Source organism: Streptomyces sp. NPDC041784 (genome assembly GCF_055591025.1).
Genome location: NZ_JBVJAB010000001.1, coordinates 129495 through 243495, shown reverse-complemented (window position 1 = coordinate 243495; position 114001 = coordinate 129495). Strand labels below are relative to the sequence as shown.

Here is a 114001-nt window from a genome sequence, read left to right as displayed (position 1 = left end):
GATGCCGGTGTGGGTGCAGGCGCGGTGCGGCCTCGAACGCCGGAGCGTGCTGGCGCTGACGGTGGTGCTGGTCGTCGGCGCGGGCTTCGCCGTGCAGCACTTCTGGGCCGGGCGGGCCGAGCCCGTGCGGGCACCGGAGGTGGTGCGGGCGGCGGCGCCCTACGAGGTGGAGGAGCGGAAGGGGGCGGCGGTCTCCGCGGCTCCAGCCGCCTCCGGAGCTTCGGCCGCCGCGTCGGGCGGTGCCGCCGGCGCGCCCGGGGCCGAGATCGTGGTGGACGTCGGCGGGAAGGTCCGCAAGCCCGGGATCCATCGGTTGCCGGCCGGTTCGCGGGTGGTCGACGCGTTGACCGCGGCCGGTGGGGTGCGGCCGGGAACGAACACCGACGGCCTCAATCGGGCGCGGTTCCTCGTGGACGGCGAACAGGTGGTGGTCGGGGGACCGGCGCCGCCCGCACCGGGAGCCGGGGGTGGGCCGGCGAGCCCTGTCGGTGCGGGTGCGGGTGCGGGTGTCGGGGCGGGTGTCGGGGCCGGCCCCGCGGCTGTGGTCTCGCTCAACACGGCCACCGTGGAACAGCTCGACACGCTTCCGGGTGTGGGGCCCGTCCTGGCGCAGCACATCGTCGACTACCGCACGCAGCACGGCGGCTTCCGCTCGGTGGACGAACTGCGCGAGGTCAACGGTATCGGCGAGCGGCGCTACGCCGACCTGCGGAACCTCGTACGGCCATGAGGGGCGAGGAGGAGACCGCCGTCAGGGACGTCCGGGCGGGTCCGGGCCGCCGGGCTCGGCAGGCCGTGCACGCGGCCTCCGGGAATCGGCTGGGCGACGCGCATCCGCGCCAGGAGGGGCCGGCGGATCTGCGCCTGGTCCCGCCCGCACTCGCGGCCTGGGCCACGGCGGCGCTCGCGCTGGACGCGTCGCCGGAGGTGGCGATCGGCGTCGCGCTGGTGTGTGTGGTCGTTGCGGGTGCCTTGTTGGGGGCGCGCGGGAGGGGAGGCCGGTTCCTGCCACGCGGGTCTCTGCCACGCGCGTCTCTGCCGCGCGGGTCTCTGCCACGTGGGTCCCTGCCACGTCCGTCCTGGCCACGCCGGTCTGCGCGTACGTCCCCGCCGTCGACCCGGGGCCTCTGGGCGCGTGCCACCGTCGCCGCCTCCCTGCTCTGTGTCGGCGCGGCAGCCGTCTCCGCGGGGCTGCACGGGGCCGATGTGCGGCGGGGGCCGGTGCCGGGGCTCGTGCGGGAGTACGCGACCGTCACGGCCGAGGTCGAGATCACGTCCGATCCGAGGCTCAGCCGGCCCCGGGTCAGAGGGGATCGCGTGACGCCCGACGCGGTGCTGGTGGACGCGGAGGTGCGCCGCGTCGACGGCGCGGACGGCACGGCCGTGGTGACGCGGGCGCCGGTGCTGATGATCGTGGACGTGATCGTGGACGTGGAGGAGGGAGCGGAGGAGGGACCGGGTGAGGGAGCGGGTGAGAGTGCGCATCGGGGAGCGCATGAGGGAGCGGGCGCGGCGGAAAGGTCGCCGTGGCTCGGGCTGCTGCCGTCCACCCGGGTGCGGGTGACCGGACGGCTGGCACCCGCGTCGGCCGGAGGGGACCGCATCGCCGGTGTGCTGCGGGTACGGGACAGCGCGCGGCCGTCGGTCGTGGGGCAGCCGTCCGAGGCCCAGCGGCTGGCCGGGCGGCTCCGGGCCGGTCTGCGGGAGGCCACCGACGGGCTGCCCGCGGACGCCCGGGCGCTGCTGCCGGGACTGGTCGTCGGGGACACCGGACGGATCACACCGGAGCTGGACGAGGCGTTCGACGAGACGGACCTCGCCCACACGCTGGCCGTCTCGGGAAGCAACCTCACGATCATCCTCGCGCTGCTCCTCGGGCCGCCCGGACTGGCGCAACGCGTGGAGCGGCGTGGCCTGGCGCCGCGCCTCGGCGTCTCCCTGCGGGCGACCGCACTGCTCGGCGGAGGGCTCACCCTCGGGTTCGTCGTCGTGTGCCGGCCCGACCCGAGCGTGCTGCGCGCGGCGGCCTGCGGAGCCGTCGTCCTGCTCGCCCTCGCGACCGGCCGCCGAAGGTCGCTCCTGCCGGCGCTGGCGACGGCGGTGCTGGTGCTGGTGCTGTACGACCCGTGGCTGGCCCGGAGTTACGGATTCCTGCTGTCGGTGCTCGCCACGGGAGCCCTGCTGACGGTGGCGCCGCGCTGGAGTGCCGCGTTGCGCCGGCGCCGGGTGCCGCCGCGGCTCGCGGAGGCGTTGGCGGCGGCGGGGGCGGCGCAGGCCCTGTGCGCGCCGGTCGTGGCGGTGTTGTCGGCGCGGGTGAGCCTGGTGGCGGTGCCGTGCAACCTCCTGGTGGAGTTCGCGGTGGCGCCGGCCACGGTGCTGGGCTTCGCCGCGCTGGTGACGGCGCCCGTGGCGATGCCGGTGGCCAAGGCCTTGGCCTGGTGCGCGAGTTGGCCGGCCGGATGGATCGCGGGCATCGCCCGGGCCGGGGCGGCGCTGCCGGGCGGGGGAGTGGACTGGCCGGGCGGCTGGGGCGGCGCGCTGCTGCTCGCCCTCGTCACGGCCGTGGTGGTGCTGCTCGGGCGGCGCCTGCTGGGGCGGCCGTGGCTGTGCGCGGTCTGCGGGGTGCTGCTCGTGCTGGCGGTGGTGCAGCCGCCGCCGCTGACCCGGGTGCTCACGGGCTGGCCACCGCCGGGCTGGCGGCTGGCGATGTGCGACGTGGGGCAGGGCGACGCGACGGTGCTCGCGGCGGGCCCGGGCACCGGTGTGGTGGTGGACGCCGGACCGGATCCGGCGCTGGTCGACCACTGTCTGCGCACGCTCGGCATCACCAGGGTGCCGCTGGTCGTCCTGACCCATTTCCACGCCGACCATGTCGCCGGGCTGCCCGGGGTGCTGCGCGGGCGGGAGGTGGGGGCCATCGAGACCACCGGGTTCGAGGAGCCGTTGGCGCAGGCGGAGTTCGTGCGGAGGGAGGCGGCGGCGCGGAAGGTGCCGGTCGTGCGGGCCGTGGCGGGAGAGCGGCGCAGGGCCGGTTCCCTCGACTGGGAGGTGCTGTGGCCGCCGCCGCGGCAGGTACCGGAGCCCGAGGGGCCGAACGACGCGAGCGTGACGCTGCTGGTGCGGTCGGCCGGGCTGCGGATGCTGCTGCTCGGGGATCTCGAACCCCCGGCCCAGCGGGCGCTGGCGCGCTCACCGGTGGCGGGCCTGCTGAGAGAGGTGGACGTGCTGAAGGTGGCGCACCACGGGTCGGCGTACCAGGACCCGGACCTGATACGCGCGGTGGCGCCACGGCTCGCGCTGATCTCGTGCGGTGCGGACAACCCGTACGGGCATCCCGCCCCGAGCACGGTCGCGGCGCTGCGCGCGGGCGGTGCGACGGTGCTGCGGACGGACCAGGACGGGGCGTTGGCGGTCGTGGGTACCGGCGCGGCGCTGCGGGTGGCGCGACACTGAGGGCATGGATTCCGCACCGGTCGATTCCCTCCGGCTCGACGCCCGTCTGGTCGATGCCTATCTGCGCCGCCTCGGGGCCGAGCAGCCCGCGTGGCCCACGTTCGACGTCCTGCGTGAGCTGCATCTGCGGCATCTGCGGGCCGTGCCCTTCGAGAACCTGTCGGTCCATCTCGACGAGGAGATCGACCTGGACGCGGGGCGGCTGGTCGAGAAGATCGTCGACAGGCACCGGGGAGGGTTCTGTTACGAGCTGAACGGGGCGTTCGGGGCGCTGCTGGCGGAGCTGGGGTTCGATGTGACGCTGCTCGCCGCGCGGGTGTACGGGGAGGAGGGGCGGCTCGGGATCCCGTACGACCATCTCGCGCTGCGGGTGCGGACGGTGGACGCCGGGGACTGGCTGGCGGACGTGGGGTTCGGGGCGCACAGCCACTATCCGCTCCGCTGGGACGACCGCGCCGAGCAGGAGGATCCCGGGGGTCTGTTCCGGATCGTCGAGGCGGGTCCGGACACGGCCGGGGTGAAGGGCGGCATGGGGCGGGCGGCGCGGTGGTCCGAGGCGGCCGACCTGGACGTCGAGCGCAACGGCGCGCGCGAGTACCGCCTGGAGATGCGGCCCCGGGCGCTGCGCGACTTCGCGGCCGGTGCCTGGTGGCACCGCACGGCGCCGGAGTCGCACTTCACGAAGTCGCTGGTCTGCTCGCGGATCACGGAGGACGGCGGGAGGGTCACGCTCAGCGGACGCCGGTTGAAGGTGACGGCCTTCGACGGGGCGAGCGAGGAACGGGAGTTGGGGACGGACGAGGAGGTGCTGGCGGTGTACCGGGAGCGGTTCGGGATCGAGTTGGGGGAGGTGCCGACGGTGAGAGGCGGGGGCGGCGCGGTGTGAGGCACTGACGCCGGTCCCATGGGGGCGAGTCGCGTGAGGGCCTCGCGCCCGTCACCGGCCGGGCTGGACGTACAGATCGTGCGGGAAGGTCCGACCCGTCGCGGTCGCTCCGCCGGCGTACCGGAAAATGGGTGCGTGAGCGATGTGAGACATGTGCTGGTGCTGCCGGATCGCGATGCCGCGCAGGAGGCGGCGGAGGCGCTCGGGGAGCGGTTCGGGGTGGCGGAGGAGCCGCGGATCGTCCGCGACGCGTTGGCCGGGGAGGACGACGCGGAGGACGCGCAGTGGCTGGTCGTGCTGCGGGACGAGGAGGGGCGGCTGGACGCGGAGGCGTTGGACGAGTTCGCGGGGGAGTGGGACGGATGGCGTGAGGAGCCCTAGCGCGCTCCGCCGGGAGCGCCCGACTGCTGAGGGCGGCGCCGCGCCACTGAGGGCGGTGCGGCAGGGCTGCTGACGGCGGTGCGGTGCGCTGCGCTGCGCTGCTGAGGGCCGTGCGGAGGGCTGCTGACGGCGGTCGTCGGTTTCAGGCGACCGCCGGGTTGTCAGTGGCTCGTGGGATGCTTTCAGGGATGGCCAGGAAGAGTGCGACCGACGACCCCCTCGCCCCGGTGACGCTTGCCGTCGGCCAGGAGGAGCTGCTGCTTGATCGTGCCGTGCAGGAGGTGGTGGCCGCCGCTCGGGCCGCCGACGCGGACACGGACGTGCGTGATCTGACCCCGGACCAGTTGCAGCCCGGCACGCTCGCCGAGCTGACCAGCCCGTCGCTCTTCGCCGAGCGCAAGGTCGTGGTCGTACGGAACGCGCAGGACCTCTCGGCCGACACGGTCAAGGACGTGAAGGCGTACCTCGGGGCGCCCGCCGAGGAGATCACGCTGGTGCTGCTGCACGCCGGCGGGGTCAAGGGGAAGGGGCTGCTGGACGCCGCGCGCAAGGTGGGGGCGCGGGAGGTGGCCTGTCCGAAGATGACCAAGCCGGCGGACCGGCTGGCGTTCGTGCGGCAGGAGTTCCGGGTGACCGGGCGGTCGGCCACGCCCGAGGCCTGCCAGGCCCTCGTGGACGCGATCGGCAGCGATCTGCGGGAGCTGGCCTCGGCGGTGACGCAGCTGGTCGCCGACGTCGAGGGGACCATCGACGAGGCCGTCGTCGGGCGGTACTACACCGGGCGGGCGGAGGCGTCGAGCTTCACCGTGGCCGACCGGGCCGTCGAGGGGCGGGCCGCGGAGGCGCTGGAGGCACTGCGCTGGTCGCTGGCCACCGGCGTCGCGCCCGTGCTGATCACCAGCGCGCTGGCCCAGGGCGTCCGGGCGATCGGCAAGCTGTCCTCCGCGCGCGGCGGGCGCCCCGCCGATCTCGCGCGGGAGCTGGGCATGCCGCCGTGGAAGATCGACAGGGTCCGGCAGCAGATGCGGGGCTGGACGCCCGACGGGGTGGCCTACGCCCTGCGGGCCGTGGCCGAGGCGGACGCGGGCGTGAAGGGCGGCGGGGACGACCCGGAGTACGCCCTGGAGAAGGCGGTCGTGGCCATCGCGCGGGCCGCTCGCTCCCGAGGTCGGTAGGCGGCCGTTCCCGGGGTCGACAGGCGGCCGCTCCCGAGGCCGCTGGGCAGCCGTTCCGGAGGCCGACAGGCGCTCCGGAGAGGAGAATCGTGCGTACCAGCCGTCCATCGCCGGACCGGGAAAGGTGGCGCTCGCCATGGCTGAACACCCGCACGCGGCTCTCGTCCGCAAGGGCTACGAAGCGTTCCAGCGTGGGGACATGGACACCCTGCGCGCGATGATGACCGGGGACTGCACCCACCACGTACCCGGCTCCCACCCGCTGTCGGGGGACTACAAGGGGATCGACTCGGTCCTCAACGACTACTACGGCCGGCTCTACTCGGAGACGGGCGGATCGTTCCGGGTGGAGCTGCTCAACATCTTCGTCGACGGCCGCGGGCACGCCATGACCGTGCACCGTTTCACCGCCGACCGGGGCGACAAGCACATCGACGAGAACGGCGGCATCGTCTTCCGGATCGTCGGAGACAAGATCAGCGACCTGGACGAGTGCGTCGAGGACATGGACAAGGGCAACGCGTTCTGGTCGTGAGCATGTCGAATGTCGTCCTGAGCATGCCGAAAGCCCCGGCTCCCGCCCTGGGGAAGGGCGAGCGGCCGGGGCCTTCGCTTCAAGCTGCTGGATCCGCGCCCGCGTGGCGAACGCAGGCCGCGCGCGGTTCCGGGGTGCCGGTCGGGAGCGGATGAGAGAGGGCCCGCTCTGGGTCCTTCCGGCGGTCAGATCAGGAAGAGGTTCAGCCCTTGAGGGAAGCGACCTTGGAAGCAAGCGCCGACTTCTTGTTGGCGGCCTGGTTCTTGTGGATGACGCCCTTCGAGACAGCCTTGTCGAGCTGGCGCGCGGCAGCGCGCTCGTACTCGGTGGCCTTCTCGACGTCACCCGCGGCAGCGGCCTCGCGGGCCTTGCGGATCGCGGTCTTCAGGGAGGACTTGACGGCCTTGTTGCGCAGCCGAGCCTTCTCGTTGGTCTTGATCCGCTTGATCTGGGACTTGATGTTCGCCACGAATGAGCCTTTGCAGGTTCAGGCACGGAACCGCTCGGGAGCCGCGCCAGGTGATTTCTGAGTCGTGCCTCGCGCTGAGAGGGCATGAGGCACAGCCCTCCACGTTACCAGTGGGCCGGAGAACGGCCCAAACCGGTCCCCGGTCGCCGCCCGTGGGACCATGGAACCTACGTATCGATCCGACCCGAGGCATAAGGCGCCTCAAGAGACAGGACCCTGCGTGCCCGCGACCCCTAAGAATGTGCCCGAGCCGAGCCGTACCGACCCGGCTCAGATCCGCAATTTCTGCATCATCGCGCACATCGACCACGGCAAGTCCACGCTCGCCGACCGGATGCTCCAGCTGACCGGCGTGGTCGACCAGCGGCAGATGCGTGCTCAGTATCTCGACCGGATGGACATCGAGCGCGAGCGCGGTATCACGATCAAGTCCCAGGCCGTGCGTCTGCCCTGGGCCCCGACTCAGGATCCGGGCAACACGCACATCCTCAACATGATCGACACCCCGGGGCACGTCGACTTCACGTACGAGGTCTCGCGGTCGCTCGCGGCCTGTGAGGGGACCGTCCTCCTCGTCGACGCCGCCCAGGGCATCGAGGCCCAGACCCTCGCCAACCTCTACCTGGCGATGGAGAACGACCTCACGATCATCCCCGTACTGAACAAGATCGACCTGCCGGCCGCCCAGCCGGAGAAGTTCGCCGAGGAGCTCGCGAACCTCGTCGGCTGCGACCCCGACGACGTGCTGCGGGTCTCCGCCAAGACCGGCCTCGGCGTCGACGCGCTGCTCGACAAGGTGGTCAAGGAGATCCCGGCGCCGGTCGGCGTCAAGGACGCGCCCGCCCGAGCGATGATCTTCGACTCCGTGTACGACTCGTACCGGGGCGTGGTGACGTACGTCCGTGTCATCGACGGTCAGCTCAACAAGCGCGAGCAGATCAAGATGATGTCCACCGGCGCGACCCACGAGCTGCTGGAGATCGGCACGAACTCGCCCGAGATGCTGTCGGCGGACGGCCTCGGCGTCGGCGAGGTGGGCTATCTGATCACCGGTGTGAAGGACGTCCGCCAGTCGAAGGTCGGCGACACCGTCACCAGCCGGCAGAGGGGCGCCACGGAGGCCCTCGGCGGGTACAAGGACCCCAAGCCGATGGTCTTCTCCGGCCTGTATCCGCTGGACGGCTCCGACTACCCCGAGCTGCGCGAGGCCCTCGACAAGCTCCAGCTCAACGATGCCGCGCTGGTCTACGAGCCGGAGACGTCCGCGGCCCTCGGCTTCGGCTTCCGTGTCGGCTTCCTCGGCCTGCTCCACCTCGACGTGATCCGTGAGCGGCTGGAGCGCGAGTTCGGCCTCGACCTGATCGCCACCGCGCCGAACGTGGTCTACCGCGTGGTCATGGAGGACGGCACCGAGCACGTCGTCACCAACCCGAGTGAATTCCCCGAGGGGAAGATCAACGAGGTGTACGAGCCGGTCGTGCGCGCCACCATCCTGGCGCCGACCGAGTTCATCGGCTCGATCATGGAGCTGTGCCAGACCCGGCGCGGCACCCTGCTCGGCATGGACTACCTCTCCGAGGACCGGGTCGAGATCCGCTACACCCTGCCGCTCGCGGAGATCGTCTTCGACTTCTTCGACCAGCTGAAGTCGAAGACGCGCGGTTACGCGTCTCTGGACTACGAGCCCACCGGTGAGCAGACCTCCAGTCTGGTCAAGGTCGACATCCTGCTGCACGGCGACAAGGTGGACGCCTTCTCGGCGATCACCCACAAGGACGCCGCGTACGCGTACGGTGTGCGGCTCGTCGCCAAGCTGCGCGAGCTGATCCCGAGGCAGGCCTTCGAGGTGCCCATCCAGGCCGCCATCGGCTCCCGGGTCATCGCCCGCGAGACCATCCGCGCCATCCGCAAGGACGTCCTCGCCAAGTGTTACGGCGGTGACATCTCCCGTAAGCGGAAGCTGCTGGAGAAGCAGAAGGAAGGCAAGAAGCGGATGAAGATGGTCGGTTCCGTGGAGGTTCCGCAGGAGGCCTTCATCGCCGTACTGAGCAGCGACGACAGCGCGGGCTCGGGCAAGGGCAAGAAGTAGCCACCGTGGAAGCCGGTGTTCAGGGCCCGTCGCGCACCGTCGCGGCGGGCCCTGCCGCTGTGCCCAGGAGAAAGTGACCCTCCGTGGCCCCTTACGCGCCGGCCGGTCGCCCTCTACTCTGATCCCTGCTCGGTAGTTACTCGTGAGTTAAACAACCGGTCGCGAGTCAAGCCGTCGTGAGTGAAAATCAGCCGCAATGAGCCAGCCGCACCGTCGCGGGTCCCGGAGGATGTCGTGAGCGACACACAGACACTGATCGAGAACCGTCCGCCGTCCGTCGCGGGCCTCTTCCTGGAGCGCGTGACGGCGACGCCCGACGCGGAGGCCTACCGGTATCCGGTGCCGGCGGCGTCGGGCCAGGGCCCCGACGACTGGAAGTCGCTGAGCTGGGCCCAGGCCGCCGAACGGGTCTACGCGATCGCGGCCGGACTCATCGAGCTGGGCGTGCAGCCCGAGCAGCGGGTGGCGCTGGCCGCCTCCACCCGGCTCGAGTGGATCCTCGCCGACCTCGGCATCATGTGCGCCGGCGCGGCCACCACCACGGTCTACCCGCAGACCAACGCCGACGAGTCGGCGTTCATCCTCTCCGACTCCGAGAGCCGGGTGCTGATCGCGGAGGACGCCGCCCAGCTCGCCAAGGCCGTGGAGAAGCGCGCCGAGCTGCCCAACCTCACCCATGTGGTGGTGATCGACCCGGCCGGGGTGGAGAGCACCGACTGGATCCTCACCCTCGACGAGCTGGAGAAGCGCGGCGCCGCCCGGCTGGAGCAGGACCCGCAGCTGATCAAGGAGCGGGTCGGCGCGATCACCAAGGAGCAGCTCGCCACCCTCATCTACACCTCGGGCACGACCGGCCGCCCCAAGGGCGTACGGCTCCCGCACGACAACTGGTCGTACATGGCGAAGGCGATCGCCGCGACCGGGCTGGTCGGCCCGGACGACGTGCAGTACCTGTGGCTGCCGCTCGCGCACGTCTTCGGCAAGGTGCTCACCTCCGGCCAGATCGAGGTCGGACACGTCACCGCCGTGGACGGCCGCGTCGACAAGATCATCGAGAACCTGCCGGTCGTGCAGCCCACGTACATGGCGGCCGTGCCGCGCATCTTCGAGAAGGTCTACAACGGGGTCGCGGCCAAGGCCCGGGCCGGCGGCGGCGCCAAGTACAAGATCTTCCAGTGGGCCGCCGGGGTCTCCCGCGAGTACGCCAAGGCCGCCCAGGACAACTTCCGGCGCACCGGCACCGCGTCCGTCCCCTTCGGCCTCGGCGCCAAGCACAAGGTCGCCGACGCGCTCGTCTACGCGAAGATCCGCGAGGCCTTCGGCGGCAACCTGCGCGCCTGCGTCTCCGGCTCCGCCGCCCTGGCGCCCGAGATCGGCTACTTCTTCTCCGGCGCGGGCATCCACATCCTCGAGGGCTACGGCCTCACCGAGTCCTCCGCGGCCTCCTTCGTGAACCCCGGCGAGGCCTACCGCACCGGCACGGTCGGCAAGCCGCTGCCCGGCACCGAGGTCCGGATCGCCGACGACGGCGAGATCCTGCTGCGCGGCCCCGGCATCATGGAGGGCTACCACGGGCTGCCCGAGAAGACCGCGGAGGTCCTGGAGGCCGACGGCTGGTTCCACACCGGCGACATCGGCGAGCTGTCCCCGGACGGCTACCTCCGCATCACCGACCGCAAGAAGGACCTCATCAAGACCTCCGGCGGCAAGTACATCGCGCCGGCCGAGGTCGAGGGCCAGTTCAAGGCGGTGTGCCCGTACGTCTCCAACATTCTGGTGCACGGCGCCGACCGGAACTTCTGCACCGCGCTCATCGCGCTCGACGAGGTGTCCCTCCTGGAGTGGGCCAAGGAGAACGGGCTGGGCGGCAAGCCGTACGCCGAGATCGTCGCGGCACCGGCGACGGTCGCCCTCGTCGAGGGGTACGTCCAGCAGCTCAACCAGGGCCTCCAGAAGTGGCAGACCATCAAGAAGTTCCGGCTGCTGCCCCGTGACCTCGACGTGGAGCACGGCGAGATCACCCCGAGCCTGAAGCTGAAGCGTCCGGTCGTGGAGCGGGAGTACAAGCACCTGATCGACGAGATGTACGCGGGCAGCCGCGAGGCGTGAGACACGGGAACCGACGGCTCCGGAAGGCGATCGCGCCTTCCGGAGCCGCCGTGTGTCCGGGGTCCCCGGCGGGCAGGGAGGCACGTTCAGGACCGGGATGGGCAGATGGCATAGTCCGGACGCTCGGAAAGTGGCCTGAAAGCGCTCCTGTTCGAACACGCCCGTAGCACGGTCCTCACTCATGACGGCCCATTCGGTAACCCCTTGCTTATGGACGGGGCCGGTCTGTCACTCTGGCGGCACTGATCGAGGCGTCATCCTCCGAACGTGCCGGGGAGCTGTGCATGGGGGCCATTCCGACCCAGCGGGAGTTCTTCTCCCGTGCCGGTGACGCGTCGGCCCATGCCTTCCGGGTGGCCCCCTCGCCGCACACCGAGGTCACCCTGGCCGGCGGCTCGCTCGCGCCCGGCGCCGCCCGGGACCTCGTACGGGCCGCGCTCGTGGAGTGGTCCGGGCTCGGCCTCCCCGGCGCCGAGCAGCTAGCCGAACGCCTCGCCGAGGACGCGATACTCGTCGTCAGCGAACTGGTCACCAACGCCGTGGTGCACGCCGGCACCGACATCGGGCTGCTCTGCCGGCTGGAGGCGGGACCCGAGGGTTGCGCGGTGGTCGTCGAGGTCTCCGACCACCACCCCTCCCGCGCCCCGCGCGACGGCACCCCCGAACCGCCGTACGAGATCCCGGAGTACGGCCGTGGCCTGCGGCTGGTCGCGACGCTGGCCGACGCCTGGGGTGTGACGTACCGCAGGGGGACGAAGACCGTCTGGGCGCGGCTGGTGCCGGCCGTGCCGTACGACGCCGACGGCGTCCCCGGGACCGGCCTGGGCCTTCTGGAGGCCCTCGCCCCCGACCCGCAGCCCGTCGGCCATGACCACAGGGACGGCCCGTGCGGCCAGGACGGCCGGGACTGGCTCAACCGGGGTGCCCTCTCCTTCCTCGCCGAGGCCTCCGACCTGCTCGCCGGGCAGCTCGACGAGGACCTCGTCGCCGCGCTCACCAGCCAGCTGCTGGTGCCACGGCTCGCCGACTGGTGCGCGGTGTGGCTGGAGGACGAGCTGAGCGGCCGGGGCGGCGAGTGGCCCGGCGGGCCGGGACCCCGGCTGGCCCGGGCCTGGCACACCAGCGAGAACCGCGTCGAGGAACTGCGCCGGGCCCTGGAGAAGGAACCCCCCTGCCCGCCCGACGCGCTCAGCTCCGGACCCGCCCCCTTTCCCTGGCCCGGCGCGGTGCTCGGCCCGCACGGCATGGCCCTCGCCTACCGGCTGATCGCCGGCGGCCGCCCGCTGGGCACCCTGGTCATCGGGCGGGCCGGGCCGGAGGGCTTCCCCGACGAGGTCACCGGGCTCGTCGAGGACCTCGGCCGCCGGGTGGCGCTCGCCATCGGCGCGGCCCGCCAGTACGCCCGCCAGGCCACCATCAGCGCCGTCCTCCAGCGCGGCCTGCTGCCCGGCGCGGTCGCCCAGATCCCGGGCGTGCGCAGCGCCCTGGTGTACGAGCCGCGCGAGCAGGGCGGGCCGAGCGGCGACTTCTACGACCTGTTCCCGGCGGGCGACGGCCGCTGGTGCTTCGCCGTCGGCGACGTCCAGGGCAAGGGTCCGGAGGCGGCCGTGGTGATCGGTCTGGCCCGGCCCTGGCTGCGGCTGCTGGCCCGCGAGGGCTACGGCGTCGCCGATGTCCTCGACCGCCTCAACCAGCTCCTCCTCGACGACGCCACCGAGGCCGCCGACGCGGCCGCCCGCGCCTTCGTCGGCCCCGCCGGACCCACCGACGGCCCCCAGACCCGCTTCCTCTCCCTCCTCTACGGCGAGCTGGCCCCCTTCGAGGGCGGGGTGCGCTGCACCCTCGCCTCCGCCGGGCACCCGCTGCCGCTGCTCCTCGGGCCCGACGGCTCCGTCGCCACGGCCGCCCGCCCGCAGACCCTCCTCGGGGTCGTCGAGGACGTCACGTACACCTGCGACAGCCTGGAACTGCGCTCCGGCGACAGCCTGCTGTGCGTCACCGACGGGGTGACCGAGCGGCGCTCGGGATCGCGTCAGTTCGACGACGGCGACGGCCTCGCCACCGCGCTGGCCGGGTGCGTGGGGCTCGACGCGGACCTGATCGCCGAGCGGATCCGCAGCCTCGTGCATGCCTTCGGCGAGCGGCCGCCGGAGGACGATCTGGCGCTGCTGGTGCTTCAGGCGGAGTAGGACGCCGGCGGGTGCTGGACAATGGAGGGCATGCCTTCCGCACTTCCCGACGGCGAGCCGGTCCCCGACGACGGCGCGCTCCCGGCGCACGCCCTCACCGGCGCCGCCGACCGCCCTCTCGGGTTCTACCTGCACGTTCCCTACTGCGCGACCCGCTGCGGGTACTGCGACTTCAACACGTACACCGCCACCGAGCTGCGCGGCACCGGCGGTGTCCTCGCCTCCCGCGAGAACTACGCCGACACCCTGATCGACGAGGTCCGCCTCGCCCGCAAGGTCCTCGGCGGCGACCCCCGCGAGGTCCGTACGGTCTTCGTCGGCGGCGGTACGCCGACCCTGCTGGCCGCCTCCGACCTGGTACGGATGCTCGGCGCGATCCGGGAGGAGTTCGGGCTGGCGCCCGACGCGGAGGTGACGACCGAGGCGAACCCGGAGTCCGTGGACCCGGCGTATCTCGCCACGCTCCGGCAGGGCGGCTTCAACCGGATCTCCTTCGGCATGCAGAGCGCCCGGCAGCACGTGCTCAAGGTCCTCGACCGCACCCACACGCCCGGGCGGCCCGAGCGTTGCGTGGCCGAGGCCCGGGCGGCGGGCTTCGAGCACGTCAACCTCGACCTGATCTACGGCACCCCGGGCGAGTCGGACGACGACTGGCGGGCGTCGCTGGACGCGGCGCTGGGGGCAGGACCGGACCACGTCAGCGCCTACGCCCTGATCGTCGAGGAGGGCACCCAGCTCGCCCGCCGCATCCGGCGCGGCGAGGTCCCGATGACCGACGACGACGTCCACGCCGACCGCTATCTGATCGCGGACGAGGTGATGTCGGCCGCCGGCTACGACTGGTACGAGGTCTCCAACTGGGCCACCTCGGAGGCGGGCCGCTGCCTCCACAACGAGCTGTACTGGCGGGGCGCCGACTGGTGGGGCGCCGGGCCGGGAGCGCATTCGCACGTCGGCGGGGTGCGGTGGTGGAACGTCAAGCATCCGGGGGCGTACGCGGCGGCGCTGGCCGGTGGGCGCTCGCCCGGGGCGGGGCGTGAGGTGCTGTCCGAGGAGGACCGGCGGGTCGAGCGGATCCTGCTGGAGCTGCGGCTGCGGGAGGGCGTGCCGCTGGCCCTGCTGCGGGAGCAGGGGCTCGCGGCGGCCTCGCGGGCGTTGTCGGAGGGGCTGCTGGCCCCGGGGCCGTACGAGGAGGGGCGGGCGGTGCTGACGCTGCGCGGGCGCCTGCTGGCGGACGCGGTGGTGCGGGACCTGGTGGACTGACCGGCTGGTGGACCGACCGGTGTCGGGTGGCTCACGGCGCCGGTCGGCTCACTGCGCCGTGACGAAGTCGATCAGTTCCTCGACCCGCCCCAGCAGCGCCGGCTCCAGGTCCTTGTAGGACCCCACCCGGGCCAGGATCGCCTGCCACACCGCCCCGGTGTTCTCGGACGGCCAGCCCAGCGCCCGGCACACCCCCGTCTTCCAGTCCTGGCCGTGCGGGACACGCGGCCAGTCCTCGATGCCCAGGGCCGACGGCTTCACCGCCTCCCAGATGTCGATGTACGGGTGGCCGACGACCAGCGCGTGCTCGCTCGTGACCGACCGCGCGATGCGCCACTCCTTCGTCCCCGGCACCAGATGGTCCACCAGGACGCCCAGCCGCGCGTCCGGGCCGGGCGCGAAGCCGGCGACGATCGCCGGCAGGTCGTCGACGCCCTCCAGGTACTCCACGACCACGCCCTCGATGCGCAGGTCGTCGCCCCAGACCTTCTCCACCAGCTCGGCGTCGTGCCGGCCCTCGACGTAGATGCGCCCGGCGCGCGCGACCCGCGCTCGGGCGCCGGGGACGGCGACCGAGCCGGAGGCGGTCCGGGTGGGCCGTACGGGAGCGGCGGAGGGCCTCACCAGGGTCACCACGCGGCCCTCCAGCAGGAAGCCGCGTGGTTCCAGCGGGAACACCCGATGCTTGCCGAAACGGTCCTCCAGGGTCACCGTGCCCGCCTCGCAGCGGATCACCGCGCCGCAGAAGCCGGTGCCGGGCTCCTCCACCACCAGGCCGGGCTCCGCCGGGACCTCGGGGACGGGCTTCGGCTTCTTCCAGGGAGGGGTCAGGTCGGCGGAGTACTGGCGCATTCGGATGACGATAGGAGAAGCCCCGGCCGGATCACCCCCCGATCACCGCGACACGCCGAAACGCGCCGCCAGCGCGTCCCGCTGCGCCCGGACGAACGCCGCGTCCACCACCGCCCCGTGACCGGGCACGTACAGCGCGTCCTCGCCGCCGAGGTCGAGCAGGCGGTCCAGGGCGGCCGGCCAGTGGGAGGGGACGGCGTCGGGTCCGGCCTGCGGTTCGCCGGACTCCTCGACCAGGTCGCCGCAGAAGACCACCTCGGGCGAACCGGAGGCCCCGGGGACGAGGACCACCAGGTCGTGGGCGGTGTGCGCCGGGCCGACGTTCGCCAGCAGCACCTGCCGGTCGCCGCCCAGATCGAGGGTCCACTCACCGCAGACCACATGGCGGGGCCGGACCAGGACGTCCGCGGCCTCCGTCGCCGTCGCCTCGTCCAGGCCGTTGCGCACCGCGTCCGCCCGCAGCTCCTCCGCCGGTACCGTCCCCAGTCCCACCGCCCCGAAGATCTCCGCGCCCGCGAACGCCGCCGCGCCGAACACATGGTCGAAGTGGGGATGGGTGAGCGCGACATGGGTCACACGTCCGCCGGTCAGCTCCTCGGCCTCGGCCCGCAGCCGCGCCCCCTCCGCCAGGCTCGAACCGGCGTCCACCAACAGGGCCTGGCCCGCCCCGACGACCAGCCCCGCCGTGCAGTCCCAGCCCGGCAGCCGGCACCGTCCGACCCCCGCCGCGACCCGTTCCCACCCCAGCTCTTCCCAAGTCACCGTCATACCGCGACGCTAACGGTACGACCCCCAGCCGTCGGCCGACCTTGCCCCGGGTGTACCCCACAGCCGTACACTGGCGGGGGAACGCTGGCACTCGTATGGGAAGAGTGCCAGGCGAGGCACTCCGGGGGACCGGGGGACGACGTCTGGAGGTGTGCGCGATGCTGAGCGAGCGACGGCTTCAGGTGCTGCGCGCCATCGTCCAGGACTATGTCGGCACCGAGGAGCCGGTGGGCTCCAAGGCGCTCACCGAGCGGCACAACCTCGGCGTCTCCCCGGCGACGGTCCGCAACGACATGGCCGCCCTGGAGGACGAGGGGTTCATCGCGCAGCCGCACACCAGTGCCGGGCGCATCCCCACCGACAAGGGCTACCGGCTGTTCGTCGACAAGCTGGCCGGCGTCAAGCCGATGACCGCGCCCGAGCGGCGGGCCATCCAGAACTTCCTCGACGGCGCCGTCGACCTCGACGACGTCGTGGCGCGCACGGTACGGCTGCTCGCGCAGCTCACCCGGCAGGTCGCCGTCGTGCAGTACCCCTCGCTGACCCGGTCCACCGTGCGCCACGTCGAGCTGCTGTCGCTCGCGCCCGCCCGGCTGATGCTCGTGCTGATCACGGACACCGGCCGGGTCGAGCAGCGGCTGGTGGACTGCCCGGCGCCCTTCGGGGAGGCCTCTCTGGCGGATCTACGCGCGCGGCTCAACAGCCGGGTCGCGGGCCGCCGGTTCAGCGATGTGCCGCGGCTGGTCGAGGACCTGCCGGACGCCTTCGAGGCCGACGACCGCGGCACGGTCTCGACGGTGCTCTCCACCCTGCTGGAGACGCTTGTCGAGGAGAACGAGGAGCGGCTGATGATCGGCGGTACCGCCAATCTCACCCGCTTCGGACATGACTTTCCCCTCACCATCCGGCCCGTCCTGGAGGCCCTGGAGGAGCATGTCGTGCTCCTCAAGCTCCTGGGCGAGGCCGGGGATTCGGGCATGACCGTACGCATCGGTCACGAGAACGCCTACGAGGGACTCAACTCCACTTCCGTGGTGTCGGTCGGCTACGGTTCGGGCGGCGAGGCAGTCGCCAAGCTCGGCGTGGTCGGACCGACCCGCATGGATTACCCGGGAACGATGGGAGCGGTACGAGCGGTGGCACGGTACGTCGGACAGATCCTGGCGGAGTCCTAAGTGGCCACGGACTACTACGCCGTTCTAGGCGTGCGCCGCGACGCGTCGCAGGATGAGATCAAGAAGGCCTTCCGCCGGCTCGCCCGCGAGCTGCACCCGGACGTCAACCCGGATCCGAAGACCCAGGAGCGGTTCAAGGAGATCAACGCCGCCTACGAGGTGCTGTCGGACCCGCAGAAGAAGCAGGTCTACGACCTCGGCGGCGACCCCCTCTCCCAGGCGGGCGGCGCCGGCGCGGGCGGCTTCGGGGCCGGTGGCTTCGGCAACTTCTCCGACATCATGGACGCGTTCTTCGGTACGGCGTCCCAGCGCGGTCCGCGCTCGCGCACCCGGCGCGGCCAGGACGCGATGATCCGGCTGGAGGTGGAGCTCGAGGAGGCCGCCTTCGGCACGACCAAGGACATCCAGGTCGACACGGCGATCGTCTGCTCCACCTGCAGCGGCGAGGGTGCCGCCCCCGGCACCACCGCCCAGACCTGCGACATGTGCCGCGGCCGCGGCGAGGTGTCCCAGGTGACCCGGTCCTTCCTGGGCCAGGTCATGACCTCCCGCCCCTGCCCCCAGTGCCAGGGCTTCGGCACCGTCGTCCCCACCCCGTGCCCGGAGTGCGCGGGCGACGGACGGGTCCGCTCGCGCCGCACGCTCACGGTGAAGATCCCCGCCGGTGTCGACAACGGCACCCGGATCCAGCTCGCGGGCGAGGGCGAGGTCGGCCCCGGCGGAGGTCCCGCCGGTGACCTGTACGTCGAGATCCACGAGCTGCCGCACGCGATGTTCCAGCGGCGCGGTGACGACCTGCACTGCACGGTGACCCTCCCGATGACCGCGGCCTCCCTCGGCACCAAGGTGCCGCTGGAGACGCTGGACGGCCTGGAGGAGGTCGACATCCGGCCCGGCACCCAGTCCGGCCAGTCGATCCCGCTGCACGGCCGGGGCGTCACGCATCTGCGCGGCGGCGGGCGCGGCGACCTCATCGTCCATGTCGAGGTGCAGACGCCGACCAAGCTCGACCCGGAGCAGGAGCGGCTGCTGCGGGAGCTGGCCAAGCTGCGGGGCGAGGAGCGGCCGCAGGGGCAGTTCCAGCCGGGGCAGCAGGGGCTGTTCTCGCGGCTGAAGGACGCCTTCAACGGGCGGTGACGCCGCCGAACCGGAGCGGGAAGGGCACCTCGGCACCGGCCGAGTTGCCCTGACCGGCACGGGCGAAAGTCGGCATGTGCCGAAGGGAAGGCCCGATTCGGACTTGTTCGGAGGACGTGACAACATGCCGTCATGTCCTCCGCGCTGACCGATCTCTTCCCTCACCCGATCGTGCAGGCCCCCATGGCGGGCGGTGTCTCCCTCCCGCAGCTCGCCGCCGCCGTGTCCGAGGCCGGCGGGCTCGGGTTCCTCGCCGCCGGGTACAAGACGGCCGACGGCATGTACCAGGAGATCAAGCAGATCCGCGGACTCACCGGCCGCCCGTTCGGCGTGAACCTCTTCATGCCGCAGCCGGAGCACCCCGGTGCGGGCACCGGCTCCACCGCGACGGCCGGCGCCGCGCCCTTCGACGCCGGCGCCGTCCAGGTCTACGGCGAGCAGCTCGCCGGCGAGGCCGCCTGGTACGAGACCGAGCTGGGCGACCCGGACAGCGGCCGCGACGACGGCTACGACGCCAAGATCGCCGTACTGCTGGACGACCCGGTGGCGGTGGCGTCCTTCCATTTCGGCGTCCCGAGCGGTGACACGCTGGAGTCGCTGCGCCGGGCCGGAACGTTCACCCTGGTCACCGTGACCTCCGCCGAGGAGGCCGTGGCCGTGGAGCGGGCCGGCGCCGACGCGGTGATCGTGCAGGGTGTGGAGGCCGGCGGCCACCAGGGCACCCACAAGGACATCCCCGAGAACGACGGCTCCGGCATCGGACTGCTCTCCCTGATCGCCCAGGTCCGTGAGTCCGTGAGCCTGCCGATGGTCGCCGCCGGCGGCCTGATGCGCGGCAGCCAGATCGCCGCGGTCCTCGCGGCCGGCGCGAGCGCGGCCCAGCTGGGCACCGCGTTCCTCGCCACCCCCGAGTCGGGCGCGCACGCTGTGCACAAGCAGGCGCTCACCGACCCGCTGTACGTGCGCACCGAGCTGACCCGCGCCTTCTCCGGCCGCCCGGCCCGCGGCCTGGTCAACCGCTTCCTGCGCGAGCACGGCCCGTACGCCCCCGCCGCCTACCCCGAGGTCCACCACCTCACCTCGCCGCTGCGCAAGGCGGCCGCCAAGGCGGGCGACGCGCAGGGCATGGCGCTGTGGGCCGGACAGGGCCACCGGATGGCCCGGGAGCTGCCGGCCGGGGAGCTGGTGGAGGTCCTGCTGGCCGAACTCGCGCAGGCGCGGACAGCGTTGTCCGAGTTCCCGTTGGACGGGGGCGGCGAGCGATGACCGCGCCGGTCTTCGTCGTCGAGGAACTCCCCGCCGGCCGGGCCGAGTTCGTGCTCGACGGCACCGAGGGGCGGCACGCCGTGTCCGTGAAGCGGCTGCGGGCCGGCGAGGAGGTCGTCCTCACCGACGGAGCCGGCCGCTGGGCGCGGGGCGAGGTCGTCGCCGCCGAGGGCAAGGACCGGCTCGTGGTGAGCCTGGACGACGTCGTCGAGGAGCCCGTCGAGTCGCCCCGGATCACCGTCGTCCAGGCCCTCCCCAAGGGCGACCGGGGGGAGCTGGCCGTCGAGACCATGACCGAGACCGGTGTCGACCGCATCGTGCCGTGGGCCGCCGCCCGCTGCATCACCCAGTGGAAGGGCGAGCGCGGGCTGAAGGCGCTCGCCAAGTGGCGGGCCACGGCCCGCGAGGCCGGCAAGCAGTCCCGCCGGGTCCGCTTCCCCGAGGTCACCGACGCGGCGACCGGCAGACAGGTGGCGGAGCTGCTCGCACGGGCCGACTTCGCCGCCGTCCTGCACGAGGACCGCGACTACGGCAGCGAACCCCTCGCCACCGCCCCGCTGCCCGCCGAGGGCGAGATCGTGCTCGTCGTCGGACCCGAAGGCGGCGTCTCCCCCGAGGAGCTGGCGCTCTTCGAGGAGGCGGGCGCGAAGGCGTACCGGCTGGGCCGCAGCGTCCTGCGCACCTCCACCGCCGGCACGGCCGCCACCGCCCTCCTCCTGGGACGCACCGGCCGCTGGTCCTGACCTTCGAGGAGGACACCGTGGAACTCGCCCAAGTACGGCTGCTGGTCACCGACTTCGCCGCCTGCTACCGCTTCTACGCCGACGTCCTCGGCCTCCGGCCGCAGTCCGGGGCGGCGACGGGACCGTACGAGAAGTTCAGCCCCGCCGCGGGCTCGGCCGGGATCGCCATCCAGGACCGGGCGATGATGGCCGAGATCCTCGGCGAGCTGGGCGAGCCGGCGAACGGCCACCGCTCGCTGGTGGCGCTGCGGGTCGACGACCTCGACGCCTACTGCGCGCGGATCATCGCCCGGGGCGCCGAACTGATCCACGGCCCCGCCCCGATGACCGACCGGATGCGGGTCGCCCACCTCAAGGACCCGGAGGGCAATCTCGTGGAGCTTCAGGAGTGGCTGCTGCTGCGCGGCTGAGGGCCGCGCCGGCGAGCAGCTCCCAGCCGTCCACCTCGCCGTCGTACGGCAGCAGTCCGTGCCGACGGGCCTCGTCGACCAGGGCGCGGACGACGCCGGGTTCGTGGAGGTTGAGGTGGTGGTCGCGGTCGCCCACCCCGCCGGAGTGCGTGTACGCGCCGTCGCTGGCGTACCGGCCGGGACCGGAGCGGAAGACGATCCGGGTGCGCACGCCGTCGCGGTGCAGGGTGAGGACCTCCGCGCAGGGCTGATCGCCGCCGTGCAGATGGCGGACCGTCCACAGATAGCTGGTGGTCTCGTCGACGACGAGTGTTCTCGTACGGCGGCTGTCACGCATGGGCCCAGGCTAGGCGGCCGGGCAGCGGTGGGGCGCGGGGTTTTCCGTCGGGGTGAGCTGGACGTCCTCGCGGCGGACGGCGAAGGACTCGGGGAGGCTGCTGCCCTGGCGGGACGGGTCCCAGAGCCAGATCCAGTCGCCGGACGTGCCGAAGGTGACGACCGGGCGGCCGGTGACGGCGGGGCCGTACTCCACGGGGATCGGCTTGCCCGGCTCCAGGAGGCGCAAGCAGACGAAGCGGCCGTGCAGGCCGAAGTAGGCCGGGGGCGCGGTGCCCTCGCGGGCCGCGTTCTCGGCGGCCCGGCCGGCGGCGCTCGCGGCCTGCTCGGTCCCGAGGGCGATCGCGGACAGCGTGTAGACCACGGCCAGCAGGGTGGTGAGGACGATCGCGAAGAAGCGGTTGGTGCCGTCCCGGCCCAGGTGCAAGTGGCGCAGCCAGCCCACCAGGGCCACACAGAGCAGCACGCTGCCCAGCGCGAGCGCCATGGGCCGGGCGGCGGCCGCGTAGCCGCCGAGGGTCTCCGACGGCACCGCGTCCCGGCGGATGTCGAAGCGGTCCAGGTAGGCGCCCTGCATCTGCCCGCCGAGCCAGCCGACCAGCGGCCACAGCACCGGCACCGACAGCGGCACCAGCCAGGCGGCGTGCCGGGTGAAGAACGTCCGGCGCAGCGCCAGCACCACCCCCGTGCCCACGAAGGCGCCCCCGGCCAGGACGAGCAGACCCGCCCCCATGCCGCGGGGGCCGAGGTCCCGGCCGACCAGCGCGCCGAACGCGGCCAGCGCCGAGGTCCCCGCGAGCCCGGCCGCCCACTGGACGCGGCGCGGGCGGTCCCGGGTCTCCTTCGCCATCCGGCCCAGCGGCAGCGCGCCCGCCGTGCTCAGCAGCAGCGGCAGCGCCTTCCAGGGGCCGTCCGCCCACACGGCGGCCAGGCCGCAGACGACCGCGAGCAGGATGCCGGCCGCGCCCGCCACCAGCCAGGGCAGCTCCTCCCGGCGGTTCCACGGGTGCGTGTCGGAGTTCCCCGGGAGCCGTAGTCCGTGCCGGGCCGGGTCGAACTCCCGCCCGCCCAGCGCCCGTGCCGCCAGCTCCGCACGGGCGGCCTCCCGTGAGCCCGGACCGGCCGGGACGGTCACCGCGCGCTGTTCGTCGGCGGCGCCGAGCCAGGTCCGCAGGCGGGCGGCGGCCGTCCGCAGCGGGCCGTGCGCCGGAAGGGCGCGGTGCAGGGCGTACGTCGTCCGGGGCGGGCGCTCGTGCTCGACGAGCGCCGCGTCCCGCACCCACGCGCCCAACGCGGCCTGGGTCACCAGCCGTTCGAGTTCGGCGACGGCCGTGCGGACCGCGCCGAAGCGGGCGCCGTGCAGCCGGACCTCGACGGCCAGCGCGGTGCGCGGCCCGGCCTCGGCCGTGGCCCGCTCGTCGGCCCGCGCCGCGCGTACCGTCCAGCCCCGCTCCTCGAACAGGGCGGTGGCGTAGGCGACTTCGTCGGGCTGGTCGACGACGTCCACCAGGATCCGCACCCGGCGCCGGCGGGGTGGGGCCGGGGGACCGGCGGGCGGCTCGGCGGCGGGTCCGGTGGCCGGTCCTGTGGTCGCCGGAGTCTCGCCGTCGTCACCGGTGGGGCCGGGCCGTCGGGGTGGTGCGGTGGTCAACGGTCCTCCGGGGGGCGGCGGTTACGGATTCCGGGGCGGCACCCGGGTGCGCGGGGGGACACCCGACGGTGACGACACCCGATTGTGACGTGCCCCGTGCCAGGAGTGGCCGTATGAGCCCTACCGCGGCCGACGGGACGGTGGCAGGCTGCCCTCCATGCGGGCATTACGGCGGATTTGGGGTCGGCCGCGCGGGCTGCGCGCGGCCGGCCTGGCGGGGCTCGCGGCCGTGGCCGTGGGCGGGCTGGCGGCGTGCGAACCGGGCGGGCTGAGCGCGATGTCCGTGGCGTACACCACCGACCTGGCGGCGACGGCCGAGATCGAGCGGCGGGACGTGGACGTGCGCTGGCTGACGTGCACGGCGGACTACGACGGCGACCGGGGCGCGGAGACGATCGCCTCCGTGGACTGCACGGGCGAGACCGGCGACGGGCGGGACATCACCGTCACCGGCAAGGTCACCCGGGCCGTCAACGGCGCCTGCGTCCGCGGTGACCTGGCCGCCGACGTCGGCAAGAAGCAGCTGTTCCGGGTCAGCGGGCTCGGGGACTGCAAGTCCGCGAGCCCCTCGCCGGTCGATCCGCCCGGCACCGGAAGCTCCGGCGGCTCCGGTGGCTCCGGCGCGGAGCCCACGGTCACCGTGACCGTCACCGAGACGGTGTGGTGCCGGGAGGGGAAGGCGGGGTGCGGTCCCGTCGAGGGCAAGTGAGCCGACGGCGAGTGAATCGACGGCGGGTGGGGCGACGGCGGGTGAGCCGCGCAAAGGGAGGGAAAGAGAACTGATCGAAACCCCTGACCTGCGGTCCCGCCGTTGCCTACAGTGATCGGGTGACCCAGCCCGCGACGCCTGCCGCTTACCTCAGATTCCCGCATCCGCACGGCGAGTCGGTGGCCTTCGCCGCCGAGGACGACGTGTGGCTGGCGCCCCTCGACGGGGGACGCGCCTGGCGGGTCAGCGCCGACAACGTTCCGGTCTCGCTGCCCCGGATCTCTCCCGACGGCACCACCGTCGCTTGGACCTCCACCCGCGACGGCGCCCCCGAGGTGCACATCGCCCCGGTCGACGGCGGACCCTCGACCCGGCTCACGTACTCGGGCGCCGCGGGCACCCGGGTGCGCGGCTGGACCCCGGACGGCCGGGTTCTCGCCCTCAGTGCCCACGACCAGGCGAGCCCGCGCCGCACCTGGGCCCGCGCGATCCCGCTCGACGGCGGACCGGCCACGACCCTGCCGTACGGCCCGGTCGGCGGCGTCGCCCACGGACCGCACACCGTGCTGCTGTCCGCGCCGATGGGCCGCGAGGCCGCCCACTGGAAGCGCTACCGGGGCGGCACGGCAGGCAAGCTGTGGATCGACCGGGACGGCGACGGCCAGTTCGTCCGGCTGCACGGCGAACTCGACGGGAACATCGAGTACCCGGTGTGGGCGGGGGAGAGGATCGCGTTCCTCTCCGACCACGAGGGCACCGGCGCGCTCTACTCCTCCCTCGCCGACGGCTCCGACCTGCGCCGGCACACCCCGCTCGAGGGCTTCTACGCCCGGCAGGCGGCGGGGGACGGCACGCGGATCGCGTACACCTGCGCCGGCGAGCTGTGGATCCTCGACGACCTGGACGGCGCCGAGCCCCGCCGCCTCGACGTACGGCTCGGCGGCCAGCGCACCGACCGCCGGCCGTACCCGATCACCCCCTCTCGCTGGCTGGGCGGGGCCGCCCCGGACCACACCGCCCGCGGCAGCGCCGTGGAGGTGCGCGGCGCCGTCCACTGGATCACCCACCGCTCCGGGCCCGCCCGCGCGCTCGCCGCCCGGCCCGGAGTGCGCGCGCGGCTGCCGCGCACCTTCCGCACGGAGGGCGAGGAGTGGGTGGTGTGGGTGACGGACGCCGAGGGCGAGGACGCCCTGGAGTTCGCGCCGGCCACCGGACCGGCCCCCGGCGCCACCCCGCGTCGGCTCGCGGCCGGCCGGCTCGGACGGGTCCTGGAGCTGGCCATGGCGCCCGACGGCAGCCGGGCCGCCGTCGCCGCGCACGACGGGCGGCTGCTGCTCGTCGAACGGGAGAGCGGTGAGGTCCGCGAGGTCGACCGCAGCGCCGACGGCGAGGTGTCCGACCTGGTCTTCTCGCCCGACTCGGCCTGGCTCGCCTGGGCGCACCCCGGGCCGCGCCCGCTCGCCCAGCTCAAGCTCGCCAACGTCACCGACCTGTCGGTCACCGAGGCGACCCCGCTGCGCTTCCGTGACTACGCGCCCGCCTTCACCCTCGACGGCAAGCACCTGGCGTTCCTGTCCACCCGCGCCTTCGACCCGGTCTACGACGAGCACGCCTTCGACCTCTCCTTCATCGAGGGCGCCCGCCCGCACCTGATCACCCTGGCCGCCACCACCCCTTCGCCGTTCGGACCGCAGCGGCACGGCCGTCCCTTCGAGACGCCCGACAAGGACGAGACCCCCGACAGCGAGGGCACCCCGGCCACCCGGATCGACCTCGACGGCCTGGCCGACCGGATAGTGCCCTTCCCGGTCGAGGCCGGCCGCTACTCCGGGCTCGCCGCCGCCAAGGACGGCGTGCTGTGGCTGCGCCACCCGGTGCGCGGGGTCCTCGGCGCCTCCCGCGCCACACCCGACGACCCCGATCCGCACACCGAGCTGGAGCGCTACGACCTCGCCCAGCAGCGCCTCGAACACCTCGCCGCCGACGCGGACGGCTTCGAGGTCAGCGGCGACGGCAAACGGCTGCTGCTGTGGACCGACGGCAAGCTGAAGGTCGTCCCCAGCGACCGGCGCGCCTCCGGCGACGAGGACAGCGACAGCAACATCACCGTCGACCTCGCCCGGATCCGGCAGACCGTCGACCCGGCCGCCGAGTGGCGGCAGATGTACGACGAGACCGGCCGCGTCATGCGGGACAACTTCTGGCGCGCCGACCTGGGCGGGGTGGACTGGGACGGCGTCCTCGACCGCTACCGCCCGGTCCTGGACCGGGTCGCCACCCACGACGACCTCGTCGACCTCCTCTGGGAGGTGCACGGCGAGCTGGGCACCTCGCACGCCTACGTCTCCCCGCGCGGCGGCTACGGCCGGGGCCCCCGGCAGGGGCTGCTCGGCGCGGACATCACCCGGCACGCGGACGGCAGTTGGCGCATCGACCGGATCCTGCCCTCGGAGACCTCCGACCCCGACGCCCGCTCCCCGCTCGCCGCGCCCGGCGTCGCGGTGCGTGCCGGGGACGCGATCGCCGCCGTCGCCGGGCATCCGGTGGACCCGGTGACCGGCCCCGGACCGCTGCTCGTCGGTACGGCGGGCAAGCCGGTGGAGCTGACGATCTCGCCGTCCGGCGGGGGTGATCCCCGGCACGCGGTGGTCGTGCCGATCGCCGACGAGGAGGCGCTGCGCTACCACGCGTGGGTCGCGGACCGGCGGGCGTACGTCCACGAGGTGTCCGGCGGCCGGCTCGGGTATCTGCACGTGCCCGACATGCAGGCGCCCGGCTGGGCCCAGATCCACCGGGACCTGCGGATCGAGGTGGCCCGGGAGGGGCTGGTCGTCGATGTGCGGGAGAACCGGGGCGGGCACACCTCGCAGCTGGTCGTGGAGAAGCTGGCACGGCGGATCGTCGGCTGGGACGTGCCGCGCGGGATGCGGGCGTCCAGTTACCCGGAGGACGCGCCCCGGGGGCCCGTCGTCGCCGTCGCCAACGAGTTCTCCGGGTCGGACGGGGACATCGTGAACGCGGCGATCAAGGCGCTCGGGATCGGGCCCGTGGTGGGTACGCGCACCTGGGGCGGCACCATCGGGATCGACAGCCGGTACCGGCTCGTCGACGGGACGCTCGTCACCCAGCCCAAGTACGCGATCTGGCTGGAGGGTTACGGGTGGGGAGTGGAGAACCACGGTGTCGACCCCGACGTCGAGGTGATCTGCCGTCCCCAGGACTACGCGGCGGACCGGGACGTCCAGCTCGACGCGGCGGTGTCCCTGGCGCTGGCCGCCCTGGAATCGACGCCGGCGAAGGTCCCGCCCACGGCACCCTGATCCGGCGCCGCACCCCCCACCCGCCCGGGAGAAAGGTGAACGACCACCAGCCGCTCCGGCGTTTGAGGACGAGGCCCGCCCGCGGTCCCGGTCCCGCTCGCTACGATGCCCCCAGGAGATCACCAGCGAGGGGAGCAGCCGTATGGCAGGCGAGCCGCAGGACGACTGTCTGTTCTGCAAGATCGTGGAGGGGCACATCCCGGCGACGATCGTGCGGGAGACGGAGACGACCGTCGCGTTCCGGGACATCAACCCCCAGGCGCCCACCCACGTCCTGGTGATCCCGAAGGTGCACTACGAGACCGCCGCCGCCCTCGCCGCCGCCGAACCCGTGATCGCCGCGGACCTGCTGCGCGAGGCCCAGTCCGTCGCCGACGAGGACAAGCTGGAGAGCTACCGCATCGTCTTCAACACCGGCAGCGGCGCCGGCCAGACCGTCTGGCACGCCCACGCGCACGTCCTCGGAGGCCGCGGCCTCCAGTGGCCCCCCGGGTGACCCACCATGTCCGTACGTGAACTGGTCGTCCTCGGCACCGCCAGCCAGGTCCCGACCCGGCACCGCAACCACAACGGCTACCTGCTGCGCTGGGACGGCGAGGGCATCCTCTTCGACCCGGGCGAGGGTACCCAGCGCCAGATGCTGCGGGCCGGGGTCGCCGCGCACGATCTGAACCGGATCTGTGTGACGCACTTCCACGGCGACCACTCCCTCGGGCTCCCCGGGGTGATCCAGCGGATCAACCTCGACAAGGTCCCGCACCCGGTCACCGCCCACTACCCGCGTTCGGGGCAGCGCTTCTTCGACCGGCTCCGGTACGCCACCGCCTACCGCGAGACCGTCGGCGTCACCGAGGCGCCGGTGGACGAGGACGGCCCGCTGGCCACCGCGTCCTCGTACACGCTGGAGGCCCGCAGGCTCTCGCACCCGGTGGAGTCCTACGGCTACCGGATCGTCGAGCCCGACGGGCGCCGCATGCTGCCCGAGCGGCTCGCCGCGCACGGCATCAGGGGCGCGGACGTCGGCCGGATCCAGAAGGAGGGGGCCATCGGGGACGTCCGGCTGGAGGACGTCAGCGAGGAGCGGCGCGGGCAGCGGTTCGCGTTCGTCATGGACACCCGGCTGTGCGACGGCGTGGACGAACTGGCGGAGGGCGCCGACATGCTCGTCATCGAGTCGACGTTCCTCGACGAGGACGTGCAACTCGCGGTCGAGCACGGGCATCTGACGGTGGGCCAGGCGGCGGGCGTGGCCCGGGACGCCGGGGTGCGCCATCTCGTGCTCACGCACTTCAGTCAGCGCTACTCCGAGCCTGGGGGCACCTCCCGGACGGAGTCTGGGGGAGAGTTCGAGCGGCAGGCGAGGGCCGCCGGCTTCGAGGGCGAGCTGACCGTCGCGCACGACCTGCTGCGGGTGCCGCTACCGAAACGCCGGTAAAGCACCCGTACGATGCTTTGATGCCCCTCCCGAAAGCTGAACTGCACCTGCACATCGAAGGCACCCTGGAGCCGGAGCTGGCCTTCGAGCTGGCCGCCCGCAACGGGGTCGCGCTGCCCTACGCCGACACCGAGGCGCTCCGTGAGGCGTACCGGTTCGAGGACCTCCAGTCGTTCCTGAACCTGTACTACGAACTGATGGCCGTGCTCCGCACCGAGCGCGACTTCGAGGACCTCGCGCGCGCCTACCTGACCCGCGCCGCCGCGCAGGGCGTACGGCACGCGGAGATCTTCTTCGACCCGCAGGCCCATCTCGCCCGGGGTGTCGGCATGGGCACGGTGGTGGAGGGCCTGTGGCGCGCGCTGGGCAGCAGCGAGGCCGACCACGGCGTCTCGACCCGGCTGATCCTGTGCTTCCTGCGGGACGAGTCCGCCGAGTCGGCCCTGGAGACCCTGGACGCGGCGAAGCCCTACCTCGACCGGATCACCGGGATCGGGCTGGACTCCGCGGAGGTCGGGCATCCGCCGGTGAAGTTCCGCGAGGTGTACGAGGCGGCCGCCGCGCTGGGGCTGCGCCGGGTGGCGCACGCGGGGGAGGAGGGGCCGCCGGAGTACATCACCGAGGCCCTCGACGTCCTCGGCGTCGAGCGCGTCGACCACGGCCTGAGGTGTATGGAGGACCCGGCCCTCGTCGAGCGGCTGGTGCGCGAGCGGATCCCGCTGACGCTGTGTCCGCTGTCCAACGTCCGGTTGCGCACCGTCGACACCCTCGCCGACCACCCGCTGCCGGCCATGCTCGACGCCGGGCTGCTGTGCACGGTCAACTCCGACGACCCCGCCTACTTCGGCGGTTACGCGGGCGACAACTTCGACGCCGTACGCACCACCCTCGGTCTGGGCGAGGAGCGCCTGCGCGAGCTGGCCCGCAACTCCTTCACCGCGTCCTTCCTGGAGGACGACGAGGAACTGCGGGCGCGGTATCTCGCGGAGGTCGACGCCTACGTCTTCTAGGACCTGGGCGTGATCGGCCGGGCAGGTCCTGGCAGGCGTCGTGGTCAGTCCTGGTGGACGCGGTCCACCAGGATGTCGATGACGAGCGGGGTGCGCGGGCCGAAGCTCAGCAGCACGCCGTCCTCCAGGTCGACGACCCTGCGGTTCAGGCCGGCCGGGGTCTGGGCGATGCCGGGGATCTGGAGGAGGCCGTCGAGGCCGCCGACCGACTCCAGGCCCTTGGTCATCATCAGGATGACGTCCGGCTGTGCCTGGGCCAGGGCCTCGGTGGTGATCGGGGTGAAGGGGCGGTCCAGGCCCGCGTCCGTGCCGGCGTCCACCGCGCCCGCCGCGTCCAGCAGTGAGTCGGCGCCCGACCCCTTGCCGCCGATCAGATAGACGGCCGCGCTGCCGCGCATGTAGAGGAACGCGACCTTGGGCCTGCTGCCCTCGGGCACCGCGGCGCGGGCGGCGGTGAGGTCGGCGTTCATCCGCGCGTTGAGCGCCTTGCCGGCCGCCGGGACGCCGAGTGCCTGGGCGATCCGCGTGGTGCGGGTGGTGACGTCGGAGAGTTTCGTCGCCGGATCGAGGACGACGACGGGGACCCCGGCGTCCCGGATCTGGTCGATGGCCTCCTTGGGGCCGGTGTCCGTGTCGGCCAGCACCACGGTCGGCCTCAGCGACAGCACGCTCTCCGCGCTCACGTCGTGCGCCTTGGTGACCTGGGGGAGCTTCTTCGCCTCCTCGAAGGTGGCGGTGATGTCCCGGCCGACGACCCGGTCGCCGAGCCCGAGCGTGAACACGATCTCCGCGACACCGCCGTTGAGCGGCAGGATGCGCGAGGTGTCCGTCACGGTCACCTTCCGCCCGTCGGAGGAGTCGACGGTCACCGGCAACTCCGGTGCGGGCGCCGTGCCTTCGAGGGGGACGAGGGTGTTCTCGGCGAGCCGCTTCTGGGCGGCGGCGGCCCGGGCGCTCGCGGACCGCGGGGTCGCCTCCGTTCCCGTGCCTCCCGTGCCTCCCGCGGCGCCCGTGGAGCTTGTGGCGCAGGCCCCGGTCAGCAGGGCGAGGGCCAGCCCGAGGGCGGCGAGGCCCCTCCTCGTTCCGCGTCTCTCCGGCCGGCGTCCCCGGGGTGCGCGCATGGCTTTTCCTCTCCGTTCGGCTGGCACTCAATTGAGTATTAGTTTAGGTTAGGCTTCCCTTAGTGTCGCGTGGTGGGGGTTTTCCATGGCAGGCCCAAGTGGCGTACGCGGTCGCGGAGTTGGCTGTCTCCTCGCGGTCGTGTCGGCGTCCGCTCTCCTGCTTCCGATGGCCTCGCCGGCGGTGGCCGCGGGTGGCTCGGCGACCGGGCCCGAGGGGCAGAAACTCACCGTGTCCAAGTCGTCCGGCCTTGCCGCGGCGGGCGAGACGGTCACCGTGACCGGCTCCGGCTACCACACCGAGAAGGGCATCTACGTCGCCTTCTGCGTCGACAACGGGGCCGGGAAGACGCCCACGCCCTGTGTCGGCGGCGTCGACATGTCCGGTGAGTCGGGCGCTTCTGTGTGGATCTCCTCCAACCCGCCTTCCTACGGCGAGGGGTTGGCCAAGCCCTACGGCGGCAGCGCGCACAAGGGCACCTTCAGCGTGCGGATCAAGGTGCGCGCCAAGGACGCCAACACCGACTGCACGGCGTCCGGGGTTACCTGTTCCGTCATCACCCGCAACGACCACACCCGGGGCGGGGACCAGAGCCAGACCGTGCGGATCCCGGTGACCTTCGGGACGGCGGGCTCGACGACCGGCGGCTCGGGTTCCTCGGCCACGCCGAGCGCGAGCGCGACCGGTTCGACGGCCGCGACCGGCGGCACCGGCACCACCAAGGCGGCCGACGGGGCCGCCGACGGCTCGATGGCCGGCACCGGGTCCGACCTCGCGCTGCCCGGCGGGCTCACCGCGGCCGGGCTGGTGGCGGCCGGCGCGGGCGCCTGGTTCTGGGCGCGTCGCCGCCGTACCGGATCCCCGAACGCGAGCTGAGGCGACCCGAACGCACGCCGGCGGGACCGAGCTGACACGACCTCATATCCCAGAGGGAGAACCGAATATGGCGAAGAGACCCGGCGCCGTCGCCCTGGTGGCCGGCGCCCTGTTCGCGCTGAACGCACCGACCGCGGCGGCCGACCAGGAGTCGCCCGCGCAGGTCTCCGGGGGGCACGCGGACTGGACCCTGACCGCCGGGGACGTCTCGCTCGACGTGACCGCGCCCGCCGTGCGGACCGCGTCCGGTCGCGCCTCCTTCCCCGCCCTCGGCGGTGACGCCGACCTCGGAACCGGCGCCGCCGAGGTGGAGTTGGGCGGTGTCGCCCGCCTCGCCGGGGCGGCGGAGCGGCCCCTCGTCCTGGCCGGACTGCGGCTGCGGCTGACCGGTGGCGGTGGCGATGGCGGCAGCCGTGGCGAGGGTGAGGGCGAGCTGTACGCCCGTACGGTCGTCGACGGGCGGGCCCGCGAACTGGCGCTGGCCGACGTGGCCGAGGCGGAACCCGCCGTACGGGCCATCGGTGTCACCTGGACCGGACTGCGGGCCTCGCTCACCGAGGAGGGCGCGGCGCTGCTGTCCGCCTGGAGCGGCGGCGCGTTCGCGGCCGGGGACGCGCTCGGCTCGTTCGACGTGACCGTGGGGACCGCGCGGGCCGAGGAGCCCGCCGCGCCCGGGACGACCCCGCAGGCGTCCCCGAGCGCCGAGGGGCGGCCCGGGGGCGCCGCGCAGGAGGCCGGGGCCCAGCAGGGGAATCCCGCCGCCGCGCTCGCTCACCCCACCCTCATGGCGGGGGCCGAACAGACGGTCACCGGCACGGGGTTCGCGCCCGGCGCCGTCGTGCTGGTCGCGATCGACGGCGACACGCGGTACCAGGCGGTGGCCGACGCGGAGGGCCGGATCGCGCGGACCTTCCCGGTGTACGCCAACGCCGCCGAAGGTGAACACGCCGTGGAGCTGACCGCCGTCGGAACCGCCGGCGCGGGAACCGTCAGCGGCGGTGAACAGGGCCTCGCCGAAGCCCGGTTCGGGGTCGAGGCCCCGAACTGACCGCCGTGTCAGGCAGCGTGCAGTCGCTTGGAGGAGCGGGCCGTCCGGTCCGCTCCTCGGCATGCCCGAAATCCCTTGCCGGGCAGGTCAGTTGGGGATTTTTGCACTCCGTTGACAAGCAGTCCGCATCCGTACTTAGGTTTGCCTTACCTAAGTTCGAACTGGCGAAGTTCGGACCCCCGACAGGAAAGGTCTCGCCATGAGAGTCCCCACCCCCCGTACCGCCGCCCGCGCCGCGCTCGCCGTCGGTGCCTCCGCCGCACTGACCCTCGGCCTGGCCACCTCCGCCTCCGCCGCCACCGCGACCCGCACGATCGTCGACGGCAGCACGACCTACAACCTGTCGCTCACCGCCCCCGACACCGCCTCCGCCGCCGGCCAGGTCATCACCGTCACCGGCTCCGGCTACAACACCGGCCAGGGCATCTACGTCGGCCTGTGTGTCGTCGACGGCGTCCAGGGCGCGAACAAGCCGACCCCCTGCCTCGGCGGCCAGGACGAGTCCGGCTCCACCGGCGCCTCGCACTGGGTCAACAACGTCTTCGGCGGCCTGTTCGCCAACAGTTCCAGGTTCGGCACCGGCGGCACCTTCAGCGCGCAGATCTACGTCAAGGCCACCCTCGACGACGGCCGGGTCTGCGGCGAGGACGTGACCTGCGCGATCGTGACCCGCGCCGACCACTTCGACACCAACGACCGCACGTACGACGTCCACGCCCCGATCACCTTCCAGTGACGGCCGGCTGAACGTCGGCCGGGCCGGACCTCGCGCGGCGGGGTCCGGCCCCCGCGGCGTTCGGCGGCGCGTCGCGCGTACGCGACCAGTGAGGAACACTCCCATGCAGCACAGACGCCCGGCGGCGCTGCTCGGCGCCGCCGCTCTCGTGGCCGCCGTCGTGGCCGTCGGCACGGTCGCGGCCGGACCGGCCGCGCAGGCCGCCGACACGCCGAGGACGGCCCTCGGCGCGCAGGGTCAGAAGCTCACCGTCTCCGCCTCCGCCCACCTCGACCCGGCCGGCGACACGATCCGGGTCACCGGCGAGGGCTACGACGTCACCAAGGGCGTCTATGTCGCCCTCTGTAAGGACAACGGCGACAACCGCATCCCCACCCCCTGCCTCGGCGGCGCCGACCAGACCGGTGGCGGCGGCGCCTCGAAGTGGATCGTCCCGGCGGGCTCCACGGAGGCGCCCGCCGGGGTCGCCGAGGAGTGGGGCGCGGGTGGCACCTTCGACGTCGAACTCGCCGTCAAGATGCGGGACAACGGCCTGGACTGCGCCGAGGTCGCCTGCTCGGTCGTCACCCGCGTCGACCACAACGGCACCGGGGACCGCTCCCAGGACGTCCGCATCCCCGTCACCTTCGAGGGCCAGGAACCCGGTGGCGGCGACGACGGGGGCGAGGGCGAGGACGTGCCGCCGGGCACGGTCGGCTATGTGCGCGCGGCCGAGTTCACCGCCGCCGGCATGCCGCTGTCCCTGCTGCTGCACCCCGACTCCAAGAAGCTGTACGTCGGCTCCGGCAACACGGTCGACACCGGGACCGTCAACGAGTCCGGCCTGTACGTCCTGGACCCCGCCGACGGCAAGGTGCTCAGCTACGTGCCGCAGGCGCCCGGCACCACCGGGACCCTGGCGCAGCGCGTCGTCCAGCGGATCGTCAAGGCGCTGCCGGACGACGGTGTCGTCTTCCAGTACCCGGTGCGCGGCCTCGGTGTCGCCAAGGCCGGGGACACCGCCGCGACCGGCGTCTGGCCGGCCGGCGGCACCATCACCGGCACCGGACCCGGCAGCACGGACAAGACGGTTTTGATCGCCCAGGGCGCGGTGATCTCCGAGGTCGAGTACGCCACCGGAAAGATCGTCCGGACGACCACGCTGCCCAGCAGCGGCGGCCATCTCGGCACGGACCCCGCCCGCGGCCTCGCCTGGGTCTCCGACGCCGTCAACGGCAAGCTGTTCCGGGTGAGCACCGCCGGTGCCACCGCCCTGGAACTCACGGGCACGTACGACCTGGCCAAGGGCCAGGCCTTCGTCACCGCCGTGGACCCGGCGACCGGCAACGTCTGGGTGGGGTCCGGCTACTCGGTCCACGTGTTCGACAAGGACGGCAAGAGCCTGGCCGAGCTGAAGGGCACGGACATGCCGACGGTGATCGCCTTCGACGCCGGCTCTCACCAGGCCTTCGTGCTGCGCGAGGACTACGGCAACGAGGCGGACGGCGCGGACCAGAAGGGCCTGCTGGAGGTGTACGACAGCGCCACCTTCCGGCAGGCGTCCACCCCGGCGACCCTGCCGGGCAACCGCGTCAACGCCTACGCGGGCCTCGCGGTCACCCCGGGCGGCGGCACGGTCTACCTGACGGACGGCGCCGAGAGCAAGGTCCTCAAGTACGACCGCCGGGTCTCCCCGAAGGTCACTCAGACCCCCACCGACCGGACCGTCGCCGTCGGCGACACGGTCACCTTCGTCGCGGCGGCCGAGGGTACCCCGACGCCCACCCTGAAGTGGGAGGTCAGCCCCGACGGCGGCCAGACCTGGTCCACTGTCACCGGCGCCACGCAGAACACCTACACCTTCACCGCGCGCGCCGCGCACGACGGCTACCGGTACCGCGTGGTCTTCACCAACGCGGCCGGCACGACCCGCAGCGCGGAGTTCACCCTGACCGTCAAGGCGGCGGGGGACGACGGCGGTGACGACGGCGGCGACGGCGACGCGACCCCGTCCGGCACGAAGACCGTCACCGGTTCGCAGGGGCAGAAGCTCACCGTCACCCCGGTCAACGACCTCGCCACCGAGGACCAGAAGCTGAAGATCACCGGCTCTGGCTACGACGAGGAGAAGGGCATCTACGTCGCCCTGTGCGTCGACAACGGCGAGGGCGAATTGCCCACCCCGTGCATCGGCGGCGTCGACATGACCGGCGGTTCGCGCAGTTCGGCGTGGATCTCCTCCAACCCGCCGGACTACGGCGAGGAGCTGGCGACCCCGTACGACGACGGCGGCAGCTTCGAGGTCGAGCTGACCGTGGACGCCGAGGACGAGTTCACCGACTGCTTCGAGGCGACCTGCGTGCTGGCCACCCGCGCCGACCACACCCTCTCCGGCGACCGCTCCCAGGACGTGAAGGTCCCGGTCAGCTTCGTCGGCCAGGACCCGGTGGACACCGACGACGACAGCGGTGACACCGGCGGCACCAGCGGTGGTTCGACGTCCGGTTCGACGTCGGGATCCACCTCCGGCTCGACCTCCGGCACCTCGGGCACGTCCGGCACCACCACCGGCGGCACCGGTACGACCACCACCGGCTCCTCCGGCAGCCTCGCCTCCACCGGCGCCACGGTCGGCACGGTGGCGGGCCTGGCGCTCCTGCTCACGGCGGCCGGCTGGTACGTCCGCCGCCGGGCGGCCCGCGCCTAGGTGTACTCGGCCAAGAGGTTGGTGACTCGCGTCGGTAGTTGATCAAGAGAAGACGGATCCGTTCCACTCGGGAGGCGAGCAGGAAGCCCGCCGACGCCGAACTCAGCAGCAGCGCGCTGCCGACGGCGCCGGCCTCGGTGGCGGTCAGGGGGAGTCCGGCGTCCAGCCGGCCGACGACCGTCGGCAGCAGGTACGGGGCGAGGTACCCGGCCGTGAACAGGGCGACAAGGGGCCAGGGCAGGGTGCTGCGACGGGCGAACACGGGCCCCTCTACCGCCAGTCCGCGCCCCCGCCGGCCCCCGGTGCCGTCGCCTCGATCTCGGCCCTGACCTCGCGCATCACCGTGACGATCCGCTCCTCGTGCGCCGGCGTCAGCCGGGCCACCGGCACCGAGCAGCTGATCGCGTCCTGCGCGGGACGGTCGTAGCGCAGCGCGAAGCCGAAGCCCACGATGCCGGTCACACCCTCCTCGCGGTCCACCGAGTACCCGCGCGCCCGCACCCCGGCCAGATCGGCGAGCAGCGACGCACGGCTCGTGTGCGTCCTGGGCGTCATCGCCTCGTACGGCCCCTCGGGCAGCTCCCCGTCGGGCCGTTCGGCCAGCAGGGCCTTGCCGAGCGCGCCGACGTGCGCGGGCAGCCGGCGGCCGACCCGGCTGATCGTGCGCAGGTACTCGTGGGACTCCCGGGTGGCCAGATAGGCCACGTCCCGCCCGTCCAGCCGCCCCAGGTGGATCGTCTCGCCCAGTGTCTGGGACGCCTCGTCGAGATACGGCCGGACCAGCCGGACGCGCGGGTCGGAGTCGAGGTAGCTGGTGCCGGTCAGCAGGGCGTGGATGCCGATGCCGTACAGCGAGCCGGTGACGTCCGTGCGGACCCAGCCCCGGCCGATCAGGGTCTGGAGCAGCGCGTACATCGAGCTGCGCGGCACGCCCAGCTCGTCCGCCAGTTCCTGGAGGCGGGCCGGACGGTCCCCGCGTGCCGCGAGCAGCTCCAGCAGGTCCACCGTGCGCGCGGCCGACTTCACCTCACGGACACCGCCTGTCTCTGACATGTGCCGATCGTATGCGGGACGGCCCGGACCATTGACGGTCGCCGTTCGCGTATCTAACCTCCATCTTCATACGTGGATAGCGTCTATATAGGGAGATGACTAGGGTGAGCGGCCCCGACACCGACACGGCCAGGCGACTGAGGGAGGGCATGGCAGGGGGCGTCCTGTCCTTCCCGCTCACGAGCTTCCACGAGGACGGCTCACTCGACCCCGACGGCTTCCGCGCCCACCTCGCCGGCCGGCTCGCCGCCGCGCCCGGCGCCGTCTTCCCCGCCTGCGGCACCGGCGAGTTCTTCTCCCTCGACGAGGACGAGTACCGGCAGGTGGTGCGGATCGCCGTCGAGGAGACGGCCGGCCGCGTCCCCGTCGTCGCCGGCATCGGCTACGGCTGGGCCCAGGCCCTCCGTCTCGCCCGCATCGCCGAGGAGGCGGGCGCCGACGCCCTCCTCGTCCTCCCGCACTACCTCGTCGCCGCCCCGCAGGACGGCCTCGTCGCCCAGCTGGAGCGGATCGCCGCCGGCACCCGCCTCCCGCTCATCGCCTACCAGCGCGGCCAGGTCGCCTTCACCGCCGACTCGGTGCGGCGGATCGCCCGGATCCCCGGCGTCATCGGCCTCAAGGACGGCCACAGCGACCTCGACCGCCTCCAGCGCCTCACCCTCGCCGCCCCCGAGGGCTTCCTCTTCTTCAACGGCGCCGCCACCGCCGAGATCCAGGCCCGCGCCTACGCCACCGTCGGCGTCCCCGCCTACTCCTCCGCCGTCCACGCCTTCGCCCCCGAGATCGCCAACGCCTTCTTCACCGCCCTGGAGGACGCCGACCCGGGCACGGTCGACAAGCTGCTGCGCGACTTCTACGTCCCCCTCGTCGAACTCCGCGACCGCGTACCGGGATACGCCGTGTCCCTGGTGAAGGCCGCCGCCCGGCTGCGCGGCGCCGCCGTCGGCCCGGTCCGCGCCCCGCTCACCGACCCCTCGGCCGCCGACCTCGCCGACCTCGAGACCCTGCTCACCACCGGACTCGACCTCGTAGGAGCCGCCCTGTGAACGCCGCCGTGAACCTCACCGTCGCCGACGTCCGGCTGACCCCGATCCTGGTCGCCGACCCGCCGCTGCTCAACACCCAGGGCGTGCACCAGCCGTACACCCCCCGGCTGATCGTGGAGGTGGTGACCGCCGACGGCACCACGGGCGTCGGCGAGACCTACGGCGACACCAAGTACCTGGAACTCGCCCGGCCGTTCGCCGCGCGGCTGGCGGGCCGTCAGGTCAGCGACCTGAACGGGCTGTTCACCCTCGCCGACGAACTGGCCGTCGACGCCGCCCGGGTCTCGGGGCAGGTCGACGTCGGCGGGCTGCGCGGCGTGCAGACCGCCGACAAACTGCGGCTGTCCGTCGTCTCCGCCTTCGAGGTCGCCTGCCTCGACGCCCTCGGCAAGGCCCTCGGCCTGCCCGTGCACGCCCTGCTCGGCGGCAAGGTGCGCGACGCGGTCGAGTACAGCGCCTACCTCTTCTACAAGTGGGCCGACCACCCCGAGGGCGTGGCCTGCGAGAAGGACGACTGGGGCGCCGCCCTCGACCCGGCCGGGATCGTGGAACAGGCCCGGCGCTTCACCCGGCGGTACGGCTTCACCTCCTTCAAGCTCAAGGGCGGGGTCTTCCCGCCCGAGGAGGAGATCGCCGCCGTACGGGCCCTCGCCGAGGCCTTCCCCGGGCATCCGCTGCGGCTCGACCCCAACGGCGCCTGGAGCGTGGCGACCTCGCTGACCGTGGCCGAGGACCTCGGGGACGTCCTCGAGTACCTGGAGGACCCTGCGCTCGGCACCCCCGCCATGGCCGAGGTGGCCGCCGCGACCGACGTGCCGCTCGCCACCAACATGTGCGTGACCACCTTCGACGAGATCCAGGAGGCGTTCACCCGCGGCGCCGTCCAGGTCGTCCTCTCCGACCACCACTACTGGGGCGGACTGCGCAACACCCAGCAACTCGCCGCGATCTGCCGGACGTTCGGCGTCGGGGTGTCCATGCACTCCAACACCCACCTCGGCATCAGCCTGGCCGCGATGACCCATGTCGCGTCCACCGTCCCCGACCTCCACCACGCCTGCGACTCCCACTACCCCTGGCAGTCGGAGGACGTGCTGACCGAGCGGCTGACGTTCGAGGGCGGCCGGGTGACCGTCTCGGACGCGCCCGGTCTCGGCGTCGCACTCGACCGCGAGAAGCTGCGGTTCCTGCACCGGCGCTGGCTCGACGACGACGGCACCCTGCGCGACCGCGACGACGCGGCGGCGATGCGCGTCGCCGACCCCGAGTGGGTCACGCCGACCGTCCCCCGCTGGTAGCCCCTTCCCCTCGGCACGGGGTGCCCCTGTCGTTCGGTCGGGTCGCTCGGTCGGGTCGTCCGGTCGGGTGGGGCACGTGGGGGCAGGGAGCGGCGCGTGACGCGTTCGGTGCTTCCCGGCGGCGGGTGGTTCGGGTGGGACGGACGGCGGGGTGTCGGTGGCGTGGTGCACACTGGCCAGATCGGCACCACGTCAGGGAGCGCACCGTGACCGCGTCCACCGGAGAGGGACACCACCGCCAGACCCGCCGGACCGCCCGGGTCGACCCCCTGGCCGGCCTGCGCGCCCCCGACGACCCGCCCTGGGACGTCTATCTCACCGGCACGGTCTTCCTCGACATCGTCTTCACCGGGCTCGACTCCGCCCCGGTGCGCGGCACCGAGTCCTGGGCCCGCGGGATGGGGTCGAGCCCCGGCGGCGTGGCCAACATGGCCACCGCCCTGGCCCGCCTCGGCCTGCGCACCTCCCTCGCGGCCGCGTTCGGCGACGACCACTACGGCGAGTACTGCTGGGACGCCCTCGAACAGGGCGAGGGCATCGACCTGACCACCTCCCGCACGGTCCCCGGCTGGCACTCCCCGGTCACCGTCTCCATGGCCTACGAGGGCGAGCGCACGATGGTGTCCCACGGGCACGAGCCGCCCCCGGAGGAGCCCGGCCCCGACTGCCCCCCGCCCGCCCGCGCCGCCGTCGCCTCCCTCACCCCCGGCAAGCGCGACCCGTGGATCGCCCAGATCGCGAGCCGCGGCACCCGCGTCTTCGCCGACGTCGGGTGGGACGACACCGGCGCCTGGGACCTGGCCGGCCTCGCCGACCTGACCCACTGCGAGGCCTTCCTGCCGAACGCGGAGGAGGCCATGCGCTACACCCGCACCGACTGCCCCCGCGCCGCCGCCCGCGCCCTCACCGAGTACGTACCGCTCGCGGTCGTCACGCTCGGTGCGGAGGGCGCGTACGCCGTGGACGGCCGCACGGGCGAGACCGCCGAGGTCCCGGCGATCGCCGTCGAGGCCCTCGACCCCACCGGCGCCGGGGACGTCTTCGTGGCCGGCTTCGTCACCGGCACCCTGGCCGGCTGGCCGCTGGCCGACCGCCTCGCCTTCGCCGGACTCACCGCCGCGCTCTCCGTCCAGGAGTTCGGCGGCTCGCTCTCCGCGCCCGGCTGGTCCGAGATCGCCGCCTGGTGGCGCAGGGTGCAGTCGGTCGAGGGCCAGGACCCCGAGGCGCTGCGCCGGTACGCGTTCCTGGAGGGCCGGGTCCCGCTGGAGGAGACCAGCCCCTGGCCGCTGCGCCGCGCCGTCCCGACGATCGGTTTCGGCCGCTCGGCATAGCGTCGTGGGGCCCGCGAAAAGCCCTACGGCGTTGTCAGCCCCCTGGCGTACCCTTGAACTCGCCAGGCCGCCCTCGTGGCAGGCGAGACGCATCCGGGAGGACGTAGAGGCCCTCGGGCCGGCCTATGACTCAGACACCCACAGCTCACACGCCCGCGCAGGGCAAGGCGAGAGCACAGTTCACCGTTCCCGCCCAGCACCCCATGGTGACCGTGCTGGGATCCGGCGACTCCCTCCTGCGCGTGATCGAGACGGCTTTCCCGGCGGCCGACATCCACGTCCGGGGCAATGAGATAAGCGCCGTCGGCGACGCACGGGAAGTCGCCCTCATCCAGCGCCTGTTCGACGAGATGATGCTGGTGCTCCGCACCGGGCAGCCGATGACGGAGGACGCAGTGGAACGCTCGATCGCCATGCTGCGGGCGAGTGAGAACGGGACGAGTGACGGCCAGGAGACCCCGGCCGAGGTACTGACACAGAACATCCTGTCCTCGCGCGGCCGCACCATCCGACCCAAGACCCTCAACCAGAAGCGGTACGTCGACGCGATCGACAAGCACACGATCGTCTTCGGCATCGGCCCCGCCGGCACCGGCAAGACGTACCTGGCCATGGCCAAGGCGGTCCAGGCGCTCCAGTCCAAGCAGGTCAACCGCATCATCCTGACCCGCCCCGCGGTCGAGGCCGGCGAACGCCTCGGGTTCCTCCCGGGCACCCTCTACGAGAAGATCGACCCCTACCTGCGCCCGCTGTACGACGCCCTGCACGACATGCTCGACCCCGACTCGATCCCGAGGCTGATGGCCGCGGGGACTATTGAGGTGGCGCCGCTGGCGTACATGCGCGGCAGGACGCTGAACGACGCCTTCATCATCCTGGACGAGGCCCAGAACACGAGCCCCGAGCAGATGAAGATGTTCCTCACCCGGCTCGGTTTCGACTCGAAGATCGTGATCACCGGTGACGTGACGCAGGTCGACCTGCCGAACGGCACCAAGTCCGGTCTGCGGCAGGTCCAGGACATCCTGGAGGGCGTCGAGGACGTCCACTTCTCCCGCCTGTCGTCGCAGGACGTCGTACGGCACAAGCTGGTCGGCCGTATCGTCGACGCGTACGAGAAGTACGACACCGAGAACGGTACGGAGAACGGCACCCACAAGGGCGGCCGTAACAAGCGGAAGTAGACAAGCCAGCACCATGTCGATCGACGTCAACAACGAGTCCGGAACCGAGGTCGACGAGCAGGCGATCCTCGACATCGCCCGCTACGCGCTCGCGCGGATGCGCATCCACCCGCTGTCCGAGCTCTCGGTGATCGTCGTGGACGCCGACGCCATGGAGCAGCTGCACATCCAGTGGATGGACCTGCCGGGGCCGACGGACGTCATGTCCTTCCCGATGGACGAGCTGCGTCCGCCGTCGAAGGACGACGACGAGCCCCCGCAGGGGCTGCTCGGCGACATCGTGCTGTGTCCCGAGGTAGCGACCAAGCAGGGGGCGGAGGCGCCCACGCAGCACTCCATGGACGAGGAGCTCCAGCTGCTCACCGTCCACGGCGTGCTGCACCTGCTGGGCTACGACCACGAGGAGCCCGACGAGAAGGCCGAGATGTTCGGCCTCCAGGCGGCCATCGTGGACGGCTGGCGCGCGGAGAAGGGCATGACCGGCCCGTCCCCGGCCCCGACCGTGTCATGAGCCCGACCCTCATCGCCGGCGCGATCGCCCTGGTCGTCGTCGCGTGGCTCGCCGCCTGTGCGGAGGCGGGCCTCGCGGTCGTCTCCAGCTTCCGCGCCGAGGAGGCCGTACGGTCCGGCCGGCGCGGCAGCGCCAAGCTCGCGCAGATCGCCGCCGACCCCACCCGCTACCTCAACGTGGCCCTGCTCGTCCGTGTGGCCTGCGAGATGGCGGCCGCCGCGCTGGTCACCTACGCCTGTCTGAAGGAGATCGACGACACCGCCCCGGCGCTGCTCGCCGCGATCGGCGTGATGGTCCTCGTGTCGTACGTCGCCGTCGGGGTCTCGCCGCGCACCATCGGCCGCCAGCACCCGTTGAACACGGCGACGGCGGCCGCGTACGTCCTGCTGCCGCTGGCCAGGATCATGGGCCCGATCCCCTCCCTGCTGATCCTCATCGGCAACGCGCTCACCCCCGGCAAGGGGTTCCGGCGCGGCCCGTTCGCCTCCGAGGCGGAGCTGCGGGCGCTGGTCGACCTCGCCGAGAAGGAGTCCCTGATCGAGGACGACGAGCGCCGGATGGTGCACTCGGTCTTCGAACTCGGCGACACGCTCGTGCGGGAGGTCATGGTGCCGCGCACCGACCTGGTCGTCATCGAGCGCTACAAGACCATCCGCCAGGCCCTGACCCTCGCGCTGCGCTCCGGCTTCTCGCGGATACCCGTGACCGGGGAGAACGAGGACGACATCGTCGGGATCGTGTACCTGAAGGACCTGGTCCGCAAGACGCACATCAGCCGGGAGGCCGAGTCGGACCTGGTGTCGACGGCGATGCGGCCCGCCGCGTTCGTCCCCGACACCAAGAACGCCGGCGACCTGCTGCGCGAGATGCAGCAGGAGCGCAACCACGTCGCCGTCGTCATCGACGAGTACGGCGGCACGGCCGGCATCGTCACCATCGAGGACATCCTCGAGGAGATCGTCGGCGAGATCACCGACGAGTACGACCGTGAGCTGCCGCCGGTGGAGGAGCTGGGCGACGACCGCTACCGGGTCACCGCCCGCCTCGACATCACCGACCTCGGCGAGCTGTACGGCCTGGAGGAGTACGACGACGAGGATGTGGAGACCGTCGGCGGACTGCTCGCCAAGGCCCTGGGCCGGGTCCCCATCGCGGGGGCGTCCAGCGTGGTCGAGCTGCCCGACGGACGGGTCCTGCGGCTGACGGCGGAGGCCGCGGCCGGCCGCCGGAACAAGATCGTGACGGTGCTGGTGGAGCCGGTGGGCCCGGCGGATCCGCCGGAGGAGGACACACCGGAATGACCCCTCAGGAACTGCGCGCGTACTGCCTGTCCTTCAACGCGGTCGTGGAGGACTTCCCGTTTCGGCCGGAGATCTCCGTCTTCAAGGTCCTGGGCAAGATGTTCGCGCTCAGCTGGACGGACGAGCGGCCCCTGAAGGTCAACCTCAAGTGCGACCCGGAGGACGCGGTCCGGCTGCGCGCCGAGCACCCCGGTCTGATCGCCCCCGGGTACCACATGAACAAGCGGCACTGGAACACGGTGACGGTCGACGGCGACCTCCCGGACCGTCTGGTCCAGGAGCTGATCGAGGACTCGTACGACCTGGTGGTGGCCGGGCTGCCGCGCGCCGAGCGGCTCCGGCTCGACCGGTCCTGAGCGGGTGTCCGTATGCTCGGGGCATGACCGACAGCAGCGCGCTTGACCCCGAGGACCGCAAGATCGTCACCCTGGCCCGTTCCGCGCGGGTCCGCAACGGTGCGCCCGAAGGGGCGGCCGTACGGGACGAGACGGGGCGTACGTATGTCGCCGCGACGGTCGATCTGCCGTCGCTGAAGCTGAGCGCGTTGCGGACGGCCGTGGCGATGGCCGTGGCGTCGGGGGCCCAGTCGTTGGAGGCGGCGGCGGTCGTCACGTCGGCGGAGGGCGCCGACGAGGCCGATCTGGCGGCCGTACGGGATCTTGGCGGGCCGGCGACCCCGGTGCTCGTCGCTTCCGCGGACGGGGCCGTACGCCTCACCGTCTCCGCCGGCTGACCCCAGGGGGCTCCGCCCCCTGGCCCCCCGAGCGTGCCCCCGGACTTCGGCCGGATTTCCACCTTGCCCTCCTCCCGTCCCGCACGCATCAATGGAGCCGTCGAATCCGACGGACCGTCAGATTCACCCCCCACCGGGGCCGGTGTCCGCACCCACCCGTCCCGTTCTGTCCGGCCGTCCGTCTCCCCCCATCCAAGAAGGAGCCGGAACTCCCCATGAGAGGCAAGCGAATCGGATCAGGTGCGGCACTGCTGGCCGGGGCCCTCGCGGTCACCGGGCTGGCGTTCGCGCCCTCCGCCCTCGCCGTCGCACCGACGACGGCGACCTTCACCGCGAGCTGCGGTCTGTTCGGCGGCGGTGCCGCCACCCTGGAAGCCACCCAGACCGGTACCTCCGCCACCCTCAAGCTCTCGTCCACGGCGATCACCGCGCCGATCCCGATCGGCGCGAACAGCATCAACTCCACGCTCACGATGGCGAACTCGACCGGTGACGACCGGGTCTTCACCGGCACCGTGAACCCCGCCATGGCCACCGGCGCCCCGATCACGGTCGGACCGCTCACCGGCACTGTGGCCTCCGGTGACAGCCTGGACATCTACGACGGCTCGCTGAAGATGGTCGTCTTCGGGATCACCGTCACCTGCACGGCGACCGGGCCGCAGTCGCCGGGCCCGTTCGTGTTCGACTGAAAACACTGAGGAAAAGCGAGGACGGGCCGTCGGTTTCCGAGCGGGACCAGGAAGCTGACGGTCCATCAGTTGACATCGTCGTGTCCATTGACTTCTCCGGCGATCCGCACCTCAATGCCCCCTGTCGGCGCAGAAGAGCCGCTGCGCCCGCACCCTGGAGGAGGGGGCACCAATGGGTTCGACACCCCGTAGTTCCCGAAGTTCGCGAAGTCCGCGAAGACGGCGCTGGGCGTCGCTGCTCGGGGCGACCGCGCTCGCGGTCACCGCGGGCGGAGCGCTGGCGGTCCCGGCCGGCGCCGCGGCCGTGAACGTGGACTTCCCCACGCACTGTGTCCCGCCGCCGATCGCGGGCATCCCGCCGATCGACGGCACCACGACCGCGAAGATCACGGTGGATGACGCCACCCCCGAGGTCGGCGACACCGTCACCGTGACGTACACGGTGGTCGCGCCCGCCGCCAGCAACCCCACCGACCTGGCCCTGCCGGCCGACATCATGACGCCGACGGGCAAGGTCACCCTCGGCGGCGCGCAGACCGGCAGCGTCACCGTCGCGGGGCCGAAGAAGAACGACCCGGTGCCCGGCAAGGGCGTCTTCCCGTCGTTCTCCATGACCGGCACCTTCACGGTCACCACCCCCGGTGCGATCACCCTGTCGCCCGGCGACTACAACATCCACACCAGCTACATCCTGGAACTGGACACCCCCTGCACGGTGACCAACCCGCCCGCCCCGGTGTCCGAGACGGTCACCGCCGCGGACAACCCGCCGGCCAACACCCGTGCCATCAGCCTGGGTTCGGCCTCCGGCAGTCCGGGCGCGAGCGTCGCGGTGACCGGTACCGGCTTCACGGCCGGCGCCACGGTCACGTTGGCCGGACGGTCCGGGTCCACCCAGACCGCGGACACGGCGACCGTGACCGCGAACGCGCAGGGCGCCATCTCCGGCTCGCTCGTCGTCGACGACCTCACCACGACCGGTGTGGTGGCGTACGAGGGCTCCGCGTGGAGCGCGGACCTGGGGGCCGGGCCCGTCGCGTACATCGTCATCGACGACCAGCCCGTACCCGAGGGCAGTCAGAAGCTGACGACGACCGTGAAGGCCGGCACCCTGTCGATGTCCCAGGCCGGGGACGCCGTCCAGCTGTCGGCCGTCGACTTCGGCCAGGGCGGGGCCTCCACCGGTGACCTCCAGAAGGTGACCGTCAAGGACTTCCGCGGCGGACCCGCGGGCTGGTCCCTGACCGGCAAGGTCTCCGACTTCAGCGGACCCGGCGCCAAGATCGACGGCGGCAAGCTGAGCTGGACACCGGCGTGCAGCACCAAGGCGGGCAGCCCCAGCACCTGCCAGGCCGGGTCGGCCGGAACCGTCGGCAGCGCGGGGGCGACCCTCGCGTCCACCCCCGACGGCACGCTCACCGGCGGCGAGTTCACCGCCGACGCCCGACTCTCCCTCGACGTACCGGCGTTCACGCCTCCGGGCACGTACGCCGGCGTCCTGACCCTCACGCTCACCTGATCCACGTCCACCGGTGGCCGGGCGCCCGCCCCACAGGTCCGCACCCGCCCGTCCACCCCGCCGTGCCCTGACGTTCGTGGGGGGTCCGCACCCATGCGCAAGCCGTACGTCCTCCTCCTGCCGTTCCTGTCCTCGCTGGCCTTCCTGCTGGGCCCGCTGTGCGCGGCGCCCGCCCGGGCCGCCGACAACGGCAGCTGGTCCGTCTACCCCGTCTCCTCGGCCGTCGCCGCGCGGCCGTACTTCTACGTCACCGCCGATCCCGGGCAGACGATCGAGGACAAGGTCGTCGTCGCCAACAAGACCGACGAGCCGCTCACCTTCCGGCTGTACGCCGCCGACGCCTACAACACCGCGCGCGACGGCGGGTTCGCCGTCAGATCGGCGGGGGAGCGGATGCGGGGCGTGGGGGCGTGGGCGAAGCCCGCGAAGGACCGGATCACCGTGCCGGGGCGCAAGACCGTCACCGTGCCGGTCACCATCCGTGTTCCCGAGGACGCCGAGCCGGGCGACCATCCCGGGGCGATCGTGGCCCTCGACGAGCGGGTCGAGGAGGGCGGCGCCGGGCTCGCGCTCGGTGTGCGGCGGGCCGTCGGCGCCCGCGTCTACCTCCAGGTCGGCGGGCCCACCCTGCCCGCGCTGGCCGTGGAGGACGTCCGGATCGGCCACCACCAGCCGCTCGTGCCCGGCCTCGGCGACAGCACGGCGACGATCTCCTACACCCTGCACAACACCGGCAACGTCACCCTCGACCCGAAGGTGGAACTGACGGCCCGCGGCCTGTTCGGCCGCACCCTGCTGACCCGTGACCTGACGAAGGTCCCCTCCGAACTCCTCCCGGGCCAGCGCGTCCGCCTCACCGAACGCTGGCGGGGCGCACCCCAGCTCGACCGGGCCGACGTGCAGGTGACGGCCAGCGCCAGGGCCACGAGGGAGTCGGCGAGCGCGTCCTTCGTTGCGGTGCCGTGGCTGCTGGCGGCGGTCGTGGCGGTGGGGATCGCGGGAGGGGTGTGGTTCCTGATCAGACGGCGGCGGGGGCCCGCAGGGCCCAGCCGCTCAGGGGCGCGGGGCGTTGACATCATGCGGCTTCGCCGCGGGGCGCGACCAGCCCCGGCGGACCCGCAGCCGAAACTCAGCCGGACCGCCGGAGGCTAAAGCGCGTCCGGCCCGCGCTCGCCCGTCCGCACCCGTACGACGGTCTCGACCGGAACCGCCCACACCTTGCCGTCCCCGATCTTCCCGGTGTGCGCGGCACGCACCACCGCGTCGATCACGGCGTCGGAGTCCGCGTCCTCGACGACGACCTCGATGCGGACCTTGGGCACGAGGTCGACCTGGTACTCGGCGCCCCGGTACACCTCGGTGTGGCCGCGCTGCCGGCCGTAGCCGCTGGCCTCGGTCACGGTCAGCCCGTGCACGCCCAGCTCCTGGAGGGCCGTCTTGACCTCGTCGAGGCGGTAGGGCTTGACGATCGCGGTGATGAGCTTCATGCCTGGGGCTTGACCTTCTGGGCGGAGGGCTGGTGGGAGGAGCTGACCGGGGCGCCGTGGCCCAGGACGCCGTGATCGTATGCGGTCTCGGCGTGCACCGTAAGGTCCAGGCCGGTGTGCTCGTGCTCCTCGTCCGCCCTCAGGCCGATCGTGCGGTCGAGCACCTTGCCGATGCCGTACGTGACCCCGAAGGCGTAGAGCCCCACGACGACCACGGCCACCAGTTGCCTGCCGAGCTGGGTGAGGCCGCCGCCGTAGAGGAGGCCCTCGGGGCCGCCGGTCATCTCCTCGACGGCGAAGACGCCGATGAGCAGGGTGCCGATCACACCGCCGACCAGGTGGACGCCGACGACGTCGAGGGAGTCGTCGTAGTTCAGCTTGAACTTCCAGCCCACGGCGTACGAGCAGACGACACCGGCGGCGAGCCCGACGACCAGGGCGCCCGGGAGGGAGACCGAGCCGCAGGACGGGGTGATGGCGACCAGGCCCGCGACGGCGCCGGACGCGGCGCCGAGTGTGGTGGGGTGGCCGTCGCGCTTCTGCTCGACGAAGAGCCAGCCCAGCAGGCCGGTGCAGCCGGCGGCGAGGGTGTTGAGGAACGCGGCGGCGGCGAGGCCGTTGGCGCCCAGGGCCGAGCCCGCGTTGAAGCCGAACCAGCCGAACCAGAGAAGACCGGCGCCGAGCATCACCATGGGCAGGTTGTGCGGACGCATCGCGTCCTTCTTGAAGCCCAGCCGCGGGCCGAGGACCAGGCACAACGCCAGTCCCGAGGCGCCCGAGACGATCTCGACGGGAAGACCGCCGGCGAAGTCGAGGGCGCCGAGGTCCGTCAGGATCCAGCCGCCGGGGCCCCAGACCCAGTGGGCGACGGGAACGTATACGAGGAGTGCCCAGACGGGTACGAAGACCAGCCAGGCCGCGAACTTCGCCCGGTCCGCGATCGCGCCGCTGATCAGGGCGGCCGTGATGATCGCGAAGGTGAGCTGGAAGGTGGCGAAGAGCAGGGTGGGGACCGTGCCCTGGACGCTGTCGGGGCCGAGGTCCGCCATCCCCACGTGGTCGAGTCCGCCGATCAGCCCGCCCCCGATGTCGTCGCCGAAGGCCAGGGAGTAGCCGGCGGTCAGCCAGACCACGGTGACCAGCGCGATCGACACAAAGCTCATCATGAGCATGTTCAGGACGCTCTTCGTGCGGACCATGCCGCCGTAGAACAGCGCCAGACCCGGGGTCATCAGCAGGACGAGGGCGGTGGCGGCGAGCAGCCAGGCGGTGTCGCCGGTGTCGACGCGTGCGGCGGCGAGAGTCGTCACGGGGTCTCCAACGGGGGTGGGGGCTCGTCAGAGGTTCACCGGTCCCGGTTTCCGGTCGCGTACGGGTGTGTTTCCGTGACGTTTCGTTGCGGTCGGGTTTCCGGAAGCTCACCGTGCGGGGTGGTGCCGCTCGTGTGTGCGGCGGGGCTTCACGGATCAGGGAGAATGGGGGCCATGAGCGTTCGTAACCAGTCATCCGAGCAGTCGGCCGGGACCTACCACCGGGCCGGCTTCGCCTGTTTCGTGGGCCGTCCCAACGCGGGCAAGTCCACCCTCACGAACGCTCTGGTCGGGAAGAAGGTGGCGATCACCTCCAACCGTCCCCAGACCACGCGCCACACGGTACGGGGCATCGTGCACCGTACGGACGCGCAGCTGATCCTGGTGGACACGCCGGGGCTGCACAAGCCGCGCACCCTGCTCGGCGAGCGGCTCAACGACGTGGTCCGCACCACCTGGGCGGAGGTCGACGTGATCGGCTTCTGTCTGCCCGCGGACCAGAAGATCGGGCCCGGCGACCGGTTCATCGCCAAGGAGCTGGCCGGGATCAAGAAGACCCCGAAGGTCGCGGTCGTCACCAAGACCGACCTGGTGGACGGGAAGGCACTCGCCGAGCAGCTCATCGCGATCGACCAGATGGGCAGGGAGCTGGGCATCGAGTGGGCGGAGATCGTGCCGGTCTCGGCGGTCGGCGACCAGCAGGTGGAGCTGCTCGCCGATCTGCTGGTGCCGATGCTGCCGGAGGGGCCCGCCCTGTATCCCGAGGGCGACCTGACGGACGAGCCCGAGCAGGTGATGGTCGCCGAGCTGATCCGCGAGGCGGCGCTGGAGGGCGTCCGCGACGAGCTGCCGCACTCCATCGCGGTGGTCGTCGAGGAGATGCTGGCGCGCGAGGACCGCCCGGCGGACAAGCCGCTGCTCGACATCCACGCCAACATCTACATCGAGCGGACCAGCCAGAAGGGCATCATCATCGGCCCGAAGGGCCGCCGTCTGAAGGACGTCGGCATCAAGTCCCGCAAGCAGATCGAGGCGCTCCTGGGCACGCCCGTCTTCCTGGACCTGCACGTCAAGGTCGCCAAGGACTGGCAGCGGGACCCGAAGCAGCTGCGCAAGCTCGGATTCTGAGGCGTCGGGGCCGGGCGGCCGGCAGTCAGCCCTGTTCGTCGCGTTCCGCGCGGCGCGGGGTCGTCGTGGCCGCCAGGGCCAGGCCCACCGCGCACAGCACGGCCGCCGTCACGGCGGCCGGGACGCTGTGCGGGCCGTGGATGGACCACGCCCAGGGCTCCGGCGTGTTGTCCCAGCGCACCCCGGCCAGCAGCGTGGGCCCGAACATCGCGAGCGGCGGCAGCCAGGCGAGGCCGCTGCCGAACAGCCGGGCGCCGATCATGGCGAGCCCGAGATACCCCGCGACATTGCGCACGGCGGCCACGGTGACCTCCGCGGACGCGCCGGCCGCCATCGGCAGCACGGCCAGCAGCGTCGCGTACAGCAGCACGGCGGTCATCTGCACCAGGCGGTGCCGGTGCATCGGCTGCGCCGCCGTGTGCTCCAGATCGGCCATCGGCGAGAACGTCGTGGTGGCCAGCACCACCGCGTGCACCACGGGCACCACGGCCGCCAACGGCACGCTGTAGTCCGTCAGATGGCGCAGCTGCGGCAGCGGCACCTGCTGCCCGGCGTACACCGTGGCGGCGACGGCGACGACCAGCGCGAGCAGCGCCGCGCGCGGCACGTTGCGGCTGCGGGCGTAGCCCAGCAGCGCGCGCAGCCCCGGGGACGCGGGGGAGTACGAGAACACACGCCTCATTCCGTCGACGCCGTTCACCGCGGCGGTGCGGGGGCGGGGCGGCAGGCCCGGATGTCGTCGGCGGCGGCCGCCAGCCAGCGGTCCTGCTCGGCCACGGGCGTCTTCAGGAAGCGCTCCAGGGCGGCGGTGAAGTCGTCGCTCCAGTAGCCGTTCTGGACCTGTGCGCGGCTGCGGACGACGGCCTCGAAGAGGAAGGTGTCCGGGTAGTCCCCGATCTCCTTCATCAGGTGCGGCGCGCAGCCCTGCGGCGGCTGCGGCAGGGACGCGGCGAGCATGTCCTGGGTCAGCCCCTCCCGGTCGATCCCCGGTGTGTACACGGGCAGTTCGGCGGTCGGCGAGCCCCCCGTCGGCGCGGTGAGCCCGCGCTCGTAGTACGTACGGGTCAGACCGGGGACCGCGCCGACGGTCCGCTCGACCCGGCGCAGCGCGACCCGGACCTCCGGCAGCAGATGCCGGTCGTCGGGCCACAGACAGGCCTTGGTGCCGCCCTCGGTGGCGCACACCGGCCGCTGCGGCTGCGGGGTCCGCACGGCCCAGTACAGCTCGGGCAGCGGGGCCTTGAAGGAGAACAGCGCCCCGGCGGCGACGACCGCCGCCAGCGCCACCGGCAGCAGCATGCCGAGCGCCGGACGCACGGACCGGCCGCGCAGCAGGCCCGGCAGCGCGAGGATCAGCAGGCCGCAGGCCAGGCACCACACGGCGGCGGTCAGCAGCCGGCCGGTGTTCGGCTGGAAGGCCATGTCCCAGTGCACGTCGAGGGCCGGCACCAGCGCCCACGGCAGCGCCGAGCGCTCGTCGGAGAGCAGCGCGATGCCCACCAGGGTGCCGTACCAGCCGAGGCCGACGAAGGGGACGGCGATCCGGGACGGGGAGAGGACGCCCACGACGACCCCGACCGCGGTCTGGAGGCCGACCATGGCGGCGCCGGTCAGCAGCGGCGACCACACGGGCGCGGTGACCGCGCTGACCCCGGCGGTGCGGGAGAAGGCCAGCGCCGCGAACAGCGCGTACACGGGCAGCGCCCAGGCCATGGCGGACAGCCAGACCATGACGGTCTGTTCCCAGCCGCTGCGGGCGGTCGTCTCGGCCCAGGCCAGGGTGCGGTGGCGGCGGACCCGGCCCGCGGTCCAGGCGGCGCCGGTGCTTACCAGCGGGCCCATCACCATGACGGCGAAGATCTGGACCTCGACGGCGGTCTGGGTCCACCAGCCGACCCAGTCGCTTCTCGCCGCGTCGCCGCCGAGGAAGTACCAGGCGCCGATCACGGTCATCAGGGCGGCGATCCACCGGGACTCGCCGCGCCGCATCTCGGTCCACAGCATGCGGATCACAGCACGGCCCCCTCGGGACCGACCAGGTGCAGATAGCCCGACTCGACGGTGCCGTCCTCGCCGGGCAGCGCGCACAGTTCGGCCAGCGTGCCGGTGAAGCGGACCCGGCCCTCCAGGAGCACCGAGATCCGGTCGCAGGTGTGGGCGACGTCCTCGGCGAGGTGGGTGCTCATCACGACGGCGGAGGTCTCGCCGAGCCCCTTGATGAGATCGCGGAAGCCGACGCGCTGGGCCGGGTCGAGGCCGACGGTCGGCTCGTCCAGCAGCACCAGCGCGGGCCGGTTGACCACGGCCTGGGCGATGCCGACGCGGCGCAGCATGCCGCCGGAGAGTTCTCCCATCCGCCGGTCGGCGTGCTTCTCCATGGCGACCTGGCGCAGCGCCTGGCGGGCCCGGTCGCGGCGCTCGCGGGAGGGGACTTTGCGCAGCCAGGCGGCGTACTCGACGAACTCCAGCGCGGTGAAGCGCGGGTAGTGGCCGAAGGACTGGGGGAGGACGCCGATCCGCTCGCGCACCGAGCGCACGGCTCTGCGGCCGCCCGCCCCCACCGTTTCGCCGAGCAGCGTGACGGTGCCCTCGTCCGGGCGGTTCGCGGTGCTGAGCAGGGACAGCAGGGTGCTCTTGCCGGCTCCGTTGGGCCCGAGCAGGCCGGTCACGCCGGTCGGGAAGCCGAGCGAGACGTCGTCGAGGGCGGTCAGCGAGCCGTAGCGGACGGTGACCTGCTCGACCGCCGCGACCGCGGCGGGGGCGTTGCCAAGGGACACAGTGTTCCTGGTTCCGTGGGTGCGGTTTCTTCTGATGCGTCTCTTCTTACCGGTTCACCGGCCGGGGCGCCCCGGCCGGTGAACCGCACCTGGCCGGATCAGTTCTCGGCGGCCGCGAAACCGACGCCGCGGCTGCCCGGGACGGCGGCCCAGCTCACCTGCGTGTAGTACTTGTTGGAGGTGCTGGTGCCCTTGTACGCGCCGCAGCCGTAGCCCTGCGAGTAGCTGCGGGACGCCGTGGCGATCTGACGGTCGGGCGACAGCGAGATGTCCCGCCAGACGGAGGCGGTGAACGTACGCGTGTCGTTGACCGGCACGTCACCGCACGCCTTGACGTGACCGGAGCCCGGACCGGACCAGCGGTTGCTGTCCTCGGCGCTGCCCGCCGTGGCGATTGCGAAGGGCAAACGGCTGCCGTTGATCTCCGCCGCCAGCGCGCTGACGGTCGGAACGGCCACCGCGAAGGCGGCCACCGCGGCCACCACGGCAGACTTGCGCTTGAACGTCATCAGACGATTCTGCACGTGAACTTCCCCCTGTTCAGGGCCAATTTGGTCGCTGAGAACACTATGTGTGCCCGCTGTCACCTGTCTGTGCGGAAGGTCACGGAACCGTTCGCTGCGATTTACCATCGCAGCTTTCGTAAATCTTTCGTCCGCCTTTCACTCCACCCCGCGGATCCGCCCCACCAGCACCGCTCCGGCGAGCCCGATCACCGCCGCCACCAGATACAGCACCCGGTAGCCGCCGAGATACGTCACGATCGGCGCGGCGAGGGCGGGGGCCGCGACCTGGGGCAGGGCGTTGGCCACGTTGATCACGCCGAGGTCCTTGCCCCGGTCCAGCGCCTTCGGCAGCACGTCCGTCATCAGGGCGAAGTCGACCGAGGTGAACACGCCGAAGCCGATGCCCAGGACCGCCGCCGCGACGATCGCGCCGGGCCAGGTCTGCCAGACGGCCAGTAGCGCCGTCGCCACCGCCATCAGCACCCCGGACCAGATCACGAACGGCTTGCGCCGGCCCACCCGGTCCGACCAGACACCCCCGACGACCACCGTGGCGAGCAGGGTGAGCCCGTTCACGGCCGTCAGGATCAGCACGCCCTCCTCCGGGTCGGAATGGTGGAGCCGGTCGCGCAGGTAGTACAGGAGGTAGAGCAGCACCAGCGCGTTGCTCAGGTTCATCAGGAACCGGGTCAGCCAGGCCCACCCCAGGTCGGGATGCCGGCGCGGGCTGAGCCAGAAGCCCGCCAGGAAGCCCCGCCAGGCCCACGGCGGCCGGTCCTCCCGCGCCAGCCGCAGATCCTCGTGGCCCAGGACGTACGGCAGCACGCCGAGCGCGGTGAACACCGCGCACGCCACGTACCCCGCCCCGACGCCCCCGGCGGCCGTGGCCAGGCCCGTCCCGCCGACCACGCCCAGCACTTGGGCGGCCCCCAGCCAGCCGCCCACCGCGCCGCGCTGGAGCCGGGGCACCCGGTCGGGCACGGCCGCCGTGACCGCCGCGAAGGCCGCGTTCAGGGTGAGCTGGACCAGGCACCAGCCCAGCGCCATCGTCCACACCCCGCCCGCGCCCGCGAGCAGCAGCAACGACAGCGCCCCGCCGGCCGCCCCGGCCACGATCCACGGCGTACGGCGGCCGTACCGGGACGCCGTACGGTCCGACAGGGCGCCGAAGAACGGGTTCGCCGCCAGCGACACCGCCGCGCCCGCGCCCGTCACCCAGGCCAGCATCGTCTCCTTGGACATGCCGGATCCGGGCGCGAAGTCCTCGGCCTGGGAGGCGAGCAGGATCTGGAGCGGGCCGTACCAGCCCACCCAGATCGCCCCGTTGGCCAGCGACAGGGCCGAGGTCCAGCCCGGCCCCACCCGCTCGACCGGCTCGGCCAGCGCGGCCGGCGGGAGCCGGTCCGCCGTCGTCATCCCTGGGCCCGCAGAACGTCCCGCAGCCAGGCGTACGAGGCCTTCGGGGTCCGCTGCTGGGTCGCGAAGTCGACGTGGACCAGGCCGAAGCGGCGCTCGTAGCCCTCCGCCCACTCGAAGTTGTCCAGCAGCGACCAGACGAAGTAGCCGCGCACGTCGACGCCCGCCTCCACCGCCCGGTGCAGGGCGCGGACATGGCCGTCCAGGTAGGCGATCCGGTCCTGGTCGTCCAGCCCCGGGTAGGAGCAGCCGTTCTCGGTGATGACCACCGGCGGGAGCCGGTCGCCGTAGCGGTCCTTGAACGTCGTCAGGAGTTCCGTGAGGCCCTCGGGGACCACCGGCCAGCCGAAGTCGGTGACCGGGACATCCTCGATCTGCCGTACGGAGAAGGGGAGTTCGGCCGGCATGGTGATCCCGCCGAACTCGATCTCGGTGCCCTGCGGGGCGCCCACCCGGGTCGGGGCGTAGTAGTTGACGCCGTACCAGTCGAGGGGCTCCGCGATGACCTTGAGGTCGGACGCCACGTCCCCCGGCATCAGCTCGCCCAGGCCCTCCGGGTACTCGCCCAGCAGCAGCGGCTCGGCGAACAGCCGGTTCAGCAGGACGTCGTAGAACGCCGCCGCCTCCAGGTCGGCGCTCTCCTGGGAGGCGGGCCAGGTCGGGCCGTGGGAGTTGGCGACACCGATGTCGCGGGCGCCGGCCGCGCGCAGGGCCCGTACCGCGAGACCGTGGGCCAGCAGCTGGTGGTGGGCGACCGGCAGCGCGTCGAAGAGCAGCTGCCTGCCGGGCGCGTGGGTACCCAGCGCGTGGCCCAGCAGGGTGTGTTCGGCGGGCTCGTTGAGGGTGATCCACTTCGTCACCCGGTCGCCGAGGCGGTCCACGACCACGGACACATGGTCGGCGAACCGGGACGCGGTGTCCCGCTCCAGCCAGTCCAGGCCGGCCGGGAGGTCCCAGTGGAAGAGGGTGGGCACCGGGCGGACGCCCGCCTCGCCCAGCTCGTCCACGAGACGGTCGTAGAAGTCGAGGCCGCCGGGGGAGTTCACCCGCGGCCAGGAGATCGAGAAGCGGTACGCGTCCACGCCCAGGTCCGCCAGCAGCGCGACGTCCTCGCGGTAGCGGTGGTAGTGGTCGCAGGCCACCGCCGCGGTGGAGCCGTCCTTCACCCGTCCCGGCTCGGCGGTGAAGGTGTCCCACACGGACGGCTCGCGTGCGTCCACCGCGCCCTCGATCTGGTGGGCGGAGGTGGACACCCCCCACAGGAAGCCGGCCGGGAACTGGGGTATCGGGTGCGCCGCGTCACGCGGATCAGTCGCCATGGGCGGGATCATCCTTACCGGCTGGTAAGGAAGTCAACGTCCGGGCGTGAACTGACAGTTACGCCCTCTCCGGCAGCACCCTCACGCCCCCTCCTTCAGTACCCGGGACACCAGCCTGCGCTGGTCCTCGGTGAGCCGGGGGTCGGCCGCGTACACCGTCCTGCCGTCCACCGTGATCGTGTAGCTGAAGCCGTCCGGAACCCCGGCGGGGGGCGCGCCCCGGCCGGCGGACAGTGCCCGCTCGGCCAGGGCGTGCCACTCGTGCGCGTCGGGCCGCCCCGAGGTGTCCACCTCGGCACGGCGCTCGATGCCCGCGAACCCGCCCGTGCGCCTCACCTGAATCCGCATGGGTCTCTGTGTAGTACGGAACTACAGGATCCGCACCCCGACCTGCTCCCACGCCTTCGCCACGGCCTGGAGCTCCTCCCCGCCGTCGCCGAAGCGCTCGCGCGCGGCCTTGACGGTGAGTCCGGCGAAGTCGGTGAACATCGCCTTGGAGGAGAGTTCGCCGCCGGCCAGCACGTCGTACCAGATCAGGCCCGCCTTCTCCCAGGCGTGTCCGCCGAGGGCGGTGGCGGCCAGGTAGAACGCGTGGTTGGGGATGCCGGAGTTGATGTGCACGCCGCCGTTGTCACGGCCGGTGCGGACGTAGTCGTCCATGGTCGCGGGTTGCGGGTCCTTGCCGAGGACGTCGTCGTCGTACGCCGTGCCCGGGGCCTTCATGGAGCGCAGGGCGGTGCCGGTGACGTTCGGGGCGAGGAGGCCGGCGCCGATCAGCCAGTCGGCCTCGGCGGCGGTCTGGCCGAGTGAGTACTGCTTGATGAGCGCGCCGAAGACGTCGGACATCGACTCGTTGAGGGCGCCCGGCTGGCCGTAGTACGTCAGGTTGGCCGTGTACTGCGTGACGCCGTGGGTCAGCTCGTGGCCGATGACGTCGATGGAGTGGGTGAAGTCGACGAAGATCTCGCCGTCGCCGTCCCCGAACACCATCTGCTCGCCGTTCCAGAAGGCGTTGTTGTACCCCTCGTCGTAGTGGACCGTGGCGTCCAGCGGCAGCCCGTCGCCGTCGATCGAGTGGCGCTCGTACGCCTTCAGGAAGAGGTCGAAGGTGGCGCCGAGCCCGGAGTAGGCGCGGTTGACGGTGGCGTCCCGGCCGGGGTCCTCACCCTCGGCGCGGACCTTGGTGCCGGGCAGGTCGGTCCCGTGCTCGGCGTCGTAGATCGTGCGCAGCGGCTGGTTCGACGGTGCCTTCACCGCCGGGGCGGCCGCCAGGCTGAACTCGGTGGTCACCCGGCGCCTGGCGCGCAGCTCGCTGTCGCGCACCAGGGTGCGCTGGGCGGGACCGGAGAGTGCGGGGTCGTCGCTGCGCGCCAGCCTGTCCAGGACATGCGGCGGCACGACGGTGCAGAAGACGGGCTCGAAGCCCCCGTTCGTCGTCATGCCCGGCACCCTTGCACTGCGTTACCCCCCTGTCACCACCCGCAACCATGATTGGTGAAAAACGGCGGCATGGAGGCCCGATCCGTCGGAGCGAGTGGTATGGCGCACGTTTCGTCCCTTTTTTCAGGGTTTTCCTGGGGTTGTCTTCGGTGGTCCCGCATACTGATACGGACCCACGCGACAGCGGCGGCTCGGTTAGGCTGCGGAGCACTATGCGTTTCGGGCTGCTTCTCCTTAGCTGCCGCGGCGAGGGCCTGTAGTCGAGGCCGACCCCCTCCCCGCGGAGCTTGGTGTTGCGCGTCGGCCGTCCTTCCGTCCGGACACTCCGGTCATCCCGAGGAGCCACCGCACCATGGCGAACCGCCAGCAGCCCAGCCAGATGCCGATCCACAAGTACGGACAGTACGACCAGGTCGACATCCCCGACCGCACCTGGCCGAACAACCGGATCACCACCGCCCCCCGCTGGCTCTCCACCGACCTGCGCGACGGCAACCAGGCCCTGATCGACCCCATGTCGCCCGAGCGCAAGCGCCGGATGTTCGACCAGCTGGTCAAGATGGGCTACAAGGAGATCGAGGTCGGCTTCCCCGCCTCCGGCCAGACCGACTTCGACTTCGTGCGCTCGATCATCGAGGAAGAGGGCGCGATCCCGGACGACGTCACCATCTCCGTACTGACCCAGGCCCGCGAGGACCTGATCGAGCGGACGGTGGAGTCCCTGAAGGGCGCCAGGCGCGCGACCGTCCACCTGTACAACGCCACCGCCCCCGTCTTCCGCCGCGTGGTCTTCCGCGGCTCCAAGGACGACATCAAGCAGATCGCCGTCGACGGCACGCGTCTGGTCATGGAGTACGCGGAGAAACTGCTGGGCCCGGAGACCGAGTTCGGCTACCAGTACAGCCCCGAGATCTTCACCGACACCGAGCTGGACTTCGCCCTCGAGGTCTGCGAGGCGGTCATGGACGTCTATCAGCCCGGTCCGGGCCGCGAGATCATCCTGAACCTGCCGGCCACCGTCGAGCGCTCCACGCCCTCCACCCACGCCGACCGCTTCGAGTGGATGAGCCGCAACCTCTCCCGCCGCGAGCACGTCTGCGTCTCCGTCCACCCGCACAACGACCGCGGCACCGCGGTCGCCGCCGCCGAGCTGGCGCTGATGGCCGGCGCCGACCGCGTCGAGGGCTGCCTGTTCGGGCAGGGCGAGCGCACCGGCAACGTCGACCTGGTCACCCTGGGCATGAACCTGTTCTCGCAGGGCGTCGACCCGCAGATCGACTTCTCCGACATCGACGAGATCCGTCGTACGTGGGAGTACTGCAACCAGATGGAGGTCCACCCGCGCCACCCGTACGTGGGCGACCTGGTCTACACGTCCTTCTCCGGCTCCCACCAGGACGCCATCAAGAAGGGCTTCGACGCGATGGAGGCCGACGCGGCCGCCAAGGGCGTCACGGTCGACGACATCGAGTGGGCGGTCCCCTACCTGCCGATCGACCCCAAGGACGTCGGCCGCTCCTACGAGGCCGTCATCCGGGTCAACTCGCAGTCCGGCAAGGGCGGTATCGCCTACGTCCTGAAGAACGACCACAAGCTGGACCTGCCGCGCCGGATGCAGATCGAGTTCTCGAAGATCATCCAGGCCAAGACGGACGCCGAGGGCGGCGAGGTCACCGGCTCCGCCATCTGGTCCGTCTTCCAGGACGAGTACCTGCCGAACCCGGAGAACCCCTGGGGCCGCATCCAGGTCCGCACCGGCCAGTCGACCACCGACACGGACGGCGTGGACACCCTCACCGTCGAGGCGACGGTCGACGGCGTCGACACCGTCCTGTCCGGCACCGGCAACGGTCCGATCTCGGCCTTCTTCGACGCCCTCCAGTCCATCGGCATCGACGTACGCCTGCTGGACTACCAGGAGCACACGATGAGCGAGGGCGCCTCCGCGCAGGCCGCCTCCTACATCGAATGCGCGATCGACGACAAGGTCCTGTGGGGCATCGGCATCGACGCGAACACGACGCGTGCCTCGCTGAAGGCGGTCGTCTCCGCCGTCAACCGCGCGACCCGCTGATCACTCTGACCGGCAGTTTGGGGCCCTGATCGCCGTATACGGCGATCAGGGCCCCGTCGTTTATCGGCCACCTCGCCGTGGAGGTCACGGAAAGGTCTCCTCCTGGGTGCTGACTACTCCTCTCGGATGTGGCTAACATCACGCAGACGCGGCGATGTTGCCGCGGCATTACGGAGGTGCGACGTGCTGCCAGGACGGGGACGAGACGGCCGGGTCACCAGGCTTGCCCGCATCCTGGGCACCCGCACCGCATGGACACCCGTCGGGGACGGCGAGTTCTTCTGCCCCGGCTGCGGCGGCGACCGCAACTACCAGCGGCTGACCGGCCGGCGCCGCTTCACCCTCCTGGGCGTACCCGTCCTCCCGCGCGGCGAGACCGGACCCGTCGTGGAGTGCGCCGCCTGCCGGCAGCACTACGGCACCGACGCCCTCGACCACCCCACCACCATCCGCTTCTCCGCGATGCTCCGCGACGCCGTGCACACCGTCGCCCTCGCGGTCCTCTCCGCCGGCGCCACCTGCGCCCGCCCGTCCCTGGAGGCGGCCACGGACGCGGTCCGCGCGGCCGGCTTCACCGACTGCACCCAGGAACAGCTCGCCGCTCTCGTCGCCGCCCTCGCCGCCGACACCGGCCGCGCCTTCGGCGAACCCTGCGACGCCGGGCTCGCCATAGAGCTCCACGAGGCCCTCGACCCGCTCGCCCCGCACCTCGCGTCCATCGGCCGCGAATCGATCCTGCTCCAGGGCGCCCGCATCGCCCTCGCCGACGGGCCGTACACCCCGGCCGAGCGCGAGGTGCTGGCCACGGTCGGCGCCGCCCTCACGATCCGCGCGGACGACGTGACACGACTGCTCGTGGCGGCGGGTACACCGTCCTGAACCCCGCGGGGGCGACCATGGGACCGACCTCGGCCGCCTCCGTCAGGGAGCAGGGATGACCCTTCTGAGCCGTACCCTCCTCGCCACCGCCGTCCTCCTCAGCCCGCTCGGCTCCACCCCGGCCGCCGCCGGCACCCGCTGCACCGTCTCGGTGCCGTACGTCTCCGGCCGGGACGGTTACGCCTCGTACCGGATCCCGGCCGTCGTCACCACCCTCCCCCACTCTCGGCTTCGCTCGAGCGGGGGGACCCCCATGGGCACCCTGCTCGCCTTCGCCGAGGGCCGGCGGGACGGGTCCGGGGACACCGGGGACATCGACATCGTGCTGCGCCGCTCCACCGACGGCGGCTGCACCTGGGGCCCCCTGACCGTGGTCGCCGCCGGACACGGGGACACCCGGGGCAACCCGGCGCCCGTGGTCGACCCGCGCACCGGGGCCGTCGTCCTGGTCAGCTGCTCCAACGAGGGCTCCGCCACCGAGGCCCAGATCATGCGGGGCGAGGCACCCGGGCGCCGCGTGTACGTACAGCACAGTTGGGACGACGGGCGGAGCTTCACCGCGCCCCAGGACATCACGGACGACGTCCGGCTGCCGACCTGGCGCTGGTACGCCACGGGCCCCGGACACGCGCTCGCGCTCACCCGGGGCCCGTACGCGGGGCGCCTGGTCGTCCCCGCCAACCACTCCGCGGCCCCGCCCGCCGGCTCCCCGGACACCGGCCGCGAGTCCCGCTACTACGGCGCCCACGCCCTGGTCAGCGACGACGGCGGCCGCCACTGGCGCCTGGGCTTCGTCGACGGCGGCTACGACGGCGCCGCCAACGCCAACGAGAGCACCGCCGCCCAACTCCCCGACGGCCGCGTCTACTTCAACGCCCGCGACCAGGGCGGCACCGCCCCCGGCAACCGGCTCGACGCCTTCTCGGCGGACGGCGGCGAGAGTCTCCTGACGCCCTACGCCCCGCAGCCCACGCTCGCGGACGTGCCCGTCGTCCAGGGCAGCGTGCTCCAACTCGACCGGCCCGGCGGCCCCTTGCTCTTCTCCGGCCCCTCCGAGCCCACCGCCCGCCGGTCGCTGGCCGTCTGGCAGGGCGCCGAGACCCCGGCCGGGCTGGGCTTCGACCGGGCGGTGACCCTGTCGGCGCTCCCCGCCGCGTACTCCGACCTCGTGGCGGTGGACGCGGACACGACCGGGGTGCTGTACGAGACGGGGGCGACGGGACCGTACGAGACGATCGAGTTCCGACGGCTGGAGGGGTTCTAGGGGCCCCTGCCGCTCCCCTACGGCAGCTGACGGGCGTACGTCGTGTCCTCGTCGGAGTCGTAGACGAGGGTGCCCGCCGTGTCGTAGCCCTTGATGTGCGGGGCCAGGGTGACCTGCCGGTCCAGGGTGCCGGCGGCGACGAACCAGCCGTGGTCGAGGGTGGCGGTCACGGCGGCGGCGTCGCCGTAGGAGACGGTCACCTTCGTGACCGACGGGTCGACCGTGCCGATGGCACCCCAGCGGAACGGGAGTTTCCAGTCGCCCTTGTCGATCACCGACTGCTGGTACAGATCGCCGGCGTTGATGTCGGGCACGACCTTCCCCACGTCCGGCCCGTCGGCGTCGCTCGAGCTGACACTGATGCCGGACGCCTCACCGTCCTCGAGGGTGCAGATCACCCGGGAGCCCGCCGGCCGCTCCCGCACACCGACGACGTAGGAGCCGTCGCCCGGGGAGTTGGAGTCGCCGGTCTTCGCCATCGCGAGGACGATCCGGTACTCCTCGGGCTCGCCGATCAGATCGCGCCGGCCGGCCATTCCCGTGCGCTCGGCCTTCAGACAGCTCTTGAGCCCGTCCGCCGCCTGCTCGAAGGTGATCCCGTCGAGCAGCTGCCCCTCCGTCGCAGGCCGGGCGGGCCCGGACGTCCTTGTGGACGTCGGCGCGGTGGCGGCCGGGGTGCGCGGGACGCCGACGGACGGCTTCGGTGCCGCCGTGTCCGCGCCCCGGTCCCCGTTCGCCCCCGCCACGGCGTACGCCCCGGCGGGCACCGCGGCCAGGGCCACCAGCGCCGCGCCGACCGCGGCCACCCGCCGGCGCCGCTCGGCCAGCCCGCGCCGCCGGATCGCCGGATACGGTGCCGGCGCGGGCCGGATCGTCCCGGCGTCCTCGGCCAGCAGCTCCCGCAAGTGTGTCTCGAAGCCGGGGTCGAAGTCCCGTTCGTCGTCGTGCTGTTCCGCGTTCACCTGCTGCCTCCCCGGCCGGAGACCGTGCGGCTCGGGGCCAGTCCCGGATATGTGCGCAACTTCGCCAGCCCCTTCGACGCCTGGCTCTTGACCGTGCCGGTCGAGCAGCCGAGCACCTCGGCCACCTCCGCCTCGGACAGGTCCTCCCAGTACCGCAGTACCACCACCGCCCGCTGCCGTGCGGGCAGCCGGGCGAGCCCCTCCATCAGGGAGCCGCGCTCCGCCAGCCGGCCCGTGGGGTCGTCGTGCCCCGCCCGCTCCGGCGGCGCCGCGGTCAGCGCCTCGGCGACCCGCCGTTTGCGGAACCGGTCGCTGTTGCAGCTGACCAGCATCCGCCGGACGTACGCCTCCGGGTTGTCGCTGCGCGATATCCGCCGCCACGACCGGTACGCCTTGGCCAGCGCGGTCTGGGTCAGATCCTCCGCGTGATGGACGTCGCCGGTGAGCAGATAGGCGGTCCGCACCAGTCGTGACCACCTCGCTCTGACGAACTCCTGGAACCGGTCCTCCAGTTCGGCCTGCATCAGCACCCTCCTCGCCCTCCAGACCACCGCACGGGCGGAATCGGTTGCCCGCGAGCGGCGGCCGGGTTGGAATGGGCGGATGGCGACCTTCGACGATCAGGAGTTCTGGGACCCCGGCGCGCCCGGTGTGCTGCGGCTGCCGTCCGGGCGGCTGGTACGGGGACGGGGGCTGCGCCGGCCGCCGGACCCGGCGGCGCCCGCACCGACGTTCGGCCTGTATCTGCTCGGGGACCCGCCGCCCGAGGTTCCCTGGGCGGCGCGCTGGGTCCGCTGGCCCGACTTCCGGCTCCCGGCGGACCGGGCCGACGCCCGCGCGGCGCTCGTGGAGGCATGGCAGAGGGCCGCCGGCATGGGGGTCCCCCCGCTCGAGCGAAGCCGAGAGTGGGGGAGGGTGGAGGTCGCCTGTGGCGGCGGTCGTGGCCGGACCGGGACGGCACTGGCGTGTCTGGCGGTGCTGGACGGCGTACCGGCCGGTGAGGCGGTCGCGTTCGTGCGCCGGCACTACGACCGGCACGCCGTCGAGACACCGTGGCAGCGGCGCTATGTACGGCGGTTCGCGGGGCCCGCGGCGCTCACAGGGCCAGCGACATGAGGAGGCGGTGTTCGCCGGGGCCGAAGTAGTCCGGGCGGGGCCCCTGGGGTTCCGGGACGAACCCCAGGGAGCGGTAGAGGGCGACCGCGGAGTCGTTGCCCGGTTCCACGGAGAGCCACACGGAGTGGGTGCCCTTCGCGCGTAGATGTCCCAGGATCCTCGTCATCAGTTCCCGTCCGAGCCCCTGTCGGCGCAGGTCAGGGGTGATGCCGAGGCTGAGGATCCAGCTCTGCGCGTCGTGCGGCGGGGTCGCGAGCACATACCCGCGCAGGTCCTTCTCGCCGTCCTCCACGACGTACAGGAACTCCGGGAACGCGGTGAGCAGTTGGCGCAGCACGAAGAACGGGTACGGATCGGCCGGGAAGGCCTCCGCGTCGAGGCGGACGATATGGGGGAGATCGGCCTCGGTGACCGCTCTGATCCGTACGGGCCTTTCTCCGGACACCTGGCTCACGATCGAACCGGCGCCCGACGGAAAACGATCTCCGGGAAGAGGAGTCATACCGTCCCCTTGTGAGTGTCGACCGAATTGCGGCTTGTGTGATTTCCTGACCTGATCTCCCATCATTGCCCGCTGCATCTTCGCCTTCAAGACCCCCGCATACTGCTACGCTTAACCATGACCTCCGGACCGCCAACCGCCGCCGATCGGACGCTGAATGCAGACGTACGGTGGGACGACTTTGATCCCCATCAGTACGTCGGCCACAACTACCTCGTCATGCAGGCTGTCGACGAGGAGATCGTCACTCTCGTCCGCGATCATTTCAGTGATCATTTCGAGGGAGGTGATCGCGTTCCGAGCGGTATTGACGTAGGTGCCGGCCCGAATCTTTATCCGGCCTTCACGATGCTTCCCTGGTGCGACAGCATCACCCTTCTGGAGCGTTCCGCGCGGAACCGGGCCTACCTCCTCGGACAGCGTGACTGGTACGACGCGCACTGGGACCCGTTCTGGAAGGTCCTCAGCGGGCGCAAGGGCTACGAGGACGTGGCCGACCCCCGTGAGCGGTTCAAGAAGGTCGTCCAGGACCCCACCGCCGGCAGTCTCTTCGAGCTGTGCGACTCGGATGTCCGTCATGGCGTCGGCACGATGTTCTTCGTCGCCGAATCCATCACCACCTCCCTCCAGGAATTCCAGAAGGGCGTGCGGTGCTTCATGCATGCCCTCGAACCCGGCGCGCCTTTCGCCACCGCATTCATGGAGCATTCCCAGGGATATCGCGTCGGCGATATCGAGTTCCCGGCCCGTGACATCGACAAGGAAGACGTCAGGACGGCACTCGGCGATCTCGTCGAGGCCGACGTGGACATTCAGCGTCTGAATACGAGCGATCTCGTACGCGACGGATACACCGGAATGATCCTGGCGCGCGGCCGACGGAAAGAATGACGTCGGACCGACGGAAAGAATGGCGTCGGACCGCTTTTCCATGGTGATGGGCCTGTGCGAGGGGAATGGGCATGCAGATCAAGCCGAGACAGAATCTGCTCGAAGTGTGGCAGGCCGTCGCCCGCCATTCCTTCGACAACGGTAAATGGGACTGGGGCGAATGGGGCGGCCGCAGCAGCGTCGCCGACGCCGAGCGGCTGCTCTGCCTGCTCTATCCCGCCACCGAGATCGAGCCGTTTCGGCTGGACGACCCCGACACCACCCAGCTCGACGTGGAAAGGGCCCTGAGACACGCGGGAGACTCCAGCGAGATTCCCGCGAACCTGGTGGAGATCCTCGCCGACTTCATGGCGAAGCACCGCGGTGAGGAGAGCCCCACGTTCTCCGGCGGCTACTACTTCGCCGCCGAGGACCCGAAGCACGAACTCTCCGAGGAGCAACGGGAAGTGGGGGTCGTCGACTCCTACTCCATGTCGATCACCCTCTGCCTGGCCACCCTCGGCTTCCTCAAGGTCTACCGGGGCAAGACCCAGCGGGCGTCCACCCTCGCCCGGATCGACCAGCTCAGGGACGAGACCAGCGCCCGGCTGACCGCCGCCATGGTGAGCCTGCTGCGCTCCTTCACCGTCAACGTCGTCGACATCACCTCCGACCAGGGACAGGCGCTCGCCCGGCTGCTCGGCCGCGGCCGGCTCTCCGACCGGCAGGTCCTCCAGCGCTTCCAGGACCGCTTCAAGTCGCTGCGCGCCCTCATCACCGAGAGCGTCACCCTCGGTCTCGACACCGACATCACGGACCAGCTCCGCAACGAGAACCGGCTGTTCGAGTGCGGCTGGGCCTGGAGCATGGTGAAGGGCGCCCCCGAGGTCGAACTGGAGCCCGCGACGTCCGCGCAGGTCGGCAAGCAGCCCCAGGGCGTCGCCCGCGCCGTGCCCTACCTGTACTTCACCGTCGTCGCCCTCGACGGCATCCCCGACCTCTCCTCCGAGCGCACCCTCGTCCTCGGTCTGCTCAACGCCGAGCAGCAGAAGCTCGCCGACGCGCTCCGGCTGCGCTGGGAGATCACCCAGCAGTACTGGTCCGCCATCGCCCGCTTCGACGGCGCCACCTGGCCGCTGGAGGAGATCCCCTGGCGCACCACGCTCCAGCAGCTCGAGTCGGAGTACTTCTCCCTCTCCGTGGCCTCCATCCTCGTCCACGACCTGGTACGCCGCCGCGCCACCGACGACGACCTCACCCGCACCGTCGCCGTCATGGAACGCCTCGCCGAACGCGGCCGCATCACCAGCAGCACCACCCGGGAAGACCCGGCGATCGGCCTGCACAACCCCGGGGTCACCCTCCCGCTGCTGGGCAGCGAGGACATCGGCCCAGCCATGAAGTGGACGATGGGAGACTTCTCCGCGCAGCTGCTCAAGCGGACCATCCAACTCTGCGCGCTGTCACGGAACATCGCCTCGCAGGACCGGCTGCTGCGGCTCGCCGAGGACGTCCTCGACCACCTCTGGGCGCGCCGCGTCAGCGACGGCGACGGCGTCGGCCTCTGGGACAACGTGCACGCCGTCTACCCCGAATCACCCGTCCGCCAGGGCCCGTTGTCCTGGAGCATCACCGAGCGCGTCACCGAGTGCATGGTCGCCGCGCACGCCCTCTACGACCAGGACCCGATCCGCAGCGCCGACATCTCCGCACTGGCCCAGGCGGCGCTCAGCGAGGCCGCCCACCTCTTCGGAAAAGAGCAGATGCAGCAACCGGCGCCCGCGCCCAAGAGCCCCCAGGGAGAAGAGATCAAGGGCATCGAGGCGGACCTGCGCCGCGCCCGGCAGCTCGTCGACAAACAGCCCGGCACCGCCCACGCGCTGGCCCTCGGCGTCCTCATCCGGCTCGACACCCTGGCCCGCGCCCGGGGCACCGGCCGGGGGGTGTGATCCGTGCTCGTCTTCGCCGCCTCCGACAAGGGAGGCACCGGCCGCTCGGTCACCAGCGCCAACCTCGCCTACCACCGTGCCATGGACGGGGACGACGTCTGCTACCTGGACTTCGACTTCGGCTCGCCCACCGCAGCCGCCGTCTTCGACCTGCCCGACGTCCTCTCCGAGGCCGAGGGCCGCGGCCTGCACTCGTACCTCAAGGGCAAGACCGGCGAGCCGCTGCGCGTCGACGTGTGGGCCCGCACCGAGCACCCGGTGCTGCGCAGCAGGCCCGGCGGATCGGGCCGGCTGGTGCTGCTCCCCGGCGACCGCACCGGCGGTGAATTCGTCACCGACGAGGAGAACCTCCACCGCTGCGTGGACCTCGTCCTGCGGCTGAAGCGCGAATTCGACCTCATCATCGTCGACCTGAGCGCCGGACGCAGTTATGCGATGGACCTCGCGCTCGCCGCCACCTCACCGCGCGGCGGCCTCGGACGGCTGAAGAACCGCTGGCTCGTCTATCACCGCTGGACCCGCCAGCATGTGATGGCCGCCGCCGAACTCGTGTACGGCAAACAGGGAATCGTGCAGGCCGGTATAGCGATGGGCCATGTGCCCGACGCGCTCAACGGTTCGATCCGGTTCGTGCGGGCGGCGGTACCCGATCTGGAATCGCCCCTCTGGTCGCAGGTGTCGCCCGCGCAGTACGCGTGGATGCGGCAGTGCGACAAAGAACTCGAGGAACTCGCGGCCGGCCGCGGCATCGGCAAGACCCGGGTGCTGTCGTCCATTCCCCTGGAACCCGTCCTCCAGTGGCAGGAACGCCTCATCACCGACGACGACGTGCACGACCGGCGAATCGCCAACAACGAGACCTGGCAGGCCATGGGAGACCTCGCGCAGCGACTGACCGACGACAAGTTCTGGGGGCAGTTGTGAGCGGGGCGGAAACGGTCTTCCGGGAGACCAGTGCGCAGCCGCGCACGGAATCCGTGCCGTTCTCCCATCTCTCCCTGGAATTAGGCCACTTGTACATGGAGGACTTTGTCGAAGGGCCGGCCCGGCTGCGCCGGCACTTCGCCTCGGTACGCCCCTGGGTGGACGCCGCCCGGGCCGGTGTCGGCCCGCTGCCCGCCGGCCGACGGCCCCGGATCAGCACCTGCTTCCTGATCGACGACTACTTCTCCCGGCTCTCCACCCCCGCCGAACTGATACCGCCGCTGCTTCAGGCCGCCGCCGAGGCCGGGCTGACCATCGACTACCTGGCCCGCGAGTCCGGCTGCGCGAGCCCCTCCCTCGCCCCCGGCGACTCCGTCCACCGCGACCGCACCGCACTGGCCGAGGCGGTGCTGCACCGGCTGGTCGAGGTGCCGCCGCCCGGCAGCAACGGGTTCCGCCCGCCCGTCGGCCGCACCGGCTGGCTCACCAACGGCCGGCGCGCCCCCGCCCAGCGCACCTCCGCCGCCCTGGACTCCAGCGGCGTCGTCTGGCAGCCGCCGAGCGAGACCGGCGCGCGCGGCCACTCCGTCTTCATGGACGTCGAACTGTGGAGCGGCCCCGAGGAGGAACGCACCTGGTCCTGCGCCTTCCTCGCCTCCGTGTGGCAGCTGGTCCGGCTCGGTCTGCTGCGCGACAACGGCCGCGCGGTCATGACCCCCACCGACTGGTTCGACAAGGACTTCCCGGCCGAGTGGGACGCGCTGCCACCCGTCCTGAAGCTCAACAGGTCGGCCGCCCCGTTCACCGCGTACGTCACGTGCAGTGTCCTCCCGGCCCGGTTCCTGCCCGTCGAGCACGCCGTACGCGTCATCCTCGACCAGGTCCACGTCGAGGCCGAGGTGCTGGGGAAGGTCGCCGAGCGGTCCGAGGGAGAGGGCTTCACCGTGCCCGCGGGCGTGGTGGACCGCACCTCCTACGTCTTCCCGCCGGGGCTGTGACATGACCGGCCTGGGCACCACGGGCGGACCCGCCCTCGTCTGCGGCGAGGTGCGCACCTGTCTGCTGCCCACCCGGGACGCGGTGGACGAGCTCACGGCCGTCCAGCTGCTGCGGCTGCGCGCCGACGAACGCGTACGAGTCTCCCGGCACCCCAACCGGCACGCCGTCTCCCCGGACGTCCTCACCGGCGTCGACTGCAGGCTGCCCACCGCCACCGGCGCCCGGGTCCGCGCGGTCGGCACGGTCACGGCGCGGGCGGTGCTGGTGGAGGGACGGGTGCTCCAGTCCACGGCCTACTTCTGCGCGCCGGCCGGCGGGCCCGACCGGCGCCAGCCCTGGGGCTACTACCTGGTCCGCCCCGGCACCCTCGTCCCGGTCGGCAGGCTCGCCGAGAAGTCGGTCACCGAAGGCTTCCTGACCGGACACCAGCCCGGCGAGCTGGACATCGGGTCGATCGCCGAGAGCCTCCTGGCGCGGATCTCCCGCCAGCACCGGTTTCTGGACCACGACACCCCGCTCACCACCGCCGACACGGCGCTGCGCTGGACCGCGGCACCCGCCGACGACGGGGAGGAGGCCTCCCTGCGGTTCACCAAGGCCGACGACGGTCTGCGGATCGTCGAGCTGCGGCTGCCGCGCGGCATCGAGCCCGCCGTCGCGGCCGGGCTCTGCGAGGACCTCGCCCTGCACGACTGGCTGCTGACCACCGTCAGCGACAAACTCGACGGCCTGCGGGTCGGCACCGACGACGGCACGGCCGCCCTGAAGGTGCTGCGCCCGCTCGTCGACCACCTGCTCCACCTGTGGATGCCGCAGGCCCGGGTCGACCGCACCCTGCGCACGACCTGGGAGGAACTGGAGAAGGACGCCGGCTACTCCCGGCAGTGGAACACCCTGGCCCAGCGCATCCGCGACCAGCTCGCGCTGCGCAACCTCACCCGGCGCGACGCGTTGGCCGCGCCCTGACGGCACCACCACGCCACACCTGTTCATGCACGATCCCAACGGGGGGAGAAAGTGAGATGAATGCACCGACGAGTTCGTACGAAGGCGCCCGGCATGTGACCCAGAAGCTCCTGGTCACCGTCGTGGTCGGCGGCGCCGTCTATCTGCTCACCAACGTCGTCGGCTCCGACGAGGAGGGACCCTGGCAGCTGCTGCTGTCGGTGCTGTGCGGCGGCATCGTGCTGATCGTCCAGTTCCTGGTCTCCTTCGTGAACCAGATGCACGCGGTGAAGGACTCGGTGGACAAACGATTCGCCGACATAGGGAAGGCCACCAAGCTCTTCAACGAGGTGGAGAAGCTCCGCGACGACGGAGTGCCGCGGCTCGCCGAGTACGCCACCAAGGTGGTCTCCGGGGGGCCCGAGATCCTCCAGCGGTTCGCCCACGAGGAGATCAACCGCCTCGCCGCGCAGATGGAGGACTTCACCAACCTCAGCGCCGAGTGCTCCGGCGAGAACCACGACTGGCTGATGACGCTCACCAAGTGCACCAGGGAGAGCATCGACGCCATCAGCACCACCGTCGTCGACGACGGCTTCTGGTCCACCGAGCCGGCCGGCCGCTATCTGACCGCCCAGCGCGAGGCCATCCTGGACCCCCGGCGACGCATCAAGGTCCGGCGGCTGTTCATCGTCAAGCGGCCCGAGGAGTTCGCCGCCCTCGGCCCGATCTGCAGCGAGCAGCGGGACATGGGCATCGACGTCCGCGTGGTCGCCCTGGAGGAACTCCCGCCGTACTTCCGCCGCGGCAAGATGATCGACTTCATCGTCTTCGACGGGGCGCTGTCGTACGAGATCCACGCCGACCAGCTCAGCGTGAACTCCTCCACGACGATCAGCGCCCGCCTGAACGAGGTGGAGCCCCTCGTCCGCCGCTTCAACCTCCTCTGGGAGGCCGCCGACCCGAGCAACTCACCGAACGGCCTTCCCGGCCCCGTCCGTGCCCGCACCAACGGCACGGCACCGGACGGCGCCTGAACCACCGGCGGGGCGGCCGCGTCAGGGGACCTCGGTCGGCCGGGAGACCGTCGCCTTCGGCGCGGACGCCCCGTCCCGCCGTCCCGCCACGAGCAGCAGCGGTGTCGCCCACAGCAGCGCCCCCGCGAGGCCGATGGCCGTACGGGGGCCGGTGAGGGCCGCCAGGACGCCCCACAGCGCCGTCAGCGTCGCGATGGACGCCCGGCTCCCGACCGACCAGGCCGAGAGCGTACGGGCCACCCGGTCCCTCGGGGTCAGATCCAGGCGGGAGGTGGCCAGGACCGGGTTGAAGACGCCCATGCAGAAGATCAGGACGAACTCGACGGCCATCACCAGGGCCAGTCCGCCCGGGCCCGGACGCACGAAGGCCAGGCCGAGCGGCCAGAGCGCGCGGAGCGTGCCCGTGGTGCGCAGCACCCGGCGCCGCCCGTACCGGTCGACCAGCCGCGGTGCCAGCCGGGAGCCGAGCAGGCCGCCGGCGCAGGGCACGGCGAAGGCGAGCGTGTACTGCCAGGGCGCGAAGCCGAGTGGCCCCAGCATCAGCACGGCCAGCGGGGGAGAGGCCGCCATGATCAGCCCGTTCACCAGGACCGTGTTGAGGAACAGCGGGCGCAGCGCCCGGTGGGTGAGCAGATGGCGCCAGCCCGCCAGCAGATCCGCCGCGCCCAGCCGGTGCGCGGGACCCTCCCGTACGGGCTCCGGCTCGCGCCCGCCGATCGCGCGCAGGCCGACCGCCGAGAGCAGATAGCTCACCGCGTCCGCCGCGACCGTCACCACCGGCCCGAACAGTCCGATCACGGCCCCGCCGAACGGCGGCCCCAGCATGCTGGCCGTCCACATGGTCGACTCGAACCGCCCGTTCGCGACGAGCAGGTCCTCCGGCGCCACCAGCGACTTCAGGAAGGCCCCGCTCGCCGCCGTGAACGCGATGTCCGCCGCCGCGACGACGACCGACACCACCAGCAGCTGTCCGAACCCCAGGCCGCCCAGCGCGTACGCGGCGGGCACGCTCAGCAGTGCCGCGCACCGCACCAGGTCCGCCGTGATCATCACCGGCCGCTTGCGCCGGAACTCCACCCACGGCCCGAGCGGCACCGCCAGCAGCGCCCCCACCGCGGGCCCCACGGCCGCCAGCGCCGCCACCTCGGCCGGCCCCGCGTGCAGCACCAGCACGGCGATCAGCGGAAACGCGCTGAACGCCAGCCAGGTCCCGAAGACACTGACGGCATACGCGCCCCACAACCACCCGAACCCACGCCCCAGCGCCCGCCGCACCACCCGGGGATCCTACTGGGCAGGCACACGCTCCCCTCCGCGTAGGCGAGAATGGCCCCATGAGCCTGTTCCGTGACGACGGCGTCGTGCTGCGCACCCAGAAGCTGGGTGAGGCCGATCGCATCATCACGCTGTTGACGCGCGGGCACGGGCGGGTGCGGGCGGTGGCCCGGGGGGTGCGGCGCACGAAGTCGAAGTTCGGGGCGCGGCTGGAACCCTTCTCCCACGTCGACGTGCAGTTCTTCGCCCGGGGCAGCGAGCTGGTCGGGCGCGGGCTGCCGCTGTGCACCCAGAGCGAGACCATCGCGCCGTACGGCGGCGGGATCGTGACCGACTACGCGCGCTACACCGCCGGCACGGCCATGCTGGAGACCGCCGAGCGGTTCACCGACCACGAGGGCGAGCCCGCCGTACAGCAGTACCTGCTGCTGGTGGGCGCCCTGCGGACGCTCGCGCGGGGGGAGCACGCCCCCCACCTGGTCCTCGACGCGTTCCTGCTGCGCTCCCTCGCCGTCAACGGCTACGCGCCCAGCTTCGACGCCTGCGCGAAGTGCGGCATGCCCGGTCCCAACCGGTTCTTCTCCGTGGCCTCCGGCGGCAGCGTCTGCGTCGACTGCCGGGTGCCCGGCAGCGTCGTACCCTCGCCGCAGACCCTTCTCCTGCTGGGCGCGCTGCTCACGGGAGACTGGGAGAGCGCGGACGCGTGCGAGCCGCGGTACGTGCGGGAGGGGAGCGGGCTGGTGTCCGCCTATCTGCACTGGCATCTGGAGCGTGGACTGCGCTCCCTTCGATACGTAGAGAAGTAAGCGACAGAGGAGACGAGAGGCACATGGTCGTACGCGGGTTCCTGGGGCGGCAGCGTCGGGAGTACAGGACGCCGGAGCCGCACCCGTCCGGCGCGCGCCCGCCGAAGCTCCCGGGCGAGCTGGTGCCCGAGCATGTGGCGATCGTCATGGACGGCAACGGCCGCTGGGCCAAGGAACGCGGGCTGCCCCGCACCGAGGGTCACAAGGTCGGCGCCGAGCGGGTGCTGGACGTGCTCCAGGGCGCGGTCGAGATCGGTGTGCGGAACATCTCGCTGTACGCGTTCTCCACCGAGAACTGGAAGCGCTCGCCCGACGAGGTGCGCTTCCTGATGAACTTCAACCGCGACTTCATCCGCAAGACCCGCGACACCCTGGACGAGCTGGGCATCCGGGTGCGCTGGGTGGGCCGGATGCCGAAGCTGTGGAAGTCGGTCGCCAAGGAGCTCCAGATCGCCCAGGAGCAGACCAAGGACAACGACAAGCTCACGCTGTACTTCTGCATGAACTACGGCGGCCGCGCCGAGATCGCCGACGCCGCGCAGGCCCTCGCCGAGGACGTGAAGGCGGGCCGGCTGGACCCGTCCAAGGTCAACGAGAAGACCCTCGCGAAGTACCTGTACTTCCCGGACATGCCGGACGTCGACCTGTTCCTGCGCCCGAGCGGCGAGCAGCGCACCTCCAACTACCTGCTCTGGCAGAGCGCGTACGCCGAGATGGTCTTCCAGGACGTGCTGTGGCCGGACTTCGACCGGCGTGACCTGTGGCGGGCGTGCCTGGAGTTCGCCTCCCGGGACCGCCGCTTCGGCGGGGCGATCCCGAACGAGGAACTCTTGGCGATGGAGGGGGGAACCCCGGACCAGCGGGCCACGTCGTAGCCGCCACGAGTTCCTCCGGCCCCTCGACGCGGCGGGGGATCGTCTCCGGTCTCCCGCTCGTCGAAACGGCCGGCTCCACCCGCGCCGTCTACCCCTGGCGGAGTCAGTTCTGCCGGTTCGCGCACTCCGCGCAGGTGCCGAAGATCTCCACCGTGTGGGCCACGTTGACGAAGCCGTGCTCCGCCGCGATGGCCTCCGCCCACTTCTCGACCGCCGGGCCCTCCACCTCGACGGCCTTGCCGCAGGCCCGGCAGACGAGGTGATGGTGGTGGTCGCCGGTGGAGCAGCGGCGGTAGACGGACTCGCCGTCGGAGGTACGCAGGACGTCCACCTCGCCGGCGTCGGCGAGGGACTGGAGGGTGCGGTACACCGTGGTGAGCCCGACCGAGTCACCCTTGTGCTTGAGCATGTCGTGCAGGTCCTGCGCGCTGCGGAACTCGTCGACCTCGTCCAGCGCCGCTGCCACGGCGGCGCGCTGCCGGGTGGAGCGGCCCTTCACGGGCGGTCCAGCGGTCGTCACCGTTGCCTCCTCACGTCTGCGGCTTGCCGGGCCATTGTGCCAGCCCGGACTGTGCGCGGTCAGACGCCGACCTCGTCCGAGGCCCCTCGCGTGGCCGGAATCGCGCACTCCGCCGGGTCTCCGGCAGGGTGCGCCGCGGCCAGTGCGCGGGCGCGGCGCCGGGCCAGCGGGGCGGCCAGCGCGCTCAGCGCGATGAACGCGGCGATGGTCAGCAGCACGATCGTCGCGCCGGGCGGGACGTCCTGGTAGTACGAGGTCACCGTGCCGCCGATGGTCACCGTCACGCCGATCGCCGTCGCGATGGCGAAGGTCGCGGCGAAGCTGCGGCTCAGCTGCTGGGCGGCCGCCACCGGGACCACCATCAGCGCGCTGACCAGCAGCAGCCCCACCACGCGCATCGCGACCGTGACCGTGACCGCCGCCGTGATCGCGGTCAGCAGGTTCAGGGCGCGTACCGGCAGGCCCGTGACCCGAGCGAACTCCTCGTCCTGGCTGACCGCGAAGAGCTGCCGGCGCAGGCCGAGGGTGACCAGGACCACGAAGGCCGCCAGCACGCAGATCGCCGTCACGTCGGACTCGCTCACCGTCGACAGCGAGCCGAAGAGGTACGAGGTGAGGTTCGCGTTGGAGCCGCCGGGCGCGAGGTTGATGAACATCACGCCGCCGGCCATACCGCCGTAGAAGAGCATGGCGAGGGCGATGTCGCCGCGGGTGCGGCCGTACCAGCGGATCAGCTCCATGATCACCGCGCCGAGGACGGCGACGGCCGTCGCCATCCACACCGGGTTCGCGGAGAGCAGGAAGCCGAGGCCGACGCCGGTCATCGCGACATGGCCGATGCCGTCGCCCATCAGGGCCTGGCGGCGCTGGACGAGGTAGATGCCGACGGCGGGGGCGGTGATGCCGACCAGGACGGCGGCGAGCAGCGCCCGCTGCATGAAGGCGTAGTCGAGGAAGTCCATCAGCTCAGCAGTCCCGTGCGGATCGGTTCGGCGCCCGCGGGTGCGTGCGGGTGCACGTGGTCGTGGCCGGGCAGCGCGTGCTGGCCGACGGCCGGGGTGGGCGGGCCGTCGTGCAGCACACAGCCGTCGCGCAGGACGACCGCCCGGTCGATCAGGGGCTCCAGGGGGCCCAGTTCGTGCAGGACGAGGAGGACCGTCGTACCGGCGGCGACCTGGTCCTTCAGGGTGTGCGCCAGCACCTCCTGGCTGGCCAGGTCGACGCCCGCCATCGGCTCGTCCATGATCAGCAGCTCGGGTTCGGCGGCGAGCGCGCGGGCGATCAGCACCCGCTGGTGCTGGCCGCCGGAGAGGGCGTCGACGTTGTCCTTGGCCCGGTCGGCCATCCCGACCAGTTCCAGGGCCTGGTGTACGGCCGCCCGGTCGGCCTTGCGGAAGACGCCGAAGCGGGTGCGGGAGAGGCGGCCGGAGGAGACGACCTCGGTGACGGTGGCCGGGACGCCGCCCGCGGCCGTGGTGCGCTGCGGGACATAGCCGATCCGCGCCCAGTCCCGGAACCGCCTGCGCTCCGTGCCGAACAGCTCGATCTCGCCCGCGCCGATCGCCACCTGGCCGATCACACTGCGCACGGCGGTCGACTTGCCCGAGCCGTTCGCGCCGAGCAGGGCGACGACCTCACCGCGGTGCACGGTGAGGTCGATGCCCCGCAGGACGGGGCGCGAGCCCAGGTCGGCGCGGACACCGCGCATCGCGATCACGGGCTCGGCCTTCGCGTCCATGACGCCCTCCGTAGAGATCACTTGGTTCCCAGGGCCGTCTGGAGCGCCTTGAGGTTCGCCTGCTGGACCGAGAAGTAGTCCTTGCCGCGGGACGAGTCCGTGATGCCCTCGATCGGGTCGAGGACGTCCGTCTTCAGTCCGGCGTCGGCGGCGATGGTCTTCGCGGTCTTGTCGCTGACGAGCGTCTCGTAGAACACGGTCGTGACGCCGTCTGCCTTCGCCATCTTCTCAAGTTCCTTCACGCGCGCGGCGCTCGGCTCCGACTCGGGGTCGAGGCCGTTGATGGCCTCCTCGGTCAGGCCGTAGCGCTCGGCGATGTAGCCGAAGGCGGCGTGGGTGGTGATGAAGACCTTGGTCTTCGTGTTCGCCAGCCCGTCCTCGAACTCGGTGTTCAGGGCGTCGAGCTTCTTCACGAGGGCCGTGGTGTTGGTCTTGTAGTCGGCCGCGTGGTCCGGGTCGGCCTTCTCGAAGGCCTTGCCGACACCCTCGGCGACCTCGGCGTAGCGCACCGGGTCGAGCCAGATGTGGGGGTCGAGGCCGGACAGTTCCTCGTCCTCGTGGTCGTCGTGCTCGGCCGCGTGGCCGCCGACCTCGTTGCCGTGCTTCTCCATCGTGGTGAGGGAGCCGGCCTCGATCTTGGTCTTGACCTCGGACTGGGCCACCGCGTCGTCGACGGAGGGCTGGAGGTTCTCGAGGTAGAGCACCGCGTCGGACTCCTGGAGCTGCGCGGTCTGCCGGGCGCTGATCTCCAGGTCGTGCGGCTCCTGGCCGGGCTCGGTCAGGCTGGTGACGTTCACATGGTCCCCGCCGATCTGCTCGGCGAGGAAGGCCATCGGGTAGAACGACGCGACGACGTCGAACTTGTCCGTGTTGGCCGCGGCGGCGCTGTCGGAGGAGCAGGCGGAGAGCGTGCCGAGTCCGAGGGCGGTGACGGCCGCCATGGCTATCCCGGATATGTGCTGTCGTCGTACGTTCATGACAGTCATTTTCAACAAATATGGAAACCGTTGTCAACAAGTGCCTCGGTGAGGGGCCGACAAGAGCCCGGTAAGGGGCGCAGGGCCGTCGAGGGGCTGTGGAAGGGGTACCGATTTGGTCGAGGGGGAGCCCCCGCCGGTACCCTGAATCATTCGCTGGAAGCATCTCGCTTCGTCGCCCGTCGTCGTTATGAAGAGAGCACCGTGGCCGCCGACAAGATCGACACCATCGTCAGCCTGAGCAAGCGCCGTGGCTTTGTATTCCCCTGCAGTGAGATCTACGGCGGTCAGAAGGCCGCCTGGGACTACGGACCGCTGGGTGTCGAGCTCAAGGAGAACCTGAAGCGCCAGTGGTGGCGCTACATGGTGACGTCGCGCGAGGACGTGGTCGGTATCGACTCGTCCGTCATCCTGGCCCCCGAGGTGTGGGTCGCCTCCGGCCACGTCGCCACCTTCTCCGACCCGCTGACCGAGTGCACCTCCTGCCACAAGCGGTTCCGCGCGGACCACCTGGAGGAGGCCTACGAGGCCAAGCACAACCGCGTGCCGGAGAACGGCCTGGCGGACATCAACTGCCCCAACTGCGGCAACAAGGGCCAGTTCACCGAGCCCAAGCAGTTCTCGGGTCTGCTCTCCACCCACCTCGGCCCCACGCAGGACACCGGCTCCATCGCCTACCTGCGCCCCGAGACCGCCCAGGGCATCTTCACCAACTTCGCCCAGGTGCAGGTCGCTTCGCGCAAGAAGCCGCCGTTCGGCATCGCGCAGATGGGCAAGTCCTTCCGCAACGAGATCACGCCCGGCAACTTCATCTTCCGCACCCGCGAGTTCGAGCAGATGGAGATGGAGTTCTTCGTCAAGCCGGGCGAGGACGAGAAGTGGCAGGAGTACTGGATGGAGCAGCGCTGGAACTGGTACACCGGTCTCGGCCTGCGCGAGGAGAACATGCGGTGGTACGACCACCCGCAGGAGAAGCTCTCCCACTACTCCAAGCGCACCGCCGACATCGAGTACCGCTTCCAGTTCGGCGGTAACGAGTGGGGCGAGCTGGAGGGTGTCGCCAACCGCACCGACTACGACCTCTCCGCGCACGCCAAGGCCTCCGGCCAGGACCTCGCGTTCTACGACCAGGAGGCCCAGGAGCGCTGGACGCCGTACGTCATCGAGCCGGCGGCCGGTGTCGGCCGCGCGATGCTGGCGTTCCTGCTCGACGCGTACGTCGAGGACGAGGCCCCGAACGCCAAGGGCAAGATGGAGAAGCGCACGGTGCTGCGCCTCGACCACCGCCTGGCTCCGGTGAAGGTCGCGGTGCTGCCGCTGTCCCGCAACGCCGAGCTGTCGCCCAAGGCCAAGGGCCTCGCCGCCGCCCTGCGGCAGAACTGGAACATCGAGTTCGACGACGCGGGCGCCATCGGCCGCCGCTACCGTCGCCAGGACGAGATCGGTACGCCGTACTGCGTGACGGTCGACTTCGACACGCTGGACGACAACGCGGTGACCGTCCGCGAGCGTGACTCCATGAAGCAGGAGCGCGTGTCCCTCGACCAGATCGAGGGCTACCTGGCCGCCCGCCTGATCGGCTGCTGAGGCCTTCCCTGTCGATGCCGGGTCCCTCACCGAGGGGCCCGGCATCGACGCGTTCGGCGGGGGGCCTTCACAGATCCAGGTCCGCGTACAGCGCCGCGTGGTCGGATGCCTGGGTCGCGTGCGACGTGACCGTCTGGAACGACTTGAAGGTCCTGGGGGCGAAGACGCCCCGCCGTTCCACCTCGACGTGCTCGACGCGGTCCCACAGCTCCGGCGAGAACATGAGGTAGTCGAGCTTGTCGTCGTCACCGGTGCCCGGCCCGTGGGTGCCCGGGTCTCCCGTGTAGCTGGTGTGCGTCATCGCTTCCTTCAGGCCGGCGTCCAGCAGGGTCTTGACCGGGGCGCTGTTCAGGAAGTCGTTGAAGTCACCGGCGACGATGACGTGGTCCGACCGCTGGAGAGCGGCCTCGTAGATCTCCCGGACGCGCAGTGCCTGGCGGGCGCGCAGTCCGGCGCCGCCGCCCCGCATGCTCTTGAAGTGGTTGCCCAGGATCCACAGGGGCGTTCCGTTGAGCGCGATCTCGAACTCGGGGCAGTCCCGGCTGAAGAGCCGTCGGCCACCCTGCCCGGGGTCGAAGATGTGCGACCGTACCGAGGTGATCGGGTGGCGGCTGAGGATCCCCACGTCGATGCCGCGGGGGTCGTTGCCGTCGATCAGCAGGTTGAAGGGGTACGGCTGGTGCCCCAGGGTCTTGCCGAGGACGTTCTCGTTGAAGCGTTCCAGGGCGAGACGGTCCTCGACCTCCACCATGAGCAGGACGTCGGCGTTGACCTCGGCCACCACGCGCCCGGTGTTCTGGACGGCCGTCCAGCTGAGGTCGTCGCGCACGGGCTGGGCCCAGCCCGGCCAGTCCCCGCGGCCGTTCGCCTCGATGGTGATGACGGGGTTGCTCGCCGGCCCTTCCGCCTTGAAGAGTCTTGCACCCTTGCCCTTGAGCTCGTTGATGAAGAACGGCCGGGGGCTGTCCTGCTCCGAGTTGTGGACCTGGTGTTCCTTGATGATCTCGACGATCCGGTCCTTGTCCCCCTGGGTGTAGGTGTCCTTCTCGAGGAGGGAGACCAGCTCGCCGAAGTCGGCCAGGACCTTGTCGCGCGCGGCGTCGTCCTCGAGTGCGAAGGCCTTGGGGCGGCGGAAGAGATTCTCCGCGTTGAAGGTGCCGATACGGATGGTCATGACGCGCCTCCCACGGCGGCGCAAGGGCCGCGTGGCCGACGGCAGGCGCCGCCGAGGTGACTGCACGCCGACATTTCTCATTGTCCTCGGGGGTGAGGGGGCCCGTCGACCGGACACATGACAGATGACAGATATTGAAATCTGTCAGCCGTCATGCCATGCTGGCGTGCATGACGATGCACACCCGTTCCCTCGGCACCACCGGCCCCCAGGTCTCCGCCCTCGGTCTCGGCTGCATGGGGATGACCGCTCTGTACGGCGACGCGGACCGGACCGAGTCGATCGCCACCATCCACGCGGCCCTGGAGGCCGGCGTGACCCTGCTCGACACCGGTGACTTCTACGGCATGGGCAGCAACGAGCTGCTGATCGGCGAGGCCCTGCGCGCCGCGCCCGCGGCCCGCCGCGAGCAGGCGCTGATCAGCGTGAAGTTCGGCGCCCTGCGCGACCCGGACGGCACCTGGAGCGGCTACGACGGCCGCCCCGCCGCCGTGCGGAACTTCGCCTCGTACTCCCTGCAGCGCCTCGGCGTCGACCACATCGACGTGTACCGCATCGCCCGGCTCGACCCCGACGTCCCGATCGAGGAGACGGTCGGCGCCATCGCCGAGCTGGTCGAGAAGGGGTACGTCCGGTACATCGGTCTCAGCGAGGTCGGCGCCGACACCATCCGCCGGGCCGCGGCCGCCGCCCCGATCTCCGACCTCCAGATCGAGTACTCGCTGATCTCCCGGGGCATCGAGACGTCGATCCTGCCCACCACCCGTGAGCTGGGCATCTCCATCACGGCGTACGGCGTGCTGTCCCGCGGCCTGATCTCCGGGCACTTCACCGCCGACCGGCAGCTCGCCGCGAACGACTTCCGGGCGTACTCGCCCCGCTTCCAGGGCGAGAACCTCCGGCACAACCTGAACCTCGTGGAGTCGCTGCGCAAGATCGCCGAGCAGAAGGGCGTCTCCGTCGCGCAGACCGCGATCGCCTGGGCGCTGGCCCAGGGCGAGGACATCGTGCCGCTGGTCGGCGCCCGCACCCGGGAGCGGCTCGCGGAGTCGCTCGGCGCGCTGGACGTCGTCCTGGACGCCGATGACCTCGCCGCGATCGAGGCGGCCGTCCCGGCCGACGCCGCGGCCGGCGGCCGCTACGGGGCGGCTGCCCTGGCCCACCTCGACAGCGAGCGGTGATCCCGGCAACGGGTACGGTCTGACCATGGCCCCGACCTCCGAGACCCTGACCGCCGAGCGCATCCTCGAAGCGACCGAGGAAGTGCTGCGCCGCCATGGCCCGGCCAAGGCCACCGTGGTGGACGTGGCCCGCGCGCTCGGCGTCAGCCACGGCAGCGTGTACCGCCACTTCCGTACGAAGGCGGTGCTGCGGGAGGCGGTGACGAAGCGCTGGCTGGACCGCACGTCGCTGGCCCTCGCCGGGATCGCCGCCGACGAGGCGCGCGCCCCGGAGGCACGGCTGCGGGACTGGCTCGCCGCGCTCTTCGAGGCCAAGCGGCGCAAGGCGGGGGACGACCCCGAGCTGTTCGCCACGTACATGGTGTTGACCGGTGAGAACGGCGCGGCGGTCGGCGAGCACCTCGCCGACCTGACCGGCCAGCTCACGGCGATCGTCGCGGCCGGGGTGGCCGCCGGCGCCTTCACCGCCCCCGACCCGGCGGCCGCGGCCCGCGCCGTCTTCCAGGCCACCGGCCGCTTCCACGACCCCGGCTACTTCCGCCAGTGGGAGCTGCCCGACGCGGACGACGACTTCACGGCTGTGGTCGACCTGCTGGTCCAGGGCCTGAAGCGGTGACGGCGGTGACGGCGGTGACGGCAGTGACGGCGGTGACGTCCTAGCCCTGTTTGCCCTCGGCCTTCCGCTCGGTCCTCCCCTCGGCTTTCGGTTCAGCGGGGTCGACCGTCGCCTGGTGGGCCTCGGCGAGATGCTCGGCCGCCTTCAGCCAGGGCAGGAACTGCGCGCCCCTGCGCCAGCCGCAGGTGTCGCATCTGACCGTGCGCTGCACCCCCGCACGCTGCACCCGGACCACGTGCTCACGTCCGTGCTGGTCCCAGCGGCTCACCTTGCTCGTCGTGATCTGAAGCATGACGCCTCCCGCGCCGACTCCGGAGAACAGCAAGGAGTGTGCAGCACCGGGAAGATCAACGGGGGTTTCCTCGCGAGGAGTTCACCGGGAGGAACGCGCCGGGCCGGGTCAGTAGCCGCACAGGTCCGTGAGACGGTCCGGATCCAGGACCACCAACTGGCGGTATCCCGTGGTCAGTACGGCCTCCGTGCGCAGCGCCGCCAGGACCCGCTCCGTCGTCGACACCGCCACCCCGGCCAGACTGCCGAGCGCGCGCTGGCTCAGCGACAGCTCCAGCAGCACGGACCCGTCGGGGCGCGGCCGGCCGTACTCCGCCGCGAGTCCGTACAGCACCCGGGCGAGCCGGCGGCGCGCGTCGCAGCCACTGGTCTCTATCCGCCGCTGGGTCGCCGACCGCAGCTTGCGCGCCACACTGCGCAGCACCTGCAACTGGGCCGCCGGGTGCGAGTGCAGAAAGCCGATGAAGGACGCCGGGGCGATCCGCAGCGCGGTGACCGGGCCCGCGGCCCGCACGGTGGCGGACCGCAGGTTCCCGTCCAGCACCGCCAGCTCTCCGACCACCTCGCCCGCCGCGCGGATCGCCAGCGCCGACTCCTCGCCCTCCTCCGTCTCCCCGACGACCAGCACCAGCCCGTCGAGAAGCATGTACACCGCGTCCCCGACCGCCCCGGCCGTCATCAGCACCTCCTGATCGACGTACCGCCGCCGCGTCCCGAGCCGTAGCAACGCCTCCCGGTCCACGGCGTCCAGCGTGTCCAGCAGACTTCCGGCGGCCCAGGCCGGCGGAGCGGAGGCGGGGTGCCGCCGGGGGCCGGGGGCGGAGGTCATACGGGGCGACCGGAGGACGAGCCGGGCGCGCCCGCGCCTCCGCCTCCGGCTCCCCCTGCTCCTCCGGCGCCGCCCAGGTGGTCCACTCGGCGGCGCAGCTCCGCGGAGCGGTGCCGTACCGGATCCAGGGCCTTGAGCCGGCGCGCTACGACGGGGAGGCGATCGGCGCGCTCCTTGGCCGTGCCGCGGCGGGTCTCCTGGAGGCGGCGGACCGTACCGGCGATGGTCTCGTCCTGGGTGGCCAGCTGGTCGTCGAGGGCGCTCACCAGGGCGCGGGAGGTGTCCCCGATGTGGCCGTCGAACTCCTGCTCCACCTGGCGGCGGCCGGAGTCCAGCACCGGCAGCACGTTCTCCTCCCGGCCGGCGGTGTCCGGCACGCGCAGCCGCCTCGCGAGGGAGGTCCCGTGCTCCCCGGTGACCCGCAGCAGCTCCTCCGTCTCGGCGGGGGACAGCCGCAGCTCGCCGCGGTAGTGCGCGGAGAGGATGCCCAGCTCGGCGAAGCCGGCGGTGTTCAGCCGCAGCCGCTCCAGCCGTTCGGCCACCTCGGCGGCCACGGGCGGCACCGGGGGCCCGCCGCCCGCCGCCCCGCGGCGCAGCTCGGCCAGCGCACCCTCGACCGAGCGCAGCCCGTCCTCCAGCTCGACCAGGGACTCGCGGTTGCCGAAATGCCGGACGACGAGGTCCCGCAGCGCCGCGACCCCGCTCACCTCGACCAGCGCGGTCCGCAGCTCGTCCTCGCTCGCCCCGTCCCGCAGGAACCCGCAGGCGCGGTGGATGCCCCAGGTGCCGATCCGTTCGACCAGCGGACGGCGCAGCCGCGCGGGCACGTCGATGCCCCGCAGCTCCTTGTGGGCGAACCGGGTCGTGTCCCGTAACCGGTTCACCAGTACGTTCGGCGGCGCTTTCGCCAGCTCGGCGAGGACGTCGATCTCGTCGCCGGTGAGCAGCCGGGCGCCCTCGCCGACCAGCCCGGCGATCGGCGCGATCGTGTAGAACACCGAGCGCACACCGGGCCGTTGGAGGAGCTGGTCCGCCATCCGGGCCGCCTCCGCCATGGGGTCCCAGGTGAGCGGGTCGACGTCCTCGTGGAAGTCCTTGCTCGGCGGCCACAGCAGATCGCAGCGGCTGAGCACGCCGAAGGTGTTGAGCGGGGTGCGCTCGTCGCCCGCGTTGCCGAGGAACTCCCGTACGCTCAGCCGGTCGTGGTCGTGCAGCCCGCGTGCGAAGACGTACAGCACGGCCTTGGCGTCCCTGATCTCGCGGACACTGTCGTCGTGCACCTCCCGCGCGGTGCGGCCCGACGCGGCGAGCGCGGCCTCGAACGCCTTACGGTCCTCCTCCCCGGCGAAGGAGGAGATGCCCAGGAAGTCGTGGCTGTTTCGGGAGTCGACGCCGTGCACGCTGCCGAGCCCCGGGGTGTCGGCGAGCCGGAAGGTGCGGAGCAGCTCGTTGGGGATCCCGTGCTCGACCCGGGCCACATCCGTGAGGAGCGCGGCCCGGTCGGCGTCCCGGGCGGTCATCTCGCCGTACGCCTCGGCGGGCAGCGTGCGCGAGGAACCGTCCCGATGGCGGACCGTCACGGTACGTTCCCTGGCGTAGTACAACTCGCTGACGGTGAAGGTGACTTCGAGCTGTCCGGTGAGCGCGACGCGTTCGCCGAGCAGCGCGTTCACCAGGGTGGACTTGCCGCGTTTGATCTGTCCGGCCACGGCGAGCCGCAGTGGCTCGTCCAGCCCGTCGGCGGCGTCGCGCAGCACCTCCGCCAGCCGGCCGGCCGTCTCCCCGCCCTGCTGGGCGGCGCGTGCGCAGGCGGTCAACACCTCTGTGGCGGTGCGGAGTTCATCGTCCAGGCGACCAGCCCCACGTGCGCCGTCGCGCGCCCCTCCGGCCCCGTCCGGACCCATGGGCCGCCCCCTTCCCCCGTCCGGTCGATGTGACCTGCCCCACAGGGCAAGTCATTGTGCCCGGCGAAATCCATACGTGGCGGTTTTTCGGCTTTTTCCTCGACTCGACCCCGCCCGGGCGCCATGATGTCGACGACCAAGGGGGACGGCATGACGACCGACGACAGTGAACAGACGTGGGACGACGGCCGGTTGACCGAGCACGACGTCATCGAGGCGGCGGACGGAACCGGTTACACCTCGACGTCCGAGTTCGTGGCCGGCGAGAACGGCTACGAGCCCGACGACACCTACGCCGCCTACGCCACCGAGGATTCCTACGACTCGTCCACGTACGAGAGCGACGACGCGTACGTCGCCGACGACACGTACGACACGTACGACGCGTACGACTCCTACGACTCCGGGGACGCCCTGAGCGGCTGAACCTCCGGGCGGGTGCCCGGACCGCCCGTCCTCCCCCGGGGTCCGTGGACCGGACGGACGGGCGGCCGCAGGTTCCCCGCCGCGGGGACCGGCTCGTCCCCACGTCTTCGAGGTTAGGCAGCGCCCGCGCGCCGGACTCCTTCCTGTGAGGGAGTCCGCCGGGCCTCCGTCGGGGAAGTTCCCCTCAACTCACCAGCTCCGCACCAGACGTACGCAAGTGAAGGGAACGCCCCGCGATGTCCGGAGGAGAACTCGACGTCCCCGGTGTCCGCCGGCTGTGCCTGGTCGTCGACGTCGAGGGATACAGCGGACGTCTGACCGACGCCGCCCTCGACGTACAGGACCGGCTGCTGTGGACGATGCGGCAGGCCTGCCGGGTGGCCGACGTGGACCCGGACCAGTGTGCCCGCCAGGACCGGGGCGACGGCCAGCTGCTGATCTGGCCGCCGGGCATCGACGAGGGGCGTGCGCTGCCCGGCGCGGTCCGGGGACTGCGCGCCGCCCTGCACCGGCTGAACCGCAAGCCGGGCCCGGGCGGCCGGATCCGGCTGCGGGCCTCCGTGACCCAGGGGCTGGTGTACGTGGCGGCCACCGGGTTCGTCGGGACGGCGGTCGTGCACGCCTGCCGGGTCCTGGACTCGCCCCAGCTGCGGGCCACCCTCGGCGGCCGGCAGGACAGCGACCTGGCCCTGGCCGTCACCGACGACCTCTATCGCGACGTCCTCACCCAGCGTCGCGAGGAGCCCGCGGCCCCGCACTTCTCCCCGTTGAACGCGAGCGTGCCGGACAAGGGGTTCGAGGCTCGCGGCTGGGTGTACGTCCCCCGGTCCGGAGGCTCGCGCGCCCTGGTGCCCGCCTACCCCGGTCCCACCCGGCCCGACGGAACACCCGAGCCGCACCGCACCGCCTGGGGCCGGCACTTCGCCCTGGGCGGCGGCCTGCTCGCGGGGACGGCACTGATGGCCTGGGGCGGCCACGAGGTGTGGTCGGCGGTCATGGACGACGAGGGCACGGGCGGCGACGGTACGGGTGGTCACGGCACGGGTGGTCACGGCGCGGGTGCCGACCTGGGTGGTGGCCCGGACGGTGACCTGGGCGGTGACCCGGGCACCGACCACCCGGTGGGCGACGTGTACGTGATGACGGGGGACACCTACGTCGTGAACGAGACCCAGGCGGCTCCCGTCTGGCTGGTCCCCGAGCCGGAGCTGCCGGAGTGGCAGCTTCTCGACCCCGACCCGGATCCGTACGGCTCCCTGTACGCCTCCTCCTCCACGTACGACGAGGACCAGTACCAGGACCAGTACCAGGACGAGGACCAGAGCGACGTCGGCGACGCGGAGTGGGACGACTTCGACGACCTCGGCCCCGACCACTCCGGCTCGGGCTTGTGACGACGGCCGCCGCCCGTCCGCCGTCCCCGCTCAGCCCACCCGTCGCGGCAGCCGCAGGCTCAGCGCGACCGTGAGGACGACCCCGCCCAGCTGCACGGCGAGCGTCGTCAGCAGGGCGTCCCGCATGCCCGAGCCCGGGACCAGGGAGAGGAACAGCGTGCCCAGGGTGGCCACGCCCAGCGCCAGGGCCGTCTGCTGGGTCGTCACCATCACGCCGCTGCCGACGCCCGCGCGGGCCGGCGGCACCTCGGACATCACGATCCGCATCACCACGGGCAGCTGGAGCGCCTGGCCGGCACCCGCGACCGCCGCCCCCGGCAGCAGCTCGACGAGGCCCACGTCGGGCCAGTCGGCCCGCACCGCCAGCGCGATGAGCACCAGGCCCACGCCCTGGAGCAGCGCGCCCGCGGTCACCACCCGGCTCCCGAACCGGGTCACCAGCCGGGGCCCGGCGAGCGAGGCGAGGAAGAAGGCGAGGGCCATCGGCGCGAGCGCCAGCCCGGCCGGCACCGGACCGAGCCCCGCGCCGCGCTGGAGCGCCACCGCGACGACGAACATGAACCCGCTGAAGCCGAGGGAGAACGGCAGCATGAGCACCAGCCCCCGCCGCAGCGTGGTGAGCGCGAACAGGCTCGGCGGCACCAGCGGCGTACGGCCGAGCCGGTCGGCCCGCCGCTCCACGGCGTAGAACGCGGCCGCGACCGGCGGGAACGCGGCCAGCGACAGCCAGGTCCACAGCGGCCAGCCCGCCGAGCGGCCCTCGGTGAGCGGGGCGAGCAGCGTCAGCAGCGCCGCCGCCAGCAGCACGGTGCCGGGGAGGTCCACCGGCTCCGGGCGCTGCGAGCGGGTCTCGGGGACGGTTCGGACGGCGAGCAGCAGGCCGACGACCACGACCGGGACGTTCACCAGGAAGACGGAACGCCAGCCGGTGCCGGCGAGGTCGGCGGCGACCAGGACGCCGCCGAGGATCTGGCCCGCCACCATGGAGAGGCCGGCCGTCGCGCCGTACAGGCTCATGGCGCGGGCGCGCCGCGGGCCCTCGGTGGCCGCCTGGATGGTGGCGAGGACCTGCGGGACCATCGCGGCGGCCGAGGCGCCCTGGACGACCCGCGCCGCGACCAGCGACCAGGCGTCCGGCGCCAGCCCACAGGCCAGCGAGGTCAGTCCGAAGGCGGCCATGCCGGCGAGGAAGAGCCGGCGCCGCCCGAACAGGTCGCCGAGCCGCCCGCCGAGGACGAGCAGCACGGCGTACGCCAGGCCGTACCCGGCGACGACGAGTTCCAGGACGGACTCGCTCGCGGAGAGGTCCGCGGCGATGGTGGGCAGAGCGACGTTGACGATGAAGAAGTCGACGAGCGGCAGGGCCGCGCCGAGCAGCACGGTGAACAGCCCGAGCGGCCCGAAGGCATCGGACGCCGGGCCGGCGCGGCCGCCGGACGCGGGGGCGAGGGTCGTTTCTGTGGTCACTCCGCCGAGCCTGCGCCTGCCCCCAAACCGGGTACCAGAGTCTCCTTATCCTGGTAGCGGGACTACCTGGCAACAGGGTGCGGGTCCGGGCACGCTGGAGGCATGACGACGATGGCACAGGAGACGGCTGTCCCCGCGGCCGGCAGCGGCGCGGCGGTCCGCCGCCATGAACTGGCCGCCTTCCTGCGCAGCCGCCGCGAGCGCATCACCCCCGAGCAGGTGGGCCTCCCGCGCGGGGCGCGCCGCCGCACGCCCGGCCTGCGCCGCGAGGAGGTCGCCCATCTCTCCGCGGTCGGGGTCACCTGGTACACCTGGCTCGAACAGGCCCGCGACATCCATGTCTCCGTGCAGGTCCTGGACGCGCTGGCCCGCACCCTGATGCTCGACCGCAGCGAACGCGCCCACCTCTTCCGGCTGGCCGGCACCACCGACCCGACGCCCGCCGCGCACTGCGAGGGCATCACGGACGCCGTCCGGATGACGCTGGACCAGCTGGACCCGCTGCCCGCCAGCGTCCAGAACAGCCGCTACGACATCCTGGCCTACAACCGCGCCTACGCCCATCTGCTGTGCGACCTCGACGCGATCCCGCCCGAGGACCGCAACTGCATGCTGCTGGTCCACACGAACGCCGAATGGCAGGAGTCGTTCGTCCACCTCGACGAGACCCGGCGCCTGATGGCCGCGAAGCTGCGCGCCTCCATGGCCGGCCACCTCACCGAACCGGCCTGGAAGATGCTGGTCAAGCGCCTCCAGGCCGAGTCCCCTGAGTTCCGCGAGAACTGGCGGCGCTACGAGATCGTCACGACCCGCACCAAGACGAAGCAGTTCCGCAATCGCCACGTCGGCCTGCTCAACCTCCACCACACGGACCTCTGGCTCAACCCGGAGCTGGGCGCCCGGCTGGTGACCTTCACCCCGGTCGACACGGAGTCCCGGGAGCGACTGGAAGGGCTGTACGCCCTCTTCAACCCACCGAGCACCGGCTGACGGCCCGGACACGGGCGCCGGAGGGTCAGGCGCCGATGCCCGCCGCCTCGCGGACGTCGTTCGCCTCCAGGCGCCGCGCGGTCCGTTCGGCCGTCCGGCGGGCCCAGGGGCCGGTGGTCAGCACGCCGAGGACGAGGACCAGCAGGCCGCAGCCGGTGAGGATCCACCAGCCGGGGACGGCGGCGGAGACGAACGTCTCCCGGTACGCCGAGGCGCTCACGCCCGCCGCCAGCACCGCGCCGACCACCGCGACGCCGAGGGTCTGACCCAGCTGCCGGCTGGTGGAGGCGACCGCCGCCGCCACGCCCGCCTGGCTGCGGGGCATCCCGGACACCGCCGTGTTCGTGATCGGCGCGTTCACGAAGCCGAAGCCCACGCCGAACAGCACGTACCCGACGAACAGGGTGACGTTCGACGTCTCCGCGTCGAAGGCGGCGAAGAGCAGCGCGCTCGCCGTCATCGCGACCCCCGCGACGATCAGCGGCAGCCGCGGCCCCCGGGTCCCGACCAGCCGTCCGGACAGCGGCGCGCACAGGAACGTCGGTACGGCCATCGGCAGCATCCACAGGCCGGCGTGCAGCGCGTCCAGTCCCCGTACGTTCTGGAGGTACAGCGTGGACAGGAACAGGAAGCCGCCCAGCCCGGCGAACGCGCCGACCGCGACCACTGTCGCCCCGCTGAACGGGGCCGAGCGGAAGAACCGCAGGTCGATGAGGGGTTCGGCGCGGCGCGGCTCGTAGCGGAGCAGTCCGATCAGCGCGGCCAGGGCCAGCACCGCGAAGGGCCCGCTGATGGCGATCCCGTTCTCCGGCGCCTCGATGATCGCGTACGTCAGGGAGCCGAAGAGCACGATGACCAGCAGCTGTCCGACCGGGTCCGGGCGGCGGGCCTTGGGGGCGCGGGACTCGGGGACGAAGCGGAGGGTGAGCAGGAGGGCCGCGAGGCCGACCGGGAGGTTGAGCCAGAAGATCGAGCGCCAGCCCACCGACTCCACCAGCAGTCCGCCCACCAGCGGGCCCGCGGCCATCGAGATGCCGACGACCGCGCCCCACGCACCGATCGCCCGGGCGCGCTCGCGCGGGTCGGTGAAGGTGTTGGTGATGATCGACATGGCGACCGGGTTCAGCATGGAACCGCCGACCGCCTGCACCATCCGGGCCGCGATCAGCAGCTCCAGGTTCGGTGCCAGCGAGCACAGCAGGGAGCCGACCGAGAACACGACCAGGCCCGCCATGAAGACCTTCCGGCGCCCGATCCGGTCGGCCGTGGAGCCGGCCAGCATCAGCAGCGCGGCCAGCACCAGGGTGTAGGCGTCGATCGTCCACTGGAGCCCGGCGGTGGTGGCGTCCAGGTCGCGCTCCATCGAGGGCAGGGCGACGTTGAGGACGGTGTTGTCGAGGCTCACGATCAGCAGGCTCATACAGCAGATCGCGAGGACCAGCAGACGTCGGCGAGGGCTGAGGTCGGGCATGAGCGTCATCGTACGACGCTTTCGATAGTGCGGCTAACTAATGGTTATTACATGATCATGGCGGGCGGGGTCGGCAGGTGCCTCGGAGGGCGGGGCGGCCGGGCCCGTCCCCCGATGCGCGACAATGGGGCAATGCCCACGACCGCGCCCGCGAGGACCTCGACCCTTCGGATCGGCCCGCACACCGTCCAGCCGCCCGTCGTACTGGCCCCCATGGCCGGTATCACCAACGCGCCCTTCCGCACCCTGTGCCGGGAGTTCAGTGGCGGCAAGGGCCTGTTCGTGAGCGAGATGATCACCACTCGGGCGCTGGTCGAGCGCAACGAGAAGACCATGCAGCTGATCCACTTCGACGCCACCGAGAGGCCGCGCTCGATCCAGCTGTACGGCGTCGACCCCGCGACGGTCGGCAAGGCCGTCCGCATGATCGCGGAGGAGGACCTTGCCGACCACATCGACCTGAACTTCGGCTGCCCGGTCCCGAAGGTGACGCGCAAGGGCGGCGGCTCGGCCCTGCCCTACAAGCGGAACCTGCTGCGGGCGATCCTCCGGGAAGCGGTGTCGGGCGCCGGCGACCTCCCGGTGACCATGAAGATGCGCAAGGGCATCGACGACGACCACATCACCTACCTCGACGCCGGCCGGATCGCCGTCGAGGAGGGCGTCACGGCCATCGCGCTCCACGGGCGCACGGCCGCCCAGCACTACGGCGGCACGGCGGACTGGGACGCGATCGCCCGGCTGAAGGAGCACGTCCCGGAGATCCCCGTGCTCGGCAACGGCGACATCTGGTCCGCCGAGGACGCGCTGCGGATGGTGCGGGAAACCGGTTGCGACGGCGTGGTGGTCGGACGCGGCTGCCTGGGGCGGCCGTGGCTGTTCGCGGACCTGGTGGCGGCCTTCGAGGGGCGTGACCAGGCCCCTGCCGGAGGCACTGATGGGCACGGTGCGCGGCCCTCGCTCCGTGAGGTCGCCGACATCATGGTCCGGCACGCCACGCTGCTCGGCGAGTGGATCGGCGACGAGAGCAAGGGAGTCGTCGACTTCCGCAAGCATGTCGCCTGGTACCTGAAGGGCTTCGCGGTCGGCTCGGAGATGCGCAAGCGCCTCGCGATCACCTCGTCGCTGGAGGAACTCCGGTCCGGGCTCGACGAGTTGGACCTCGACCAGGCCTGGCCCGCCGGTGCCGACGGGCCCCGCGGCCGGACGTCCGGCAACAACCGGGTGGTGCTGCCGGACGGCTGGCTGAAGGACCCCTACGACTGCGCGGGCGTGGGCGAGGACGCGGAGCTGGACACCTCCGGCGGCTGACCCCCCCCGTGGCCGGCCTCCTCCGCGCCTGAACTCCCTCGCGCCTGAACTCCCTCGCGCCTGAACTCCTCTGTGGGGATCAGTCGTTGGACTCTGCGGGGATCAGCCGTTGGACGGGTTCGGGGTCGAGCCGTACGCCGTCAGGAAGCGGTCCCGGAACGCGCTCATCTTCCACACCGGGGCATCGTGGGCGGGCTTCAGGCCGTCCGTCCAGTTCCAGTCGGCGATCTTGTCGAGGACCTTCGGGTCCTTGGCGACGATCGAGATCGGTACGTCCCGGCTGGCCTGGTCGCCGCTGACCCGGGCGATCGGCTGGTGGTCGCCGAGGAAGACCAGGACCGTGTCGTCGCTGCCGTAGCGCTCCAGCCACTCGGTGAGCGCGGTCACCGAGTACTCGATCGACTTGCCGTACTCCTCACGGGACTTGGTGGAGTCGGCGATGACGTCGGACGCCTTCTCGCCGGCCTCCTGGATGCCCTTGAAGACCGAGCCGTCGCCGACCTCGTCCCAGCCGACCATCGTCGGGACGGGCGCCCACGGCTGGTGGCTGGAGGTCAGGATGATCTCCGACATCAGCGGCTTGTCGCGCTTCTTGCCGTGCTCCAGCTTCTGGAACGCCTCCAGCGCGTACTGGTCCGGCATGGTCGACCAGCTGAACTTCGGTCCCTGGTAACCCATCTGGAAAGCGTTGTAGACCTTGTCGAGGCCGTAGAACTCGGCCTCCGGCCAGGCCTTCTGCACGCCCGGCATGACCCCCACCGTGTCCCAGGCGCCCGTCTTCTGGAACGCCTTGGTGAGGGACAGGTGGTCGCTGGCCATGACGGTGCGGTAGCGCTGCTGGTTGTCCACCCACAGTCCGGACAAGGTGGTGGAGTGCCCGAGCCAGCTGCTGCCGCCGTAGGTCGCCGAGGTCAGCCAGCCGCTCCTGGCGTGGAAGCCGGCCTTCGCCAGCGCCGCCGTGCGGGTCTCCAGGGTCGCGTCGACGCCGGGCGACATGATCGGGTCCTCGACGGCGCTGCGGCCGTAGCTCTCGATGAAGGTGAAGATCACGTCCTTGCCGCGCAGGTCCGGCACGAGCTGGTCGGGCGGGGTGTTGCCGAAGGTGTCGGTACGGGCGATCTTCGCGAACGCGGCCTCGTCCCGCAGCGTCTCCCGTACCTGGCGGGCCTCGGAGGTGAGCCGGTTCGCCACACGGTCGGAGGCGATCGGGAGCCCCGCGTACTGGAGACCGAGGACGGAGCAGGTGATCCACGCGGTGCCGGCGATCAGCGTGCCCCGGGTCGCCCGCCGGGGGTCGCGCGCCAGGATGTTGCTCAGCCGGACCGCCGCCAGCGCCATCAGGGCCATGACGAGGACGACCAGCAGGACGACGCCGATCGCCGCGACGGCCGCGACCGTGGTGCCCATGGAGTCGGCGACGTACGACTGGGCGTCGTCCAGGAGGCCCCAGTCCAGGACGAGGTTGAAGTCGCGGCCCAGATACTCCAGGAAACCGATGTCGAGCAGATTCAGCACGGTCAGCGCGCCGAGCACCGTCCCGCCGAGCGCCGCCAGCGCCACCCGCGGCCGGCGCGGCAGCGCCAGCAGCACGGCCGCGCCGATGATCGCCTCGCCCGGGATCCGTACGAACCGGTTCATCTGAAGCGCGGCCATCCGATTCGGCAGCAGCAACGCCCCGATCACCAGCACCAGCGACAACACGGTCACCGTCCACCACACCACCCGAGCGGTCCGGGGATGCCGCACCCGCCAGCCCCGCCGCCGCGCGAGCCGGGCACGGAAGCCGTGGGGGGTGGGGGAGGAGGCGGGAGTGTCCTCTGCTTCGGTGACGGTGACGGCGACGGCGACGGCGGTGTCGGGGGCGGGGCTTTCGGTGGCTGCTTCGGGGGTGCCGGCGTCCGGCTCTTGGGCGGCTGCTCCGGGGGTGTCGGCCTCGGGCTTCTCGGTGTCGGCCTCGATTCCGGCTTCCGCCGCGGGCGTTCCGGCGCCGGCGGCCGGCTCTTCGGCGGTTGAATCAATGGCGGGCGCTTCGGGACCGGTTTCTACGTCCTTCACCGCTTCTACGTCCTTCACCGCCTCCGCGACGTCCCCCGCGCCCAGGGAACCCTCCGCCTCCCCAGCCACGGCCGCCTCCCCAGCCACGGCCGCACCCCCGGCCACCCCCGCCGATTCCTCTTCCTCGGTGTTCTCGGAGTGCACGGTGTCGCCATCGGGTTCTGGTGATTCAGGCAGTTGGTGAGAGCGAGTGGAGACAGGCACCCGAGGGTCCTTCCGTACGAAGCCCGGTGGTTCGGCGGATCCGGCATCGGACGTCGGATCCGCCTCAGTTTCGTACGGCCTGCCCCCGGCCCGCGTTCAGCCCCCTGGTCCAGTGCTCGGCAAACACCGCGCAAACGTCACGCCAAGCAGCACGCCAGACGTCAGGCCATGCGTCCCGCCCGGTGTCACACCCGGCGTGCCGTCACGCACCCCCGACCGCCGTGAGCAGCGCCAACGGGGCCGCGGCCGCCCGGGACTCCCGTACGCAGGCGTGCGGGTAGGGCACCGGCTCCGCGTGGGTGTCGCGGCCGTAGCCGGCGAGCACCTCGGGCAGGCGATGACCGGTGGCCGTCGCCGCGTCGACCAGGGCGTGGGCGACCGTGCGGGCCTCGTCGTGCAGGCCGTAGCGGGCGAGCCCGAGCGTGATCAGCGCGTTGTCGTGCGGCCAGACCGAACCCCGGTGGTACGACAGCGGGTGGTACGCCGGCTGCCCGGAGGCCAGCGTGCGCACGCCCCAGCCGGAGAAGAAGTCCGGTTCGACGAGACGCCGGCCGACGACCTCGCCGTACTCCTTGTCCAGGAGCCCCGACCACAGCAGGTGCCCGGCGTCGGAGGCCAGCGCGTCGACCTGGCGGCCCTCGCCGTCCAGCGCGAGCGCGGGGAAGGAGTGTTCCCGCATCCAGAAGTCCCGCTGGAAACGGTCTCGCAGATCGGCGGCCGCCTGTTCCAGGAGCGCGGCGTACGTCTCGTCGTCCCACGCCGTGCGCGACAGCCACGCCGTGCGGCGCAGCGCGTCGTACGCGTACCCCTGGGCCCCCGCCGCCGTGACCGCCCCCGTGGCGCGGGTGCCGTCCGCGGAGCAGATGGCGCCGGGGGAGTCCTTCCAGTTCTGGTTGGCGAGGCCGCCCTGGTCGGCGCGGTAGACGAGGTAGCCGCGCGAGGTGAGTCCGCCGTGGTCGAGCATCCAGCCGATGGCCGCGCGGGCGTTGCGCTCCAGCCGGCGGGCCGTCCCCGTGTCGCCGGTGCGCTCGACGTACGCGCCGAGCAGGACCAGGAAGAGCGGCGTCGCGTCCACCGAGCCGTAGTAGCGCCCGAACGGCACCTGCCCGAAGTGGGCCAGCTCCCCGTGCCGCACCTCGTGGACGATCTTGCCGGGTTGCGACACCGCTTTCGGCCCGGTTTCCGTGGCCTGGGTCGCGGCGAGCGCCGCGAGCGTGGCGGCGGCGAGCCGGGGGCGGTAGGGGAGGGCGAACAGAGAGGTGAGGAGCGCGTCGCGGCCGAGCAGGGTCAGGAACCAGGGCGCTCCGGCGGCCGGGACGCGGACTTCCTCGCCGTCCGGACCGGTCGCGTGGACCTGGAGCGCGGCCAGATCGGAGAGCCCTCGAACACACGCGGACGCCAGTTCGGGCCATTCCGTAGGAAAAGCCACTCCTTCCACAAACTCGCCCTCCCGCGCAAGTAGCTTTTCGGCCAAGGCCGAAGGGGAGCGTGGCACCCGCAGCGCCCGCTTCTCCCCGTGCGGCCGGGCCATCACGCGCAGGACGAGTTCGGCGGAGCCGTGCGGCTCCAGCTCCAGCTTCCAGACCAGGCGCCGGGCGCCGGTACCGGTCTCCTCGACGGCGTCCGGGGCGGGCTCGGCCGTCACCGTCGTACAGGACTTCCACTCACCGCGCCGGTAGGTGAACTCCACACCGTCGTCGAGCACCTGACGGCCGCGGACGGCGCCCGTCTTCGCGTACGTACGGTGGTCGGCGCGCAGTTCGAACTGGTCGCTGAAGTCGGCGTCGACGGTGACCGCGAGCCGGACCGTCGTCGCCACCGGGCGGTTGCCTACCACCCGCAGCGACTCCACGAACGAGCTGTCGCCGACGGCCTGCTCACGGAAGACCGTGCAGGCCGGCGGCTCGTTGCGCCCGCCGCGCGGGACGAGCACGCACCGTGCGGTGTCCCCGTCCGCGACCGGCGCGAGCGTCTCCGGTACCGCGCCGTCGATCGTCAGCTGCCAGCGGCTGAGGTGGCGGGCGTCCCGGACGAACAGCCCCTCCGGAGAGGAGCCGGGGCCCCGTACGCCGCTGATGTCCCCGCGGTCGCCCACGGCGGCGAACGTCCCGCCGTACACGAGCAGATGATGCCGGTCCGTCATGCCCGGTCCCCTCCCTTGGTGGCCGTGCCCGTAGCGGTGTCGTGGTGGAGCAGGTCGAGCGTGAGCGCGGCGGTCCAGCCGAAGCCGGTCGTGCCGCAGGCCTCGCCGTTGTACGGGTCGACGTACTCGGCGAAGTCCGAGGTGAGCGCGGTGTCGAGGACGGCCTCGCGCAGCGCGTCCGCGTCGGTGCGCAGGCCGTGCAGCCGCAGGCCCCGCTCGATCAGCCAGCTGGTGTTGAACCAGGCCGGCCCGCGCCAGTAGCGGTGCGGGTCGAAGGCCTCGCCGAGCAGGTCGTAACTGGGGACGAGCCGGGTGGTCGTACCGACCCCGAAGTGCGGGCCGCGCAGGGTCCGTACGACGGCGGCGACCACCTCGCGCGGCAGGCCGGGCAGGATCAGCGGAACGAGCCCGGAGACCCCGCGCTCCCGGATCAGCCCGCCGCCGCGTACGTCCCGGCAGAAGAACATGCCCTCGTCCGGGTCCCACAGCCGGTCCACCAACGCGGACGTCAGCCGCTCCGCGCGCGCGTGGCGGGCCGTGGCCTGCGCCCCCAGCTCGTGCGCGATCCGTGCGAGGGCGTGCTCGGAGGCGATGAGCAGCGCGTTGAAGGAGGGGTCCTCGACGGCGAACCCGCCCGCGCGCCTTCCCCCACCCCCCTCGGCCGAGACCCCGTCCCGGTAGTCACCGTCCCGGTAGTCACCGTTCCGGTAGTCACCGTCTCGGTAGTCACCGTCTCGGTAGTCACCGTCCCGGTAGTCGGTCGCCAGCCGTACGTACCGCCCGTAGTCCAGGTCCGTCGGCCGGTCCTCGGCGGCCCCGTGGTCGAGGTCGGCGCGCCGGAAGGAGCGGGCGGCGGCCGGGGTGACCCGCGCGAGCGGCGCGTCCCACGAGGGCGCGTTGTCCATCCCCTGCTCCCACGGGTGGACGACGGACACCAGCCCGCCGCCGCCCAGGTCCCGCCGGTGCAGCAGATAGCGGTGCCAGGCGGCCAGCCGGGGGTAGACCCGGGCGAGGAAACCGCGCGCCCGGGACAGCCCCGGGTCGGCGCGGTGCACCAGCCAGGCCGCCAGCGCGTGCACCGGTGGCTGCACGATGCCGGAGGTCTGTACGGTGCGCGGGGCGCCCGCAGCGCGCCCCGCGGTCGAGGAGCGCCAGAAGTCGGGGCTCGGGAAGTACGCGTCGAGCGGCACGGAGGGGTTGAAGACGATGTGCGGGACACGCCCGTCGCCCCACTGGGCGTCCAGCAGCGTCTCCAGCTCCGTCTGCGCCCGGCGCGGCGAGACGTGCCGCAGGCCGATCGCGATGAACGCGGAGTCCCAGGACCACTGGTGCGGGTACAGGCCGCGCGAGGGCACCGTCGACGTGCCCGTCCAGTTGCGCTCCAGCACGTCCACCGCCCCGCGGCGCAGCGCCCTGCGGTCGGTGGCTCCCGGGGCCCTGAGGTGCAGTGACCCCGGCGAAGCCGGTGAACCAGACGAAAGCAACGTATCCGAAGTATCCGGCGAACCCGGCGGAGCCGCCGGATCGTATGCAACGGCGTACTCCGCCGGGCGGGCGACGAGCTGGGCGGTGCGATCCACTCGGGGCTCCCCGAAGACGACGACAGTGCCGCTCGGTTCGGCAGCGGCTACCGTAGGGTTACGTCTATTTAACACGCAAAACTCAATATGTAATGCAAGCTTGAGAAACACAAGGGGGTGCGCATGACGGGGCGGAGTCAGGCCAGCGCCGGAGATCTGCTCGAACTGGTACGCACGGGACGGGCGACGACCCGCGGTGCCCTCCAGCAGGCCACCGGCCTGTCCCGGGCGACCGTCGGCCAGCGCCTGGACCGTCTCTTCCGCGCGGGCTGGCTGCGCGAAGGCGCGGGCGGCCCGGTCGACTCCCCGCTGGGCGGCCGTCCGTCCATCACCCTGGAGTTCGACGACGCGCACGCGGTCGTCCTGGCCGCCGACCTGGACACCCGGCACGCCCGGGCGGCCGTCCTGTCGCTGACCGGCGAGATCCTCGCCGAGCACTCCGGCACGCTGGTCGTCGAGGACGGCCCGGACGCCGTGCTCGGCGAGCTGGGCGGCTGGTGCGCCGAGCTGCTGGAGAAGGCCGGCCACCGCGCCGACGAGGTCTGCGGCATAGGCCTCGCCGTCCCCGGCCCGGTCGACAGCGAGACCGGCCGGGTCGTCCAGCCGCCGATCATGCCGGGCTGGGACGGCTACGACATAAGGGGCCGGCTCGCGAGGGCCTTCACCGAGCGCACCGGGGCGCCGGCGTTGCCGGTCCTGGTGGACAACGACGCCAACCTGATGGCGTACGGCGAACAGCGCACCGCACACCCCGACTGCACGGCGTTCGTGCTGGTCAAGGTCTCCACCGGCATCGGCGCCGGAGTCGTGGTCGACGGCTCGATCTTCCGGGGCGTCGACGGCGGCGCCGGGGACATCGGGCACATCCGGGTCCCCGAGGGCGCGGAGTCACTGTGCCGCTGCGGGTCGTACGGCTGTCTCGCGGCCGTGGCCAGCGGCGGCGCGGTGGCCCGGAAACTGGCCGAGGCCGGGGTGCGGGCGGCCTCCGGCTCGGACGTACGGGACCTGCTCGCCTCGGGGCATCCGGAGGCGGCCGCGCTGGCCCGGGAGGCCGGCCGCCTGGTCGGGGACGTGCTGGCGACGGTGGTGACGCTGCTCAACCCCGGGGTGCTGATGATCGCCGGGGATCTGGCCGGGACTCCGTTCCTCACCGGGGTGCGCGAGCTGCTCTACCAGCGGGCGCTGCCGCGCTCCACGGCCCATCTGGACGTGGTGACCTCACGGCTGGGGGAGCGGGCCGGGCTGGTGGGAGCGGGTGCGATGGTCGTGGAGCACCTCTACGCGCCCGAGCGGGTGGAGGCGCGGTTGCTGGCTCTGGGGGTCTGAGGGACCCTCGTGTCACGAGCGCGTTTCGTCCCGAGAGACGTGCCGTGACCCGTCTTGAGACCCGTCCGCATGGTGACATCGGGCCCCCGGCCGAAGCGTGATTCTCGCCACCCCTGAGGGGGGTTGTGCTCAGATGAGCGAATCAAGAACGACTGCACAACATCAAGGGGTGGCACTGAGTGCCACCCCTTGATCGTTCATCGATCGAAATCAGATGTGCTCGCACTTCGCTCATGTGAGCACTTTCAGGGGTTCGGGAGGAGGTCTGCGTTCAAGAAGTGAAAGCATCGACGGCCCTGAGCTTGCCAAGCCTTGACTTTCGATCCGGTGGCGGACGACTGGTTACAGGCGTATGACGCACAAGTGGACGTACCCAGGCGCCTTCGATCTGGGTATGTTCCTGGCCGTCAGGGCAGCCACCGCGTCCTCGAGGAGTCGAGACCCGTGTCGGAAAACAAAGATCTCCAGGTAGCCGAGCCGGCCACGAGCGTTGAGGGCGTGAAGTTCGTTTACGACTTCACCGAGGGCAACAAGGACCTCAAGGACCTCCTCGGCGGCAAGGGCGCGAACCTCGCCGAGATGACCAACCTGGGCCTTCCCGTCCCTCCGGGCTTCACGATCACCACCGAGGCCTGCAAGGTCTACCTCGACAGCGGCGAGGAGCCGGCGGCACTGCGTGACGAGGTGAGTGCGCACCTCGTCGCCCTCGAGGAGCGGATGGGCAAGAAGCTCGGCCAGGCCGACGACCCGCTGCTCGTCTCCGTCCGCTCCGGCGCGAAGTTCTCCATGCCCGGCATGATGGACACGGTCCTGAACATCGGCCTCTCCGACAAGTCGGTCCAGGGCCTGGCCGCCCAGGCCGGCGACGACCGCTTCGCGTGGGACTCCTACCGCCGCCTCATCCAGATGTTCGGCAAGACCGTCCTCGGCGTCGACGGCGAGCTGTTCGAGGACGCGCTGGACTCGGCGAAGGCCGCGAAGAAGGTCACCGTCGACACCGAGCTGGAGGCCGCCGACCTCAAGAAGCTGGTCACCCGCTTCAAGAAGATCGTCAAGACCGAGGCCGGCCGGGACTTCCCGCAGGACCCGCGCGAGCAGATGGACCTCGCCATCAAGGCGGTCTTCGAGTCCTGGAACGGCGACCGCGCCAAGCTCTACCGCCGCCAGGAGCGGATCCCCGGCGACCTGGGCACGGCGGTCAACGTCTGCTCGATGGTCTTCGGCAACCTGGGCCCGGACTCCGGCACCGGTGTCGCCTTCACCCGCGACCCGGCCTCCGGCCACCAGGGCGTGTACGGCGACTACCTCCAGAACGCCCAGGGCGAGGACGTGGTCGCGGGCATCCGCAACACCGTCCCGCTGGCCGAGCTGGAGACGATCGACAAGAAGTCGTACGACCAGCTGATGCAGATCATGGAGTCGCTGGAGAACCACTACAAGGACCTCTGCGACATCGAGTTCACGATCGAGCGCGGTCAGCTGTGGATGCTCCAGACGCGCGTGGGCAAGCGGACCGCAGGCGCGGCCTTCCGCATCGCCACCCAGCTGGTCGACCAGGGTCTGATCGACGAGACGGAGGCGCTCCAGCGCGTCACCGGCGCCCAGCTGGCCCAGCTGATGTTCCCCCGCTTCGACGAGGAAGCGAAGACGCAGCAGGTGGGGCGCGGTATCGCGGCGTCGCCGGGTGCGGCCGTGGGCAAGGCGGTCTTCGACTCGTACACCGCCGTGAAGTGGTCCCGCTCCGGCGAGAAGGTCATCCTGGTCCGCCGCGAGACGAACCCCGACGACCTGGACGGCATGATCGCGGCGGAGGGCATCCTCACGTCCCGCGGCGGCAAGACCTCCCACGCGGCCGTGGTGGCGCGCGGCATGGGCAAGACCTGTGTCTGCGGCGCCGAGGAACTGGAGGTCGACACGAAGCGCCGCCGGATGACGGTGCCGGGCGGCCACGTGGTGGAGGAGGGCGACGTCATCTCGATCGACGGCTCGTCCGGCAAGGTGTACCTCGGCGAGGTCCCGGTCGTCCCGTCCCCGGTCGTGGAGTACTTCGAGGGCCGGATGCACGCGGGCGCGGACGACGCCGACGAGCTGGTGGAGGCCGTCCACCGCATCATGGCGTTCGCGGACCGCAAGCGCCGGCTGCGGGTCCGTGCCAACGCCGACAACGCCGAGGACGCGCTGCGCGCGCGCCGCTTCGGCGCGCAGGGCATCGGCCTGTGCCGCACGGAGCACATGTTCCTCGGCGACCGGCGTGAGCTGGTGGAACGCCTGATCCTCGCGGACACGGACGAGGAGCGCGAGGAGTCCCTCAAGCAGCTCCTTCCGCTCCAGAAGAAGGACTTCGTCGAACTCTTCGAGGCGATGGACGGCCTCCCGGTGACGGTCCGCCTGCTGGACCCGCCGCTGCACGAGTTCCTCCCCGACATCACCGAGCTGTCGGTCCGGGTGGCGCTGGCGGAGGCCCGCAAGGACTCCAACGAGAACGACCTGCGCCTGCTCCAGGCGGTCCACCGCCTGCACGAGGCGAACCCGATGCTGGGCCTGCGCGGCGTACGCCTGGGCCTGGTCATCCCCGGTCTCTTCACGATGCAGGTCCGCGCGATCGCGGAGGCGGCGGCGGAACGCAAGAACGCCAAGGGCGACCCGCGCGCGGAGATCATGATCCCGCTCGTCGGCACGGTCCAGGAGCTGGAGATCGTGCGCGAGGAGGCGGACGAGGTCATCGCGGAGGTCGAGGCGGCGACGGGCGTGGCGCTCAAGCTGTCGATCGGCACGATGATCGAACTGCCGCGGGCCGCGCTGACCGCCGGTCAGATCGCCGAGGCGGCGGAGTTCTTCTCGTTCGGCACGAACGACCTCACCCAGACGGTGTGGGGCTTCAGCCGGGACGACGTCGAGGCGTCCTTCTTCACCGCCTACCTGGAGAAGGGCATCTTCGGGGTCTCCCCCTTCGAGACGATCGACAAGGACGGCGTCGGCTCCCTGGTGAAGTCCGCCGCGGAGGCCGGCCGCCGCACCCGCCCCGACCTGAAGCTCGGCGTCTGCGGCGAACACGGCGGCGACCCGGAGTCGGTCCACTTCTTCCACGAGGTGGGTCTGGACTACGTCTCCTGCTCCCCCTTCCGCATCCCGGTGGCCCGCCTGGAGGCGGGCCGCGCGGCGACCCAGTCCACGGGGAGCGACCACCGCTGAGCCTCACCCCGAACGGGGATCCCGCCTGATCCCCCATGACCCCGGAGCCGCCGCCGGTCCCCGACCCTCACCGATCGACGACGGCTCCGGCACGCAAGAGGAGGGCGACACCCTGTGCGGGGGTGTCGCCCTCTCGTGCATCAACTGCGGCGACTGTCAAGCCGTGGCGCTGACCAGGCAAAATGCCGTTTGCTTGCGTTGGTTGCCGTTGAACCTGCGTGACGCCGTTGTGCCCTCGTTGTGCCCTCCAGGAGCGGCCAGGTCCCGTCACCACAGACCCCGCCGGGACTCGGCACCTTCCAGAAGGCGGTGCGCGTACTGCGGTGAACGGTGGCGGCCGTCGGCGCACTGGACAAAGACCAGGACAACGGGGGGCCTCACTGACCAGTGCCGCTCACCACTGGCAGAAGACAACAGAAGCGTCGTCGCCGGACTTGTAGCGCGGCCACCGTCGCCCGGTCGGGTCGGTGGCTTCGACCTTTCGGACGGTGGCGATCAGCTCTTGTGGCCCACCGCCGCGAAGCGTCGTGAAGACTTCGGACCAGGTGGCCATGCCGTACTCGGTGACCAGGCGCGATACACCGTCGGAGAGAACGGCGGCGGCGCGTACGTCCTCGGTGGGGGTGCTGCCGACGACGGCGTGTGCCGCCGCTTCTGCGTTGGAAGCAGCGACCCAATATCCGGTGGGCGTGTTCCGGGTCTGTCGCTGTGCGGTGACGAGCCGGCGAAGCGCTGCCCGATGCTCCGCCGTATGGGTCTCGTACTGCTCGACTTCCGCCCGTAGCTCGGGAAGGACATCGTCCACTCGAAGATCAGTGAGCACCGTGAAGCCCCGGGCCCCCTCGAGCACGACGGGCGAGTCCGCCAAGACCAGGTACTCAAGCAAACCCTGTCGCTCCCGGAGGATCGCCACCGTGGCCGATGGCGTTCCGGGGTTGCCGAGATCGCATTCAGGATGCAGCGCCGCCACCCGTTCGAGGGCACCCGCCAAACCGGTTGTCAGCGAGGTGCCCGGGTCTGCCAGTCCGGCGACTAGCTGACCGCCGAGATGCGCCACGTACCAGGGCACGCCGTGGCGGCATCCGGTGTCCAGGCCCGCCGTGCTGAGTCCGTCCAGCACAACGGCGAGAGTCGGTGTGCCGGCCGCCCAATCTTCGTTGGGAGCTGCTCCACCGGGTTGGGTGTCGATCGCGACGCGCATGCTCAGCCTTCGTGTCGGTACAGCGGGGTGACGCGTCGACTCTCCAGCACTTCGAGCGTCTTCGGGTCATAACGGCACGAAATCAGGGTGGAGAACCGGCGCGTGCGGACTTCGCGGTAAAGCTCTGCCAGGTTGTTTTCCAGGAAGTGAACGACTCCGTTCGCTCCGATGGCGTGGATACCAGCGATGTAGAGGAACGTCCCCTTCCCATCGAGGCGGGGGAGACGTCCCAGATAACCGACGTCGCCGGCCGATCCGTCCTCATCCTGCGGTGACCGGTACTCCGTCCCGGCGACCTGGTCGACCAGGTGCCACGCATGGTCTTTGGCAAAACGAAGGTTGTCGTCACCTTCGAGTACCTGAGCCACGATCGGGGACAGCCGGGGGCCGCAGATGACGACGTGGTTTTCCCGGTTGAGGTTGACGATTCCGGTCGGCGGAATCACCTCGTACTGAGTGTCCAGCTTCATGCCGCCCAACAGCTTTCGAAGGTGTTCGAAGTTGTTGAGGTCTTCCCGGGTGACTACCTCGCTGGGGTGCTGGTCGGGCCCCTTCCCTGCTTCGTACTTGCCTCCGAGTGACACCGTGACCAGGTCTGTGCCGAAGAAGGCGCGCTCTGGCGGGGGCCCGGACGACGCGAGCTGACCCACGCGCCCCCGACTGACCCCGAGCCGCTTCGCAATCTCGGCTTGGGTCATCCCCGATGCCTGTGCCTCTTCGATCGCTTCCCGGCGGACGCGGGACAGCTCATTCACGTGGCTCTGATACCGCGCCATCAGGTCGATTGCGGCTTTGGCGCGGTCAACGGGGTCCGTGATCCCAGAGACCGTCTCCATGTCGTTCTGCACGTCTCTCCCAACATCGCCTAGGGGGGCTATCAGACTCTATCGCGAGAGGGGGTTGCGCGCAGCCTTCGGTTTGCCTACCGTACCTATCAAGCGAGACGGCAACCCCCCCTAAGCAAGTCGAGGGGATGCTGTCACGGCTGCTTGACCTGCACGAATGCGCGACAACGGGGGCTGCTTGCAGCCTCAAGGGGCCCGGGACAGAGCGGGCCGAGGTCCACCGGGATTCCTTTGCAACCGGATGGCTAGGCCGAAAGGCCAACGTCTCCATATGCCTACAAACGGGAGCGCGCTCCCGAAGGAGACACCTGCACCACTGCACTACCTCAGCCCCGGCATCCCGCCGTGAGGGCGCGGGATCGAATCCCGCCCGGGGCACTCCGACCGTTCTGCGGTCGCGCCGCGTGTCGCACGCGGCTTCCCCTTCAACGGCGCGCGGTCCCCGGGTGGCACCCCGGGGACCGCTGTTGGGCCGTTCCGTCCTGTGAGAGGAACCACGACCCATGAAGCACATCGGTGCTGTTCAGGTGGTTGTTACCGCCGACGAGTTCGACCGTGAGCCGACGCTCGCGGAGCTGGACGCGATCGAGCTGGAGTCCCCGCTGATCCTGGCGGAGGTCGACCTGCTCGACGCGCAGATCAAGGCCATGGACCGCCCCGCGAACGAGATCGACACCCGCCGGATCCGCCGGGCCCGCAACCGGATGCTGGACGCCCGCCGCGACCTGGCCAACCGTGCCGGTTCGGGCGAGGTGGCGTGATGGGCCGCTCCGGAAAGATCCTGTTGGTGGCCGCGCTGGTCGGTGTGGTCGGTATGGCGTTCCGCGTCTCGTGGAACGCGCTGCGGGATATCGCCGGCGCGATCGGCGCGGACTCGACCGCTGCCACCCTCTACCCGTTCGTGGTCGACGGACTGATGGCGCTGGCGCTGGTCGCCACGCTCGTCCTGGCCGACAACGACCGCAAGTTCGCGCTGCGGGTGCTGGGCACCTACACCATCGCCTCGCTGGTCCTGAACTACGTGCACGGACTCGTTCCCGCACTGCACGGCCGCACGGTCGACTGGGGCCGGTTGGCGCAGTGGGATCCGGCGAACTGGGCGCTGGTCCTGCTGGCGACGTCGCTTCCGGTCGGGTCGATCTACTTCGGCTCCGATCTGGTCGCGAAGGTGCTGCACCACCGCCCCGCCCCGATTCCTCCCGCAGACACGAATGCGGAGGAATCCACCGAGACCAACAGGAATCGGTCTACGGCTGACCTGCTCGAATCGGCCCCGGCGCCCACGGTCACGTTGACCCGGCTGAGGGTGCCGGATCCGGTCGCGGTCGACCTGGGCAAGTCGACTCTGCCGCTCAAGCCCGCACGTGCGATCCCGGCGCCGGTCGTGGCCCCCGTCGCGCGGTCGGTCCCGGCGGAGTCGACCCGGCCGCGTCGGGCGACGGGCCGGGTGCCGCAGGTCGCCCGATCGAGCCGACCGAAGCGCACCCCGGATCAGTTGCTCGCCGAGACGCGGTCGGCCACGGCCGGCTGGACGGACGCGCAGATCACCGCCGAGGGGATCCGCCGTCAGGTGCACACCTCACCCGCCAACGCCCGGATGCTGCGCGACACCCTCCTCGCCGAGCGTGGCGCCGACACCGGTACCCAAGGGAGTCACTGACCATGGGCAAGCCCGACACCCGCCGTCTGGACCGTGAGATCCAGTTGGCGATCCGCAAGCTGGAAGCGGTCCGCAACCAGGAGATGTGGCCGCTCAACAGTGCCGAGCGCCGCGCCGTCCTCGGCGCGCTGGCCGGCGGCTCGTACCGGGTCATGCGCGGCAAGAGCACCGCCCGCGCCGAGCGGACGCTGGAGTCGGCGTGGAGCGCCGTGCAGGTCCGGCTGACCACGGAGATCGCCGCCATGCAGACCGAGCGGCAGCGGCTGGTGAGCGAGGCCGCCGCTGCCAAGGCCGTCAAGAAGTCGCAGGGGTGGTGGTGACCATGTTCCAGGCTGGCGACAGGGTCACGATCGTGGCCTGCGACGACAACCCCCGCGCCGTCGGCCGCACCGGCCGGATCGTCGACGAGGTCCCGCCCGGCCCGCTCACGAACGGCCGGTGGACGGTCAACGGCATCGGCCTGCTGATCGGCCCCGTGCTCTGCCACAGCCACGAGATCCAGAAGACCGGCTGACACCCAGCCCCGCCGGGACGGCGGCGCCCGCCGTCCCGGCCCCCGCTCTTCCTTCCCGCAGGCCCTTACCCGCCCCCGCCGTGGGGTGCTGAGGAGACTTCCGCATGTCCGAGAACGTTGTTCACCTGCACAAAGACACCACCCCCGCCGGACCGTCCGCCGTGACCACGCTGACCGTGGTCCCCGACCCGGCCCCGCTGGCGCCCGTCCCGCTGTGGGTCCGCTATGGCCGCGCCGTCAAGCACGCCGTCACGCACGAGAACACCAAGACGACCGTCCGCGCCGTCGCCCGCCACGGCCTGTACGTGGTCGGTGGCGCCCGGATCGTGGGCCGGCGGGCATGGGACGGCCGCACCGCCGCCCGCTACGAGCGCTACATGCGCACGGCGGAAGCCGCGGGGAACATGGAGGCCGCTGCGGAGTGGGAGGAGCGGGGTCAGCGCTACCGCGACGCCCGGCACCGCCGCCGCATGGACCTGCTCCACTCGCCGCTCGACGCGGCCAAGGGGCTGGCGGTCGGCACCGGGACCGGCATAGGGGCGCTGGTCGCCCTCGGGATCGTCATGGCCACCGCCACCAAGGACGTCACGGACGTCGTCACGCCCCTGATGGCGGTGGTGGAGTTCATCAACCTGCTGATCACCATCGTTCAGGTGGTGTGGGGTCCGGCCGTCACGCTGGGCCCGTTCCTGGCCCTGCTCGCGCTGTGGGCCGTCGGCAGCAAGCAGCAAGCCGCGCCGCAGTGGGCTCTTCCCGCGAACGTCCGGTCGGGTGAGGGTGAGCCGATCACGCCGTCGATCGTGGTCAAGGCCCTGCGCGACCTGGGGGTGCCCGCCCTGCGCACCGCCATCAAGGAGATGGGTGACGCCGGCGCGTCCATGCTGGGCCCCATCCGGATCGCCGGGTGCGGCGTGGAAGTCGACGTCACGCTCCCGTCCGGGGTGGCGACCAACGAGGTGCAGCAGCGCCGCAGGAAGCTCGCCGAGAACCTCACCCGGCACGAGCACGAGGTGTTCATCACGATCCCCGAGGCGGCCCGCACGGTGAGGCTGTGGATCGCCGACTCGGGGGCGCTGGACGAGCCGATCGGCCCGTCCCCGCTGGTCACCGACGAGACCATGACCGCCAACTATAAGACGGGCAAGGCCCCGTGGGGGCAGGATCTGCGTGGCGACGCTGCTGAGCTGAGCGTGTACCAGCGGCACCTGCTCATCACCGGCCGCTCCAACCAGGGCAAGACCGCCTCCCTGCGCTCCCTCGCCCTGTGGCTCGCGCTCGACAAGCAGGTGCAGTTCTGGCTCGCCGACCTCAAGGGCGTCGGCGACTGGCGCATGTTCGACGGCATCGCCCAGGTACTGATCGAGGGCCCCTCGGACAACCACGTGATCCAGGCGACCGAGATGGTCGAGGACGCGGTCGCGGAGATGAACCGTCGCATCCAGGTGCGGCGTGACGACCCGACGGCCGTCTTCCCGCCGCTGATCGTGCTGGTGGACGAAGCGCAGAAGGTGTTCATGTGCCCGGCCGTGGACGAGAAGCGGGTCCCCTACGGAGGGTCCAAGGCAACGTCCCGGTACTTCATGGCCGTCCGGGAGATCCACAACCAGGGGCGGGCGGTCGACGTCCTGATGTGGCAGGGCACCCAGGACCCCACCGACCAGAACCTCCCCAAGCTCGTGCGCGAGGGCGCCCACACCCGCGCCTCCCTCGTGCTGGGCAGCGAGTCACAGTCCAAGATGGCGCTGGGCGACAAGGCGGTCGAGGACGGGGCCGCCCCGCACATGCTGCGCCAGGGCCTGGACAAGGGAACCCTGGTCGTCGCCTCCGACGGCATCGACATGCCCCAGGGACAGTCGTTCATCACGGTGCGCACGCACTTCATCGACGACGACCCCGCCACCGTCATCGCCGACCGCGCCAAGGCCCTGCGCGGCGAGGGCGTCGCCACCCTGCGCGCCGTGGAGCGGGGCGACAAGCGTGACCCGCTCGCCGACATCCTCGCCGTCCTCGGCGACGAGAAGCGATCGCTCACCCAGGACGTCATCAAGCGGCTCGCCGCGCTGGACCCCGGCGCCTACAACGACTGGTCGTTCGGCGACCTCGCCCGCGTCCTGGAGGGCGACGGAGTGGAGGCGTACAAGTCGCACGGCCGCATGATGATCCGCCGCGACGACGTCGCCCGCGCGCTCGCCGAACGCAACGCCGATGGTTCCGCTTCCGCCTCGAAGTAGCGGGGAGGCACGCCCTCCCGGCCCGGGGAGGCGGGGAGAACTCCCCAACCGCCTCCCCACCCCTGCCTCCCCCGTGGCGATCAGCGAAAACACCGTTTCGGGGAGGCGGGGAGGCCCGCAGGTCAGCACCCCCGAAACCCCCTCCACAGCGCCCCCGGCAGGGGGTGTGTCTGCCTCCCCCACCGAGCACCGGAAGGGATTCCGCATGTACCCCGAACCCGCCCCCAACCCGCCCGCCATACGGGCGGCCGAGGTCCACCAGCCCACCCCCATCACCCCCACCGTGGCCCCGTACGCGGCGCCGCTCGTGCCGGTGCAGCCCGGCACGGTGCCGACGGTCGCGAGCGTCGTCCTGCCGGACGGCCGCGTCGTCACCGGCTACGCCGTCAGCCCCGCGCAGCCCGAACCGGTCGCCACCCGGCCGGCCGTCTCCCGCACGGCGGTGAACGTCGCCCTCGGAGGCGTCGGGTTCCTCGCCGCCTGCGGCGGACTGCTCCTGCTGACCACGTTCATCACCGCGCTGGCCGCGCTGGTCACCCAGCTCATCACCCTCGCCGCCGTCATCTTCGGCGGATGGATCGCCGCGCAGATCTTCAGCAGCAACCGACACAGCGGCGGAACCACGGTCAACATCCGCAAGGCCGTCATCAAGCGCAACAAGTTCTACGGCTGACAGGAGCCTTCGTGTTCGAGATCCGGATCATCTGCGACCCCATCGACACCGACCGCGTCACCACCGCACTCGCCGCCGCCTTCACCACCGGCACGGTGCGCCGGCACCCGACCCGCGACGGTGAGCGCACCCGCCTCTACCTCACCGCCGACCACCGCCCCGCCCCGCAGGCCTGGCCGACCCCCGAGCAGGCTTACGCGAACGCCCCCGGCATCGCTGACGAGATCTGCTGGACCGCCGACACCCTCGCCGCCACCCCGTGCTTCACCGAGCTGGGACGCGAGTTCTACCTGCGCAAGGCCGCTCTGCTGGACCGCATCGCGCTCCTGAACGAGCCCGACACAACCGGCGACAACACCCAGACCGCCTACGCGGCAGCCGTCGCCCTGCTCGACATCGACCAGCCCGGCGTCATCTGCGACCCGCGCGCCTACGTCCGCCAGCAGTACGCCCACACCGCCCACCGGTAGCTACGCCAAGGGCGGCCCCCCCATTCCGCCAAGAACCGGGGCCGCCCTTGCCAACCAGCCAGCAACTGACCTGTTGGAGGTCATCCAGCATGACGCAACCCACCACCATTCGGCGAGCCCTGGCCTTACTCGCCCTGTCCGAGCCCATCCGAGTGCTGGACGCCTACTCGTGCATCGGGGGAGGCACCGAGGGCTACCGGCGCGCCTTCAAGCACTGCCACATCACCGGCGTCGACATCCAGGCGCAGCCGGACTACCGGGGCGACGCCTTCCACCAGGGCGACGCCGTCGAGTTCATCCGCGCCCACGGACACGAGTTCGACTTCATCCACGCGTCCCCGCCGTGCCAGGGCGAGGGTGCTCCGACCAAGGGCACGAACGCCGCCCGCAACGCGGCGATCGGCCGGACCTACCCTCGGCTCATCGCCCCCACCCGGGCCGCGCTGGAGGCCACCGGGCGGCCCTACGTCATCGAGAACGTGCCCGGGTCCGAGGTCCGCAAGGACATCCGGCTGTGCGGGGAACAGTTCGGCCTCGCCGTGCTCATGCACCGCTACTTCGAACTCGGCGGATGGACGACCGCGCAGCCGGCCCACCCCCGCCACCGGGGCTACGTGCGCGGATGGCGCCACGGCGAGTACCGGGACGGCCCGTACGTCGCCGCCTACGGCGCCGGCGGAGGAAAGGCCACCGTCGCCGAGATCCGCGACGCCAAGGGCATCGACTGGTCCACCGACCACCTCAGGCTGCGCGAGGCCCTCCCGCCCGCCTACACCGAGTGGATCGGCCGCGCGTTCCTCGCCACCCTCGCCCCCGCGCTGGGGGTGGTCGCATGAGCGCCCCGACCCTGCTGGACACCGCGCTCACCCTGGCCGCGCGCGGAGTGCCCGTGCTGCCGTTGCGGGCCGGGAAGGTCCCGTTCGGCAACTGCCCCACCTGCACCGCCAACGCATGCGGCGGACGGCCGAACATGAAGACTGCGGGCCCCTGCCGGTGCCCCGACGTCTGCCACGCGTGGGCCGCCGCCACCACCGACGCGGACACCATCGCCTCCCCACTGTGGGCGTCCGCGTGGCGCCGGGCCGCCGCCGTGGCTTATCACCCCGGCGGTGCCGGGCTGACCGTGGTCGACCTGGACGACGCTGCGGCCGTCACCTGGGCCCGTGCCAGCCTCCCGGCTACCCGGACCGTGCCCACGACCAGGGGCGAGCACTGGATCTACCGGGGCGCGATGCGCTCCGCGAACCACGTGCGCCCCGGAGTCGACGTCAAGTCGTCCATGGCCTACGCCCGCTGGCTCGGTCCCGGCACCGGCCTCATGCTCGAACTCCCGGCGGCCGTCTGCGCGCTGGTCGTGAAGGAAGACACCACCCCCGCCCGCGCAGGAGTGGCGTCTTCCTCCAGCACCCCGTGGGACCGCCACGCGGCCACCGGGTGCCAGCACACCGAGCGCTTCATCCGCACCGGACTCGCCCGGGGCGTCGCCCTCGTGCGGGCCCGGACCGAATCCGGCGCCGGATCGCAGGCGTTCGGCGCCGCCCGGTTCCTCGCCGCCCAGCACACCACCTGCCCCGGCCCCTGCGCCCTCGACGCCCTCGGCGAGGAGATCGTGGCCGCCGCCGTCTCCGTGGGCGTCCCCGAGCCCTACGCCCGCCGCGCGGTCACCAACGGCCTTCAGGCGCCCTCAGGGCGGGCGGCATGAACAAAGCAATGCGAAACCCCGCAAACAGGCCTCAGGGCGCCGTACAGGGCCCGCCACGGCCCACCGTGGGCGAACCGAAGGTCGCCGCCCGCAAGGGCGTCCTTTCTGCCGTTGGTTCTGACCCGCAGACGGTCACCGTCACCGGCATCACTCCGGGGCTCCAAGTCCGGTGCGAGGGAGTGCCGGTCGCGGACTGGCTGTGCGCGTGCGGGCACCACGAACGCGCCCGGGGCCGCGCCGCCGTCATCAGGCTGACCGCCCGCGTCCGCGTTGGCATCTGCCCCCACACCATCGCCGAAGGGAGGGCAGCAGCATGACCACACAGCCTGTGGACAACGACCTGTGGGCCGGACTGCCCACCCTGGAGGAACCGCACGGTGACGACGACGCAATGCCGGATGTGTGGGAAGAGCCCATTCCCCTCACCGGCAGGCGCGATCGCCCGACGTTCCCCGCCCACGTCTTCCCCTCCTGGCTGGGGGAGTTCGTGGCGGCCGTCGCGGAGGAGACGCAGACTCCGGTGGACCTCGCTGGGTCGGTCGCCCTCGCCGTGCTCGCCACGGCGGCCGGCGGCCGGTCCGTGGTCCACGTGCGCGGCAACTGGCGTGAGCCCACCAACCTCTACACCGTGGTGGCGCTCCCGCCCGCCAACCGCAAGTCCGCCGTCTTCGCCCTGCTCACCAATCCACTGTATGAGGCCGAGAAGCAGCTCAAGGCCGCGATGCAGCCGGTCATCGTTGAGGCGGAGCTGACGGCGCGGTTGGCCAAGGAAGCGGCGGACAAGGCGGCTGCCAAGGCTGCGTCCGCCGAGACGGACAAGCGGCAGGAGATGGTGGCCACGGCGGTCGGTCTCGCGCAGACCGCCGACACCCTCACCGTCCCCGCCGAACCGGTGCTACTGGCGGACGACTCGACACCCGAGACGGTCACCTCGCTCATGGCGGAGCAGGGCGGACGGCTGTCCGTGATGAGCGCGGAGGGCGGCATCTTCGACATCATCGCCGGCCGCTACTCCGGCGCCCCCAACATGGAAGTCTTCCTGAAGGGGCACGCCGGGGACCGGCTGAGGGTCAACCGGCAGACCCGCCGCGAGTACATCGACGCCCCCGCCCTGACCATCGGCCTCGCCGTGCAGCCGGACGTTCTGAGAGACATCGGCAAGGTGAAGGGGTTCGAGGGACGCGGACTGCTGGCCCGCTTCCTGTACTCCCTCCCGGCGTCCACGGTCGGCGAACGCGAGATCCTCACCGACCCCGTCCCCGAGACGACGGCCGCCACCTACACCGCCCGCGTCATCGACCTCACCCTGTCCCTCGCGGAGTGGACCGACCCGGCCGTCATCCAGCTCACCCCGGAAGCGGACGCGGCACTGATCACGTATCAGAAGCGCATCGAACCGCAGCTCAAGGCACGCGGCGGAAAGCTGGGCCACATCTCCAACTGGGCCGGAAAACTCGCCGGAGCAACCGCCCGCATGGCCGCGCTGCTTCACCTCGCCGAACACGGCGGCAACGGCTACGCCCACCCGGTCACGGAAGCCACCATGCGCGCGGCGATCGAGCTGGGGGAGTACTACACCGCCCACGCCCTCGCCGTGTTCGACGCCATGGGCACGGACCCGGTCCTGTCCCGCGCCCGCAGTGTGCTGGAAGCCCTCCGGGACAACGGATGGGAGGACGTCAGCCGGCGGGACGTGTTCACCGTCCTGTCCCGCAGCGAGGTCCCCACCGTCGCCGATCTCGAACCCGCCCTCGCGCTGCTGGAAGACCACGGATACCTGAGGTCCTACCAGCCCGAGCGCACCGGCAAGCGCGGACGCCCCCCGGCGCCCCGCCTGCTCGCCCACCCCACCCTGCGGGGGGGGGGGGGGGGGGGGGGGGGGCGGGGGGGGGGGGGGGGCCCCCGAAAACAAAAAACACCCAAGCAAAAAAAAACCAAACCCACCCCCAAGTCGGGGGGGGGGGGGGGTCTGTGC

The 114001-nt window shown here is 72.0% G+C and carries 103 protein-coding genes and 1 pseudogene (1 of these 104 running past the window's edge); 67 read left to right on the top strand and 37 right to left on the bottom strand.

Annotation, left to right across the window (positions count from 1 at the left end; genetic code table 11):
* The 6 genes from ACZ6D7_RS01130 to ACZ6D7_RS01105 all read left to right on the top strand — a co-directional run.
* A protein-coding gene (locus ACZ6D7_RS01130; RefSeq protein ID WP_469482030.1) for a ComEA family DNA-binding protein crosses the window boundary here: on the top strand, positions 1 to 730 show its 3' portion. 356 nt of this gene lie to the left of the window's left edge; the window shows 730 of its 1086 coding nt (coding positions 357–1086); the start codon falls outside the window, past its left edge; the stop codon is at positions 728 to 730.
* Between the two features lie 65 nt (positions 731 to 795).
* The gene (locus ACZ6D7_RS01125; protein WP_469482980.1) at positions 796 to 3453 is read left to right on the top strand and encodes a ComEC/Rec2 family competence protein; all 2658 of its coding nucleotides are present in this window, start codon (positions 796 to 798) and stop codon (positions 3451 to 3453) included.
* Positions 3454 to 3457: 4 nt separating this feature from the next.
* Positions 3458 to 4339 (top strand): arylamine N-acetyltransferase family protein, encoded by an 882-nt coding sequence (locus ACZ6D7_RS01120; RefSeq protein WP_469482028.1) that lies wholly within the window; start codon positions 3458 to 3460, stop codon positions 4337 to 4339.
* A 135-nt stretch (positions 4340 to 4474) separates the two neighbouring features.
* Complete coding sequence (locus ACZ6D7_RS01115) at positions 4475 to 4720, top strand: hypothetical protein (RefSeq protein WP_469482026.1); 246 nt, start codon at positions 4475 to 4477, stop codon at positions 4718 to 4720.
* Between the two features lie 188 nt (positions 4721 to 4908).
* On the top strand, positions 4909 to 5895 hold the full coding sequence (gene holA, locus ACZ6D7_RS01110) for a DNA polymerase III subunit delta (protein WP_469482024.1): 987 nt from the start codon (positions 4909 to 4911) through the stop codon (positions 5893 to 5895).
* Between the two features lie 136 nt (positions 5896 to 6031).
* The gene (locus ACZ6D7_RS01105) at positions 6032 to 6430 is read left to right on the top strand and encodes a nuclear transport factor 2 family protein (RefSeq protein ID WP_469482022.1); all 399 of its coding nucleotides are present in this window, start codon (positions 6032 to 6034) and stop codon (positions 6428 to 6430) included.
* Positions 6431 to 6632: 202 nt separating this feature from the next.
* Here the strand turns inward: ACZ6D7_RS01105 and rpsT are convergent, their stop codons facing one another.
* The gene (rpsT, locus tag ACZ6D7_RS01100) at positions 6633 to 6899 is read right to left on the bottom strand and encodes a 30S ribosomal protein S20 (RefSeq protein WP_469482020.1); all 267 of its coding nucleotides are present in this window, start codon (positions 6897 to 6899) and stop codon (positions 6633 to 6635) included.
* 220 nt (positions 6900 to 7119) lie between these two features.
* On the opposite strand from rpsT, the gene lepA reads away from it, so the two are divergent.
* The 4 genes from lepA (at position 7120) to hemW (ending at position 14549) form a co-directional block, all read left to right on the top strand.
* Positions 7120 to 8988: a translation elongation factor 4 gene (lepA, locus tag ACZ6D7_RS01095; protein ID WP_469482018.1), complete on the top strand. Its 1869-nt coding sequence runs from the start codon at positions 7120 to 7122 to the stop codon at positions 8986 to 8988.
* A gap of 234 nt (positions 8989 to 9222) precedes the next feature.
* Positions 9223 to 11097 carry an AMP-dependent synthetase/ligase gene (locus tag ACZ6D7_RS01090; protein ID WP_469482016.1) on the top strand — a complete coding sequence of 625 codons (1875 nt, stop codon included), beginning with the start codon at positions 9223 to 9225 and terminating at the stop codon, positions 11095 to 11097.
* A gap of 284 nt (positions 11098 to 11381) precedes the next feature.
* Positions 11382 to 13286, top strand: coding sequence for a SpoIIE family protein phosphatase (locus ACZ6D7_RS01085; RefSeq protein WP_469482014.1), 1905 nt, complete (start codon positions 11382 to 11384; stop codon positions 13284 to 13286).
* Between the two features lie 30 nt (positions 13287 to 13316).
* Complete coding sequence (gene hemW / locus ACZ6D7_RS01080; protein ID WP_469482012.1) at positions 13317 to 14549, top strand: radical SAM family heme chaperone HemW; 1233 nt, start codon at positions 13317 to 13319, stop codon at positions 14547 to 14549.
* Between the two features lie 48 nt (positions 14550 to 14597).
* On the opposite strand, the gene ACZ6D7_RS01075 is transcribed toward hemW, so the two are convergent.
* Entirely contained in the window at positions 14598 to 15401 is an 804-nt protein-coding gene (locus ACZ6D7_RS01075; RefSeq protein ID WP_469482010.1) for a DUF3097 domain-containing protein, read from the bottom strand.
* 42 nt (positions 15402 to 15443) lie between these two features.
* A complete protein-coding gene (locus ACZ6D7_RS01070) occupies positions 15444 to 16169 on the bottom strand; it encodes an MBL fold metallo-hydrolase (RefSeq protein WP_469482008.1) in 726 nt (241 codons plus the stop codon).
* Positions 16170 to 16327: 158 nt separating this feature from the next.
* Here ACZ6D7_RS01070 and hrcA point away from each other — a divergent pair, with 158 nt between their 5' ends.
* The 5 genes from hrcA (at position 16328) to ACZ6D7_RS01045 (ending at position 20900) form a co-directional block, all read left to right on the top strand.
* Entirely contained in the window at positions 16328 to 17344 is a 1017-nt protein-coding gene (gene hrcA, locus ACZ6D7_RS01065) for a heat-inducible transcriptional repressor HrcA (RefSeq protein ID WP_469482006.1), read from the top strand.
* Positions 17345 to 18481 (top strand): molecular chaperone DnaJ, encoded by a 1137-nt coding sequence (gene dnaJ, locus ACZ6D7_RS01060; RefSeq protein WP_469482004.1) that lies wholly within the window; start codon positions 17345 to 17347, stop codon positions 18479 to 18481.
* A gap of 132 nt (positions 18482 to 18613) precedes the next feature.
* A complete protein-coding gene (locus ACZ6D7_RS01055; RefSeq protein WP_469482002.1) occupies positions 18614 to 19747 on the top strand; it encodes a nitronate monooxygenase in 1134 nt (377 codons plus the stop codon).
* A complete protein-coding gene (locus ACZ6D7_RS01050) occupies positions 19744 to 20490 on the top strand; it encodes a 16S rRNA (uracil(1498)-N(3))-methyltransferase (protein ID WP_469482000.1) in 747 nt (248 codons plus the stop codon). The genes ACZ6D7_RS01055 and ACZ6D7_RS01050 overlap by 4 nt, the downstream gene beginning before the upstream one ends.
* Positions 20491 to 20507: 17 nt before the next feature.
* On the top strand, positions 20508 to 20900 hold the full coding sequence (locus ACZ6D7_RS01045; protein WP_469481998.1) for a VOC family protein: 393 nt from the start codon (positions 20508 to 20510) through the stop codon (positions 20898 to 20900).
* On the opposite strand, the gene ACZ6D7_RS01040 is transcribed toward ACZ6D7_RS01045, so the two are convergent.
* Positions 20842 to 21237, bottom strand: coding sequence for a hypothetical protein (locus ACZ6D7_RS01040; RefSeq protein WP_469481996.1), 396 nt, complete (start codon positions 21235 to 21237; stop codon positions 20842 to 20844). The two genes, ACZ6D7_RS01045 and ACZ6D7_RS01040, sit on opposite strands and share 59 nt — an antisense overlap.
* A gap of 9 nt (positions 21238 to 21246) precedes the next feature.
* Complete coding sequence (locus ACZ6D7_RS01035; protein WP_469481993.1) at positions 21247 to 22887, bottom strand: hypothetical protein; 1641 nt, start codon at positions 22885 to 22887, stop codon at positions 21247 to 21249.
* A 157-nt stretch (positions 22888 to 23044) separates the two neighbouring features.
* Between ACZ6D7_RS01035 and ACZ6D7_RS01030 the strand changes: the two genes are divergently transcribed.
* From ACZ6D7_RS01030 to ACZ6D7_RS01010, 5 genes are all read left to right on the top strand, one after another.
* Positions 23045 to 23596, top strand: a complete 552-nt coding sequence (locus tag ACZ6D7_RS01030; RefSeq protein ID WP_469481990.1) for a hypothetical protein — start codon at positions 23045 to 23047, stop codon at positions 23594 to 23596.
* A gap of 119 nt (positions 23597 to 23715) precedes the next feature.
* Positions 23716 to 26916 (top strand): S41 family peptidase, encoded by a 3201-nt coding sequence (locus ACZ6D7_RS01025; protein WP_469481988.1) that lies wholly within the window; start codon positions 23716 to 23718, stop codon positions 26914 to 26916.
* A gap of 142 nt (positions 26917 to 27058) precedes the next feature.
* Positions 27059 to 27412: a histidine triad nucleotide-binding protein gene (locus ACZ6D7_RS01020; protein WP_469481985.1), complete on the top strand. Its 354-nt coding sequence runs from the start codon at positions 27059 to 27061 to the stop codon at positions 27410 to 27412.
* Between the two features lie 6 nt (positions 27413 to 27418).
* On the top strand, positions 27419 to 28351 hold the full coding sequence (locus ACZ6D7_RS01015) for a ribonuclease Z (RefSeq protein WP_469481982.1): 933 nt from the start codon (positions 27419 to 27421) through the stop codon (positions 28349 to 28351).
* A 20-nt stretch (positions 28352 to 28371) separates the two neighbouring features.
* Positions 28372 to 29361, top strand: a complete 990-nt coding sequence (locus ACZ6D7_RS01010; protein WP_469481979.1) for an adenosine deaminase — start codon at positions 28372 to 28374, stop codon at positions 29359 to 29361.
* Positions 29362 to 29405: 44 nt separating this feature from the next.
* On the opposite strand, the gene ACZ6D7_RS01005 is transcribed toward ACZ6D7_RS01010, so the two are convergent.
* A complete protein-coding gene (locus tag ACZ6D7_RS01005; protein ID WP_469481977.1) occupies positions 29406 to 30482 on the bottom strand; it encodes a heme/hemin ABC transporter substrate-binding protein in 1077 nt (358 codons plus the stop codon).
* 166 nt (positions 30483 to 30648) lie between these two features.
* On the opposite strand from ACZ6D7_RS01005, the gene ACZ6D7_RS01000 reads away from it, so the two are divergent.
* The 4 genes from ACZ6D7_RS01000 (at position 30649) to ACZ6D7_RS00985 (ending at position 35826) form a co-directional block, all read left to right on the top strand.
* Complete coding sequence (locus ACZ6D7_RS01000) at positions 30649 to 31356, top strand: hypothetical protein (protein ID WP_469481975.1); 708 nt, start codon at positions 30649 to 30651, stop codon at positions 31354 to 31356.
* A 67-nt stretch (positions 31357 to 31423) separates the two neighbouring features.
* Entirely contained in the window at positions 31424 to 32404 is a 981-nt protein-coding gene (locus tag ACZ6D7_RS00995) for a hypothetical protein (RefSeq protein WP_469481972.1), read from the top strand.
* A 199-nt stretch (positions 32405 to 32603) separates the two neighbouring features.
* Positions 32604 to 33140 carry a hypothetical protein gene (locus tag ACZ6D7_RS00990; protein WP_469481969.1) on the top strand — a complete coding sequence of 179 codons (537 nt, stop codon included), beginning with the start codon at positions 32604 to 32606 and terminating at the stop codon, positions 33138 to 33140.
* 103 nt (positions 33141 to 33243) lie between these two features.
* Positions 33244 to 35826, top strand: coding sequence for an immunoglobulin I-set domain protein (locus ACZ6D7_RS00985; RefSeq protein ID WP_469481966.1), 2583 nt, complete (start codon positions 33244 to 33246; stop codon positions 35824 to 35826).
* 55 nt (positions 35827 to 35881) lie between these two features.
* Here the strand turns inward: ACZ6D7_RS00985 and ACZ6D7_RS00980 are convergent.
* Positions 35882 to 36088 (bottom strand): annotated as a pseudogene (locus tag ACZ6D7_RS00980) (MFS transporter); the annotation flags it as partial.
* 8 nt (positions 36089 to 36096) lie between these two features.
* The gene (locus ACZ6D7_RS00975; protein ID WP_469481963.1) at positions 36097 to 36879 is read right to left on the bottom strand and encodes an IclR family transcriptional regulator; all 783 of its coding nucleotides are present in this window, start codon (positions 36877 to 36879) and stop codon (positions 36097 to 36099) included.
* Positions 36880 to 37028: 149 nt separating this feature from the next.
* Here ACZ6D7_RS00975 and ACZ6D7_RS00970 point away from each other — a divergent pair, with 149 nt between their 5' ends.
* From ACZ6D7_RS00970 to ACZ6D7_RS00920, 11 genes are all read left to right on the top strand, one after another.
* A complete protein-coding gene (locus tag ACZ6D7_RS00970; RefSeq protein ID WP_469482978.1) occupies positions 37029 to 37925 on the top strand; it encodes a 5-dehydro-4-deoxyglucarate dehydratase in 897 nt (298 codons plus the stop codon).
* An 8-nt stretch (positions 37926 to 37933) separates the two neighbouring features.
* A complete protein-coding gene (locus ACZ6D7_RS00965; RefSeq protein WP_469482976.1) occupies positions 37934 to 39223 on the top strand; it encodes a glucarate dehydratase family protein in 1290 nt (429 codons plus the stop codon).
* A gap of 206 nt (positions 39224 to 39429) precedes the next feature.
* On the top strand, positions 39430 to 40554 hold the full coding sequence (locus tag ACZ6D7_RS00960; RefSeq protein ID WP_469481960.1) for a carbohydrate kinase family protein: 1125 nt from the start codon (positions 39430 to 39432) through the stop codon (positions 40552 to 40554).
* 125 nt (positions 40555 to 40679) lie between these two features.
* Positions 40680 to 41738, top strand: a complete 1059-nt coding sequence (locus ACZ6D7_RS00955; RefSeq protein WP_469481957.1) for a PhoH family protein — start codon at positions 40680 to 40682, stop codon at positions 41736 to 41738.
* 13 nt (positions 41739 to 41751) lie between these two features.
* On the top strand, positions 41752 to 42249 hold the full coding sequence (gene ybeY, locus ACZ6D7_RS00950) for an rRNA maturation RNase YbeY (protein ID WP_469481954.1): 498 nt from the start codon (positions 41752 to 41754) through the stop codon (positions 42247 to 42249).
* Positions 42246 to 43550, top strand: coding sequence for a hemolysin family protein (locus ACZ6D7_RS00945; RefSeq protein WP_469481951.1), 1305 nt, complete (start codon positions 42246 to 42248; stop codon positions 43548 to 43550). Before ybeY ends, ACZ6D7_RS00945 begins: the two co-directional genes overlap by 4 nt.
* On the top strand, positions 43547 to 43906 hold the full coding sequence (locus ACZ6D7_RS00940; protein WP_469481948.1) for an MmcQ/YjbR family DNA-binding protein: 360 nt from the start codon (positions 43547 to 43549) through the stop codon (positions 43904 to 43906). Before ACZ6D7_RS00945 ends, ACZ6D7_RS00940 begins: the two co-directional genes overlap by 4 nt.
* A 23-nt stretch (positions 43907 to 43929) precedes the next feature.
* Positions 43930 to 44283 carry a cytidine deaminase gene (locus tag ACZ6D7_RS00935; RefSeq protein ID WP_469481945.1) on the top strand — a complete coding sequence of 118 codons (354 nt, stop codon included), beginning with the start codon at positions 43930 to 43932 and terminating at the stop codon, positions 44281 to 44283.
* Positions 44284 to 44498: 215 nt separating this feature from the next.
* Positions 44499 to 44975 carry a hypothetical protein gene (locus ACZ6D7_RS00930; protein ID WP_469481942.1) on the top strand — a complete coding sequence of 159 codons (477 nt, stop codon included), beginning with the start codon at positions 44499 to 44501 and terminating at the stop codon, positions 44973 to 44975.
* 172 nt (positions 44976 to 45147) lie between these two features.
* Entirely contained in the window at positions 45148 to 46494 is a 1347-nt protein-coding gene (locus tag ACZ6D7_RS00925) for a beta-xylosidase (protein ID WP_469481940.1), read from the top strand.
* 93 nt (positions 46495 to 46587) lie between these two features.
* Positions 46588 to 47646, top strand: a complete 1059-nt coding sequence (locus ACZ6D7_RS00920) for a DUF916 domain-containing protein (protein ID WP_469481937.1) — start codon at positions 46588 to 46590, stop codon at positions 47644 to 47646.
* On the opposite strand, the gene ACZ6D7_RS00915 is transcribed toward ACZ6D7_RS00920, so the two are convergent.
* Both ACZ6D7_RS00915 and ACZ6D7_RS00910 read right to left on the bottom strand, forming a co-directional pair.
* On the bottom strand, positions 47643 to 47981 hold the full coding sequence (locus ACZ6D7_RS00915) for a P-II family nitrogen regulator (protein ID WP_469481934.1): 339 nt from the start codon (positions 47979 to 47981) through the stop codon (positions 47643 to 47645). The two genes, ACZ6D7_RS00920 and ACZ6D7_RS00915, sit on opposite strands and share 4 nt — an antisense overlap.
* The gene (locus ACZ6D7_RS00910) at positions 47978 to 49291 is read right to left on the bottom strand and encodes an ammonium transporter (protein WP_469481931.1); all 1314 of its coding nucleotides are present in this window, start codon (positions 49289 to 49291) and stop codon (positions 47978 to 47980) included. Before ACZ6D7_RS00910 ends, ACZ6D7_RS00915 begins: the two co-directional genes overlap by 4 nt.
* A gap of 174 nt (positions 49292 to 49465) precedes the next feature.
* Between ACZ6D7_RS00910 and era the strand changes: the two genes are divergently transcribed.
* Complete coding sequence (gene era / locus ACZ6D7_RS00905; protein ID WP_469481928.1) at positions 49466 to 50419, top strand: GTPase Era; 954 nt, start codon at positions 49466 to 49468, stop codon at positions 50417 to 50419.
* A gap of 25 nt (positions 50420 to 50444) precedes the next feature.
* On the opposite strand, the gene ACZ6D7_RS00900 is transcribed toward era, so the two are convergent.
* The 8 genes from ACZ6D7_RS00900 to ACZ6D7_RS00865 all read right to left on the bottom strand — a co-directional run bounded on the left by ACZ6D7_RS00900 (position 50445) and on the right by ACZ6D7_RS00865 (position 57877).
* The gene (locus ACZ6D7_RS00900) at positions 50445 to 51092 is read right to left on the bottom strand and encodes a hypothetical protein (protein WP_469481925.1); all 648 of its coding nucleotides are present in this window, start codon (positions 51090 to 51092) and stop codon (positions 50445 to 50447) included.
* Positions 51093 to 51115: 23 nt separating this feature from the next.
* Entirely contained in the window at positions 51116 to 52432 is a 1317-nt protein-coding gene (locus ACZ6D7_RS00895) for a hypothetical protein (RefSeq protein ID WP_469481923.1), read from the bottom strand.
* Complete coding sequence (locus ACZ6D7_RS00890; protein WP_469481920.1) at positions 52429 to 53196, bottom strand: ATP-binding cassette domain-containing protein; 768 nt, start codon at positions 53194 to 53196, stop codon at positions 52429 to 52431. Before ACZ6D7_RS00890 ends, ACZ6D7_RS00895 begins: the two co-directional genes overlap by 4 nt.
* Positions 53197 to 53294: 98 nt before the next feature.
* The gene (locus ACZ6D7_RS00885; protein ID WP_469481917.1) at positions 53295 to 53705 is read right to left on the bottom strand and encodes a hypothetical protein; all 411 of its coding nucleotides are present in this window, start codon (positions 53703 to 53705) and stop codon (positions 53295 to 53297) included.
* A 153-nt stretch (positions 53706 to 53858) separates the two neighbouring features.
* Positions 53859 to 55118 (bottom strand): MFS transporter, encoded by a 1260-nt coding sequence (locus ACZ6D7_RS00880; protein WP_469481914.1) that lies wholly within the window; start codon positions 55116 to 55118, stop codon positions 53859 to 53861.
* Positions 55115 to 56437 (bottom strand): GH1 family beta-glucosidase, encoded by a 1323-nt coding sequence (locus ACZ6D7_RS00875; protein WP_469481911.1) that lies wholly within the window; start codon positions 56435 to 56437, stop codon positions 55115 to 55117. The genes ACZ6D7_RS00880 and ACZ6D7_RS00875 overlap by 4 nt, the downstream gene beginning before the upstream one ends.
* Positions 56438 to 56518: 81 nt before the next feature.
* Complete coding sequence (locus tag ACZ6D7_RS00870; RefSeq protein ID WP_469481908.1) at positions 56519 to 56785, bottom strand: protealysin inhibitor emfourin; 267 nt, start codon at positions 56783 to 56785, stop codon at positions 56519 to 56521.
* 21 nt (positions 56786 to 56806) lie between these two features.
* Positions 56807 to 57877 carry a M4 family metallopeptidase gene (locus tag ACZ6D7_RS00865; RefSeq protein ID WP_469481905.1) on the bottom strand — a complete coding sequence of 357 codons (1071 nt, stop codon included), beginning with the start codon at positions 57875 to 57877 and terminating at the stop codon, positions 56807 to 56809.
* A gap of 352 nt (positions 57878 to 58229) precedes the next feature.
* Here ACZ6D7_RS00865 and leuA point away from each other — a divergent pair, with 352 nt between their 5' ends.
* From leuA to ACZ6D7_RS00850, 3 genes are all read left to right on the top strand, one after another.
* Complete coding sequence (gene leuA / locus ACZ6D7_RS00860) at positions 58230 to 59951, top strand: 2-isopropylmalate synthase (protein WP_469481903.1); 1722 nt, start codon at positions 58230 to 58232, stop codon at positions 59949 to 59951.
* A 183-nt stretch (positions 59952 to 60134) separates the two neighbouring features.
* The gene (locus tag ACZ6D7_RS00855) at positions 60135 to 60830 is read left to right on the top strand and encodes a TerB family tellurite resistance protein (protein ID WP_469481899.1); all 696 of its coding nucleotides are present in this window, start codon (positions 60135 to 60137) and stop codon (positions 60828 to 60830) included.
* 55 nt (positions 60831 to 60885) lie between these two features.
* Positions 60886 to 62094 (top strand): sialidase family protein, encoded by a 1209-nt coding sequence (locus ACZ6D7_RS00850; protein WP_469481896.1) that lies wholly within the window; start codon positions 60886 to 60888, stop codon positions 62092 to 62094.
* A gap of 17 nt (positions 62095 to 62111) precedes the next feature.
* On the opposite strand, the gene ACZ6D7_RS00845 is transcribed toward ACZ6D7_RS00850, so the two are convergent.
* Both ACZ6D7_RS00845 and ACZ6D7_RS00840 read right to left on the bottom strand, forming a co-directional pair.
* Positions 62112 to 63056, bottom strand: a complete 945-nt coding sequence (locus ACZ6D7_RS00845; RefSeq protein ID WP_469481894.1) for a hypothetical protein — start codon at positions 63054 to 63056, stop codon at positions 62112 to 62114.
* Positions 63053 to 63580: a SigE family RNA polymerase sigma factor gene (locus ACZ6D7_RS00840; protein WP_469481891.1), complete on the bottom strand. Its 528-nt coding sequence runs from the start codon at positions 63578 to 63580 to the stop codon at positions 63053 to 63055. The genes ACZ6D7_RS00845 and ACZ6D7_RS00840 overlap by 4 nt, the downstream gene beginning before the upstream one ends.
* A gap of 79 nt (positions 63581 to 63659) precedes the next feature.
* On the opposite strand from ACZ6D7_RS00840, the gene ACZ6D7_RS00835 reads away from it, so the two are divergent.
* Positions 63660 to 64172 (top strand): phosphatase domain-containing protein, encoded by a 513-nt coding sequence (locus ACZ6D7_RS00835; RefSeq protein ID WP_469481888.1) that lies wholly within the window; start codon positions 63660 to 63662, stop codon positions 64170 to 64172.
* Here the strand turns inward: ACZ6D7_RS00835 and ACZ6D7_RS00830 are convergent.
* The gene (locus tag ACZ6D7_RS00830) at positions 64153 to 64617 is read right to left on the bottom strand and encodes a GNAT family N-acetyltransferase (protein WP_469481885.1); all 465 of its coding nucleotides are present in this window, start codon (positions 64615 to 64617) and stop codon (positions 64153 to 64155) included. The two genes, ACZ6D7_RS00835 and ACZ6D7_RS00830, sit on opposite strands and share 20 nt — an antisense overlap.
* A gap of 174 nt (positions 64618 to 64791) precedes the next feature.
* Between ACZ6D7_RS00830 and ACZ6D7_RS00825 the strand changes: the two genes are divergently transcribed.
* The 6 genes from ACZ6D7_RS00825 to ACZ6D7_RS00800 all read left to right on the top strand — a co-directional run bounded on the left by ACZ6D7_RS00825 (position 64792) and on the right by ACZ6D7_RS00800 (position 71398).
* A complete protein-coding gene (locus tag ACZ6D7_RS00825; RefSeq protein ID WP_469481883.1) occupies positions 64792 to 65565 on the top strand; it encodes an SCO2525 family SAM-dependent methyltransferase in 774 nt (257 codons plus the stop codon).
* 71 nt (positions 65566 to 65636) lie between these two features.
* Positions 65637 to 67493 (top strand): SCO2524 family protein, encoded by a 1857-nt coding sequence (locus tag ACZ6D7_RS00820; RefSeq protein ID WP_469481880.1) that lies wholly within the window; start codon positions 65637 to 65639, stop codon positions 67491 to 67493.
* Between the two features lie 3 nt (positions 67494 to 67496).
* Positions 67497 to 68417 carry an SCO2523 family variant P-loop protein gene (locus ACZ6D7_RS00815; RefSeq protein ID WP_469481877.1) on the top strand — a complete coding sequence of 307 codons (921 nt, stop codon included), beginning with the start codon at positions 67497 to 67499 and terminating at the stop codon, positions 68415 to 68417.
* On the top strand, positions 68414 to 69415 hold the full coding sequence (locus tag ACZ6D7_RS00810) for an SCO2522 family protein (RefSeq protein WP_469481874.1): 1002 nt from the start codon (positions 68414 to 68416) through the stop codon (positions 69413 to 69415). The genes ACZ6D7_RS00815 and ACZ6D7_RS00810 overlap by 4 nt, the downstream gene beginning before the upstream one ends.
* A 1-nt stretch (position 69416) precedes the next feature.
* The gene (locus ACZ6D7_RS00805; RefSeq protein ID WP_469481871.1) at positions 69417 to 70382 is read left to right on the top strand and encodes an SCO2521 family protein; all 966 of its coding nucleotides are present in this window, start codon (positions 69417 to 69419) and stop codon (positions 70380 to 70382) included.
* A 56-nt stretch (positions 70383 to 70438) separates the two neighbouring features.
* Positions 70439 to 71398: a hypothetical protein gene (locus ACZ6D7_RS00800; protein WP_469481869.1), complete on the top strand. Its 960-nt coding sequence runs from the start codon at positions 70439 to 70441 to the stop codon at positions 71396 to 71398.
* 21 nt (positions 71399 to 71419) lie between these two features.
* Here the strand turns inward: ACZ6D7_RS00800 and ACZ6D7_RS00795 are convergent, their stop codons facing one another.
* A complete protein-coding gene (locus ACZ6D7_RS00795; protein ID WP_469481866.1) occupies positions 71420 to 72676 on the bottom strand; it encodes an MFS transporter in 1257 nt (418 codons plus the stop codon).
* A 56-nt stretch (positions 72677 to 72732) separates the two neighbouring features.
* On the opposite strand from ACZ6D7_RS00795, the gene recO reads away from it, so the two are divergent.
* Positions 72733 to 73479, top strand: coding sequence for a DNA repair protein RecO (gene recO, locus ACZ6D7_RS00790; protein WP_469481863.1), 747 nt, complete (start codon positions 72733 to 72735; stop codon positions 73477 to 73479).
* 23 nt (positions 73480 to 73502) lie between these two features.
* Complete coding sequence (locus ACZ6D7_RS00785) at positions 73503 to 74354, top strand: isoprenyl transferase (protein ID WP_469481860.1); 852 nt, start codon at positions 73503 to 73505, stop codon at positions 74352 to 74354.
* Between the two features lie 103 nt (positions 74355 to 74457).
* Here ACZ6D7_RS00785 and ACZ6D7_RS00780 read toward each other — a convergent pair whose 3' ends face one another.
* Genes ACZ6D7_RS00780 through ACZ6D7_RS00765 form a run of 4 tightly spaced genes read right to left on the bottom strand, consistent with a single transcriptional unit; the run spans position 74458 to position 77589 of the window.
* Positions 74458 to 74874: a Fur family transcriptional regulator gene (locus tag ACZ6D7_RS00780; RefSeq protein ID WP_469481857.1), complete on the bottom strand. Its 417-nt coding sequence runs from the start codon at positions 74872 to 74874 to the stop codon at positions 74458 to 74460.
* A gap of 59 nt (positions 74875 to 74933) precedes the next feature.
* Positions 74934 to 75836, bottom strand: a complete 903-nt coding sequence (locus ACZ6D7_RS00775; RefSeq protein WP_469481854.1) for a metal ABC transporter permease — start codon at positions 75834 to 75836, stop codon at positions 74934 to 74936.
* A complete protein-coding gene (locus ACZ6D7_RS00770; RefSeq protein ID WP_469481851.1) occupies positions 75836 to 76612 on the bottom strand; it encodes a metal ABC transporter ATP-binding protein in 777 nt (258 codons plus the stop codon). The genes ACZ6D7_RS00775 and ACZ6D7_RS00770 overlap by 1 nt, the downstream gene beginning before the upstream one ends.
* Positions 76613 to 76629: 17 nt before the next feature.
* Complete coding sequence (locus ACZ6D7_RS00765) at positions 76630 to 77589, bottom strand: metal ABC transporter substrate-binding protein (protein WP_469481848.1); 960 nt, start codon at positions 77587 to 77589, stop codon at positions 76630 to 76632.
* A gap of 204 nt (positions 77590 to 77793) precedes the next feature.
* On the opposite strand from ACZ6D7_RS00765, the gene ACZ6D7_RS00760 reads away from it, so the two are divergent.
* Positions 77794 to 79176, top strand: a complete 1383-nt coding sequence (locus ACZ6D7_RS00760) for a glycine--tRNA ligase (RefSeq protein WP_469481845.1) — start codon at positions 77794 to 77796, stop codon at positions 79174 to 79176.
* 67 nt (positions 79177 to 79243) lie between these two features.
* On the opposite strand, the gene ACZ6D7_RS00755 is transcribed toward ACZ6D7_RS00760, so the two are convergent.
* Positions 79244 to 80350: an endonuclease/exonuclease/phosphatase family protein gene (locus ACZ6D7_RS00755; protein ID WP_469481843.1), complete on the bottom strand. Its 1107-nt coding sequence runs from the start codon at positions 80348 to 80350 to the stop codon at positions 79244 to 79246.
* 170 nt (positions 80351 to 80520) lie between these two features.
* On the opposite strand from ACZ6D7_RS00755, the gene ACZ6D7_RS00750 reads away from it, so the two are divergent.
* A complete protein-coding gene (locus tag ACZ6D7_RS00750) occupies positions 80521 to 81531 on the top strand; it encodes an aldo/keto reductase (RefSeq protein WP_469481840.1) in 1011 nt (336 codons plus the stop codon).
* A gap of 25 nt (positions 81532 to 81556) precedes the next feature.
* Positions 81557 to 82147, top strand: a complete 591-nt coding sequence (locus ACZ6D7_RS00745) for a TetR/AcrR family transcriptional regulator (protein ID WP_469481837.1) — start codon at positions 81557 to 81559, stop codon at positions 82145 to 82147.
* Between the two features lie 40 nt (positions 82148 to 82187).
* Here ACZ6D7_RS00745 and ACZ6D7_RS00740 read toward each other — a convergent pair whose 3' ends face one another.
* The 3 genes from ACZ6D7_RS00740 to ACZ6D7_RS00730 all read right to left on the bottom strand — a co-directional run bounded on the left by ACZ6D7_RS00740 (position 82188) and on the right by ACZ6D7_RS00730 (position 85084).
* The gene (locus ACZ6D7_RS00740) at positions 82188 to 82439 is read right to left on the bottom strand and encodes a hypothetical protein (protein WP_469481834.1); all 252 of its coding nucleotides are present in this window, start codon (positions 82437 to 82439) and stop codon (positions 82188 to 82190) included.
* Positions 82440 to 82547: 108 nt separating this feature from the next.
* On the bottom strand, positions 82548 to 83267 hold the full coding sequence (locus tag ACZ6D7_RS00735; RefSeq protein ID WP_469481831.1) for a Crp/Fnr family transcriptional regulator: 720 nt from the start codon (positions 83265 to 83267) through the stop codon (positions 82548 to 82550).
* Positions 83264 to 85084, bottom strand: a complete 1821-nt coding sequence (locus ACZ6D7_RS00730; RefSeq protein ID WP_469481828.1) for a dynamin family protein — start codon at positions 85082 to 85084, stop codon at positions 83264 to 83266. The genes ACZ6D7_RS00735 and ACZ6D7_RS00730 overlap by 4 nt, the downstream gene beginning before the upstream one ends.
* Positions 85085 to 85321: 237 nt before the next feature.
* Between ACZ6D7_RS00730 and ACZ6D7_RS00725 the strand changes: the two genes are divergently transcribed.
* Entirely contained in the window at positions 85322 to 85597 is a 276-nt protein-coding gene (locus tag ACZ6D7_RS00725; RefSeq protein ID WP_469481825.1) for a hypothetical protein, read from the top strand.
* Positions 85598 to 85833: 236 nt separating this feature from the next.
* On the top strand, positions 85834 to 86991 hold the full coding sequence (locus tag ACZ6D7_RS00720; RefSeq protein WP_469481822.1) for a hypothetical protein: 1158 nt from the start codon (positions 85834 to 85836) through the stop codon (positions 86989 to 86991).
* A gap of 30 nt (positions 86992 to 87021) precedes the next feature.
* On the opposite strand, the gene ACZ6D7_RS00715 is transcribed toward ACZ6D7_RS00720, so the two are convergent.
* The gene (locus tag ACZ6D7_RS00715) at positions 87022 to 88458 is read right to left on the bottom strand and encodes an MFS transporter (protein WP_469481819.1); all 1437 of its coding nucleotides are present in this window, start codon (positions 88456 to 88458) and stop codon (positions 87022 to 87024) included.
* A 102-nt stretch (positions 88459 to 88560) separates the two neighbouring features.
* Between ACZ6D7_RS00715 and ACZ6D7_RS00710 the strand changes: the two genes are divergently transcribed.
* On the top strand, positions 88561 to 89448 hold the full coding sequence (locus ACZ6D7_RS00710; RefSeq protein ID WP_469481816.1) for a helix-turn-helix transcriptional regulator: 888 nt from the start codon (positions 88561 to 88563) through the stop codon (positions 89446 to 89448).
* Positions 89449 to 89473: 25 nt separating this feature from the next.
* Here the strand turns inward: ACZ6D7_RS00710 and ACZ6D7_RS00705 are convergent, their stop codons facing one another.
* Positions 89474 to 90919, bottom strand: a complete 1446-nt coding sequence (locus ACZ6D7_RS00705) for an MFS transporter (protein ID WP_469481813.1) — start codon at positions 90917 to 90919, stop codon at positions 89474 to 89476.
* A gap of 132 nt (positions 90920 to 91051) precedes the next feature.
* Here ACZ6D7_RS00705 and dusB point away from each other — a divergent pair, with 132 nt between their 5' ends.
* Entirely contained in the window at positions 91052 to 92230 is a 1179-nt protein-coding gene (gene dusB / locus ACZ6D7_RS00700; RefSeq protein WP_469481809.1) for a tRNA dihydrouridine synthase DusB, read from the top strand.
* A gap of 102 nt (positions 92231 to 92332) precedes the next feature.
* Here dusB and ACZ6D7_RS00695 read toward each other — a convergent pair whose 3' ends face one another.
* The 3 genes from ACZ6D7_RS00695 to ACZ6D7_RS00685 all read right to left on the bottom strand — a co-directional run bounded on the left by ACZ6D7_RS00695 (position 92333) and on the right by ACZ6D7_RS00685 (position 98212).
* Positions 92333 to 94354, bottom strand: a complete 2022-nt coding sequence (locus ACZ6D7_RS00695) for an alkaline phosphatase family protein (RefSeq protein ID WP_469481806.1) — start codon at positions 94352 to 94354, stop codon at positions 92333 to 92335.
* Between the two features lie 337 nt (positions 94355 to 94691).
* Positions 94692 to 96632: an amylo-alpha-1,6-glucosidase gene (locus ACZ6D7_RS00690; protein ID WP_469481803.1), complete on the bottom strand. Its 1941-nt coding sequence runs from the start codon at positions 96630 to 96632 to the stop codon at positions 94692 to 94694.
* A complete protein-coding gene (locus ACZ6D7_RS00685; RefSeq protein WP_469481800.1) occupies positions 96629 to 98212 on the bottom strand; it encodes an MGH1-like glycoside hydrolase domain-containing protein in 1584 nt (527 codons plus the stop codon). The genes ACZ6D7_RS00690 and ACZ6D7_RS00685 overlap by 4 nt, the downstream gene beginning before the upstream one ends.
* Before the next feature lie 123 nt (positions 98213 to 98335).
* Here ACZ6D7_RS00685 and ACZ6D7_RS00680 point away from each other — a divergent pair, with 123 nt between their 5' ends.
* Positions 98336 to 99538: an ROK family protein gene (locus tag ACZ6D7_RS00680; protein WP_469481797.1), complete on the top strand. Its 1203-nt coding sequence runs from the start codon at positions 98336 to 98338 to the stop codon at positions 99536 to 99538.
* Between the two features lie 444 nt (positions 99539 to 99982).
* On the top strand, positions 99983 to 102730 hold the full coding sequence (gene ppdK, locus ACZ6D7_RS00675; RefSeq protein ID WP_469481794.1) for a pyruvate, phosphate dikinase: 2748 nt from the start codon (positions 99983 to 99985) through the stop codon (positions 102728 to 102730).
* A gap of 394 nt (positions 102731 to 103124) precedes the next feature.
* Here the strand turns inward: ppdK and ACZ6D7_RS00670 are convergent, their stop codons facing one another.
* Both ACZ6D7_RS00670 and ACZ6D7_RS00665 read right to left on the bottom strand, forming a co-directional pair.
* The gene (locus ACZ6D7_RS00670) at positions 103125 to 103931 is read right to left on the bottom strand and encodes a hypothetical protein (RefSeq protein WP_469481792.1); all 807 of its coding nucleotides are present in this window, start codon (positions 103929 to 103931) and stop codon (positions 103125 to 103127) included.
* Between the two features lie 2 nt (positions 103932 to 103933).
* On the bottom strand, positions 103934 to 104779 hold the full coding sequence (locus ACZ6D7_RS00665; RefSeq protein ID WP_469481787.1) for a sigma factor-like helix-turn-helix DNA-binding protein: 846 nt from the start codon (positions 104777 to 104779) through the stop codon (positions 103934 to 103936).
* Between the two features lie 500 nt (positions 104780 to 105279).
* Here ACZ6D7_RS00665 and ACZ6D7_RS00660 point away from each other — a divergent pair, with 500 nt between their 5' ends.
* The 10 genes from ACZ6D7_RS00660 to ACZ6D7_RS00615 form a co-directional block, all read left to right on the top strand.
* Entirely contained in the window at positions 105280 to 105537 is a 258-nt protein-coding gene (locus ACZ6D7_RS00660) for a DUF6284 family protein (protein WP_469481784.1), read from the top strand.
* Positions 105537 to 106436: a DUF2637 domain-containing protein gene (locus ACZ6D7_RS00655; protein ID WP_469481781.1), complete on the top strand. Its 900-nt coding sequence runs from the start codon at positions 105537 to 105539 to the stop codon at positions 106434 to 106436. Before ACZ6D7_RS00660 ends, ACZ6D7_RS00655 begins: the two co-directional genes overlap by 1 nt.
* A 2-nt stretch (positions 106437 to 106438) precedes the next feature.
* Complete coding sequence (locus tag ACZ6D7_RS00650) at positions 106439 to 106756, top strand: hypothetical protein (protein WP_469481778.1); 318 nt, start codon at positions 106439 to 106441, stop codon at positions 106754 to 106756.
* 2 nt (positions 106757 to 106758) lie between these two features.
* Positions 106759 to 106950, top strand: a complete 192-nt coding sequence (locus ACZ6D7_RS00645) for a hypothetical protein (protein ID WP_469481775.1) — start codon at positions 106759 to 106761, stop codon at positions 106948 to 106950.
* A 104-nt stretch (positions 106951 to 107054) separates the two neighbouring features.
* Positions 107055 to 109181 carry an FtsK/SpoIIIE domain-containing protein gene (locus ACZ6D7_RS00640; RefSeq protein WP_469481772.1) on the top strand — a complete coding sequence of 709 codons (2127 nt, stop codon included), beginning with the start codon at positions 107055 to 107057 and terminating at the stop codon, positions 109179 to 109181.
* A gap of 205 nt (positions 109182 to 109386) precedes the next feature.
* Complete coding sequence (locus ACZ6D7_RS00635; protein ID WP_469481769.1) at positions 109387 to 109854, top strand: hypothetical protein; 468 nt, start codon at positions 109387 to 109389, stop codon at positions 109852 to 109854.
* 11 nt (positions 109855 to 109865) lie between these two features.
* Positions 109866 to 110324, top strand: a complete 459-nt coding sequence (locus ACZ6D7_RS00630) for a hypothetical protein (protein WP_469481765.1) — start codon at positions 109866 to 109868, stop codon at positions 110322 to 110324.
* An 89-nt stretch (positions 110325 to 110413) separates the two neighbouring features.
* Complete coding sequence (locus ACZ6D7_RS00625) at positions 110414 to 111160, top strand: DNA methylase (RefSeq protein ID WP_469481761.1); 747 nt, start codon at positions 110414 to 110416, stop codon at positions 111158 to 111160.
* Positions 111157 to 112026 (top strand): bifunctional DNA primase/polymerase, encoded by an 870-nt coding sequence (locus tag ACZ6D7_RS00620; protein WP_469481758.1) that lies wholly within the window; start codon positions 111157 to 111159, stop codon positions 112024 to 112026. Before ACZ6D7_RS00625 ends, ACZ6D7_RS00620 begins: the two co-directional genes overlap by 4 nt.
* A 313-nt stretch (positions 112027 to 112339) precedes the next feature.
* A partial coding sequence (locus ACZ6D7_RS00615; RefSeq protein ID WP_469481755.1) for a YfjI family protein occupies positions 112340 to 114001 on the top strand: 1662 nt, incomplete at its 3' end.

Coding starts and splice junctions, on each gene's coding strand:
- ACZ6D7_RS01040 (WP_469481996.1), bottom strand. CDS start 21,237: ATGCGTGACAGCCGCCGTACGAGAACACTCGTCGTCGACGAGACCACC.
- ACZ6D7_RS01050 (WP_469482000.1), top strand. CDS start 19,744: ATGACCGCGCCGGTCTTCGTCGTCGAGGAACTCCCCGCCGGCCGGGCC.
- ACZ6D7_RS00865 (WP_469481905.1), bottom strand. CDS start 57,877: ATGACGACGAACGGGGGCTTCGAGCCCGTCTTCTGCACCGTCGTGCCG.
- ACZ6D7_RS00745 (WP_469481837.1), top strand. CDS start 81,557: ATGGCCCCGACCTCCGAGACCCTGACCGCCGAGCGCATCCTCGAAGCG.
- ACZ6D7_RS00930 (WP_469481942.1), top strand. CDS start 44,499: ATGAGAGGCAAGCGAATCGGATCAGGTGCGGCACTGCTGGCCGGGGCC.
- ACZ6D7_RS00870 (WP_469481908.1), bottom strand. CDS start 56,785: ATGCGGATTCAGGTGAGGCGCACGGGCGGGTTCGCGGGCATCGAGCGC.
- ACZ6D7_RS00735 (WP_469481831.1), bottom strand. CDS start 83,267: ATGACCTCCGCCCCCGGCCCCCGGCGGCACCCCGCCTCCGCTCCGCCG.
- ACZ6D7_RS00800 (WP_469481869.1), top strand. CDS start 70,439: ATGAATGCACCGACGAGTTCGTACGAAGGCGCCCGGCATGTGACCCAG.
- ACZ6D7_RS00620 (WP_469481758.1), top strand. CDS start 111,157: ATGAGCGCCCCGACCCTGCTGGACACCGCGCTCACCCTGGCCGCGCGC.
- ACZ6D7_RS00875 (WP_469481911.1), bottom strand. CDS start 56,437: ATGGCGACTGATCCGCGTGACGCGGCGCACCCGATACCCCAGTTCCCG.
- ACZ6D7_RS00970 (WP_469482978.1), top strand. CDS start 37,029: ATGGCAGGGGGCGTCCTGTCCTTCCCGCTCACGAGCTTCCACGAGGAC.
- ACZ6D7_RS00755 (WP_469481843.1), bottom strand. CDS start 80,350: ATGACCATCCGTATCGGCACCTTCAACGCGGAGAATCTCTTCCGCCGC.
- hrcA (WP_469482006.1), top strand. CDS start 16,328: ATGCTGAGCGAGCGACGGCTTCAGGTGCTGCGCGCCATCGTCCAGGAC.
- ACZ6D7_RS00660 (WP_469481784.1), top strand. CDS start 105,280: ATGAAGCACATCGGTGCTGTTCAGGTGGTTGTTACCGCCGACGAGTTC.
- ACZ6D7_RS00710 (WP_469481816.1), top strand. CDS start 88,561: ATGACGACGATGGCACAGGAGACGGCTGTCCCCGCGGCCGGCAGCGGC.
- ACZ6D7_RS00955 (WP_469481957.1), top strand. CDS start 40,680: ATGACTCAGACACCCACAGCTCACACGCCCGCGCAGGGCAAGGCGAGA.
- ACZ6D7_RS00775 (WP_469481854.1), bottom strand. CDS start 75,836: ATGGACTTCCTCGACTACGCCTTCATGCAGCGGGCGCTGCTCGCCGCC.
- ACZ6D7_RS00915 (WP_469481934.1), bottom strand. CDS start 47,981: ATGAAGCTCATCACCGCGATCGTCAAGCCCTACCGCCTCGACGAGGTC.
- ACZ6D7_RS00680 (WP_469481797.1), top strand. CDS start 98,336: ATGACGGGGCGGAGTCAGGCCAGCGCCGGAGATCTGCTCGAACTGGTA.
- ACZ6D7_RS00820 (WP_469481880.1), top strand. CDS start 65,637: ATGCAGATCAAGCCGAGACAGAATCTGCTCGAAGTGTGGCAGGCCGTC.
- ACZ6D7_RS00650 (WP_469481778.1), top strand. CDS start 106,439: ATGGGCAAGCCCGACACCCGCCGTCTGGACCGTGAGATCCAGTTGGCG.
- ACZ6D7_RS00645 (WP_469481775.1), top strand. CDS start 106,759: ATGTTCCAGGCTGGCGACAGGGTCACGATCGTGGCCTGCGACGACAAC.
- ACZ6D7_RS00990 (WP_469481969.1), top strand. CDS start 32,604: ATGAGAGTCCCCACCCCCCGTACCGCCGCCCGCGCCGCGCTCGCCGTC.
- ACZ6D7_RS00765 (WP_469481848.1), bottom strand. CDS start 77,589: ATGAACGTACGACGACAGCACATATCCGGGATAGCCATGGCGGCCGTC.
- ACZ6D7_RS01055 (WP_469482002.1), top strand. CDS start 18,614: ATGTCCTCCGCGCTGACCGATCTCTTCCCTCACCCGATCGTGCAGGCC.
- era (WP_469481928.1), top strand. CDS start 49,466: ATGAGCGTTCGTAACCAGTCATCCGAGCAGTCGGCCGGGACCTACCAC.
- ACZ6D7_RS00945 (WP_469481951.1), top strand. CDS start 42,246: ATGAGCCCGACCCTCATCGCCGGCGCGATCGCCCTGGTCGTCGTCGCG.
- ACZ6D7_RS00840 (WP_469481891.1), bottom strand. CDS start 63,580: ATGCAGGCCGAACTGGAGGACCGGTTCCAGGAGTTCGTCAGAGCGAGG.
- ACZ6D7_RS01070 (WP_469482008.1), bottom strand. CDS start 16,169: ATGACGGTGACTTGGGAAGAGCTGGGGTGGGAACGGGTCGCGGCGGGG.
- ACZ6D7_RS00925 (WP_469481940.1), top strand. CDS start 45,148: ATGGGTTCGACACCCCGTAGTTCCCGAAGTTCGCGAAGTCCGCGAAGA.
- ACZ6D7_RS01015 (WP_469481982.1), top strand. CDS start 27,419: ATGTCCGTACGTGAACTGGTCGTCCTCGGCACCGCCAGCCAGGTCCCG.
- ACZ6D7_RS01075 (WP_469482010.1), bottom strand. CDS start 15,401: ATGCGCCAGTACTCCGCCGACCTGACCCCTCCCTGGAAGAAGCCGAAG.
- ACZ6D7_RS00655 (WP_469481781.1), top strand. CDS start 105,537: ATGGGCCGCTCCGGAAAGATCCTGTTGGTGGCCGCGCTGGTCGGTGTG.
- dusB (WP_469481809.1), top strand. CDS start 91,052: ATGCCCACGACCGCGCCCGCGAGGACCTCGACCCTTCGGATCGGCCCG.
- ACZ6D7_RS00850 (WP_469481896.1), top strand. CDS start 60,886: ATGACCCTTCTGAGCCGTACCCTCCTCGCCACCGCCGTCCTCCTCAGC.
- ACZ6D7_RS00975 (WP_469481963.1), bottom strand. CDS start 36,879: ATGTCAGAGACAGGCGGTGTCCGTGAGGTGAAGTCGGCCGCGCGCACG.
- ACZ6D7_RS00640 (WP_469481772.1), top strand. CDS start 107,055: ATGTCCGAGAACGTTGTTCACCTGCACAAAGACACCACCCCCGCCGGA.
- ACZ6D7_RS00985 (WP_469481966.1), top strand. CDS start 33,244: ATGCAGCACAGACGCCCGGCGGCGCTGCTCGGCGCCGCCGCTCTCGTG.
- ACZ6D7_RS00935 (WP_469481945.1), top strand. CDS start 43,930: ATGACCGACAGCAGCGCGCTTGACCCCGAGGACCGCAAGATCGTCACC.
- ACZ6D7_RS01120 (WP_469482028.1), top strand. CDS start 3,458: ATGGATTCCGCACCGGTCGATTCCCTCCGGCTCGACGCCCGTCTGGTC.
- ACZ6D7_RS01000 (WP_469481975.1), top strand. CDS start 30,649: ATGGCCTCGCCGGCGGTGGCCGCGGGTGGCTCGGCGACCGGGCCCGAG.
- ACZ6D7_RS00920 (WP_469481937.1), top strand. CDS start 46,588: ATGCGCAAGCCGTACGTCCTCCTCCTGCCGTTCCTGTCCTCGCTGGCC.
- ACZ6D7_RS00690 (WP_469481803.1), bottom strand. CDS start 96,632: ATGACGGACCGGCATCATCTGCTCGTGTACGGCGGGACGTTCGCCGCC.
- ACZ6D7_RS00740 (WP_469481834.1), bottom strand. CDS start 82,439: ATGCTTCAGATCACGACGAGCAAGGTGAGCCGCTGGGACCAGCACGGA.
- ACZ6D7_RS00785 (WP_469481860.1), top strand. CDS start 73,503: ATGGTCGTACGCGGGTTCCTGGGGCGGCAGCGTCGGGAGTACAGGACG.
- ACZ6D7_RS00770 (WP_469481851.1), bottom strand. CDS start 76,612: ATGGACGCGAAGGCCGAGCCCGTGATCGCGATGCGCGGTGTCCGCGCC.
- ACZ6D7_RS00885 (WP_469481917.1), bottom strand. CDS start 53,705: ATGACGTTCAAGCGCAAGTCTGCCGTGGTGGCCGCGGTGGCCGCCTTC.
- ACZ6D7_RS01105 (WP_469482022.1), top strand. CDS start 6,032: ATGGCTGAACACCCGCACGCGGCTCTCGTCCGCAAGGGCTACGAAGCG.
- ACZ6D7_RS00880 (WP_469481914.1), bottom strand. CDS start 55,118: ATGACGACGGCGGACCGGCTCCCGCCGGCCGCGCTGGCCGAGCCGGTC.
- ACZ6D7_RS00625 (WP_469481761.1), top strand. CDS start 110,414: ATGACGCAACCCACCACCATTCGGCGAGCCCTGGCCTTACTCGCCCTG.
- ACZ6D7_RS00720 (WP_469481822.1), top strand. CDS start 85,834: ATGTCCGGAGGAGAACTCGACGTCCCCGGTGTCCGCCGGCTGTGCCTG.
- ACZ6D7_RS01005 (WP_469481977.1), bottom strand. CDS start 30,482: ATGCGCGCACCCCGGGGACGCCGGCCGGAGAGACGCGGAACGAGGAGG.
- ACZ6D7_RS00670 (WP_469481792.1), bottom strand. CDS start 103,931: ATGCGCGTCGCGATCGACACCCAACCCGGTGGAGCAGCTCCCAACGAA.
- ACZ6D7_RS00805 (WP_469481871.1), top strand. CDS start 69,417: ATGACCGGCCTGGGCACCACGGGCGGACCCGCCCTCGTCTGCGGCGAG.
- hemW (WP_469482012.1), top strand. CDS start 13,317: ATGCCTTCCGCACTTCCCGACGGCGAGCCGGTCCCCGACGACGGCGCG.
- ACZ6D7_RS00635 (WP_469481769.1), top strand. CDS start 109,387: ATGTACCCCGAACCCGCCCCCAACCCGCCCGCCATACGGGCGGCCGAG.
- holA (WP_469482024.1), top strand. CDS start 4,909: ATGGCCAGGAAGAGTGCGACCGACGACCCCCTCGCCCCGGTGACGCTT.
- ACZ6D7_RS00750 (WP_469481840.1), top strand. CDS start 80,521: ATGACGATGCACACCCGTTCCCTCGGCACCACCGGCCCCCAGGTCTCC.
- ACZ6D7_RS00725 (WP_469481825.1), top strand. CDS start 85,322: ATGACGACCGACGACAGTGAACAGACGTGGGACGACGGCCGGTTGACC.
- ACZ6D7_RS00825 (WP_469481883.1), top strand. CDS start 64,792: ATGACCTCCGGACCGCCAACCGCCGCCGATCGGACGCTGAATGCAGAC.
- leuA (WP_469481903.1), top strand. CDS start 58,230: ATGGCGAACCGCCAGCAGCCCAGCCAGATGCCGATCCACAAGTACGGA.
- ACZ6D7_RS01010 (WP_469481979.1), top strand. CDS start 28,372: ATGCCCCTCCCGAAAGCTGAACTGCACCTGCACATCGAAGGCACCCTG.
- ACZ6D7_RS00705 (WP_469481813.1), bottom strand. CDS start 90,919: ATGCCCGACCTCAGCCCTCGCCGACGTCTGCTGGTCCTCGCGATCTGC.
- ACZ6D7_RS01085 (WP_469482014.1), top strand. CDS start 11,382: ATGGGGGCCATTCCGACCCAGCGGGAGTTCTTCTCCCGTGCCGGTGAC.
- ACZ6D7_RS00940 (WP_469481948.1), top strand. CDS start 43,547: ATGACCCCTCAGGAACTGCGCGCGTACTGCCTGTCCTTCAACGCGGTC.
- ybeY (WP_469481954.1), top strand. CDS start 41,752: ATGTCGATCGACGTCAACAACGAGTCCGGAACCGAGGTCGACGAGCAG.
- ACZ6D7_RS00835 (WP_469481888.1), top strand. CDS start 63,660: ATGGCGACCTTCGACGATCAGGAGTTCTGGGACCCCGGCGCGCCCGGT.
- ACZ6D7_RS01020 (WP_469481985.1), top strand. CDS start 27,059: ATGGCAGGCGAGCCGCAGGACGACTGTCTGTTCTGCAAGATCGTGGAG.
- recO (WP_469481863.1), top strand. CDS start 72,733: ATGAGCCTGTTCCGTGACGACGGCGTCGTGCTGCGCACCCAGAAGCTG.
- ACZ6D7_RS01030 (WP_469481990.1), top strand. CDS start 23,045: ATGCGGGCATTACGGCGGATTTGGGGTCGGCCGCGCGGGCTGCGCGCG.
- ACZ6D7_RS00995 (WP_469481972.1), top strand. CDS start 31,424: ATGGCGAAGAGACCCGGCGCCGTCGCCCTGGTGGCCGGCGCCCTGTTC.